The organism is Flavobacterium sp. WC2409, assembly GCF_041200085.1.
GTDB lineage: Bacteria > Bacteroidota > Bacteroidia > Flavobacteriales > Flavobacteriaceae > Flavobacterium.
Genome location: NZ_CP165625.1, coordinates 57,672 through 173,014, shown reverse-complemented (window position 1 = coordinate 173,014; position 115,343 = coordinate 57,672). Strand labels below are relative to the sequence as shown.

Here is a 115,343-nt window from a genome sequence, read left to right as displayed (position 1 = left end):
ACTTTATATCGGTCTTTTTCTATCTTTTTCATTTGAAAAGGATTCGAAAAACCCCAAAAACCAAACGAAAAAACACAACAATCTTATTATCAACAACATAAAACGAATACACTCCTTTTTAAACAAAAAAATATCACTAAATTTAGTGATATCTTAATATAGATAAAAAGGTGTGTTTCTTGAGTATTCAAACATTTTTCGAATACTGATTTTACAGCTATAATCCTACTTTAAACTCATTTTCAACACCAAACTCAGAACTAATCTTCTCCCCACCCTCAAATAAACATTCAATTACAACTCGATGACCGATGTTCATTGTTCGATTACCGTTGACCGATGAATCGATATTCGTTGTTCGATGTTCACTTTTTGATGGACGGAAAACGGTTAACCATGAATCGATATTCGTTGTCCGCTTTTTGATGGACGAACGGCTCGGGCTGCGGAACCATACTTTGAGGTAGTTTTTAAGCCTTTGATTTGCAGGCTTGAAATCGAAGATTCATGAATACCAAAAAAACAATAACAACCCATGAATATTTTTTTGTTTCTTTTTTAATCAAGCAAAAAAGAAAAGAACTCTTTCAAAAAAACAACTTACTTCTCAAAACTCACTATAACTGAACACTGCTTCCTGAACACTGAATACTCCTTCGCACCACTCCTCTCCCCGCCCTCAAATAAAAAGCATAGAAAAACAACGAAAAAGTGAAGTGGCAGCAGTCCGCGAGTGGAGGACGAAGGACGAACGGCTCGGGCTGCGGAACGGTACTTTGAGGTAGTTTTTAAGCTTTTAATTTGCAGGCTTGAAATCGAAGATTCATGAATACCAAAAAAACAATAACAACCCATGAATATTTTTTGTTTCTTTTGCATCAAGGCAAAAGAAAAGATTCCTTCAAAAAAAACGCACTTCTCACAACTACTTACTTTATACTCATTTTCAGTACACAACCTAATGATTCTAATACAAGAACGTAATGCGTGTTTTTTACTTCCTGAATCACGGCCTCTTGAGCTGTGAAAGGACCAGACTCCAAGGTGATTTTATCTCCAACCTGAAGTGTAGTAATTGCAATATCAATTTTATTAGGCTTGTCAAGCCAGTTTTTTATGGTGTTTATTTCTTCATCACGAACAATAGCAGGCTTACCCAACCAGAATAAATAGCGAACCGATCCAGGCGATTGGAATACTAAATTCCGGTCTTCATCAGCTAAATGAACAAAAACATATGAATTAAAAAGTGGTACTTCTACTTTTTTCTTTCTATCTGACCATTGATGTATTTTTATAATCAATGGACAATAACATTCTACACCAGCTTTAGTTAATTGTTCCGCTACTTTTTTCTCCCATTTCGGTTTTGTATAAACAACATACCAATTCATTCTACAACTTGTATTAAAAAACATTAATCTTTAACGCATTGGATGTAATTATTAAAACTGTTGTTCGAGTTATTTTTTATGTAATGAAACTTATCAAAAAACCACTCGAACAAACGAAAATTATCATCAAAAATAATTACAACCTTAAGAACCAATTCCTTGATAAACAAACCCAATAGATTCTAATTGTGCTCGATCTAATATATTTCTTCCATCAAATACAAAAGCAGGCTTTTGCATCCCATCATAAATTTTTTTCCAGTCATATGCTATAAATTCATCCCATTCCGTCAAAACGGCTATAGCATGTGCAGACGCACAAGCTTCATAAGGATCTGAAAAAGAAGTTACATTGGCACTATTTTTCTCAGAAGTTCTCGTTTCAAGATAATCCAAATCTGCTAGTACTTTTTTAGAAGATACCTTAGGGTCATATACTGCAATTTGTGCTTGCTCATTTATTAAATCATCCGCAATATAAATAGCCGCAGATTCTCTTGTATCGTTGGTGTCTTTTTTAAAGGCCCAACCTAAAAATGCTATTTTTTTATCGGCAACCGTATTATAAAGCGTTTGAACCATTTTATTAGAAAAACGCCTTTTTTGGTGGTCATTCATTATAATAACTTGCTCCCAATAATCAGCCACTTCATGCAAGCCATAGGATTTAGCAATGTATACTAAATTTAAGATGTCTTTTTGAAAACAAGAACCTCCAAAACCAACAGATGCTTTTAGAAACTTAGAACCAATTCTACTATCCATTCCAATAGCTCTTGCTACTTCGTTCACATCAGCACCCGTTTTTTCACAAAGTTCAGACATGGCATTAACTGATGAGATTCGTTGTGCTAGAAAAGCATTAGCTGTCAATTTAGACAATTCAGATGACCAAACGTTTGTAGTTAATATCTTATCTGCAGGAACCCAATTTGCATAAACATCAACTAGTGACTGTATGGCTTTTTGACCCTCTACTGATGTGTCTCCACCTATTAATATTCGGTCAGGATTCAACAAGTCAGTAACTGCAGTTCCTTCTGCCAAAAACTCAGGATTAGAAAGAATCTGAAACTGAACACCATTTCCTGTATTGTCTAAAATACTTTTAATCGCTTCAGCGGTTCTAACTGGCAAGGTTGATTTCTCCACTACTATTTTATTGTCTTTTGCTATACGAGCAATTTGTCTCGCACACAACTCAATGTACTTTAAATCAGCAGCCATTCCTTTCCCTTTTCCATAGGTTTTAGTAGGCGTATTTACTGATATAAAAATAATCTGAGCCTCATCAATTGCTTTTTCTACATTAGTAGAGAAAAACAAATTTCTTCCTCTAGCTTCAGCAACAATATCAGAAAGTCCTGGTTCATATATTGGAATATTATCTACATTCTCATCATTCCATGCCGCAATTCTTTCTTCATTTAAGTCAACAACTGTAACCTGAATATGCGGACATTTTTGTGCAATAACTGCCATTGTAGGACCTCCAACATAACCAGCTCCTATGCAACAAATTTTTGTAATACTCATTTTTAACTTTTTAATTTGTAACTCTATTTATTTTAAAATTTTTATTTCAAATTTTCCCAGTACCAATCTACTGCTTCATGTAATCCTTCTTGCAAAGAATATTTAGGATCATAACCTAACAATCCTTTTGCTTTATCTATACTAGCCAAAGAATGAGGAATATCCCCTTCTCTGTTAGGACCGTACTCTATTTCTATAGTTGCAATTTTAGAATCGTATTTTGATAAATACTCTTTTAAATAACTTACTAAATTATTCAATGTATTTCGATCTCCATAAGCAGTATTATAAACGGTATTAATTGCTAAAGGATTCTGAGTTGTCATAGCCAATTCATTCATTTGGATTACATTATCTATATAAGTGAAATCACGTGAAAAATTCCCATCCCCGTTAATTTTTGGACTTTCATGCTGCATTAACTGCATCACAAATTTTGGTATCACGGCGGCATACGCCCCTTTTGGATCTTGTTTTCTACCAAACACATTAAAATATCGCAACCCAATTGTTTCTAATCCATAGGTTTTACTAAAGATTTCCGCATACAATTCGTTAACATATTTTGTTATAGCATAAGGAGATAATGGCTTCCCTATCACTTCTTCAACCTTTGGTAAACCAACTGAGTCTCCATAAGTAGAGGAACTTGCAGCATAAATAAATCGCTTCACTTTTGCCTCTCTTGAAGCAACCAACATATTCAAAAAACCAGAAACATTAACATCATTTGTCGTAATTGGATCATTAATAGATCGTGGAACAGAGCCAAGGGCTGCTTGATGCAAAACATAGTCAACGCCTTTCACCGCATTCGCACAATCAATTACATTACGAATATCTCCTTCTATTAATTTAAAATTAGGATGATTTATAAAACCCTTCAAATTGTACCTATGCCCCGTTGCAAAATTATCCAAACAAATAACTTTGTATTCTTTTCCCAAAAAATATTCGCACAGATTAGAGCCTATAAATCCAGCTCCACCAGTAATTAAAAGTGTACTTTTTGTTTCTTGTTTCATCTCCAAATACTTTAAATCAAGTTTTATACTTTACGGAATGTACTAATAACTTTTTGAATAATCGATTTTGGCTTGTCATCATCATGATATCCATTTGAATAAGGTCCATATCCGTAGCCATAGCCATAACCGTATCCATAACCCGCACCATATTTTGCCTTATTCTCAAAGCCATTAAAAATGATACTTGCATTATCCAGTTCTCCTCGTTTAATTCTATTGTTTAACAAAGTAATCATTTCTTTCTTTGAGAAATTTTGCCTAACTATATATAAAGTAACATCCGAATATTGAGACAACTCTAATGCGTCAGACACAAGTCCAACTGGTGGTGTGTCCAAAATAATATAATCGTATTTCTCCTTTAATTCTTCCATTAATTTCCCCATACCATCTCCCATAAGTAGCTCTGAAGGATTAGGAGGAACAGGCCCTGAAAGAATAACATCAAGATAGGGAATCTGTGTATGATTTATTATTTCATCAACACTTTTTTGTTTAATTAAATAATTTACAATTCCCACATCATTCGCTAAATTAAATTCATCAAATAACTTAGGTTTTCTTAAATCCAATCCTATAATTACCGTCTTTTTTTCACTTAATGCAAATACAGTAGCAATATTTATAGAACAAAATGTTTTCCCTTCAGCACTGACCGAAGATGTTATCATAAGTGTTTTTGCACCCTCAACATTTTGCTGTTTGTATAAAAATTGAAGTGATGATCGAATAGCCCTAAAAGATTCTGACAAGGCTGATTTTGGCCTGTCATAAACGGCCAAATCTGTAATTTCTTTATTTAATCCAACAACTCCAATTATAGGGATTTTAGTTAACTTGCTGATATCTTCCGTATTTTGAATCGAATTATTAACAAAAAAAATAATAAATACAAAAAGCAAAGGAAACAGAATCCCAAGAAATAAAGCCAACACATAATTTACAGATGTCTTAGGTCCAATTAACCCACCGCCAATGTCTTTAGCAGGATCAATAAAATGAATATCCGATAAATTGGCCGCTTTAACAATATCTGCTTCACTTCTTTTTTGTAAAAAGGTACTATAGATATTATCACTTAAGTCATACTTTCTCTTTATTTTAATCAATTCTTGCTGATCATCCGGAAGCGCTTTAATCGTACTTTCCGCTTGATTAATTTTACTATTAATCATGGCCAAATCAAATTGCAAAGAAGATTTTGCTGATGCTATATTCACTAGCAAAACATTTTTAACAGCCTCCATTTGGTTGTCAAAATCCTTGAATATTTTCTCACTTTTTACAGCATAAGCCATTTCAGATCTTTGAGTAGATAGCGCAATCAACTTAGATATGTTAACGGCAATATTTGGATCTTCAATTCCTGCCACTGATGGAGCCGGTAGTCTAGAATAATCAACACTATTCTTCAAATAAGACTTTAAAGAATTATAATAGGCCATTTTACGAGTAATCTCATCTTTCTTTACATCAAATTCTAACATTTGATCCGAAAACTTACCACCACCTTCTTCAATATCGTATATATTTTTACCCTTCCTAAATGTTTTTAACTCATTCCCTGTTTCTTTTAACTGGGATTCCATTGCAACTAGCGTACTATCTATAAAACCTATTGTATTTGTAGCAAATCGATTTTTATCATCTAATTGTCTTTTAATAAGCATCTTTACAGTCGAATTCAAATACTCAACCATTCTTGCCTTATTTCCTCCCTGCATTCCCAAGGTAATTATAGATGCCCCTTTATCATCTGAACGAACATTTATACCTTTATAACGAGAAACAGTTCCGTCAAAATCATTAAAACGCACAAAATATTCATTCCCTTTATAAAAACCTGGGTTGCCTTTTATTAGTAATTTCCAATTTAAGAAAGGCAAGGAAACCTGTTCTCCTACTTTATATTTTTTTACAAATTCACCCACAGCCACAGCCGTGCTACTATAGGAGTTATCCGTATAGTTGATTATTGAAACAGCATTATTCTCAAAAGGGATTTTGATTTCATACTCGGTATCACTAAGAAATTTAATACTAATTAGATTACCTGCAATTTGTCCTTTTGCTTTATCAATACTTACATAAAAAGGTACAGCCCCATAGGCATCCACCATATTGTATTTCCCTTGAGTCAGATAATCAATGTAATACTGCAGTTTATCGACGACCAACTCATTATGGGAACGCGATTGAAGTGTAGTAGAAATAGTCTGAACCTGATCAGACGTTCCTCCCCAATTAAAAACTAAACTAGTATTGGAGGTAAAAAGAGGATTACTTTCTTCTTTTACAGAAATAACCGTCTCCATACTAAACACCTTTTCCTTACGAATATTTACTTGGTAAGCAATCGTAAATGTAATCAGTAAGCTGATAAGAAACCATTTCCAGTAGCTTCCGATTTTTATCAAAAAACCCTTAAAGTCAAAACTTACTTGGTTTTCAAAAATCGAAAAATCTTTTATATCTAACATTCTTTGAAATGTATTTTAATTTTTTAATAATAAAAAAGTAGTTGTAGCCAATGATAATAAAGTTATAATCGTCCCTAAAGATTCTATACCCGTTTTTCCTGTTCCCCAAGTTTTTTGCTTGAGTGGCTTAACATATATATAATCATTAGGTTGCAAATAAAAATAAGGAGAATTCATTACATTGATATCCGTCAAATCGATATCATGCATCTCACTTCCAGTGGGAGATTGTCTTATTATGGTAACCGCTTTTCTATTTCCGGTAATCGTAATATCACCCGAATTAGCAATTGCTTCCATTATATTTACATGATCTTGAAACAAAATTTTAGTACCCGTACTACCAACTTCACCATTTATTGTGTATTTGAATCCAGCCAATCTAACGGTTACAAATATATTCGCTTCCTTTTTAAAATATTCTTCCAGCAATTGTTTCTCGATTCTAATTCTTATTTCATCAAGAGTATATCCAATAACATTTAGTTCTCCCAAAATTGGCATTCTTATATTCCCATGATCATCAACAGTAAAACCACTAAAATACAGTTCTGATTCAGACTTTCCAGCTTCAGCACTTTCAGTTGTGCTAAAAATTGCCACTAATTTTGGATCAATTGCTTTTATATTGATACTTAAAACATCATTTGTTTGCAATCGATACGGCTTTGACATAACTGCAGAAATAGAGTTTTCGGTAGTTACACCGTCTTTATTTTGCAAATAAATTAAATCATGAGTTGAAATACACGAAGTTAATAACACACTAATACTTAGCAATAAATAGAATATATTCTTGTTCATTATTTTATTTTAGGTAACAAATATAGCTTTTCATTCACTATATTAAAAGTTTAGTTATTTTTAATATAAATTAATTATTTTTGAATGACTTTTCAAATGGAACTCTTTGCAATATACTTCTCCCTAAAGTAACTTCATCCGCATATTCAAGTTCATCACCAACAGCAATTCCTCGAGCAATTGTTGATACAACAACATCAGAATGGGCAATTTGTTTGAAAATATAAAAATTTGTTGTGTCCCCTTCCATTGTGGAGCTTAACGCAAAGATTACCTCGCTTACATTTCCCAATTTTACCTTTTCAACAAGAGTACTAATTTTTAACTGACTAGGACCCACCCCATCAATAGGCGAAATTTTCCCTCCTAAAACATGGTATATTCCCCTAAACTGTCCTGTGTTTTCAATAGCCATTACATCGCGAATGTCTTCAACTACACACACAATTTGATGGTTTCTATTTATATTAGCACAAATTTCACAAGTAACACTATCCGAAATATTATGGCAATTCTCACAATATTTGATATCCTCTCGCATATTTATTAATGCTTGAGCTAAAAAACCAGTTTGCTCTTTGGGTTGTTTCAATAAATGCAGTGCCAAACGCAAAGCAGATCTTTTACCTATACCAGGTAATTGAGCTATTTCGTTTACTGCTTTCTCTATTAATTTTGAAGAAAATTCCATAACTACAAATGTAACAAATTGTTTATTTAATTATTGCGTTATTTCTTGAATCCATCTTGTAAAACAGCACTTTTTTAAATAAACAAACTAACAAATATCCCATTAAACAAAAAATTGTATTTTGGCTCTTCAAAATACAAAAGATGACACCATTCGCAATTCTATCACTTATCCTTATTTACTTCGGAATCTTATTTACGATTTCTCATATTACGAGTAAAAACAACAGTGGAAATGAAGCTTTTTTTAAAGCCAATAAAAACTCAAAATGGTATCTAGTTGCTTTTGGAATGATAGGGACAGCTCTTTCTGGCGTGACTTTTATCTCCGTTCCTGGCGAAGTGGGCGCGCCTAGTGGTGAGCAATTCAAGTATTTTCAATTTGTTTTAGGAAATGCCATAGGTTTTATAATTATTGCAAAAATCCTACTGCCATTGTATTACCGAATGAATTTAACTTCTATATATGGATATATAGAAAGAAGACTCGGAACCTACTCTTATAAAACTGCTGCTACTATTTTCCTTATCAGTAGAACTATTGGATCTGCATTTCGATTGTATCTAGTTGTTATCGTCTTACAACGCTTTGTATTTGATTTTTATGGAATCCCTTTTGCTGCTACAGTTCTGATTTCATTGGCATTAATTTTTGCCTATACCTATCGAGGGGGATTAAAAACAATTATCATCACAGATACTTTACAAACTCTTTTCCTCGTTACCTCCGTATTCCTAACTATTTATTTTATTTGCCAAAGTTTAAACCTGAGCTTTGTAGATGCTTTTGAAGAAGTAAAAAACAGTAATTATTCTAAAATATTTTTCTTTGAAAATTTCTTGACGAGTAAATTTCACTTTGTTAAACAAATCCTGGGGGGTATATTTGTTACTATAGCCATGGTTGGGTTAGACCAGGATTTAATGCAAAAAAACTTGAGTTGCGCCACTATATGCGAGGCTCAAAAAAACATGTTTACATTTACTGGAATTTTTGTTCTAATTAATATATTCTTCTTGAGCGTTGGGGCACTATTGTATATTTACGCCGCTAAAAATGGAATTGAAGTTCCTACGGATTTAGTTACGGGCAAACCAAGGACTGATTTACTTTTTCCTGAAATTGCATTTCATCACTTGAGTCTTATTCCGTCCATTATATTTCTATTGGGACTGACAGCAGCGACATTTGCTACTACAGATTCAGCACTAACAGCACTTACGACTTCTTTTTGTGTCGATTTTTTAAATATGGATAAAACCGAAAATTTAAACAAACCTAATGTAGTGCGAACAAGACATTTTGTTCACGTAGGCTTTTCGTTTTTAATGTTTCTAGTAATTGTATTCTTTAATGCAGTAAACGATAGCTCAGTAGTAGGAATGATATTTAGAGTTGCTTCCTACACTTACGGACCATTATTAGGGCTTTATTGTTTTGGGCTATTTATGAAATCAAAAACAGTAATAGATAAGTTAGTACCAATAGTTTGCGTCTTATCTCCAGCAATTACTTTTTTAATAAGTGAGAATTCAAAAGCATTGTTTTTTGGATACGTTTTTGACAACGAATTAATCATCATTAACGGTCTGATTACTTTTTCTGGGTTACTTTTAATAAGCAAATCATCCACAGAAAAAATAACGTTCTAGATTTTTAGCCCTGATAGCAGTGGAAATCCTTTTCCTTTTTTCCTTTAAAAAAGGAAAAGATTGCAACGGATAGCAGGAATTAGCTCCTATAAAAATTAATATCTATTAGTCGTCAATAGCACTAACGTACACGCTACCTCCGACTTTATATTGTTTAATTCTAAAAGTTGATACAACTCAGGATTCTCTGTTCCAGGATTAAAAATCACACGTTTTGGCTTTGCCTCTACTATATAATTGTAATAATCACGTTGACGAGCAGGGTTTAAATACAAACTTATTGTATCAATATTTGACAAAGGAATCGCTTTAGTCTTAATTTTAATTCCGGCTACTTCACCATTGTTTTGCCCAATTGCCAAAACAGAGTGCCCTTTATCAACAAGCATTGTAATTGCTTTAAAAGCATATCTTTCTGGTTTTGTTGAAGCACCAAGAACTAAAGTTTTTTTATTTTTCATTGTATTGCAATTATTTATTTTTTGCAAAAGTAGTGAAATACTATAGCTTGTTTTCAATTAAATTAATATCTTTCATTTTTTCTAAAGTAAAAATCATTTTCTTTTTCTTTTTATTATAACCTTTTCTTAAACTAAAGGAGACTCTTTTCTTGAATCAAACACACTAATTTCGCAAAAAAACATGGAACTTTTTATTTATTTATTTGCTGCGCTTTTCTCCGTTTTAAACCCAATTGGAACTGTTCCTATTTTTGTAGGACTCACCATGGACGATGACAAAAAAGAACGTTCCAGAATTTCATTATGGACCGCTATCAATGTTTTTATCATTTTAATTATCTCGTTTTTCTTTGGTGAATACGTTTTGTCTTTCTTTGGAATAAGTATTGAAGCATTACGTATCGCTGGCGGTATTATTATCGCCACATCAGGATTTTCATTACTAACAGGGAATTTCAACAAGAAAAGAGGGGTAAATAAAAAGGTAGAGAATGATGCGCAAAAAAGAAACGACATTGCTTTAACACCTCTTGCTATTCCAATGCTAGCTGGCCCTGGTTCTATCTCATTACTGATTGCTTTTTATCACGAACACCAAAACATATCGGATATTATTATTTCTGTTTTAGCTATTTTAGCCGTTGCCATTGCTATTTTCATCACATTAAAAAGCGCTCATTATTTAGCAAAAATACTGGGAGCTTCAGGAATTGTAGCTATTTCAAGAATAGTAGGTTTTATTGTTATTGCAATTGGGGTTCAATACATTATTAGCTCAATCATAACAATTGTCGAAACCAATTTTATGAAGTAAATAAAGAAGATAAAAAATAAAAATGCCCCAAAAAGTAATTCTACTTCTTGGGGCATTCTAAATTAAGATCTTTTATGAGTTAAACTCTAGGCAAAAATATTTCTGCCATCATGCATCTGGCACTTCCACCACCGCAAGCCTCTATTGTGTCTAAACTTGAACTTAGAATTGTAGCATGTTTTTCTAATTGTTCAATTTGTTTTGGTTTCAAGCTTTGATGCGCTGCAGCACTCATTACAAGGTATCTCTTATCATCCGCTCCACGAACTTCAAGCATATTTCCTGCAAAATTATTTACTTGAGCTTCTGTGATTAAAATGATTTCTTTACCATCCTTTTTTAGGTTTTCTAAAACCATTTTGCGTTCTTTCTTGTCATCTATACAATCTGCACAAATAACTGCAAAAGTTTCACCCAAACACATCATTACATTAGTGTGATAGATAAGTTTTCTCTCCCCATTGACCGTTTGAAAAGCTTCGAATAAAACAGGTGCATAATCAAAGTCTTCACAGAATTCTATAAACAACTCTTCATCGGCTCTAGGAGATAATGCACAATATGCTTTTTCATTGGCTCTATCAAGAAGTAGACTTCCTGTTCCTTCCAAGAAAAAACCATCTTCTTCAGCAGAAGTATAATCAACAATATTTTCGATTTTAAATCCTTTTTCTTCTAAATCATCCAAAATTTCCTCACGACGTTCCACACGACGATTTTCGGCAAACATAGGGTAAAGAGCCACATCTCCATTTTCATGAAAAGAAACCCAGTTATTTGGAAAAATACTATCTGGTGTATCTGGATTTAAAGTATCATCCACAACCGTAACATCAACACCAACAGCTCTCAGTTTTTCAACAAAAGTGTCAAATTCTTGTTGTGCTTTAGCATTTACTGTTGCTGGTAAAAGTCCATCCAGCACTTTTTGATAATAATTATTTACAGCCGTTTGTTCATTCATACGAAACGCCACCGGGCGAATCATTAAAATAGAATTAGTTGTTTGTTTCATTTTGATTATTTTAAATTATTGAGACGCACTACCATGCATCTCTACTGTAAATTATTCTCTAATTAATGGCAAAGTCGAACATCTCAACAAACCTTCTTGTTTAGAAATTTCTGCATATGGAATTTCTTCCACAATAAATCCATTCGATCTTAACCAGTCATTTAGTCTTGTAAAATTTCTTTCCGAGACTACCACATTTGTATCTATTGAAAATATATTCGAATTCATATGATACATTTCCTCTCTTGTAATATGAAATAAATTGTCTTCTCCGAATAAATCTACTAAATACATATAATCTGCTTCAGATCTAAATCCGCCTTTATAAATTATTCCTTTATTTAGACCAACTGATTGAAAACAACAATCTAGATGTAAAGCATTATCTCTTGCTTGCGTTTTAGATTTAACCAAATCAAATTCTTTGACAATCTTATTAGGGAACAAATCTTTAATAAATTGGACTCCTTCTTTATTTGTCCTTGCTGTTATATAATCCGCATAGTCACTTCCCTTGTAAGTACCAACAAAAATATAATTATTCCACAACATAACATCACCACCTTCTATATGTACATTTTCAGGAGGGCGTACCACTTTGATTGGATTAATTTGATCAATTATATACTGGATTGCATCCAATTCCATTTCACGATCAGGTAAAATATTGGATTTAATAAAAGTGTCATCAATAACAAATCCAATATCTCTAGTAAATATCTGATTACAATTATCAATTAACTCAGGTCTAAAAACTGTTACCTGGTATTTTTTCAGCACAGCATGAAAAGCCTCCATTTCAGCAACCATGTCTTCCTCTACTGGGTAAGTTCCCGCTAAAATATGCTCCAATGATTTAGGATCATATGCCTCATCAATTGAAGGAGTTGGTCCGTTACTAACTGCAGTCCCTAACACAACAGCTCTCAACTTTGAAGTCTCATTATTTACTTTTAATTCTAGCATATGTTTTTATAATATTTTAGACAAAGATAAAAAAAAAGCCTCACTAGTAGTGAAGCTTTTGATTCTGGTTTTATTTATTCTGGTTTCTTAAAATCTCTTAAGGCTGCACCAGTATATATTTGTCTTGGCCTACCAATAGGCTCTTTATTTTCACGCATTTCTTTCCATTGAGCGATCCAGCCCGGTAACCTTCCAATAGCAAACATTACAGTAAACATATCAGTAGGAATTCCTAAAGCTCTATAGATAATTCCTGAATAGAAATCTACATTAGGATACAAATTTCTTGACTTGAAATATTCGTCTTCTAAAGCAGCCGCTTCTAATTTTTTAGCAATTTCAAGAATAGGATCGTCAACTCCTAATATTTCTAAAACTTCATTAGCTGCCTTTTTAATAATTTTAGCACGAGGGTCAAAATTCTTATAAACACGATGTCCAAAACCCATTAATCTAAAAGGGTCATTTTTATCTTTGGCTTTAGCCATATAAGCATCAGTATCACCTCCGTTTTTATGTATTTCTTCTAACATTTCAAGAACGGCTTGATTAGCACCTCCATGAAGAGGTCCCCAAAGTGCAGAAACTCCTGCAGAAATAGAAGCAAATAAACCTGCATGAGAAGACCCAACCATTCTTACAGTTGAAGTAGAACAGTTTTGTTCGTGATCAGCATGTAAAATAAACAATTTATCTAATGCATCAATCACTACAGGATTTGCCTTGTAAGGCTCAGTTGGCAATTCAAACATTAAACGCATAAAGTTTTCTACATACCCTTTAGTATTATCATAATAATTTAAAGGATACCCCATGCTTTTTCTATAAGTCCAAGTTGCAATAACTAAAAATTTACCCATTGTTTTACAAACAGCGTGGTACATTTCCTTTTCATTGTCAACATTTACCGACTTAGGATTAAATGCAGTTAAAGCACTTGTTAAAGCTGCCAAAACACCCATTGGATGAGCTGTTCTTGGAAAACCGTCAATGATGTTTTTCATCTCTTCGTTAACCAAAGTATGCTTTCTAATATCAACTTCAAACTGCTCTAATTGAGCAGCTGTAGGTAATTCTCCAAATATTAAAAGAAATGAAACTTCTAAAAAATCAGCTTTATCAGCTAAGTCTTCTATTGAATACCCTCTATAACGTAAAATCCCTAATTCACCATCTAAGAAAGTAATTTTACTTGTACAAGAACCTGAGTTTTTATACCCTGGATCTAAAGTAATAATCCCTGTTAAATCACGTAATTTGTTAATATCGATAGCTTCTTCATTTTCGCTCCCTTCAATTATAGGAAAGTCGTATTTTTTACCATCAATTTCTAATATAGCTGTTTTTGACATAATATTTTGCAAATAAATCTTAATATTTAATAATTTATCAAATCTAAGGATAATAACATTAAATAAAAAGATAAAACTATAATGATATTGTTAAATTTAATAAAAAAAGCCATTCGTATAAAACGAATGGCTCTCTATAATAGTAAATAAAAAATTTATTTTATTTTAAAAGTATTTAGACCTGGGAAATACGCAGTATTTCCTAGCTCTTCTTCAATTCTTAACAATTGATTGTATTTTGCCATACGGTCAGATCTTGAAGCAGATCCTGTTTTTATTTGCCCACAATTTAATGCAACTGCTAAATCAGCAATTGTATTATCTTCTGTTTCTCCTGAGCGATGTGACATTACTGAAGTATATCCAGCATTTTTCGCCATGTTAACTGCAGCAATAGTTTCAGTTAATGTACCAATTTGGTTTACTTTAATAAGTATAGAATTAGCAATTCCTTTTTGAATCCCTGTTGACAAACGTTCTACATTTGTAACAAATAAATCATCACCAACTAATTGTACTTTATCACCTATTTTTTCAGTTAATAATTTCCATCCATCCCAGTCATTTTCGTCCATTCCATCTTCAATAGAGATAATAGGGTATTTAGCAGCTAATTCAGCTAAATAATCTACTTGTTCAGCAGAAGATCTAATTTTTCCAGTTTCCCCTTCAAATTTAGAATAATCGTATTTTCCGTTTACATAAAATTCAGCAGCAGCACAATCTAAAGCGATCATAATTTCGTCTCCAAAAGTATAACCCGCATTTTCAACTGCTTTTTTGATTGTATCTAATGCATCTTCAGTTCCTCCAGGTAAATTTGGAGCAAAACCACCTTCATCTCCAACTGCAGTACTCAAACCTCTATCATGAAGCACTTTTTTAAGACTATGAAAAATTTCAGTTCCCATTTGCATAGCATGTGTAAAAGAAGTTGCTTTTACTGGAAAAATCATAAATTCTTGAAATGCAATAGGTGCGTCAGAATGTGAACCTCCGTTGATGATATTCATCATAGGAACAGGTAAAGTGTTTGCAGAAACACCTCCTACATATCTATATAAAGGCAAACCTAATTCATTTGCCGCTGCTTTTGCAACAGCAAGAGAAACTCCTAAAATTGCATTAGCTCCTAAGTTTGATTTGTTTGCAGTCCCATCTAAATCAATCATTGTTTGGTCAATCAAGTTTTGTTCAAAAACTGAAGTACCGATCAATTCTTCGGCAATAACGGTATTAACATTTTTCACCGCATTTAAAACTCCTTTTCCTAGAAAAGCTTTTCCACCATCACGTAATTCTACTGCTTCATGTTCACCAGTTGAAGCTCCAGAAGGAACTGCTGCCCGTCCTAAAACACCATTTTCTGTAATTACATCTACTTCTATTGTAGGATTTCCTCTTGAATCGAAAATTTGTCTTGCGTGAATTTTGATAATAATACTCATACTACTTTATTTTAAAATTTAAAATACAAATATATTCTATCTTTTGTAATGATTTAATGAAAATAATGAATGTTATTAACGAAAACGTTATAATTATTTTTTAAAATATGTGATTCCTACTGTTTTATAAAAATTATAATGATAATTTATGACTATTTTTTTTATATCTAAAAAAAATAGCTCAATTAATTATAAATCGACAATTACACTTTCGCTAACTATAAGACACAAGTTAACATATATTTATATGTTTAAATTATTGATTACCAGTATATTAATATAACTTTATATAAGATATTTATACATTTTACATTTTTTTTAAGTTCATAAAAACATACTTAATTCAAATAAAATAAAGATAATGAGAACTTTAAATGATTTAAAAAGAAAAAAATGCAATAATGCAATTGAAGATCTATTAAAAACCACTTCCTCTCCTTTAGAAAAACTAGAAGATTTAGACCCATTAATTGATTTTATTGGTGACGCAAAATATGTCTTACTTGGTGAAGCATCACACGGAACCCATGAATATTATACATGGAGAGCCAAAATCACGCAACGTTTAATACAAGAAAAAGGTTTTTCCTTTATAGGAGTAGAAGGAGATTGGCCAGATTGCTACCGACTAAATCGGTACTCTAAAGGCTACATCGATTCTGGTAAAGACATCTATAATGTTATGAATGAGTTTAAGCGCTGGCCAACTTGGATGTGGGCAAATTGGGAAATAGCCGCATTTATTGATTGGCTTAAATCCTACAATAGAGACTTATCAGAGAATAAAAAAATAGGCTTCTACGGACTAGATGTATATAGTTTTAGAGACTCCATGGCTTCTATAATCCAATATTTAGAAAAACACGACACAAAAGCATTGGCCATTGCAAAAAAAGCGATTGAATGCTACGAACCTTATTCCAAAGACGAAGGCCAGTCGTATGCAAGAGCCTCGGCGTTTGTACCCATTTTATGCGAAAAAGAAATTCTGGATCTACTTATTGAAATCAGAAAAAACGTACCAAATTATAACTCAGATGCCGAAAATGTAATGAGTACAGAACAAAATGCCTATATAGCTAGAAATGCTGAAAAATATTACCTTGCAATGATAAAACGTGGTTCTGCTTCATGGAATATAAGAGATGAACATATGGTAGCTACTATAGAACGACTGCTTAAATACCATGGTACAAATTCAAAAATTATAGTTTGGGAACACAACACCCATATAGGGGACGCGCGTGCAACTGACATGGCATCCGAAGGAATGGTAAATGTAGGTCAATTATTAAAAGAACAATACCAAACTGAGGGTGTAATATCAGTAGGATTTGGCTCCTATGTAGGAAGTGTCATAGCAGGACGAAATTGGGGCGATGCTATGAGAAAAATAGAAGTTCCTAAAGCAGAAGAAGGCAGCTGGGAATACCTCTTTCATAAAGCTTCTGAAGGTCAAAATAGATTATTACTAATGAACAAGGTAAGAGAAGAGAAATGCATGGAAGACTACATTGGACATAGAGCCATAGGAGTAGTATACAATCCCGAACACGAACGATTTGGAAATTACGTCCCTACCATTTTACCAAAACGATATGATGCTTTTATTTATATTGATAAAACAACAGCCTTACATCCTATACATACACAGGTTGATAAAAAACTATTTCCCGAAACTTATCCTTTTGGTATATAAAAAAAAGGCCCAACATATAAGTTAGACCTTTTATACTTGTATACTAAAATTATTATTTATTAATATTTGCAATAAACTGATCAAATAAATAAGAAGAATCATGCGGACCAGGACTTGCTTCAGGATGGTATTGTACAGAAAAACAATTTTTATTTACCATTTGCATTCCAGCAACAGTTCCATCATTAAGATGTACGTGCGTAATTTCTAAATCTGGATTGCGTTCTAGTTCCTCTTTATTTACAGCAAAACCGTGATTTTGAGATGTAATCTCCCCTTTACCAGAAATCAAGTTTTTTACTGGATGGTTAATCCCTCTATGTCCATTAAACATTTTATAAGTTGAAATTCCATTAGCTAAACCGATTACTTGATGCCCTAAACAGATTCCAAATAAAGGTTTATCATTTGCCAAAATATCTTTAGCAACTTGTATTGCACTAGAAAGCGGTTCAGGATCTCCAGGCCCATTAGACAAGAAATAACCGTTAGGATTAAAAGAAGCCATATCCTCATACGAGGAGTCAAAAGGAAAAACTTTAATGTAACAATCTCTTTTTGCAAGATTACGTAGAATATTTGTTTTAATTCCTAAGTCTAAAGCTGATATTTTATAAGTAGCATTTTCTTCTCCATAAAAATAAGGCAATTTAGTAGAAACTTTAGAAGCTAATTCCAAACCTTTCATATCTGGAACATTAGCTAAGGCAACTTTCAATTCTTCAACAGAAGAGCCATCCGTACAAATTACAGCGTTCATTGCTCCATTATCTCTAATGTAACTTACTAATGCGCGCGTATCAACATCTGAGATACAAATTAGGTTTTCTTTAATAAAATAATCCTCTAAACTTTGAGTAGCATCTTCACGAGAATAATTAAAACTAAAGTTTTTACAAACCAATCCAGAAATTTTAATACTATCAGATTCTATTTCTTTTTCATTTACGCCATAATTTCCAATATGAGCATTAGTCGCTACCATGATTTGTCCAAAATAAGATGGGTCAGTAAAAATCTCCTGATATCCAGTCATTCCAGTATTAAAACAAACTTCCCCAAAAGTAGTTCCGCTGATTCCAATAGATTTTCCGTGAAAAATTGTACCATCACTTAGTAAAAGTATGGCACTTTGTCGTGTTGTATATTTCATTAGTAGATTTTATATTTTAATAATCTCATGGAATTAAAACTCATTCCATACGTAGTTAAATATTTTGCAAATTTAATTCATTAATACAATGGATGCAAACTTTTAAATTTTATTATAAAATAAAAAAGTTATAAAATAGCCCTGATGGTAATGACATCCTTTTACTTTATTCTTTATAAAGTAAAAGATAGAATGAACAGCAGGAAATAAGTGCAAAAAACTATTGTTTATTTGCTCCAAAAAAAACAAAAAAAAAGGATAAACTATAAATAGCTTATCCTTAAATTTTATTGAATGATTATTTTCATAACTATTCAGCTGCGTCTGTAGTTGTTTCAGTTTCAGCAGCGGGAGCTTCCGTAGCTTCATCTGCTTTTTTAGCTTTTCCACCACGACGGCTTTTAGCTTTTTTAACTTCTTTTTTACCACCATTGTAAAGTTCATTGAAATCTACTAATTCGATCATTGCCATATCAGCATTATCTCCTAAACGATTTCCAACTTTAATGATACGCGTGTATCCACCTGGACGGTCTCCTACTTTAGCAGCTACGTCTCTGAATAAATCAGTTACGGCATATTTGCTACGTAAATAAGCAAAACAAATACGACGATTGTGAGTCGTATCAGTTTTAGATTTTGTTATTAAAGGCTCAACAAATTGTTTAAGCGCTTTTGCTTTAGCTACAGTTGTGTTAATACGTTTGTGCTCAATAAGAGAACAAGCCATATTAGCTAACATAGATTTTCTATGTGCAGTCTGTCTGCTTAAGTGATTGAATTTTTTTCCGTGTCTCATGACGTGTATTTTTATACTTTCATCTTGATACTATCCGCTTTGGAGATCAAAATATGAAGTAATTTATTCTTTATCTAGTTTGTATTTTGCTAAATCCATACCGAAGTTCAAATTCTTCACAGCCACAAGTTCATCAAGCTCTGTTAAAGATTTTTTACCGAAATTACGGAATTTCATTAGGTCATTTTTATTGAACGATACTAAATCACCAAGTGTATCAACTTCAGCCGCTTTCAAACAATTTAATGCTCTAACAGATAAATCCATATCAACAAGCTTAGTTTTAAGCAATTGTCTCATGTGTAATGATTCTTCATCATATGATTCTGTTTGTGCGATCTCATCAGCCTCAAGTGTAATTCTTTCGTCAGAGAACAACATGAAATGGTGAATTAGAACTTTGGCAGCTTCAGTAAGTGCATCTTTTGGATTAATAGAACCATCAGTTTTTATTTCAAAAACTAATTTTTCATAATCTGTTTTTTGCTCTACACGGAAGTTTTCAATTGCATATTTTACATTTTTTACCGGAGTAAAAATGGAGTCTGTAAAAATGGTTCCAATTGCAGCATTCTGTTTTTTGTTCTCTTCAGCAGGAACATATCCTCTACCTTTTTCGATTGTTAAATCGAAGTTCAGTTTGATTTTACTATCTAAATTACAAATAACTAGTTCTGGGTTTAGAACTTGGAAACCTGAGATAAATTTTTGAAAATCACCTGCTGTTAATTGATCTTTACCAGAAACAGAAATAGTAACTGCTTCATTATCTATATCTTCAATTTGACGCTTAAAACGTACTTGTTTAAGATTAAGAATAATTTCGGTAACATCTTCAACAACTCCTGAGATAGTAGAAAACTCATGATCTACACCTTCTATGCGGACAGATGTAATTGCATAACCTTCTAATGCTGAAAGCAAAACTCTTCTAAGTGCATTACCAACGGTCAATCCGTATCCTGGTTCTAAAGGTCTGAATTCAAACTTACCTTCAAAATCGGTTGAATCGATCATGATAACTTTATCGGGCTTCTGAAAATTAAATATTGCCATAAATTTCGACTAAGTCAATTATTATTTGTTGTACAACTCTACGATTAATTGTTCTTTAATGTTTTCTGGAATTTGAAGTCTAGCTGGTACAGTTACAAAAGTACCTTCTTTAACATCATTATTCCAAGTAATCCATTCATAAACATGACTTGAATTAGATAAAGAACGTTCGATAGCTTCTAATGATTTAGATTTTTCACGAACAGCAACTTTATCACCAGGTTTAAGGTGGTAAGAAGCAATATTTACTACATCACCATTTACAGTGATATGTCTGTGAGAAACTAATTGTCTAGCGCCTCTTCTAGAAGGAGCAATACCCATTCTAAACACAACGTTATCTAATCTTGCCTCACATAATTGTAAAAGAACTTCACCAGTAACACCTTTAGTAGCTGATGCTTTTTTGAATAAACCTCTGAATTGTTTTTCTAAAATTCCGTAAGAATATTTAGCTTTTTGCTTTTCCATTAACTGGATTGCATATTCAGATTTTTTTCCTCTTTTTTTAGCCATCCCGTGTTGTCCAGGTGGGTAATTTCTTTTTTCGAAAGATTTGTCATCTCCGAATATTGCTTCGCCAAATTTACGAGCAATTCTAGTTTTTGGACCAGTATATCTTGCCATTTCTAAAAATTAAATTAAGGTAGAGATTATGAATTCAGGTCATATCCTTCGATAATCGTATATTCTACCTAGTTATACTTAAATATATTATTAAACTCTACGTCTTTTTGGAGGACGACATCCGTTGTGAGGCATTGGAGTAACATCGATAATCTCTGTAACTTCAATTCCACCGTTATGCAAAGAACGGATAGCAGACTCACGTCCGTTTCCTGGTCCTTTAACATACACTTTCACTTTTTTAAGTCCTGCTTCAAGAGCTACTTTACTACAATCTTCTGCTGCCATTTGGGCTGCGTATGGAGTATTCTTTTTAGAACCTCTAAAACCCATTTTACCAGCTGAAGACCAAGAAATAACTTCACCTTTTTTGTTTGTCAAAGAAATGATGATGTTATTGAAGGTAGCAGAAATATGAGCTTCTCCCGTTGATTCAACGATAACTTTACGTTTTTTTGCAGTTGCTTTAGCCATATTACTTATTATTTAGTTGCTTTTTTCTTGTTAGCAACAGTTTTTCTTTTACCTTTTCTTGTTCTAGAGTTATTCTTAGTTCTTTGTCCTCTTAAAGGAAGACCAGTTCTATGACGGATACCTCTGTAACAACCAATATCCATTAAACGTTTGATGTTTAAAGAAACTTCAGAACGTAATTCTCCTTCAATTTTGAATGCTGATACAGCTTCACGAATTGCTCCGATCTCGTCATCATTCCAGTCTTGAACTTTTTTATCTTGGCTTACTTGAGCTTTTTCTAAAATCTCAATAGCTCTACTATTTCCTAATCCGAAGATGTAGGTAAGTGCTATAACACCTCTCTTGTTTTTCGGGATATCTACCCCTGCTATTCTTGCCATAACTATCCTTGTCTTTGTTTAAATCTAGGATTCTTTTTGTTTATAACGTACAATCTCCCTTTTCTACGCACAATTTTGCACTCGGGACTTCTCTTTTTTACTGATGCTCTAACTTTCATTGTGAATATCCTTTAATATCTATAAGTAATTCTTGCCTTTGACAAATCGTAAGGACTCATTTCTAGTTTCACTTTATCACCAGGTAATAATTTGATGTAATGCATACGCATTTTTCCAGAAATGTGAGCAATAACGATATGTCCATTCTCTAATTCTACACGGAACATCGCATTTGATAATGCTTCAATGATTGATCCGTCTTGTTCTATTGCTGATTGTTTTGCCATAAAATTAAGCTACTGCTTTTCTATTTTTTCCACTTTTCATTAAACCATCATAATGTTTGTTTAACAAGTATGAATTGATTTGTTGAATTGTATCTATTGCAACACCAACCATAATGATTAATGAGGTACCCCCAAAAAACATTGCCCAAGATTGTTGAACATCCATAAGACTTACAACAATCGCTGGGAACACAGCTATTAGAGCAAGAAATAAAGATCCTGGGAAAGTTATCAAAGACATCACCTTGTCAAGAAAATCAGAAGTTTCAACTCCTGGTCTAACACCTGGAATAAAACCACCACTTCTTTTCAAATCATCAGACATCTTATTAGTAGGAACAGTAATCGCAGTATAAAAGTAAGTAAATACAACAATTAATGTTGCGAATACAAAATTATACCAAAAACCGAACATGTTACTAAAAGCACCAACAATAGACTGTGATGCATCAGATTTTGATAACCCAGCAACAGCAGCAGGAATAAACATAATTGCTTGAGCAAAGATAATAGGCATCACTCCTGAAGCATTAAGCTTCAAAGGAATCCATTGTCTATTACCACCCATTAAATCTTGTTCATAATCTCCTGAAGTAGTACGACGAGCGTACTGAACTGGTATTTTTCTAATTGCCATAGTCAATAAAACACAAGCAACAATAACCAATAACCAAATAATAATTTCGATAACCAATAACATTGGTCCTCCGTTGTTATTAGTAACCCTAGTTGTAAATTCTTGTATAAATGCCTGAGGAAATCTAGCAAGTATACCAACCATAATTAAAAGCGAAATACCATTTCCAATTCCTTTATCAGTTATTTTTTCTCCTAACCACATGGCAAAAATTGTACCTGTAACTAAGATAATTACTGAAGAAAATAAGAATTCAAAAGAATTAAACCCTAATAAAAATGCACTACTAGGTAAAGTTCTATATAGATTATAGATATATGTTGGTCCTTGTACTAAAGTAATAACTATAGTCAACCAACGTGTAATCTGATTAATCTTTTTTCTACCACTCTCTCCATCATTTTGAAGTTTTTGCAAATAAGGAATAGCAATTCCCATAAGTTGAACAACAATAGATGCAGAAATGTAAGGCATAATTCCTAAAGCAAAAACTGACGCTTTAGAGAAAGCTCCACCCGTAAACATGTCTAAGATAGATCCAATACCACTTTTGGTTTGGCCAGCTAAACTATTTAATTGTGTTGCATCGATTCCCGGAAGCGTAACGTGTGCTCCAAAACGATAAACTAAAAGCAGACCTAATGTGATTAGGATTCTGTTTTTTAGTTCTTCGATTTTCCAAACATTACTTATTGACTCAATAAATTTCTTCATAAATTGAAAAATTATATTGTTACAGCTTCTCCTCCAGCAGCTTCAATAGCAGCTTTTGCAGTAGCAGTAAATTTGTGAGCAGTTACTTTTAATTTTGCTTTCAATTCTCCTCTTCCTAAAATCTTAACGATTTCATTTTTAGTTGCCAAACGGTTAGCTACATAAGTTGTCATATCGACAGCATCTGTAATTATACCATTATCAACTAATAATTGAAGCGTATCTAGATTCACACCTTCGTAATCTTTACGATTGATGTTTGTAAAACCAAACTTAGGCACACGTCTTTGAAGTGGCATTTGCCCTCCTTCAAAACCAATCTTTTTAGAATATCCAGAACGAGATTTTGCTCCTTTGTGACCTCTTGCAGAAGTACCACCTTTTCCAGAACCTTCTCCTCTACCTAATCTCTTATTTTGATTGTGCGTTGCCCCTTCAGCTGGTTGTAAGTTACTTAAATTCATAACAGTATTTGTTATTTAGTTTCCTCTACAGAAACTAAGTGTTTAACTTTGTTTATCATCCCAAGGATTGCAGGGTTTGAGTCATGTTCTACAACTTGACCCATTTTACGTAGACCTAAAGCTTCTAATCCTCTTTTTTGATCAAGTGGACAGTTGATTTTACTTCTAACTTGTTTTACTAATAATTTAGCCATAATTTCCTTGAATTAACCTTTAAAAACTTTTTCTAAAGAAAGCCCTCTCTGTTTTGCAACAGTATAAGCACTTCTCATTTGTAATAAAGCATCAAAAGTTGCTTTTACTACGTTGTGAGGATTTGATGATCCTTGAGATTTAGATAATACATCGTGAATACCTACTGACTCAAGAACTGAACGAACAGCTCCACCAGCAATAACTCCTGTACCATGAGAGGCAGGAATTAAAAATACACGTGCACCACCAAATTTACCTTTTTGTTCGTGTGGTACTGATTGACCATTCAAAGGAATTTTTACTAAATTTTTCTTAGCATCTTCTACTGCTTTCGCAATTGCTTCAGAAACATCTTTAGATTTTCCTAATCCATGTCCTACAATACCATTTTCATCACCTACAACTACAATAGCAGAAAAACCAAAAGCTCTACCACCCTTTGTAACCTTAGTAACACGATTTACACTTACCAAACGATCTTTTAATTCAAGACCACTAGGCTTTACTAACTCTACATTCTTGTATTTACTATTAGACATACTATATTAGAATTTAAGTCCAGCCGCTCTCGCGCCTTCCGCTAATGATTTAATACGACCATGATATAAATAACCTCCTCTATCGAACGTTACTACATCTATTCCAGCTTTAATAGCTTTCTCAGCAACTAGTTTTCCAACTGCAGTTGCCACTTCAATGTTCGTACCTTTACCTATTTCTTTTTCTCTTGAAGAAGCAGCCAATAAAGTAACTCCGTTTACGTCATCAATAAGTTGAGCATAAATTTCTTTGTTACTTCTAAATACAGAAAGTCTTGGATTAGTAGCAGTACCACTAATCGTTTTTCTAATTCTGAATCTAATTCTTTGTCTTCTTTCAGGTTTCGTTAATGACATAATCTTATTTTTTAAGCTGATTTACCTGCTTTTCTTCTTAATACTTCACCTACAAATTTAACACCTTTTCCTTTGTACGGCTCAGGCTTACGGAAAGCTCTAATTTTTGCCGCAACTTGACCTAAAAGTTGTTTGTCAAACGATGTTAGTTTAACAATTGGGTTTTTACCTTTTTCAGATATAGTTTCTAAACTTACTTCTGGAGCAATTTCTAAAACAATATTGTGAGAATATCCAAGAGCTAAATCTAATTTTTGTCCTTGATTAGAAGCTCTATAACCAACTCCTACCAATTCTAATGATTTTGTAAAACCGTCAGTTACACCGATAATCATGTTATTGATTAAAGATCTGTACAATCCGTGTTTTGCTCTTTGGTCTTTGTGATCAGACGATCTATCCACTTGAACTTGACCGTCTTCAACCGTTACAGTAACGTCCGAAAACTCCTGTGTAAGTTGACCATTTTTTCCTTTAACTGTAATAATACCGTCTTTAACTTCTACAGTTACACCAGCAGGGATTACAATTGGATTTTTACCTATTCTTGACATCTTATAGTCTTTTTATTAGTATACGTAACAAATTACTTCTCCACCAACATTAAGTTGTTTGGCTTTCTTTCCAGTCATCAAACCTTTTGATGTAGAAACAATAGCAATTCCTAATCCATTAAGGATTCTAGGAATAGAAGCTGAACTTGAATATTTACGTAAACCTGGTTTACTAATTCTTTGGATATCTTTAATTACTGACTCTTTAGTATCTTTATCATACTTCAAAGCAATTTTGATCGAACCCTGAACAGCGTTGTCTTCAAATTTGTAACTTAAGATATAACCTTGATCAAATAAGATCTTAGTTATTTCTTTTTTTAGATTAGATGCAGGGATTTCGACAACTTTGTGGTTTGCAGCCACAGCGTTTCTAACCCTTGTTAAATAATCTGCAATAGGATCTGTATACATATGTATTAATTTGCGATTATGGTTTTCTCCAGACTTTCTTTCGAACCTTTAACCAATTAAAATTCAATTTTTTACCAACTAGCTTTTTTAACACCTGGTATCAATCCATTATTAGCCATTTCACGAAATGTAACACGTGAAACACCGAATTGACGCATATACCCTCTTGGTCTACCTGTTAATTTACATCTATTATGCAAACGAACTGGCGAAGCATTTTTCGGTAATTTCTGCAAACCTACGAAATCTCCAGCTTCTAACAAAGCTTTTCTTTTCTCAGCATATTTAGCTACCGTTTTTTCTCTCTTAACCTCACGGGCTTTCATTGATTCTTTAGCCATATCTTAATTCTTTTTAAAAGGTAATCCTAATTCAGCCAATAATGACTTTGCTTCCTTATCAGTTTGAGCAGAAGTAACAAAAGTGATATCCATTCCAGATATTTTGTTTACTTTATCAATATCAATTTCTGGGAAAATGATTTGCTCTAAAACACCAAGGTTATAGTTTCCTCTTCCGTCGAAACCAGTAGCTTTAATACCACTGAAATCTCTAACACGTGGTAAAGCTGAAGTAATAAGTCTATCTAAAAACTCATACATTCTTTCTCCACGCAAAGTAACTTTTGCTCCAATTGGCATTCCCTTTCTCAATTTAAAAGACGCAACGTCTTTCTTTGAAATAGTAGATATTGCTTTTTGTCCAGTTATCTTTGTCAATTCATCAACCGCATAGTCGATTAATTTTTTATCAGAAACTGCTGCTCCAACTCCACGGCTTAAAACGATTTTCTCCAATTTAGGAACTTGCATTACGTTTACATATCCGTACTCTTCTGTAAGAGCAGAGATAACTCTACTCTTATATTCTTCTTTTAGTCTAGGTGTATATGCCATTACTATAGTACTTGATTAGATTTTTTTGAAAATCTTACTTTCTTATCTCCTTCAACTCTAACTCCAGTTCTAGTTGCTTCCTTAGTTTTAGGATCAATTAGAGAGATGTTAGAAATTTGAATAGAAGCTTCTTTTTTCACAATACCACCTTGAGGGCTTTTTGCACTTGGTTTCGTGTGTTTTGAAACCATGTTTACACCTTCAACGATTGCTTTGTTTTTCTCACGGTCAACACGTAATACTTTACCTTCTGACCCTTTGTGATCTCCAGCAATTACTCTTACGATGTCACCTGTTTTTATTTTTAGCTTTATCATCTTAAAACGAATTAAAGCACTTCTGGTGCTAATGATACAATTTTCATGAATTGTTTTTCACGAAGTTCTCTTGCTACCGGTCCAAAAACACGAGTTCCTCTCATTTCCCCTGCAGCGTTCAAAAGAACACATGCATTGTCATCGAAACGGATATAAGAACCATCGGCTCTTCTCACTTCTTTTCTGGTACGTACAACAACTGCAGTTGAAACAGCTCCTTTTTTAACGCTTCCGTTTGGAGTTGTATCTTTGATAGAAACTACAATCTTGTCACCAACAGAGGCATACCTTCTTTTGGTACCTCCTAAAACACGGATAGTTAAAACTTCCTTTGCTCCAGTGTTATCTGCTACTTTTAGTCTTGATTCTTGTTGTACCATAATTATTTAGCTCTTTCTAGGATTTCAACTAATCTCCAACATTTTGATTTACTTAAAGGACGCGTTTCGCTAATTCTTACAGTATCTCCAATGTTACAGTCGTTTGTTTCGTCGTGTGCAACGTATTTCTTTGTTTTCAACACGAACTTACCGTATAATGGGTGTTTTACTTTACGCACTTCTGCAACAACAATAGATTTATCCATTTTGTCCGAAGTTACAACACCAACTCTTTCTTTTCTTAAATTTCTTTTTTCTTCCATCTTTCAGCAGATTACAATTATTGTAACTCTCTTTTTGTAAGTTCAGTAGCTAATCTTGCAACTGTTCTTCTCACACTTCTAATTTGAAGTGGATTCTCAATTGGAGAAATAGCGTGAGCCATTTTTAGGTCGGCATATGCCTTCTTAGTTTGACTAAGTTTTTCTTGCAACTCCGCTGCAGAAAGATCTTTTATTTCTGATTGTTTCATAATATAATATAGATTATGCTTCGAAATCTCTAGCAATAACGAATTTAGTTTTTACTGGAAGCTTTTGAGCTGCAAGACGTAACGCCTCTTTCGCAACTGACAAAGGTACTCCTCCAATTTCAAACATAATTCTTCCGGGTTTAACAACGGCAGCCCAATACTCAACTGCTCCTTTACCTTTACCCATACGTACCTCAAGAGGCTTCTTAGTAATTGGTTTGTCTGGAAATATTTTGATCCATAATTGTCCCTCTCTTTTCATGAAACGTGTAGCAGCAATACGAGCTGCTTCAATTTGACGAGAAGTTAAAAACATTCCATCTTCATGTACAGATTTAATACCAAACATTCCATTAGAAAGTTCATGCCCTCTTCCAGAGTTCCCTTTCATTTTACCTTTTTGTACCTTACGGTATTTTGTTCTTTTAGGCTGTAACATTTTTCTTTAATTTAAAAATTACTTTCTTTTACGAGCGTCTGGTTTTCCACCTTTATTAAAGTTAGATTTCCCACGAGGAGAATCTCCACCTTTTCCGCCAGATTGTTTCTTGTCCATTCCAGCAAGCGGAGAAAGATCTCTCTTTCCGTAAACTTCACCTTTCATGATCCACACTTTGATACCCATTCTACCATAAGTAGTATGCGCTTCAGCTAATGCATAATCAATATCGGCTCTGAAAGTTGATAAAGGAACTCTTCCTTCTTTGAAACCTTCTGAACGTGCCATCTCAGCACCATTCAAACGACCAGAAATCAAAACTTTGATACCTTCAGCGTTCATACGCATAGAAGCAGCAATAGCCATTTTGATTGCACGTCTGTAAGAAATACGGCTTTCGATTTGACGACAGATGCTTGTAGCAACTAGATACGCGTCAAGTTCAGGTCTTTTAATTTCAAAGATGTTGATTTGAACCTCTTTGTCAGTAATTTTCTTAAGTTCTTCTTTTAACTTGTCTACCTCTTGTCCACCTTTTCCGATAATGATACCAGGTCTAGCAGTAGTGATAGTAACGGTTACAAGTTTCAAAGTTCTCTCGATGATTACTTTTGATACACTAGCTTTTGATAAACGAGCATGGATATACTTTCTGATTTTGTGATCTTCGGCAAGTTTATCACCATAATCATTTCCACCATACCAGTTTGAGTCCCATCCTCTGATGATACCAAGTCTATTTCCAATTGGATTTGTCTTTTGTCCCATCTTGTATTAAATTGCTTGTGTGTTATTAATAGATCCAAGCACGATTGTTACGTGATTAGAACGTTTTCTAATTCTGTGTGCACGACCCTGTGGAGCTGGACGAAGTCTTTTCAACATCATTCCACCATCTACTGTAATCGTTTTAACAAATAAACCTGCTTCTTCCATATTAGCGTCAGGGTTTTTTGCTTGCCAGTTAGCAATTACAGATAAAACCAATTTTTCTAATTTTCTTGAAGCTTCTTTAGAACTAAATCTTAAGATGTTTAGTGCTCTTTCTACCTTCTGACCTCTTACCAAGTCCGCTACTAAGCGCATTTTTCTAGGTGAAGTAGGGCAGTTATTCAATTTCGCGAAAGCAATAGACTTATTAGCCTCTTTTCTCGCATCTGCTGTTTCTCTTTTACGAACTCCCATTGCTTCTTATTTTTTACCTTTATTTTTTGCTCCAGCATGACCTCTAAAAGATCTAGTTGGTGAAAATTCTCCTAATTTGTGACCTACCATGTTTTCTGTTACGTAAACTGGTACAAATTGACGACCGTTATGAACTGCGATAGTTTGCCCAACGAAGTCTGGAGTAATCATAGAAGCTCTAGACCAAGTCTTTACTACTCCTTTATTCCCACCAGCGATGTTTTCTTGAACTTTCTTGTCTAACTTATAATGAACGAAAGGTCCTTTTTTTAATGAACGTGCCATATCTTATTATTTCTTTCTACGTTCTACGATATACTTGTTACTCGGGTTTTTCTTAGAACGAGTTCTATAACCTTTTGCTGGTATTCCATTTCTTGAACGTGGATGTCCACCAGAAGAACGTCCTTCACCACCACCCATTGGGTGATCGACAGGGTTCATTGCTACAGGTCTTGTTCTAGGTCTTCTACCTAACCATCTTGTTCTACCTGCTTTACCAGATACAACTAATTGGTGGTCTGAATTAGAAACAGCTCCAATTGTAGCAGAACAAGTCAACAAGATTAATCTTGTTTCACCTGAAGGCATTTTAATTGTAGCATATTTTCCATCTCTTGCCATCAATTGAGCAAATGTTCCAGCAGAACGAGCAATTACAGCCCCTTGTCCTGGTCTCAATTCGATACAAGAAATTACAGTTCCTAGTGGAACTCTACCTAAAGGTAATGTATTTCCAATTTCAGGTTGAGATTCTGGACCAGAAACTAATTTCTGACCAACTTTCAATCCGTTTTGAGCAATTACATATGTTTTCTCACCATCAGCGTAAGCTAATAAAGCGATAAACGCAGTACGATTTGGATCATATTCGATTGATTTAACCGTAGCAGGAATTCCTTCTTTAGTACGTTTAAAATCAATAATACGATATCTCTGCTTGTGACCACCACCCGTATAACGCATGGTCATCTTTCCTTGACTATTTCTACCTCCAGAGTTTTTTATCGGCGCTATCAAAGAGCGTTCCGGCTTATCAGTTGTAATGGCGTCATAACCATTCACAACTCTAAATCGCTGACCTGGGGTAATAGGTTTTAATTTTCTTACTGACATTTTTCTATCTTAGATATTGTTGTAAAAATCAATTGTTTCTCCTTCTTTTACTTGAACAATTGCTTTCTTAATTGCATTTGTTTTTCCAGTAATTAAACCACTTTTAGTGTATTTTGTAGTTCTATCCGGCCTTACGTTCATCGTGTTAACACTCAAAATAGTTACTCCATAAGCAGCTTCAACAGCTTTCTTAATCTCAACTTTATTTGCTTTTTTATTAACAACGAATCCGAAGCGGTTTAAAACTTCACTTTCTTTGGTTACTTTTTCTGTTACTATAGGTTTAATTATGATGCTCATATCCTATTATTTACTTAAATTTTCTTCAATTATCTCCAAAGAACTCTCTAAAAGAACTAAGTTATTAGCATTTAAAATAGCGTAAGTGCTTAATTCTAAGCTACTTACTACGCTAGAGGCCTTTAAATTGCGTGAGGACAAATATACATTTTTATTCGTATCGCCCAACACAAATAGAGATTTTTTATTATCTAACTCTAAAGCTTTCAAAACATTAATGAAATTTTTAGTGTTTGGAGTTTCAAAACTAAAGTCTTCAAGAACGATAATATTTGACTCTTTTGCTTTAATAGAGAAAGCTGATTTTCTTGCCAAACGCTTCAAGCTTTTATTCAATTTAAATGAATAACTTCTTGGTCTTGGTCCAAAAACCGTTCCTCCACCTTTAAACAATGGATTCTTTGCACTACCCGCACGAGCAGTACCAGTTCCTTTTTGTTTTTTAATCTTACGTGTACTTCCCGCAACTTCAGCTCTTTCTTTAGCCTTGTGCGTTCCTTGTCTTTGATTAGCTAAATATTGCTTAACATCAAGGTATACAGCGTGATTATTTGGTTCAATTGCGAATACTGAATCAGAAAGTTGAACTTTTCTGCCAGTATCTTTTCCGTTGAAATCTAATACTTTTACTTCCATTACTTGTGAATGATTACATAAGAGTTGTTATGACCAGGAACACATCCTTTAATAACAAGTAGATTCTTCTCAGTAACTACTTTTAAAACTCTAAGGTTTTGAACGTTTACATTTTCTCCTCCCATACGTCCAGCCATACGCATTCCTTTGAATACTCTAGATGGATAAGAAGAAGCCCCTACAGAACCTGGCGCTCTTAAACGGTTATGTTGACCATGAGTTGCTTGACCAACACCACCAAAACCGTGACGTTTTACAACCCCTTGAAAACCTTTACCTTTAGATACACCTTGTACATCTACAAATTCTCCTTCAACAAACATAGAGACATCAATAAGATCCCCTAGTTTTTGTTCTGTTGCAAAATTTTGGAATTCAACGACTTTTTTCTTAGCTACAGTTCCCGCTTTTTTAAAGTGACCTAAAGCCGCTTTTGTGGAATGTTTCTCGTTTTTGTCATCGAAACCAAGTTGCAACGCTTCGTACCCGTCAACACCTTTGGTTCTGACTTGGGTAACAACACATGGACCAGCTTGAATTACCGTACAAGGAATATTCTTCCCGTTCTCATCAAAGATGCTAGTCATGCCGATTTTTTTACCAATTAACCCAGACATAAATATTAATTATTAATTATTAAATATAAAAATAGAACACATCATTTAAGTGAACCCTTATTTTTAAAGTGGTGCAAAAGTATAACTTATTTACACACAATCCAAAAAAAGTTTTCACTTAAACAAAGTGCCCTTAATTTTCCTTAGAAGATACTTAAACTTTGATTTCTACTTCAACTCCACTAGGCAATTCTAATTTCATTAAAGCATCGATAGTTTTAGATGAAGATGAATAAATATCAATTAATCTCTTATATGACATTACTTCAAATTGTTCTCTCGCTTTTTTATTAACGTGTGGAGAACGTAGCACTGTGAAAAGTTTTTTGTGAGTTGGTAATGGAATTGGTCCCGTAACTACTGCACCAGTACTTTTTACTGTTTTTACAATCTTCTCAGCAGACTTGTCTACCAACATGTGATCGTAAGATTTTAATTTTATTCTGATTTTTTGACTCATTTTCTTAAAGATTAAGCGTTTCCTTTTGCTTTTTTGATAACCGCTTCAGATATATTTGAAGGCGTTTCTGCGTAGTGTGAAAATTCCATTGTTGAAGTTGCACGACCTGAAGATAAAGTTCTTAATGTAGTAACATATCCAAACATCTCAGATAAAGGTACATCCGCTTTAATTGTTTTCGCACCTGCTCTATCACCCATGTCATTAACCTGTCCTCTACGACGGTTGATATCACCTACGATATCCCCCATGTTTTCTTCTGGTGTAATAACTTCCATTTTCATGATAGGCTCAAGAATTACAGCACCAGCAGCCTTAGCCACTTCTCTGTATCCCATTCTGGCAGCTAACTCAAAAGAAAGCGCATCAGAATCCACAGGGTGAAAAGATCCATCCAAAAGAGTTACTTTCAAACTATCTACTTGGTATCCTGCTAAAGGACCAGTTTTCATAGCTTCCCTGAAACCTTTTTCAACAGATGGTATATATTCTTTAGGAACGTTACCACCTTTTACAGCATTAATAAACTGCAAACCAACAGGAGTTTTACCATCCACTTCATCAGCAGGCTCTAATCTAAATACGATATCACCGAATTTACCACGACCTCCAGATTGTTTCTTATATGTCTCTCTGTGTTGAGCTTCTCTTGTAAAAGCTTCTTTATACTCAACTTGAGGCTCACCTTGGTTTACTTCAACTTTGAATTCACGACGCATTCTATCAACAAGGATATCTAAGTGAAGCTCACCCATACCCGAGATAATAGTTTGTCCTGAAGCTTCATCAGTTCTAACAGTAAATGTTGGATCTTCCTCAGCTAATTTAGCTAAAGCCATACCCATTTTATCAACGTCAGCTTTAGTTTTAGGTTCAATTGCAATACCAATTACTGGCGCAGGGAATTTCATTGACTCAAGAATAATTGGGTTTTTTTCATCACACAATGTATCTCCAGTTTTAATATCTTTAAATCCTACTGCCGCTCCAATATCACCCGCTTCGATATAATCGATTGGATTTTGCTTGTTAGCATGCATTTGATATATACGCGAGATTCTTTCTTTATTTCCTGAACGTGTGTTCAAAACATAAGAACCTGCATCTAAACGTCCTGAATAAGCACGGAAAAAAGCCAAACGACCTACGAATGGGTCAGTAGCAATTTTAAAAGCTAAAGCAGCAAATGGCTCTTTAACATCTGGCTTACGCAAAATTTTAGTTTGATCTTCTTCTAACAATTCAGCGTCGTCAGGATGAATCCCTTCGATACCGTCTTTATCCATTGGAGAAGGTAAATATTTACAAACAGCATCCAACATAAATTGAACACCTTTGTTTTTGAAAGAAGAACCAGCAATCATTGGAATGATAGCCATGTCCATTACAGCTGCTCTTAATGCAATGTTGATTTCTTCCTCAGTAATAGAGTTTTCATCTTCCATGAATTTCTCAAGCAAATTCTCATCATAATCAGCTACTGCTTCAATAAGAATTGATCTGTATTCTTTCACTTCTTCAAGCATATCTTCAGGAATAGGCACAATATCGTACGTTGCTCCTAAACCTTCTTCATGCCAAACAATAGCTTGGTTTTTCACTAAATCCACAACACCTTTGAAATCATTTTCTTCACCAATTGGCAAAGTGATTGCAACTGCATTAGATTTTAACATATCTCTTACTTGTTGACATACCATCAAAAAGTTAGATCCTTGTCTGTCCATTTTATTAACAAACCCAATACGTGGTACTCTATATTGATCAGCTAATCTCCAGTTAGTTTCCGATTGAGGCTCTACACCATCAACAGCACTAAATAAGAAAACTAAACCATCAAGAACACGTAAAGATCGGTTTACTTCAACTGTAAAGTCAACGTGTCCCGGGGTATCGATAATATTAAAGTGATACGGCAATGTTTCTGGTAACGGCTTACCTTGTGTAGTTGGAAAATTCCACTCACAAGTTGTCGCTGCAGAAGTAATTGTAATACCTCTTTCTTGCTCCTGAGCCATCCAGTCCATTGTAGCAGCACCATCATGTACTTCACCAATTTTGTGTGATTTCCCAGTATAAAAAAGAATACGCTCTGTTGTTGTTGTTTTACCAGCATCAATATGAGCAGCAATTCCAATATTTCTTGTATATTTTAAATCTCTAGCCATTTCTTATGAATTAAAATCTAAAGTGAGAGAACGCTTTGTTAGCCTCTGCCATTTTGTGAGTATCCATTCTTTTCTTAACAGCAGCACCTTCTTCTTTAGCCGCAGCTAAACATTCTGATGCCAATCTTTGAGCCATAGATTTTTCATTTCTTCTTCTAGAATAAAGTATTAACCACTTCATTGCCATAGAGATTTTTCTATCCGGTCTAATTTGCATTGGAATCTGAAACGTAGCTCCACCTACTCTACGACTACGTACTTCTACGTGAGGCATAACATTAGTTAAAGCATCTTTCCATATTTCTAATGATGGTTTTTCTGCATCTTGCTTTTTTGATTCTATAATGTCAATTGCATCATAAAAAACTTTAAAAGCTGTTGATTTCTTACCGTCCCACATTAAGTTGTTCACAAAACGCGTTACCAATTGGTCGTTAAACCTTGGATCTGGTAAAAGTGGTCTTTTCTTTGCCGCTCTTTTTCTCATGTCTTTTTTTTAATAAAATTTCATAATCATCCAGCCGCGATAGATCGCGCCTCAATAAAAATTACGTTTTAAATTACTTTTTTGCTTCTTTTGGGCGTTTAGCTCCGTACTTAGATCTTCTTTGCGTTCTTCCTGCTACTCCTGACGTATCAAGTGCACCACGAACGATGTGATATCTAACTCCTGGTAAATCTTTTACCCTTCCACCCCTAACTAATACTATCGAGTGCTCTTGTAAATTGTGTCCTTCACCAGGGATGTAGGCATTTACTTCATTACCATTTGTCAAACGTACACGCGCTACTTTACGCATTGCAGAGTTTGGTTTTTTTGGTGTTGTAGTGTAAACACGCGTACAAACCCCTCTTCTTTGAGGACAAGAATCTAAAGCAACCGATTTACTCTTCTTAGTTATCTGAGTTCTTCCTGTTCTTACTAATTGTTGAATTGTTGGCATAATTAATACTAAAAATTTATTATGTATATTTAATTCCCGCTTTTTACGGGGTTGCAAATGTATAAATTATTTTTTACTCTACAAACGTTAATCCATTAATTTTCAATAAGATTATTTTCCTTATTGAATTACATTTTAAACTTTAGATATTTATATTACTTTTATCAAAATTAATTTTCAATTGAAACACCTACAAACCTATCTATTACTAATACTCCTAAGCTTAAATTGTCAAGCTCAGAAATTTCAATTAAAAATATCAGGAAACTCTTCATTAGAAACAAAAAAAATTGACTCCCTTACCTATTCGACCATACATATCAATACAAAATCAATAGAAAACGAGACAAACCTTGTTTTGGAGAAACTTTCAAAAAAAGGATACACCGAAAGTAGATTAATTAAATTAACGAAGACTAACGACACCTCCTATGTTGCGAATATAAAAATAGGATACAAAATAAAATACATACATATATATATAGGTATAAATTCAAAATACAAAAAACTCAATTTATTCGACCAAAAGAAGGACAGCTTAATAATGCCCTATTCAGAAATAGAATATTTTTTAAATGAAACCCTACATAAATTAGAACTAAGAGGTTACGCATTCACGAAATTAAAACTAAGAAATATTACAAAAAAAAACGACATCCTTTTTGCAGAATTAGACTTTGAAACAGAAAATCAGAGAAAAATAGATAAAATCGTCATTAAACAAGCAAACGACAACATTGACGATTATTTTCCAAAAGGATACCTTACCCAAATAAATCGCAAATACAAGGACAAAACATACAATCAAAAAACAGTAACCTTAATTAATAACGATTTTGAAAACTTAGGGTTCGCAACCCAAATAAAATATCCAGAAATACTGTTCACAAAAGACAGTACCAAAATCTACATTTATCTCAACAAACGAAAGACAAACAATTTTGACGGATTTATAGGTTTTAACAATAACGCCCAAAATAAAATAGTACTTAACGGATACCTTGATTTAAAACTAGAAAACCTCTTATTAACCGGAGAACAATTTACATTATATTGGAAAAGCGATGAAAAAAAACAAAAAACTTTCAAAACTAGCCTAGAGATCCCTTATATATTAAATAGCCCAATAGGACTAAGGGCGCAATTAGATATTTTCAAACAAGACAGTATATATCAAAATACAAAAACAGCAATCGACATTGGATATTATTCAAATTACAAAACTCGTTTCTACCTAGGATACCAATCGACCACTTCAAGCGACATCCAAAATACAAATACCAATTTCATAAGTGATTATAAGAACTCTTTTATCACAACAAACATGGAATACAGTCATTACAATTACAACAACACACTATTTCCATCAAAAACCATATTAATATTAAAACTAGGGACAGGAGAACGCAAAACAAATTTCAAAGACAAAAACACCCCAACAAATAAACAAGCGTTCATAAATATAAACATTCAACATCTATTTAGCATTAATAAAAAAAATTTTATCAACATTAAAAATGAAAGTTATTACTTAAAAAGCGCTTCTTACAATATCAATGAACTATATCGATATGGAGGAATAAATTCAATACGTGGATTTAAAGAAAACAGCCTTCAAGCAAATATAATGTCAGCTTTACTAACAGAGTATCGCTATTTAATTACACCACAGCTATACATACATAGCATACTAGACTACAGCATTTTAAAAGACCCTTTTAACACTGAAAAAAATAACAAAACAACAAAAATACTAGGAACAGGTTTAGGAATTGGAGCTCTAACAAAAGGCGGGTTCATAAAATTATCAATTGCAAACGGCAGTAGAAAAAACGAAGAATTCAAATTTTATAACACAATCATTCATATAAGTTATAATGTTAAATTTTGAATGCGCGCATAAAAAAGGTTTTCAATTATTAGGAAAGTTAACAATTTATTAAGAGTTTTGTCACACTAATTCAAAATATTTAAAAATGAAACTAAAGTTCAATGGAATCTTAGTACTACTAGTAGTACTTATGGCGCAACTAACTTTTGCGCAAGAGAGAGCTGTGACGGGTGTTGTTTCTGACAATACAGGTATGCCTTTACCAGGTGTAAGTGTATTAGTTAAAGGAACTAAAAACGGAGCACAAACTGATTTTGATGGTAAATATACTATCAAAGCATCATCAAGTCAAATCTTGATATTTAGCTACATTGGGATGAAAACCCAAGAATTAAAAGCTACATCATCAACTGTTAATGTCAAGTTAGAAAGCACTGCTATGGAGCTTGAAGGCGTTGTTGTAACTGCATTAGGAATCAAAAGAGAAAAAAAATCTTTAGGTTATGCAACACAAGAGATTAAAGCTGAAGATTTAACAGCAGGAGCTGGAAGTGGAAACTTCATTAATGAACTTTCAGGTAAAGTAGCTGGTGTAAACATCAAAAGAAACAACAACTTTGGAGGGTCTTCAAGTATTGTATCTAGAGGGGTTAAGAGTTTAACTGGTAATAATGAAATGTTAATTGTAATAGACGGAATGCCTATTAACAACTCAAACATTAACTCAAATACTGCAAGTCAAACTACTGGAGCTGGTAACACTTATGACTACGGTAATGCTGCTATGGATATCAATCCTGAAGACATTGAAAGCGTAAACATATTAAAAGGAGCAGCAGCTTCTGCTTTATATGGTTACTTAGGAGGAAATGGAGTAGTAATGATTACTACCAAAAAAGGTAGAACAAAAAAAGGATTAGGTGTTACAGTATCATCTGAATTTGTTGCTGGAACTATTGACAAATCAACATTTGTTAAATACCAAGACAAATACGGTGCTGGTTACGGACCTTATTATGAAGATGCTTCTGGATATTTCTTATCAAGAGATATTGATGGTGACGGTGTTGAAGACTTAGTTGTACCAACTTCTGAAGATGCATCTTACGGAGCGGCTTTCAACCCTAACTTACTAGTATACAATTGGAATGCATTTACTCCATGGTCTGATAGCTATCAAAAAGCTACTCCTTGGGTAGCTGCAAAAAATGATCCTACAACATTTTTTCAAACAGCAACTTCTTTTAACAACTCTGTATCGTTAGAAGACGGAAATGACACTACAAATTTTGTTTTGAACTTTACTAATTCAAAACAAACTGGTATTTTACCAAATAGTGATATGAAAAAAAATAGTATGAGCGTTAAAGTAAACCACATATTTTCAGATAAATTATCTGTAAGTGCATTTGCTAACTACAACACTCAATCAACTGTAGGTAGAAACTCAACAGGATATAATGAAAACATTATGTCTAACTTCCGTCAATGGTGGCAAACTAACGTTGATGTTCAAGAATTGAAACAAGTTTACGAAAGATCTGGTGGACAAAACATCAACTGGAACTATTCTGATCCTTCAGATTTAACACAAATCTATTGGGATAATCCATATTTCATTAGAAATAAAAACTTCCAATCAGATGAAAGAAACAGATTCTTAGGTTACGGTAAATTAGACTATAAACTAACAGACTGGTTAACTGCTACAGGTAAAATCTCTACCGATTCATACAGTGAATTACGTGAAGAAAGAAGAGCTTTCGGATCTATTGCAGGTGATTTTGGTATTAACAGATTAGCAGAAACTTCTGGGTACCAAAAATACATGAGAAACTTCTCTGAACAAAATTATGACTTTATCTTGACTTTCAAAAAAGACATCTCAGAAGACATTAGCTTCAACGGAGTTGCCGGAGGTACATCAAGAAAAACTAGAGTTGTTTCTACATTGAACTCAACTCAAGGTGGACTTATTGTTCCAGATCTTTTCAGTTTATCTAATTCTGTTGCTGGTGTTCCATTTCCAGTAGAATCAGAAGTAAACCAAGGAATCAATAGTTACTACGCATCAACATCTTTTGGATATAAAGACTTTGCATTTTTAGATGCAACCGTAAGAAGAGATGCTTTCTCTACTTTACCACAAAACGAAAATGCAATTAATACGTATTCAGCATCTGGATCATATGTTTTCACAAATCACGTTAACCAACCATGGTTAAGTTTTGGTAAAATTAGAGCTGGATATTCTGAATCTCCACTTGGTACACCAAATCAATCATTAGTAGATACTTATATCAAAAATGACCCATTTGGAACAAATCAACAATATTCAGTTGCTTCTACAAAAAACAACCCTAACTTAAAAGCTGTAAAAACAAACACTCAAGAAATTGGTTTGGAAATGCAATTTTTAAACAGAAGAATTGGTTTTGAAGTAAGTGCATACAAAAACGTAAATGATGGAGAAGCAATTTCAGTTCCTTATTCTACATCTACTGGAAACAGTGCTAGATATATCAATGCAGCAACTGTAGAGAATAAAGGTATTGAGGTTCAATTTAACGTTACACCATTTAAATCAAAAAACTTCCAATGGGATGTATTTGTAAACTGGTCTAAAAACGAAAATAAAGTTACTAAGTTAGTTGACGGAATTGAAAACCTTAGATTAAGTTCATTTGGTCAAGGTGTAACTCTTAATGCTGCTGTAGGTGAAGCTTATGGTGTCCTTAGAGGTACAGACTTTACTTATTTAAATGGTGAAAAAGTTGTAGGTGCTAACGGTAGATACGTTGTAAATGCATCAGCTAACAATGTAATCGGAGATGTTAATCCTGATTGGATTGGTGGGGTTCGTAATAAATTTACTTACAAAAACTTATCTCTTGGATTCTTAATAGACATGAAACAAGGTGGAGATATCTTCTCTCTTGATCAAGCTTATGGCTTAGCTACTGGTCTATATGACGTAACAGCAGGTAACAATGAACTAGGAAATCCTATTAGAAATACTATCGCAAATGGTGGTGGTGTAATTTTACCAGGTGTACAAGCTGACGGAACTCCAAATACAGTAAGAACTCCTTCTCCTGACCAATATGGAAACGTATCAGGATATAGAAGAGCTCCTAACAAAGCGTTTGTTTACGATGCATCATTTGTTAAATTAAGAGAAGTTAACATTACTTATAGCTTACCTACTACTATTGTTAAGAGAATGAATCTTCAAGAAATGAAATTTAGCATTGTAGGTTCAAACTTATGGATAATAAGCAAAAACCTTCCTTATGCTGACCCAGAAAGTGGATTAAGTGCAAACTCAAACTCTGCAGGATATTCAATTGGTTCATTGCCATCAACTAGAAATATTGGTTGTAACGTAACATTTAAATTTTAAATTATGAAAAAGATATTTTTATTAATCTCATTTATAGCCTTAACGGTATCATGTACTGATGATATTACAGGATTAAATGCAGATACAAAGAACCCAACTACAACAAAACCAGAGTTTTTATTCACAAATGCTCAGAAAGGTTTAGTTGACCAGATGGTTAATGCATCAGTTAACAGAAATGTTTTCAGATTGTTTACACAATATTGGGCAGAAACGACTTATCCAGATGAAAGTCAATATAACTTGACAACTAGACCAATTCCTGATACTCATTTTACAATTCTTTATAGAGATGTATTAAGAGATTTGAAAGAGTCACAAACTTTATTGGGTAAACAAGTAACTGCAGGACCAACTGAAGCAGCTATTTTAGCAAACAAAAAAGCAATTGTTGACATCATGTCAGCATATACTTTTAGTGTTTTAGTGGACACATTTGGAGATGTACCTTACACAGAAGCTTTAGATATTGAAGGACATCCTCTACCTAAGTATGATGATGCTCAAACAATATACAAAGACATCATCAGTAGACTTACTGCGGATGTAGCTTCATTAAGTTCTTCCGAATCTAGTTTTGGATCTGCTGATTTAATTTACGGTGGAGATGCTGCTAAATGGAAAAAATTTGCAAACTCTCTTAGATTAAGACTTGCTGTTAACATGCATGATGTTGATGCTGCTTATGCTAGTGCTCAAATTACTGCTGCAGTAAACGCAGGAGTAATGACAAGTAACTCTGACAATGCTGATCTAGTTTATTTAGGAGCAGAACCTAATGCAAATCCATTATATGTGGATATCGTTGCAAGTGGAAGAAAAGATTTTGTAATTGCAGATACATTTGCTGACAAATTAAATGCGCTTTCTGACCCAAGAAGAGCTAAATACTTTACTGTAGCACCTGGTACAGCAATTTATAAAGGTGGTATCTATGGTACATCTAACAGCTACACTAACTTTTCACATATTAATGATGATATTTTAGATCCTACTTTTGCAGGAACAATATTTGATTATACTGAAACTGAATTCTTACTAGCTGAATCAGCTGCAAGAGGAGTAGCAGTTGGAGGTACAGCAGCAACACATTACACAACTGCAATTACAGCTTCAATGCAAAGCTGGGGTGTTGCAACTGCTGATGTTGCTACTTACCTAGCTCAACCATCAGTAGTATATAATGCTGCAAACTGGAAAAAAAGTATTGGAGAACAAGCATGGATAGGTTTATACAACAGAGGATTTGAATCTTGGATCTCTTACAGAAGATTAGATTTCCCAGTTTTATTAGCACCAGCTGCTGCATACAATGACCTTAAATCTGTACCAACAAGATATAAATATCCTGCTGCAGAACAAACGGTAAATCAAACAAACGTAAGTGCTGCTTCAGCTCTTATTAGTGGTGGTGATTTATTAACTACTAAAGTATTTTGGGATAAATTCTAATTATTTCATCACTTGAATAATATTAAAACCATCAGCGAAAGCTGGTGGTTTTTTTTTATATATTTGCACCATGGAAAAAGAACATCAAATATTTGGAATAAGAGCAATAATTGAAGCCATACAAGCTGGTGCAACTGTTGATAAAGTATATATACAAAAGGAAGCGAGTAGCGAACTAATGAAGGACTTAATGAAAGTGATGAAGCGTGGCAACATAAACTTCTCCTACGTTCCAGTAGAAAAACTAAATAGACTAACACCTAACAATCATCAAGGTGCAGTAGCTACAATCTCCCCTATCTCCTTTTTTGATTTAGAAACATTAATTAATACGGTTGTAGAAAATGGAAAAACCCCATTATTCTTAATCCTAGATCAAATATCTGACGCACGTAATTTTGGTGCAATAATTAGGACTGCAGAATGTACTGGAGTTAATGGAATTATTGTTCAAAAAGCAGGATCAGCTCCTGTCAATGGAGATACTGTTAAAACATCCGCGGGTGCAGTATTTAACATTCCGATTTGTAAAGTAGAACATATTAAAGATGCCATTTTTCTTTTGCAAGCGAGTGGAATAAAAACAGTTGCGGCAACTGAAAAAACAGATCAAAACATTTATGATATTTCATTAAATGAACCTGTAGCAATTATAATGGGATCTGAAGACCGTGGTGTAAACCCATCTGTTTTAAAGATAGTAGATGAAAAAGCAAAACTTCCTATGTTTGGGAGTATAGGCTCCTTAAATGTATCAGTAGCTTGTGGTGCTTTTTTATATGAAGCCGTTAGACAAAGAAGTTAAATCCCTTATCCTTGTTCTCACATCAATCAAAATAAAAGAATAAATAAAAATGAATCAAGACTCTAGTTTTGATTCATTTTTTTCGTTTTCAACGATATCGTAATTAACAGAAAGATTTGAGGAATAATACGATTGAATTTCATCTTCTATTTCTCCTTCTATTTCTGGTACTGGTAAATTCACAAAAATCCCATTTTCATCAAACCGTTGCATAAACTTATCTTGGCTAGCATCAAAATCCGGTTTTTCCCAATCGTATTTTATTACTTTTTCATACTCTGGCGTTTTTAGAAAAATAGCCAATAAGAAACCCGTGATCAAACCTCCTAAATGACCTTCCCAAGAAATAGTTTCATCTACTTTAGGGAATACATACCAAATCATTCCTCCGTAAAACATAATGACCGAAAGAGACAGTGAAACTAACCTATAGTATTTTGTCAAAATCCCTTTTAAGAAGATAAAACTAACTAAAACATAAATAAGCCCACTTGCTCCGATATGATAATTTTCTCTACCAATAATCCAAGTTATTAATCCTGAGAAAAGTATGCCCAACACAATAACATAAAGTGATTGCTTGGAATAAAAAAACTGAAGTGCAGCCAACAAAATTAATAACGGAATTGAATTACTATAAAGATGATCTATATTGGAATGAATGAACGGACTAAATAAAATTCCTTGTAATCCAGAAAATGTCCTTGGATAAATGCCGTTTTCAACAAAATCAAAATCATATCGAATCTCCAACCAATAAATAAACCAAAGGAAAAGCACAAAAAAAAGGGGTAACGCTATAACTGAATTTGAATATTTAAAATCTTTTTCCATTTATAAAATTTTATTATAAAGTATATCACAAAAATACATCCAAAATTATACAAATGCTATTTTGTCATAGTTTAGAAAATAAATTCATTTTGAAAACCAAATGATTTTAGCCCAGATAGAAACGGCATCCTTTTATGTAGTAGCGAGGCACGAGCAAACGGAATAAAAGATATAGTGGATAGCTGGAAAAAGCTTCAAATAAAAATAGTAATTTTACAAAATGGAAGCACCATTAGCAGAACGAATTCGTCCACAAAAATTAGAAGACTATATTAGTCAGTCTCACCTAGTAGGGCCAAGTGGCTCCTTAACGCAACAAATAGCAAAAGGAATTATCCCTTCACTCCTACTTTGGGGACCTCCAGGAACGGGTAAAACCACATTAGCGCAAATCATAGCACAAGAATCCAAACGCCCCTTTTACATCTTAAGTGCAATCAACTCTGGTGTAAAGGACATACGAGATGTAATAGAAAAAGCGAAGCAAAGTGGCGGACTTTTTACCGCTAAAAATCCAATTCTGTTCATTGATGAAATCCATCGGTTTAGCAAATCACAACAAGACTCTTTATTAGCTGCAGTTGAAAAAGGATGGATTACCCTTATAGGTGCAACAACAGAAAATCCAAGTTTTGAAGTAATTCCCGCACTATTATCACGCTGCCAAGTATACATTTTGAATGCTTTTACAAAGGGCGATTTAGAAGCATTACTACAACGTGCCTTAAAGACGGATTCATTTTTAGCTACAAAAGACATCACTTTAAAAGAAACAGAGGCTTTATTGCGTCTTTCTGGAGGCGATGGACGTAAGCTATTGAATATTTTTGAACTTGTCGTAAATGCATCCGCTGAAGACAAAATTATAATCACTAACGAAAGGGTATTCGAACTTGTGCAACAAAACACCGTTTTGTATGACAAAAGCGGCGAACAACATTACGATATAGTTTCTGCTTTTATAAAATCGATAAGAGGAAGCGATCCAAACGGAGCTGTTTATTGGCTAGCTAGAATGATTGAAGGTGGTGAAGATGTGAAATTTATAGCGCGAAGAATGTTAATTCTTTCTAGTGAAGATATAGGAAATGCAAATCCAACTGCTTTTATTATGGCTAATAATACTTTCCAGGCTGTAGCGACTATAGGCTATCCTGAGAGTAGAATTATTTTAAGTCAATGTGCCATTTATTTAGCAACTTCACCCAAAAGCAATGCTTCTTATTTAGCTATTGGAACTGCACAACAATTAGTGAAGCAAACTGGTGATTTATCAGTTCCTATACATTTGCGAAATGCTCCTACAAAATTAATGAAAGAGCTAGGTTATGGAGACGATTACAAATATTCTCATGATTACGCCAATAATTTTGCAGAGCAAGAGTTTCTACCCCAAGAGCTAAGCAACAAAGCAATCTATGTTCCTGGAAACAATTCAAGAGAAAATATGACTCGGGAATTCTTAAAAAACCGATGGAAAAACAAATACGGTTATTAAATAAAAAAGCAGATTATCCCAAGAGAATAATCTGCTTTTTTTATTCAAACAGTTACGACTAAAACTTAACTGCTATTTTTTCTGAAAATAATTTGTCGTTTTTATAATATTCAAAATACCATTGCCCGTCTTTAGAAACTAACACGCCATTGTTGGAATCTTTTTCAGCAATAAAACAACTAGCATTAGAGGTTTTATAAACTTTCATTACCACCTTTGGAGTGGTATCGACTAATTGAAACCCATTAACAACAGGTTGTGCATATAAAAACCCTGTATCTTCAATTAATTCTTTTTTAGGAACAGGAACTAATTTCTCCTCCACCTTTATAACTTCTTTGACTGTCACTATATCCGAATTAGCACTAATAGTATTTACTTTACTTTCTACTATTTTATTAAAACCAACATACTTATAATTCAATGCGTATACTGACACAAATGCCTTGTTTAAGGCTTCAGTATAGGCTAGTTGATAATCTTTTTCTTTACTCACTCCTGTCTCTGATTGGTAAATAATTTTACCATAACAATCTTTAAAAACCACATGCATTTTTGTAGTCAGAAATGACTTTTCTTTAATAACGTCAAATGACATTAAGTCACATCGTTGAATATTATCGCTAGGTAAAGGTTCATTATCATAGAAAGCTTCAAAGCCCGCTTTATTAAGGTTAAACTTTGATAATGTCGCTAAACGATATTGGTTTTCACTTTTCAAAAAATCAAATTTTAAAGGGATGATTACATATTTATAATTTGTAATCGACTGAGAAAATCCCAAAAAAGAAACTAACATAACCAGTAAAAGCAATACTTTTTTCATAATTTATAAATAATTTTTAATTTCTAATAAATGATTAATTTGTTTTATATGCTTTTCAACTGGAAAAACAGCTTCACTAAAAAAAATAGCATCTAATCCACTATCTAACGCTCCTTGAACATCAGCATCTAAGGAATCCCCAATCATAATACTATGTTCTTTTTTGGCTTTGGCCAAATCTAATGCATATTCAAAAATAATGGGATTTGGTTTCTTCACTCCTGCCATTTCAGAATTAGTAACCGTATCAAAGTAATTCGTTAATTTTGAATTACTGATTTTTCTATACTGAACATCTGCAAAACCATTCGTAATAATATGAAGGTTGTACTTTTCATTTAAATAATCCAAAATTTCAAATGTTCCATCAAAAAGGTGATTATTATCCGGTAAATATTCAATATATTCATCAGCTATAATATCAATTTCTCTATCTGAAATAGTATAGTTCAATGCATCAAAAGATTGCTTTAATCTATTGTAACGCAATTCCTGATGCGTTATTTTATCATATTGATAGAGTTTCCAACAAGCCTGATTAATAGGTACATATTTCTCAATAAACGATTTTATGGCAACAGTTGGGTGATTTCTATTAAATATGTTCTCAAAAGTAATTTCAGAATTCTTATCAAAATCCCAAAGCGTATGATCTAAATCAAAAAACACATCTTTTATATTATCTATTTTCATTTTATTCTTTTATTTTTTAAAATATTCCTTCGTCTACAAAACTAAAATAACTTGTTTCAGTAACAATTAAATGATCTAAAACTATAATCTCAAGACTAACACCCGCTAACTTCAATTTCTTGGTTATTTGCTTGTCAGCATCACTAGGAATTAACGTTCCCGAAGGATGATTGTGACATAAAATTAAACCAGTTGCTCCTAGTTCCAATGCGTTTTTAAAAACCAGCCTCACATCCACCAAAGTTCCAGTTATCCCACCTTTACTCAATTGTGCTTTTGAAATCACTTTATTCGAATTATTTAAATAAACAATCCAAAATTCCTCATGTGGCAATTCTCCTATTATAGGCTGCATTAATTCAAAAATCGCTTTACTAGAAGTTATTTTTACTAACTCTAACGCATCTTCAGTTCTTCTTCGTCGCCCTAATTCAAGAGCTGCAATAATAGAAATGGCCTTTGCCTCTCCAATTCCTTTAAATGTTATCAATTGTGAAATAGACAATTTCCCTAACGCATTCAAGTTGTTATTTACACTCTTTAAAATACGCTTGCTTAACTCCACCGCCGATTCGTTTCTACTACCAGAACCAATTAAAATAGCAATCAACTCTGCATCGCTTAATACGCTTTTGCCTTTCAGCATCAACTTTTCACGAGGTTTGTCGTCTTCGGACCAATGGGTAATCGGAAAATTATTTTGCTCCACATTTAAAGATTTAAATTGATACAAATACTTATGAATTCCCTTTTAAATCCACATTTACAGTGGAATTTAAATGCTTTTTTTCATACAAATACTATTCCCCAAACCTTCATAAGGTGGGTAATTATCTATAATAAAATAACCTGCTTTTTGATACATACCAATAGCCGCTTCTTGTTTATACAAGGTTTCCAAAACCGAAAAAGAAAAACCCAACTCCTTTGCCCAAGATTCTAATTCCTGTAACATTCTTTGTGCCAATCTTTTCCCACGTATTTCAGGAGAAACAAACATACGTTTTATTTCGATTGTATTTTTATCATATTTCTTGAAGCAAGAACAGGCAACTGCCACATCATCATTATAAACGATTACTACATTCCGATTTAATTCAATAATGTTATTGCCCCAATAATTGGATTTCAACTCTGGATAGGTTTCCCACAAACTCTTGTCTAAATCTCCTACCAATGAAATAAAATCTTTATTTTCACTAGTCGTTTTTATGATTTTAATTTGATCTTCCATTCAAATGATTATTCTATTATTTTTTTGACTTCATCAAAATTCAATCCGCCATAATTACCAGAACTCATCAACAGCAAAGCAGAATTATCAAAATTTAAGCCAAACAAATACTCTTTAAACTCAATAGGATTCGTATATATAATTAAGTCTTTTCTATTAAAAGCATTTGCAATTTGCTCATATGTAACTTCCTCTAATTGCTTAATTTTAACTGCATCAGGCGAATAAAACACCACCGCTACATCAGCATGTTCAAGAGCCCCTTCATATTCTTTCAAAAACTCAGCGTTTAAGCTGCTATAGGTGTGCAATTCTAAACAAGCCACCAAAGTTCTGTCTGGATATTGCTCTTTTACCGCTTTGGTAGTTGCAGCTACCTTACTTGGAGAATGCGCAAAATCTTTATAAGCAACACTCGTTATACTTTCGGCAATTTTTTCCAATCGTTTTGAAGCTCCTTTAAAACTGGCAATTGCTTCATAAAAATCAGCTTCATCAACACCCATGTTTTGACAAATCCATTTGGCACCAGCCAAATTATTTAAATTATGTCCACCAAAAACTTCGATAGGCATATCTCCTTCTGGAGTTTCTAATAATGTAATTCCATTTTCAACTTTATAATTTGGAGTAGTATATGGCAGTTTACGGATTGGATTGGTAGCTTCTTCCGCTACCCTTTTTACTTCAGGATCTTCTTCATTGTACACTAGAATCCCCCCATTTGTAATTTTACCAATAAAAATTTCGAACTGTTCTACATAATTTTCATAGGTTGGAAAAACATTAATGTGGTCCCAAGCTATTCCAGAAATCAAAGCGATATTAGGTTGATACAAATGAAATTTTGGTCGTCTGTCAATTGGTGACGACAAGTATTCATCTCCTTCAAGAACAATAAAATCATTCTCTTCCGTAAGATGAACCATGGTATCAAACCCTTCTAATTGTGCTCCCACCATATAATCTACAGCAATATCATGATAATGCATTACATGAAGAATCATCGAAGTAATGGTCGTTTTACCATGAGAACCGCCAATTACAACTCGGGTTTTATTTTTAGACTGTTCGTATAAAAACTCTGGATATGAATAAATTTTCAATCCTAATTCTTGCGCTTTTAATAATTCAGGATTGTCTGCCTTAGCATGCATTCCTAGAATTACTGCTTCGACATCTGGAGTGACTTTTTCAGGAAACCAACCCAATTCAGCTGGTAAAATTCCTTTTTTATCTAAACGTGATTTTGATGGTTCAAAAATAGCATCATCACTACCCGACACTTGGTATCCTTTATTATGTAATGCTAAAGCCAAATTGTGCATGGCGCTACCACCGATAGCGATAAAATGAGTTCTCATATATTTTTCTTAGGTGTTGAATTTAAATTTTTTATAATTAACAAAACTGCCTCTGCCTTTGCAGGTTCTTTCATTTTGTTTTTGTACAAATTAGCCAGCATTTGGTAACTTTTTACAGAATTCCCAACTGCAATTGCTTTTTTATATTGCTGCTCTGCCTTAACGTATCTCTTAAAATACTCATCTATATGCCCTTTAGACAAAAGTCCATCAACAGCTGAAAGTTTATATAATTCATTTGAATATTGTATTGCTTTTGTTTCACTTCCCCCTACAATTCCAGGCAACTGAATGTACAATTCAATTAATGCCCATCTGGATTCAATATGCCTCGGATTAAGTGCTATCGCTTTTTCAAAAGATTCTTTGATTTCATCTACCATCCCTAAAGCCCTAAATTTATTAACGCTCAAAGCTTTCATAGCTAAAGCACCGCCGTATTTATATTGAAAATTGGCTTCAGATGGCTTTAACCCCTTTAATTTTTCATACAGTTCTATAGCTTTATCCCAGGATTTATTCTGACCTGCTATATCTCCTAAATATTCAATTGTTTTTAAATTTGTTGGATCCGTTTTTAAAATACTTTCAAAAACAATTTCGGCCTGATCCAATTTCCCTGCCTCAAATAAACTTTGTCCTTTATCAAAATTAGATTGAGACAATACTACGAGTGGGAAAAATAAAATGAAGTTTAAAATGTATTTCATTTTTCAAAAATAAGGAAATTTTAAAGGAATAAAAATATTTTTAACTTAGATAAAAAAGTAAAAACATAGAGAATGTGATTAAAATCATAATGTATTAGAAAAGTTTAAAAAACCTTATCATAACATAGTCCAATTACTTTTGTTTTAACAATTTAAAATAGAAAAACTAAAAACAAAATCATTCTTGTCTCTTTATATAAATTAGGATTTATGAAAATATTTTATGCAATACAAGCTACTGGCAATGGACACATCAGTAGAGCAATGCAACTTTATCCTTATTTACAAAAATACGGAACTATAGATTTCTTTTTAAGCGGAAACAATGCCAGCCTCGATATTAAGCTACCTGTAAAATACAAAAGCAAAGGCTGTAGTTTACATTACAGCAAATGTGGTGGATTAAATTATTGGGATATTGTAAAAAATATTAAACCCAGACAAATTTACAAAGATGCTGAATCACTGCCTTTAAAAGACTATGATATAATTATAAATGATTTTGATTCTATAACCTCTTTGGCCTGTAAAATGCAAAATGTTAACTCGGTACAATTAGGACATCAAGCTAGCTTCATTTCGACACATACTCCAAGACCAGAAAAAAAGAGCCTAATGGGAGAAATGATCTTAAAACACTACGCTCCATCTCGAAAAAACATTGGCTTGCATTTTGAAAAATATGATTCTTTCATCCTTCCACCAATCATTAAAGATGAAATCATAGCATCAGAACCAACCAATTTAAAGCACATTACAGTGTATTTACCTTCCTTTGATAAAGATTGCTTAGAAAAAGCCTTTAATAGCATTCCTGGGATTCAATTTCACTGGTTCCTTAATACAGTGGAACAAATACACAAAATAGGCAACATTACCTATTTCCCTGTAAATCAAAAAAAATTCAATAAAAGCCTTATTACTTGTGAGGGAATCATTACTGGTGGCGGATTTGAAACTCCTTCCGAAGCTTTGTATCTTGGTAAAAAAGTACTTTCCATACCTATTCGTAATCATTACGAACAAGAGTGCAATGCTGCTGCTTTAAAAAAACTGGGGGTTCCCGTTGTCTATGAAGTGGGGGATGATTTTAATACGATTATAGAAAACTGGATTGATTTAGATCTTATCTATCCAAAAATGCAGGCCAATAATATCCCCGAAACCCTCGAATACTTATTTGACACTTACAAAGACTAAATTATTATTATTATTATGGGCTGTCCCGCAAAAAAAGCGGGTCGGGCTATACGCTACAATCTTTTTTAAGGTAAAAAAAACCTTAAAAAAGGATTTCCGCTACTATCCCTCATCCAAAAAAAATTCTGATATAATCACAATACTGTCAACTAATTACTTCCTTTTTAATAAAATGAGCCAATAGTAGCAATTTTATGTTTTTTTATTACATTAGCTACCAATAGTAAAAAACAAAACATGAAAACATTAGATCAATGGTTTGAAGAATACAGTGTAAGTCATAAAAACGTGACCAATAAAAAAATTCATTACCTCTGTGTGCCTTTAATCTTTTTCTCTGTCGTAGGATTGTTCATGAGCATTCCCAATCAAATATTAGAACCACTTGCTTCTCTCCATCCTATTTTTGCCAATTGGGCTTTTGTTGTCTTAGTGTTTGTATTGTTATTCTATTTTAGGCTATCAATGGCAATGGGATTAAAAATGTTACTATTTACAGCGCTATGTTTAGTTGGCAATTATGTTATTTCACAAACATTTCCTTTATTATGGTTTTCTATTGCCGTATTCACTATTGGTTGGATAGGACAATTTTACGGACACAAAATAGAAGGTAAGAAACCGTCATTCATTAAGGATTTACAGTTTTTATTGATTGGTCCAGCTTGGGTAATAGATTCTGTGCTTAAATTAAATTAAGAAGCATTTTACTAAAAAACCCACTATAAAGCAATCGCGTCATAGTGGGTTTTTTATTTATAGAAATAGACTCTTTAGTCATTCAACATTTTCCATAGTTTGTCTTTCAACTCTGTCAATCCTTGTTGCGCAACAGACGAAATGAACATATAAGGAACATCTTTAAATGCGACATCCAACTCAGTTTTAAGCTCTGCTTTTAATTCGTCATCCAGCATATCACATTTTGATATTACTAACAAACGCTCTTTATCTAGCATTTCAGGATTGTATTTTGTCAATTCGTTTACAAGAATATCGTACTCTCCTTTAATGTCTGGGGTATCCACAGGAACAAGAAACAATAAAGTCGAGTTACGCTCAATGTGACGCAAGAAATAATGACCTAATCCTTTTCCTTCGGCAGCACCTTCAATAATTCCCGGAATATCAGCAATTACAAAAGATTGAAAATCTCTATAGGCTACAATTCCAAGATTTGGTTTTAAAGTGGTAAAAGGATAATCGGCAATCTTAGGTTTTGCAGATGTCAATACCGACAATAAGGTCGATTTTCCCGCATTAGGAAAACCTACCAAACCAACATCGGCCAAAACTTTAAGCTCTAGAATAACATCCATTTCAACACCAGGTAATCCAGGTTGAGAGTATCTTGGTGTTTGGTTAGTAGAACTTCTAAAATGCCAGTTTCCTAAACCACCTTTACCACCTCTAGAAAGTACTTGTTTCTCTCCGTCTTCAGTGATTTCAAATAAGATTTCACCCGTTTCTTTGTCTTTCACTACTGTTCCTAATGGTACTTCGATAAATTTATCATCTCCATCAGCTCCAGTACTTCTATCACCACTACCATCTCCACCGTTACCGGCTTTGATATGTCTTGCAAATTTAAGATGAAACAAAGTCCAAAGTCCTTTGTTCCCAACTAAAAACACGTGTCCACCACGTCCACCATCACCTCCATCAGGTCCTCCTTTTTCAATAAATTTCTCTCTATGCAAGTGCGTAGACCCCTTTCCTCCTTTACCGGAAGAAACAAATATTTTTACGTAATCTACGAAGTTCCCTTCAGTCATAACTCTTTTCTTTTACTTCGACATTGATCTAAAATACCTGACAGCCATCGGCTGTCCTCCTTTTAATTTCAAATCCTCTGTCATTTTTTTTTAGTATTCAATGTTGAGTTACCCTATTCAGCACATATCTTATGCTTTAAAATAGGGCAATCTATTTTATTTTCATAATGATTTCACCATTACTTTATCAATCTTTATACCATCCATATCAATAACTTCCAACTCAAATCGATGCCAAACTAGTTTTTCACCTTGTTTTGGTATATGTGAAAGCTCTGTCATAATTAATCCGCTAACGGTTGTCACATCATAATCATTTATCAAATCGTCCAATTCAAAATAGGTAAGAAAATCATGCAGTGAATAATGGCCATCCACTAACCACGAACCATCTTCTCTTTCTATCAATTGAAAATCTTCTTTGTAAAAATCAGACGCATCACCCACTAATGCTTCCAAAATATCATTCAAGGTAATGACTCCTTGAAAAACACCATATTCATCAGCCACAAAAGAATAATGAATTCCTGATTTTTTAAATTTCTCTAATGCTTTATAAGCTGTAGTATGCTCCATCATGAATGGCGCATCAGTCATTATTTCAGAAAGATGAATCGTTTCATTATCTATCCGCGCAAAAATGCTTTTCAAATTTACAACCCCTACAATATCATCATAATCGGCACCATAAACTGGATAAATAGAATGCAAATCTTTTATTATGTATTCCTTAATCTGACTCTTATTTGCATCTTGTTGCAAGAAAACCACTGATTTTCTATGCGTCATCAATGAGTTTATCTTTCTATCTCCAATATGAAAAACACGCTCAACAATATCTTGTTCAATTTCTTGCACTTCTCCGCCTTCGGTACCTTCTTTTATAAAAGCTTTTATCTCTTCTTCGGTTACTTTACCATCAGCATTGGGTTTTATTTGCAAAACCTTCAGTAAAAACTCAGTGGCATGTGTTAATAACCAAATAAATGGTGCCGTTACAATTGAAACCATTTTCATAGGCATTGCGACTGCTTTAGCAATGGATACAGGATGATTCATACCAATTCTTTTTGGCAATAATTCTCCCAAAACTAATGAGAAAAAGGTCAAAACCACTACAACTATTCCTACCGCAATGGTATGGGAATACGGTTTTAAAATTTCAAAACCATTAACAAAAGTCTCGACATTCAAAGTGATTTTATCCCCACTATAAATACCTGTTAAGATACCTATTAACGTAATCCCTATTTGAACAGTGGATAAAAACTTATTAGGTGAATTGGCCAACTCTAATGCTATCTTAGCACTTTTGTTCCCTTTTTTGGCAGCAGATTCTAATCTATTTTTTCTTGCTGAAATCAATGCAATTTCAGACATGGAGAAAACTCCATTTAATAGTATTAAAAAAAATATTATTAGTATTTCCATGTTTTTTCTAGCCCAGATGGTAGTGAAAAGTGCGCCGCTTGTAAAACTTTATTTTTCTTGATATAAAAGAGCGACCAAAGGAAGCTCCTTTTTTATTTTAGAAAAATTGTTTTATAAGCAAGCACTTGCAACGTACAGCTGGAATTGCTCCTATAAATTATCTATAACCGTACTTAAACGCTCTGTAATTTCTTGGATTGTCCCAATACCGTTTACGGCATAAAATTTTCCTTGTTTATCGTAATACCCCATTAATGGCGCAGTTTTCTCATTGTATTCTTGGTACCGATTTCTGATTTTGTCTTCGTCTTGATCGTCAATTCTACCACTTGTTTTTCCTCTTTCTAATAAACGTTGAATCAGGATTTCATCATCGGCTTCAAGAGCAATTGTGGCAGCAACACTAGAGTTAATTGTCGTAAGAAAAGCATCTAATGCTTCGGCTTGAGATATTGTTCTAGGATATCCGTCAAATAAAATTCCATTAGTATCCGGATGTTTATTTACCTCATCAATTAGCATTTTTGTTGTCAATTCATCTGGCACTAGATCTCCAGCATCCATGTAGACTCTTGCTTGTTTTCCTAGTTCTGTATCATTTTTCAAATTGAAACGAAATACATCTCCAGTGGAAATATGAGTTAACTTGTATTTTTCTTTTAAAAACTCGGCTTGAGTTCCTTTTCCTGCTCCTGGTTTCCCAAATAAAACGATATTAATCATAGTGTGTATTGAGTGGTTATTCTTTTAATTTATATACTTCTGGTAAGTTTCTTCCTAGTCCATCATAATCTAAACCAAAACCAACTATAAATTTATTTGGAATTCTAATTCCAACATAGTCAACTTTGATATCTTTTTTATACGCTTCAGGTTTGAAAAATAAAGTTGCGATTTTGAAATGCTTTACGTTTTGCTTTTTGAATAATTCTTTCAGCTCTACTATAGTATTTCCAGTATCAACAATATCTTCTATTATAACAACTGAACGCCCTGACAAGTCCTGATTTAATCCTATTAACTGTTTTACCTCATCCGTTGATGTAGTTCCCTCGTAAGAAGCCATTTTAATAAAGCTTAGTTCGCATGGTTTTTTATAGCTTTTCATAAAATCAGAAACTACCATAAAAGAGCCATTTAGAACTCCTATAAAGACAGGAATTTCATCTGCAAAATCATCTTCTATTTGTGCTACCATTTTTGCAATCGCAAACTCAATTTCTTTGGCAGAAATAAATGGAACAAATTGTTTATCGTGAAGTTGAATCATTATTTATATGTTTTAAATAATTTGCAAAGATACAGAATTCGAAATTGACAATAGGAAAATGAAGATTAATTTGTGATACGAATCTAAAACCGACAAATAACAAATAGACCTAAATACATAAAATAACAAAAAAAATACCTGTTAAAAAAACACAATCATTTGAAAAACAAGCATTTAAACGTTAAAAATAAACAGATAAACGAAAAAAAATTTAACAAATTTTATTTATTCTTATCTTTAATAGAGGATGTTTAAAATCATAAAACTATGGCTTCATTAAATCCAAATACAGCTATTTTAGGTATAAAAAACGCAAAACATTTGTTGCGAAGAGCCACATTTGTATATACAAAAACCTTAATTGATCAATATGCCACATTAACTCCTAATCAAGCGTTAGACTTGTTATTAATCGACTCTCCTCTTACATTACCATTACCTTATGACCCATTACCAACCTCTGCACCTGTAGGGTACTGGACAGAAAATATTAATTTAATTTACAACCCCAGCGATCAATATAGACAATCTCCTATTTTATCTGGCTGGTGGTGGTTTAACTCTATTAAAAGTCCAACTTTAAAATTCAAACTTTGCCATTTCTTATCGACCCGTTTTACAGTAATAAAACATCCAGAAGTTTTTGGGTCTGCTACGGAGTTTTATGACTATCTCCGATTGTTATTATTCTATTCCTATGGTAATTATAAAACATTAGCCAAAAAGATGACACTTAATAATTCTATGCTTTACTTTTTGAGCAATACTTATAATGTCAAATCTTCTCCAAATGAAAACTACGCCCGAGAGTTTTTGGAATTATTTACAATAGGAAGAGGCCCTCAAATAGCAGTAGGTAATTATACCAATTACACTGAATCCGACATCGTTCAAGCCGCAAGAGTTCTAACGGGTTTTAAAAGACAGTCGAATAGATCCGTTATAGATTCCGAAACAAATATCCCTAAAGGATACAATGTGTTTTCCGACCATAATACCAGTGCCAAAATTTTTAGTAGTGCATTTAACAACACCACAATAACATCTGCAACAGACAGCATGTCAATGGATAACGAATTAAATAGCTTTGTTGAAATGATCTTTAATCAACAAGAAACAGCTAAAAATATTTGTAGAAAACTCTATACTTATTTTGTAAAAAGCAATATTAGTATCGAAACAGAAAATGATATTATAATTCCTTTATCACAAGAGCTTTACAATAACGGATATGAAATTGTTCCAATAATACGAAAATTACTCATTAGCCTACATTTTTATGATTTAGATGATACCGATCCAACAGACGAAACTATTGGGGCAATGATCAAATCTCCAATTCAACAATTGTCAGAAACCTGTACGTATCTTCAGGCAACAATACCAAACCCTACAGCAGAGCCATTTGATTATTTCCAAGTGTTTTGGAACTTTGTAAACGGTACCTTTTCACTAAACTCTAATATGAAGTTATTTGAACCCGATACAGTTGCGGGACATCTTGCTTATTATCAGTCACCCGAATATGACAAAAAATGGATTTCTGGATCTACCCTAATTGCAAAATACAGATTAGGAGAATCACTACTTGATGGATTAAATAGAATAGGCAACAACAGTACAATCGCTGCTAAAATCTCTATTTCTGAAGTCATAAAAAATAGTGGAATTATCTCAAATCCTTCTGACGCTTATATATTAACTTCCGAATTATCCAATGCCCTTTTTGCTCAAGAAGCAAATACAGAACGTACTTCTTATTTTATGAATTCATTTTTATTGCAGGGTCTTGCTTCCTATTACTGGACTGACTCTTGGAATAATTACATAAGCACAAATAACAATACTGTAGTAGAATCCCGATTAAAACTATTAGTAATTAAAATATTAAGAGCTCCCGAATCTCAAATGTTTTAGCCTTTTTTCTGAATTAAAAAAACCTAAAAACTAAAAACATGAGAAGAAGAAATTTTATCCAAATAACTTCTACGGCTAGTGTATTGTCATTATTTCCCTCCGAAGTTTTCGCCCTTTTCAAATCAGCTGGAATGACTACCTGTCCTGATGTGATCTCTAAAAAAATCGTTTTAATTCAATTATCTGGCGCCAACGATGGTTTAAACACAATTATACCCATTAACCAGTATGATACTTATGCTTCGCTGCGCCCTAACATCAAACTCAATAATATTGGCGCTCCAAATGGGATCATTAATTTGGACTCCACATTAGCGCTTACGGATCAAGTTGGTTTGCACCCTTCATTGACTGGCTTCAAATCCTTGTACGACAGTGGATTCATGAGAGTCATTCAAGGTGTTGGCTATCCATTTCAAAATAAATCCCATTTTAAATCAACTGACTTATGGCTAACAGGTGGTGATGGAACAACAGCAAACAACTCTTTAACAAGCGGTTGGATTGGTCGTTTTTTAGAACATTACTATTCTAATTTTCTAACATCAAATTTCCCCTTAGGGATTCAGCTCGGGAACAGCGACAATTCTTTAGGTTTCTATGGTGAAGTAGAACACAACATGTCCTTAAATATTACGGGACAATCTCCATCTGGATTCTATTCAGTTGTAAATGGATTAGGAGGAAGTCCTCCTACTGCGATTCCAAAATCAGAATACGGTGATTTAATTCAATTCATCATTAATAATGATGCTGCTACAAATACTTATGCTCAGACTATATCCAACTCCTTTAATACAGGTTCAAATTCAATACCCTACCCAAATACAACATTGGCAAATCAACTAAAAACTGTAGCCCGATTTATTTCTGGAGGCCTTCAAACTAAAGTTTATTTAGTTAAACTAGGAGGATTTGACACTCATAACTTACAGGTTGCAGCAAATGACACCACACATTTAGGAGCACATGCAGCACTCTTAACTCAATTATCAGAAGCAGTCAATGCTTTTATTATTGATTTAAATAATCAAAATTTAGGAAATGATGTAGTTTCGGTTACCTTTTCTGAATTTGGAAGAAAAGCGGGTGAAAACGCAAGTTTAGGAACTGATCATGGAGAAATTGCACCTGTATTTGTTTTTGGCAATTCAATAACCCCAGGTATTTCGGGAACAAATGTGAATCTCTCAGAGGCAGTTGCAGCCAACGGATACCAAATTAAAACCGTGCAACATGATTATAGAAGAGTATTTAGTACTATTCTTCAAGATTGGTTTGGAACAAGCAATCAAACATTGGATTTAAGCTTTTATAATTACACCGATAATACTGGTTTTTCAAATAATAAAATTGCCAATTTGATAAAATCCCAATATGTCGTTACCCCTTCTTGTTATACTAATAGTACTTTATCAATAAATGTATTTGAAAAACCAGCTGAGGCAATAGTATATCCTAACCCTGCCTCAGAATTAATCACTATTAATCTACATAACAATAATGAAATTTATTCAGCATCCTTATTTTCATTAGACGGAAAACTAATTGCTAAATTTAACAATCCACAAATAGGGAATCAGTATTCAATTAATGTTCAAAATATCCCCTCTGGATTCTACTTTTTAAAAATCGAAACCGATAAGGGTTCATTATCAAAAAAAATAATTATTAGAAGATAGAAGCCAATAGTCAAACAACTATTTAACAATATTAAAATGTATCTTTTTTATTTTACTCATTTAAAAGTATCTTTGCACGCAACAAATAACAATACAATGAATTATTTTTCTTCTGATTTTAAATTGGGAATTCTAGGTGGTGGACAATTGGGTAAAATGATGCTATTCGATACCCGTAAATTTGACATACAAACCTATGTCTTAGATCCAAGTGAAGAAGCGCCAAGCCGAATAGCTTGTGATCATTTTTTTCAGGGTGATTTAATGGATTTTGAAACCGTTTATAATTTTGGAAAAAAAGTAGATGTGCTTACTTTTGAAATTGAACTTGTTAATCTAGAAGCTTTAATAAAACTAGAGAATGAAGGATTAAAAGTATACCCTTCGCCTAAAACGCTACAATTAATTCAAAACAAAGGAATTCAAAAAGCATTTTATGCTGAGCATAATATCCCAACCGCCCCGTTCAAGCGATTTGACAATTTAAAAGCCCTAGTAGTTAAAATTTTAGATTCTAAAATAAAATTGCCATTTGTATGGAAATGTACTGAGTTTGGTTATGATGGAAATGGAGTAAAAGTCATTCGTCAAATAGCTGATTTAGATCACCTGCCTAATGTAGAATGCATTGCCGAAGAAATGGTGCCTTTCAAAAACGAATTAGCTGTTATTGTTTGTCGCAGTCCTTCTGGTGAAATTAAAACGTATCCTGTAGTTGAAATGGAATTTCATCCGGAAGCCAATCAGGTAGAATACGTAATTTGCCCTGCTCGAATTGACGACAAAGTGGCTGCTAATGCTAGAACTATAGCTTTAAACGTTTCTGAAAAATTCAATCATGTTGGATTATTAGCAGTTGAAATGTTCCAAACAGAAGACGATGAAATACTAGTGAATGAAGTAGCACCAAGACCACACAATTCTGGACACTATTCTATTGAAGCTAGTTATACTTCTCAGTTTGAAAACCACATTCGTGCCATACTCAATCTTCCTTTAGGAAATACAGATAGTAAAGTAGCTGGAGTTATGGTTAACTTAGTTGGCGAAGAAGGATTTTCTGGAAATGTTGTTTACGAAAACATTGACACTATTTTAGGATGGAACGGAGTTACCCCACATATTTACGGTAAAAAACAAACCCGTCCTTTTAGAAAAATGGGACATGTCACTATCGTAAACCAAAACATGAATGAAGCCAGAAGAATTGCTGAAGACGTGAAGAATACAATAAGAGTAATCGCATAATATATTAAAAGATTGAAAAATTAAAAGATTAAAAAAATTGGTTTGCCTCAAAAACAAGCTTCAATTGAAATCTTTAAATACTTAAATCTTTAAATCTTTAAATAATAAAAAAATGAAAGTAGCTATAATCATGGGAAGTATCTCAGATATGCCCGTAATGCAAGAAGCCATTGAAATCTTAAAAGGATTTGAAATAGAAACAGAAGTCGATATCGTTTCGGCACATAGAACACCTGAGAAACTTTTTGATTTTAGTAAAAATGCACATACTCGTGGTATTTCAGTAATTATTGCTGGTGCTGGTGGTGCCGCACATTTACCTGGAATGGTTGCTTCAATGTCTCCATTACCTGTAATTGGGGTTCCTGTAAAATCAAGTAATTCTATTGATGGCTGGGACAGCATTCTTTCTATTTTACAAATGCCAGGTGGCGTTCCCGTAGCAACTGTTGCACTTAACGGTGCAAAAAACGCAGGAATACTAGCTGCTCAAATTATTGGAAGTCATGATCCCGCTATTTTAGAAAAAGTAATCCAATATAAAACAGGATTAAAAGATGCCGTAATCATAGCATCCAAAAGTTTACTTAAAAAATAACATCTCCTAATTGCAACAAAGGCTTCCCATTACGGAAGCCTTTGTTGTTTTTAAAATTGTTAGAGTTTATACCTCCTCTTCTATTTCCTCTAGAATACCTTCAAATTCTGAAGCGGTTATATCTTCATTATTAATCCAGTTCTCTGAAGTCACTAAACTGTAGTTTACATTATCTTCTGTATTCAATTCCCAAATAATACCTTCCGCTTCTGGGAAAGGAATGTTCTTAGACATTTGATCGTCAAACAATCTTTTTATCAAATTCCGATCAGACAATCCGTTATTCAATAATTTCAGTACATTTTCGGCTGTCAATTCTTTCACTTCTCCATCAACTGGAGTCATTGAAAAATGAACAACTGAAGCTTTGGCATTAGGAAACTTTCCGTTATACGCTTTAAAAAGCAATTGATTGATATGAAACAAAGTCCCTTGCAAATGAATTTCGGGATACTCTTCACATACTTTATCAATTAACATATTATGAGAAATTTGCTCTATTTGTCCTTCATTTAATTCTTCAGACAATTTGTAAGCAAGCACTATTTCAGCCGCTTCGTTAGGCTCATAATCAGATATGGCCATTTCTAGTAATTCTGGTAAATTCTTTTTTTCTGCAGTAGCCGCATCTGGAAAATTGAATTTTTCTAGTAATTGAATAAAATCTTCATCAGACCAATACCCTTCCACTTCATTTACAGTATCGATACGCTTTATTATAATTTGGTAATTCATTTATTGTATATTATTTGCAATTGTTAATGATTAGCTTATTCAAAATCTAATCTAATTGTACAATTTAAGCTTTTTACCGCTTCTAACGAAATAAATAACATAACTATAACACAAATACTTTAAGGAGGTAGAGCGCAAATCAATCCAATTTTAAACGCTCCTTTTTCTATAAATCGCTACATTTGTAGTTCAAAATATTTCGTTTCAAATAATGAAAACTAATTATAATACAATGAAAGTCTTAACTTCAAAATTCAATACTAAATACGATACTGCTCCTTTTTCTAAAATAAAGAATGAAGATTATCTACCCGCTTTTCTAGAAGGAATCGCATTGGCAAAAGCCGAAATTGACGTTATTGTCCAAAACAATGACACACCTACTTTTCAAAATACTATAGAGGCATTAGATTTTAGTGGATATACGCTGGATCGTCTTTCCAGTATTTTCTTCAATTTGAATTCGGCGGAAACCAATGACGAAATGCAAAAAATCGCTCAAGAAGTTTCTCCTTTACTCTCTGATTTTGGCAATGACATCACTCTTAATGCTGATTTATTTGCAAAAGTAAAAGCTATTTACGAACAAAAGGATAACTTGAACCTTAACCCAGAACAGTCTACATTACTAGACAAAAAATACAAAGGTTTCTCTAGAAATGGCGCCAATTTACCTGAAGACAAAAAGATCTTGCTTCGAGAAATAGACAAAGAACTGTCTAAAACAAGCCTTAAGTTTGGTGAAAATGTTTTAGCAGAAACACAAGGGTTTCAATTGCATATTATAGATGAAAGCGACTTATCCGGCTTACCTGAAGGAACTATAGAAGCTGCTCGTTCACTAGCCAAGAGCCAAGATAGTGATGGATGGATTTTCACCTTAGATTATCCAAGTTATGTTCCTTTTGTCACTTATTCAGATAAACGTGAACTTAGAAAGAAAATGGCAATCGCTTTTGGCGCCAAAGGTTTTCAAAACAACGAATTTGACAATCAGGAAAATGTACTTAAAATTGCCAAATTGCGTTTTGACAGAGCACAACTTTTAGGGTATGCAACACATGCTCATTTTGTATTGGAAGAGCGTATGGCCGAAAGTCCTGAAAAAGTAAAATCATTCTCTCATGATTTATTGGCCAAAGCCAAACCTGCGGCTTTAAAAGAATTTGCTGAATTATCTGCTTTCGCCAAAAAACTAGACGGACTTGAACAACTAGAAAAATGGGATGGCGCATACTATTCGGAAAAATTAAAACAAGAATTATTTAATTTGGATGATGAAAAACTAAAACCGTATTTTCAACTAGAAAAAGTTTTAAAGGGTGCTTTTACCATTGCTGGAAAATTATACGGACTTACTTTTACTGAAATATTTGATATCGATAAATATCATGACGAAGTGGTGACTTATGAAGTTACTGATGCTAATAAGGAGTTAGTTGCTATTTTCTACGCTGATTTTTTCCCTCGAAAAGGAAAACGAAATGGCGCTTGGATGACTTCATTCAAAACCCAATTTATTAAAGATGGCGTAAACGAAAGACCACATATTTCTAATGTTTGTAATTTCACAAAACCTACTGAAACAAAACCTTCTTTATTAACTTTTAATGAAGTGACCACTTTGTTTCATGAATTTGGCCATGGATTACACGGAATGTTAGCCAATACAACTTATCCAAGTTTATCTGGAACATCAGTATATTGGGACTTTGTAGAGCTTCCAAGTCAAATCATGGAAAACTGGTGTTATGAGTCGGAAGCTTTGGCTTTATTCGCTACTCATTATCAAACTGGTGAAATGATTCCGATGGAATATGTTACTAAAATTAAAGAAAGTGCCAGTTTCCAAGAAGGGATGGCAACGATGCGTCAATTGAGTTTTGGATTATTAGATATGGGATGGCATGGACAAGACCCTACATCAATTACTGATTTAAAAGCATTCGAAACAGAACAATTTGCCGATACGCAATTGTATCCTGAAGTAGCAGAAAATGCCATGAGCACTTCTTTTTCACACATCTTTCAAGGTGGATACTCATCAGGGTACTACAGCTACAAATGGGCCGAAGTACTCGATGCTGATGCTTTTGAATATTTTCAAGAAAAAGGAATTTTCAACAAAGAAGTGGCTGATAAATTCAAAGACAATATCCTTTCAAAAGGTGGCACCGAACACCCAATGATTTTATACAAACGTTTTAGAGGACACGAACCAAGTCCAGATGCTTTATTAAAAAGAGCTGGATTGATATAGATTACCAATTAAGACCGAAGTGAGAGCTTCGGTCTTTTTATTTCAAAAACTCCCTAAAATTATCTTTATTAACCACTAAAAAACAAGGATGATAGGCTTCATCAAATGATTTAGGCAATTTGGTTTTTTTGATAGGTGACCATTTAAATTCAAATGCACTTACTGCATCAGCATTAATCTCGATATAATCTATTTCTTGTTGAGTTGTAGTTCTCCAGAAATAAGGTCTTGCCAAACTGTTATTATAGGAAAGGTACTTGACTCTCTCTGACACTAAAAAATTTTCCCAAAGCGCTCCTTTATCTTGTCTAAATTCTAGGGTATTGAAATTCCCTATCAACATATTTCGAACACCATTGTCATAAAAATAAATCTTTCTATTGGCTTTAATCTCGTTTCGCAGGTTCTTACTGTAACTATTTAACCTAAAGACCACAAATGCTTTCTCTAGCAAATCAATGTAATTATTAACTGTATTTTTATCCACACCTACTAATTGTGCAATTTCATTATAGCTCACTTCATTTCCAACTTGAAAAGCCAAAGCTTGCAAGATTTTCTCTAAAACATCTGATTTTCTAATGCCTGCTAAGCTCAAAACATCTTTATACAAATAACTAGAAACAAGATTTTTTAAAATTTCATATTCATTTCCAAAATTATTAATCACATCTGGATACATTCCGTACAGCAACCGCAACGCTAATTGCTGCTGTGCTTTTATGTAACCCACATTGGTTTCAAATTCGTTCCAAGAAATAGGATACAAATGATATTCGAATTTGCGCCCCGTCAATGGCTCCTGAGTGAGATTATTGATATCAAAAGCCGACGAGCCACTTACAATTACCTGAACATCTTTTATTTGATCAACAATAATTTTCAATTTCAAGCCTATATTAGGAATGCGCTGCACCTCATCAATAAAAACATACTTGTAGTCACCGATTATACTTTTTAAGGTTTCGGTATTGGCTTTCGCCAAAGTTTCAGCCACAATCGAATCATCACCATCCAAGAATAAAAACGGAATATCCTTCAATAAAGCATTGACCAAAGTTGTTTTACCAACTTGGCGCGGTCCTATAAGAACAATTGCTTTGCCTTTATTCAGTTTTTCCAGTAAATTATCTTTCAAATACCTAATAATCATAGCCTTAAATTTAAAACAAAGATATACTATTAATTTATATTCACCAATATTATACTAAAATTGGTGAACGTATTCACCAAAATAATATATTTTTTGGTGAATATATTCACCAAAACTACTGTTTTTAAAAGAAAACCACCATCAGCCACCAAAAAATCGGAATGCTTTCCACCCAAAAAGAAGTGTAATATTTAGATCGGGTTTCATTGGCGAAAGCCAAAAATAATGAAAGAGCGAGAACTAGAATTCCATTAACAATCAATTGTTCTTCAATAAAATTATTTTTTAAAAACTCTAAAAAATAAAAAGGGAGCAATAGCAACAAACCTACCATTTTTGTTCGCTTCACACCTATTTGTTGTGGTACCGTTTTTAGATGTGGATCGTCATTTGCCAAATCCAATATCTCAAAAATAAGAATCAGCACAAAAACCAATATAAAACGTTGAATACATTTTAGATAAAAGTCAAGTCCAAGTGCAATATGTGCATTCACTAAGGGTAAAACCAGCGTCACTCCTACCCAACACAAAGCAACAATATAAATTTTTACTCCTGCCCAGTTTCTAGCATTTTTTCTATTGGGGAAAAATGGAAGTGTATAAAGCAATGTTAAAGCAAGGACACCAATAGAAACCATTTGGGTAATCAGTTGTAATTTAAAGAAAAAATACCCAACAGCAATCAAAGAAAAAAAACTCAAAACCGCAATTAACTTAAGCTCCTTGCGCATCGTGTGTTTTTTGGCTCTTGCCAAAGCATCATATTTTACAAAATTATATCCTACGATTGTCCCAAAAAAAGCAAAATAAGCCATGGGATCATCCGTCGATATGTTGAACATAAAATGCGTCATTCGCACCAATGCGTATACAGAAAGTGCAACGTGAATACTGCTTCTGATATAAAAATCCAATAGTTGTTTAAAGCTAATCATTAAACAAAATTAATCAATTGTAAGCAAATACCACATTTAGTTGAAAAATTGATAAAAATTGAATGTTAAAACCCGAATTAGATTGTTTATAATACTTATTTTTGCACCACTAAAAAAACACAACATTACCATATATACATGAAAACAGACTCATTTGCTTTAAGACACTTAGGCCCAAGGGAAAACGATTTACCAAAAATGTTAGAAACCATAGGTGTTGAAACTTTAGATCAGTTAATATTCGAAACTATTCCTACTGACATTCGATTAAAGAAACCGTTGGAATTGGAGCATATTATGACTGAATATGAATATGCAAATCACATTCGGTTATTAGGTCGTACTAACAAAGTGTATACATCCTATATTGGTTTAGGGTACCACCCTACCATTGTCCCTCCAGCAATTCAAAGAAATATTTTTGAAAACCCAGGATGGTATACCGCTTACACACCATACCAAGCCGAAATTGCTCAAGGTCGTCTTGAAGCTATTTTGAATTTTCAAACCATGGTTATTGAATTAACGGGAATGGAAATTGCAAACGCCTCTTTACTTGATGAAAGTACCGCTGCAGCTGAAGCCATGGCTTTGTTATACGATGTTCGATCAAGAGATCAAAAGAAAAATAATGTATGTAAATTCTTCGTTTCTGAAGAGATTTTACCACAAACATTATCCGTTTTACAAACGCGTTCTGCTCCCATTGGTGTAGAATTAGTGATAGGAAATCACCAAGAATTTGATTTCTCAAAAGAGTTTTTTGGAGCTATTTTACAATATCCAGGAAAATACGGTCAAGTATATGATTATGCTGACTTCATCAAAAAAGCAAATGATAACGAAATAAAAGTAGCGGTTGCTGCCGATATTTTATCACTAGTAAAGCTAACGCCTCCAGGTGAAATGGGAGCTGCAGTAGTAGTAGGAACAACACAACGTTTTGGAATACCAATGGGTTATGGTGGACCACATGCTGCTTATTTTGCAACAAAAGAAGAGTACAAACGTTCTATGCCAGGAAGAATCATTGGAGTTTCGCAAGATGCTAATGGGAACCGCGCTTTACGTATGGCATTGCAAACACGTGAACAACATATTAAGCGTGAGAAAGCAACTTCAAACATTTGTACTGCTCAAGTATTATTATCAGTTATGGCTGGAATGTTTGCAGTATATCACGGTCCAAAAGGATTAAAATACATTGCTAATAAAGTCCATTCTGCTGCTGCAACTTTAGCTGAGGCTTTAAATCAATTAGGTGTTTTTCAAACCAACACAGCTTTTTTTGATACTATAGTAGTAAAAGCAGATGCTCAAAAAGTAAAAACTATTGCCGAAAAGAATGAGGTAAACTTCTATTATATTGATAACGAAACGATTTCTATTTCAGTAAACGAGACCATTTTATCATCTGATATTAATCAAGTAATTGCCATTTTTGCTGAAGCAGTAGGAAAAGAAGCTTTTGAAGTTTCGGAATATGTTTTAGAGAACAATTATCCGATGCTTTTAAACAGAACATCGGAATTCTTAACGCATGAGGTATTCAACAAATACCATTCGGAAACGAGTATGATGCGTTATATCAAAAAATTAGAACGTAAAGATTTATCATTAAATCATTCGATGATCGCTTTGGGTTCTTGTACTATGAAATTGAATGCAGCTGCTGAAATGTTACCATTAAGTATGCCGTATTGGAATACTATCCATCCATTTGCACCTTTAGATCAAGTTGAAGGGTACACTAAAATGCTTAAAAAATTAGAGCATCAATTAAATGTGATTACTGGTTTTGCAGGAACTACATTACAACCTAACTCTGGAGCCCAAGGCGAATATGCCGGTTTGATGACTATTCGCGCGTACCACCAATCAAGAGGCGATGAGAAAAGAACTATTTGTTTGATTCCTGCGTCGGCTCACGGAACAAACCCTGCATCGGCAGCAATGGCTGGAATGAAAATTATCGTGACCAAAACAATGGAAAATGGTAATATTGATGTAGAAGATGTTAGAGAAAAAGCGATTCAATACAAAGATGAATTGTCCTGTTTAATGGTAACGTATCCATCTACTCACGGTGTTTTTGAAAGTGCTATTAGAGAAATCACTCAAATTATTCACGATAATGGTGGACTAGTTTACATGGATGGTGCTAATATGAATGCTCAAGTAGGTTTAACAAATCCAGCTACTATTGGCGCTGACGTTTGTCACTTGAACTTGCATAAAACATTCGCTATTCCTCATGGAGGTGGTGGACCAGGTGTAGGACCTATTTGTGTAAACGAAAAATTAGTTCCGTTTTTACCAACAAACCCATTAGTAAAAGTAGGTGGTGATAAAGGAATTACTGCTATATCTGGAGCGCCTTATGGATCAGCTTTAGTTTGCTTGATCTCTTATGGATACATTTGTATGTTAGGTGCTGAAGGAATTACTAATGCAACTAAATATGCTATCCTGAACGCTAACTACATGAAAGCTCGTTTAGAGGAGCATTATCCTATTTTATATTCTGGTGAAAAAGGAAGAGCAGCTCACGAAATGATTCTAGACTGCAGAGGTTTCAAAGTAAAAGGTATCGAAGTTTCTGATATTGCAAAACGTTTAATGGATTATGGTTTTCATGCTCCAACTGTTTCTTTCCCTGTGGCTGGAACGTTAATGATTGAACCAACAGAATCAGAAGATGTAGGAGAATTGGATCGTTTTTGTGACGCTATGATAGCCATTCGTAAAGAAATTGAAGAATCTTCTGTCGAAGAACCAAACAATGTATTGAAAAACGCACCACATACTTTAGCAATGCTTACTGCTGACACTTGGGTATTACCTTATTCAAGAGAAAAAGCAGCATATCCTTTAGAATATGTAGCGGAGAATAAATTTTGGCCAAGTGTTCGTCGTGTAGATGAAACCTATGGGGATAGAAATTTAGTTTGCAGCTGTGCGCCAATCGAAGCGTATATGTAATATGTACTGATCCCTTTGAAAAAAGGAATTAAAATAACAAACCCCAAATGCTATTATAAAGCATTTGGGGTTTTATTTTGCGACTACTTTTGGGTCTAATACACCACTGTAGTTCCTACTAAATTTATTTTTTTTAGCATTACTTTGCCTTCTTTTTCACGCTGTGCATTGGGTTGCATTCCTCCTACCGAAAACAGAATTTCGCCAGAATTCAATTTTAAACCTGTATTTGTAAACTGTGCTAACTGCTTAGGCTGAATGGTAAAAGATACTTTTTTAGTTTCTGAAGCTTTTAGAAAAATACGGTCAAAACCAATCAAAGTTCTTATAGTTTCTCTTTCATCGGCTTTAGGATTTGTAAAATACACTTGCACGACCTCATCGCCATCTAATTTACCGCTGTTTGTCACATCAACATTTATCGTGACTGCTTCTCCCGTAATCACTTCATTTTTAATATCCAGATTTGTATATTTAAAAGTCGAATAACTCAATCCAAACCCGAAATCATACAAAGGAGCACCTTTAAAATAACGGTATGTTTTCCCTTTCATGCTGTAATCGTTAAAAGCAGGAATATCCTTTATATCTTTATAAAAAGTCAATGGCAAACGTCCCGCAGGGTTGTAATCTCCAAAAATAACATCGGCAATTGCAGTACCTCCTGCTTGTCCAGGATACCAACTTTCAATAATAGCAGGAATATTATCATTCTCCCAATTAATTCCCACTGCGCTTCCGTTGAGCATCACCAACACCATTGGTTTCCGTAATTCCTGTAGCTTTTTCATTAATCGCGTTTGCGTATCGGGTAGTTTAATATCCAAACGATCCCCACCTGAAAAACCAGGCACCTGCACTTTCATTTCTTCGCCTTCCAGCATTGGACTTAAACCCATACATAAAACAACCACATCAGACTCTTTGGCCACAGCCAAAGCTTCCTTTTCAAGATCATTGTTTGGTGTATCCCACAAGAAACGCATAATAGCATGTTCCGTATTGTTTTGTTTGTATTCCAGTTTAATTTTGTACACTTTCTTGGCTTCTAATTCGACGAATTCATAGATTTTTTTTGGTTCATGAACATCCTCTCGTTCCACCACCAGTTTGTCATCAAGATACAATTTCATACTAGAAAAAGCTTCACCACCCAACGCATATTTCCCAGATTCAGGAACCGACAAATATCCTGTCCATCTGGCAGCATATTTATCATAACTCAAGTCTTTAAAAGGGGCTGTAATTTTCCAAATAAAGTCAATTTCTGGATCTATTCGCTTATGCAAAGGTGTTCCAGAGAACTCTAAGTTCGAAAAATACTCGGCATTAAGACCCGCTGTTTTACAACTTACATCCGCAAACAAAACAGCTGATGGAACGGTTTTTAAGTTTGGTAAACCATCCGCAAGACTACATCCTTGAGCAAATTGCACCTGAGTATTTGGTAATTTATTTTGAATTCCTTTGAAAGGTGTAATTCCGTTTGATGGAAACCCATTATAATTTCCGAGTAAAACATCTAATTCATTCGCATTTGGACCAATAACAGCTATTTTTTTTAGATTTTTGTTTAGAGGTAAAATGTTATTTTCGTTTTTCAAAAGCACCAATGACTTTCTAGCCGATTCCAGCGCTAATAATCTATGCACCTCAGAATCTACTACACTAAACGGAATTTTTTCAAATTTCACATCTCCTTTTGGAGCAAAAAGACCCAGTTTCATTCGAGCTACAATCAATCTTTCAACAGAAATATTTAGCTCTGCTTCGGTGATTAATTTTTGTTGTATCGCTTTTACTAATGACGGATAAGAGTCCCCACAATTCAAATCGGTTCCTGCTTTTACTGCCATTGCCGAAGCTTCTTCTCTGGTGGCTACCACTTCATGTGCTCCTTTGTCATAGAAATCTTTTACCGCCCAACAATCAGAAACAATATAGCCTTTGAAACCCCAATCGTTGCGCAACAAATCGCTCAAAGCTTTATTGCCACAACAAGGCAATCCTTTGTAACTGTTGTAAGCACACATGACCGAATAGACCTTGGCCTCTTTCACGACTTTTTCAAATTGTGGACTGTAGGTATTGATCATATCAAAATCATTTGGCTCCGCATTGAAACTATGTCGCTCACTTTCTGGTCCACTATGTACTACAAAATGCTTTGCCGTAGCAATCAATTTATAATATTTAGGATCATCACCTTGCAACCCTTTTACAAACTGTACTGCTAACTCCCCAGTTAAATAAGGATCTTCACCGTAAGTTTCCATACCACGTCCCCAACGTGGGTCCCTAAAAATATTGATATTGGGAGTCCAGAACGTTAATCCTTGGTAAATTCCTCTTTTATTTCTTGAAGTAAATTCTTGATGCTTGGCTCTAGCTTCATCTGATATTGCAGTAGAAATTTTAAACATTTGTTTGCGATCCCACATCGCACTCATCCCTATTCCTTGTGGAAAAACAGTTGCCGTACCCGCGCGAGCCACTCCATGAAGGCATTCATTCCACCAATTCATCTCAGGAATCCCTAATCGTCCGATAGCAGGAGATTCATAAGTCATTTGAGATACTTTTTCGTCTAGAGTCATTTGCGACACTATAAATTGAGCTCGCTCTTCAAATGATTTAGTAGAATCCTTATGAAATGCTAATTGCCTTTGTGTTTGACAAGAGACAATTGCTACCAATAAGAATATTGATAGCATTGTTTTTTTATTCATCATCTCAATTACATTTTATTACTTTATAAATCAGACTTAGTTATGGTGTGCTAGTCTAAGCCTTCTAAGAAACCTGTATGGGCACTTTTAATTTTAAAATTAGAGTCAAAAAGCAATGGCCAATCATTCCCAACATGATTCAAATCGGTACTGTAAGGTATCCAAGATTCATTGTCTTTGAATCCCCAAACTGTAAAAGCATATTTATTTACTGAAGGAAGCGCATTATAAATTTTGACTATTTCTTTGTATTTGTCTTTTTGAATTAATCTTCTTTCATTCGTAAAAGTGCTAATATCATTAGCTGGGTTTACTTGCAAATCAAATTCAGAAATATGAATTTTCAACCCTTTGGAAACCGCTTTATTAATATCGGCCTCTATTTGAGCTTTAGTGGGATTAAGATACGTATTGTGCATTTGAAAGCCTAATCCATCAATTAGATTACTAGCTTTCAAATCATCAACAATAGCATACATTTTATTTTGCTTCGGAAGATTATCGGGTGTTGCATATTCATTATAGAATAATAAAAGATTTTTATCTCCTGCTGCTGTTGCCGCTTCACGTGCCCACTTAAAACAGTCATTTACATAGTTTGGTCCCATTCGAGTAAGGAAAATTGTACTTCTCATTCCGCCATTACTATCATCCACAGCTTCGTTGACCACATCCCACGATTTTACTTTGCCTGCATAATGGGTAACTACATCAGTTATGTATTTTTTTACTTCTAATGCAAAAGCGGCATCAGTTCCTGTATAATTTTTCAACCAATCTGGTACTGCGTTATGCCACACTAGCGCATGACCATGAACATTAATTCCATTTGTATTCCCATAGGCTACAATTTTATCGGCAGCAGCCCAATTATATTGTCCACTTCCTATCGAAATGGGATTCATTTTCATTTCATATTCGGCAGTGATACTACTAAATTCATTTTTAAGCACGACATCATACGCACTTCCATTTGTTAATTGGTTTGCTTTTACAGCCACACCCACAAAAAACGGATTAGGTAGTTTATTTGCTTTTACTTTTAAAAAAGTAGGGTCTTCAGGTATATTACTTGTACCTGTTGTTACCACTGTGACTACGTTTGAATAATCGGACGTTTGAGAGTTATTCTTCGCTTTCACTCGGTAGTAATATTTTGTCCCTCCATTCAAGCCATTGACCACTATATTCAAATCGGCTATTGATTTTGCATTATAATCCGGCAAAAAACTTGAGAAGTCAGCTGTCAACGAAACATCCAAAAGATAGGTGTTTGCAGTCGAAACAAAATTCCATCTTGCTTTAAAACTCGTATCTGTAATATCTGAAGCTGCGTTTGCCAATGGTGAGCCTAAAGAAATTGCAACGGTATCCCCCCCATTCTCTTTTGAACAAGAATTCAAAGAGAATAAAATCATAGTACAGATTAGTAAAAATTTATTTTTCATAATTATTATTTTATAAAAAGGTTGTTAATTAATAACAACCTTTTTGGTTTTCTTTCTCAATACAGTTTCTTGATTTAGATCTTGTATTTAATTTTGATATTATCAAACTTAATAATTGTAGGATTGGGAGTATCACCTTGAACAATTGCAATTTTAATTTCTTTGATTTTAGAAACATCTAAATCTGTTCCAGCAGCATTACCACCATAACCGTAATTGTCTTTAAAGTCAGCTATTAAAATTGATTTTGTCGCCCAATCTGTAGTAGCTAATTTAAAATTATATCCATAATCTTTACCGTCAATAGTGTTCAATTGAATGGCAAAGTGTGCATTAGCAACATTAGCACTTACATCGATATCAATATAGGCTTTAGTCGCATCAGTATAACTTGGGTTTGCTGCAAAAAAGGTTGCGCCTTCTCCACCGCTGCTACCATTGTACCCGTTTGTAGTAGCACCAGTCCATGAATATTGTGCATAATTTCCAGTAGGACCACCAGTTGTAGCTGCGTTAAACGAAGCTACATCACCATATGAAAACCACCCTGAACCTGGTCTCGTTCCGCCACCGTCAAAATCCGTTACATTGACAATAGTAAATCCTAAACTTACCTCCATAAAACGAGTAACAGAACCACTAGGAGTTGTAATTACTAAATCACCCGCTGAAGTTGCACTAGCAGGAATATTAATAAACAATGAGGTAGGTGAACTTACCGTAAAACCAATAGGATTACCTTTAAAAGTAACACTACTCACATCATAAAACCAATCTCCAGTTACCTCAGCTGTTTTCCCAACTAAAGGTGTTTCTGGCGTAAGACCACTAATAGTAGGAAGCGGTTGTAAAATTTCAAAATCTTTTGTAACAGAACCACTTGCTGTAATAAAAGTTATGGTTTGCTTACCAAATCGACTGCCTTTTTTTACATCAAACGGAATAGTAAAAATGAAAGACTTATCCGAATTATACGTCGGATTAAAACTCACATCAATTTTATTGTCAAGGATAATTTGCTTTAAGCCAGCTAATGATTGTCCTTCGACTCTTACTTTTTTAAGAGGGAACGACTGGTTTAATAAATCACCCGGTTCTGCAACTATTGCATCTACTTGCATCGGCACTATATCTTCATTTTGACAAGCTATAAGGCAAAACAAGCTCAAAAGGAATAGGATGCTATTTTTTATTTTATTTTTCATAGTTTAAGATTTAATTAAAATTGTACGGTACAGCTGGTTCTAATAAAGAAGGATTGGTATCAATTGCAGACTGTGGCAAGGGAAGTTCAAAATAATTACTTCCAGGAGTAATCAAACTTGACACCAAAGCCGTTCTTGCATCATCAGAATAAAAACCAACTTCTTGCTGAGAAATGACTGAAATAGCCTCACTAAGTCCTCTGCGTTTCAGGTCAAAGAAATATTGCCCTTCCAGCGCGAACTCGATTCTTCTTTCTTTAAATAATTCATCTCTCGTCAAAACGGTTTTGGTAGGTAAACCAGCTCTGGTTCTCACTTCATTAAATGCTCTCAATGCAGAAGCATCTGTAGTTGAAGATGCACCAGCTAACTTAGCTTCGGCATGCATTAATAAAATATCCGAATAACGAAGGATAATGGTGTTTTGCGATGTTCTCATAAAAAATACATCATTTCTTTCGGCAGCTGATCCTACAATGTATTTTCTGAAGTTAGCTCCCGTAGCCGAGTAGATTTTTTTGTATTTAAATCCTCCTGCATTAATTAACAATTCTGGGTAGAAATCGCCATCAGTCATAATGGTTTGTATTTTTCTTTTGTCATTTGCTTCAAACCCTTTTTGCAAAGAAATCGAAGGCAAATAAACACCCCATCCATCAGCACCACCAGTTATTCCTGTTCCGCCAGGAACAATGTACGCTTGATTGGTGTTTTGCGTTCCCCATTGCGTGGCAATAGCTTTCCATTGTAAAGCAAACATACTCTCAGCACTATTATTGGATTCTGGACTACTGAACAATTTACCGTAATCTTGAATTAACGAATATTGACTGCTCATCACTTCTTGGGTCAATGCCGCACATTCTGAGTATTCCTTTAAGGTCAAATGTACTTTGGCCATAATTCCTTTAGCCACTGTTTTATTAACGTATCCTTTTTTTACAGATGTTTCAGGTAAGTTATCAATTGCATATTGCAGGTCTAATTTGATGAATTTATAAACATCGGCTATAAGATTTCTTTTGGGCTGGGCTGCCGAACCCGCTTTTGCAACAATAGGTACTGCTCCAAAAGTTCTAACTAGGTAAAAATAAGCATTGGCTCTCATAAATCTTGATATGGCTATAGAGTTTTTATAAGAAGCCTCAGGTAATTCACTCTTTCTTTCTTCGACCAAGCGCATTAAACTATTGGCTTGATCTACAACAGAAAATAAAGACGTATATCCTTCGGTTAAAATTGGATTTTGGGAGGTTACTTGAGCATCTTTAAATTGTTGATAGGCACCATCAAACGTAAAGGCATTTCCAGCATACATATCTCCTACCGCGATTAAGAATTTGTCATTAAATGTAAACCAAGGTTTGAAATACATACTCTCGGCGATTCCATCAAAAGGGGTTATACCTGCTGGTAAATCAGCTGGCGTTAGCTGATTTTCTGAGGGTGCGTTCAGAAATTCATCTGAACAGGAAAACAAGGATAATACTGCAATTAGCAGCATAATCGAAAAAGGTTTTATTATTTTTTTCATAACATTTGTTCTAAGTGTCTTACTCTCTTTTTGAGCTAGCTAAAAATGAAATAGCTATCCTTAATTAAAAATTAAAATTCTAAATTCACCCCTATAGATGTAGTTCTAGGCACAGGATATCTTCCTAAATCAATACCACTTAAAGTTACATTTTGATCTAAATTACCTAGTGCTGGATCAAATCCTGAGTACTTTGTAAACGTGTGCAAATTTTGAACATTTACATATACTTTAGCTTTTGTGAAGAACGAACTGGCTAATACCTTAACTGGCAAGTCATATCCCAAAGAAATATTTTGAATTCTCAAATACGATCCATCTTCAACAAAACGATCCGAAATTCTACCATTTCCATTTGGATCAGTAAAAGTAATTCTTGGTTCATTTGTGTTTTCATTTACACCTACTTCAAACGCATTTAATACCCTTGTACTCACATTAGAATATCTATCTCCAAATCCTGGATAGATTCCGTCGGTATAATGACGTGTAAAATTGTAAATTTCGTTTCCTTGACTTCCTTGAAGCACTATTGATAAATTAAAGTTTTTATATTTAAAATTATTGGTCACAGCATACGTGAAATCAGGAATTGCACTACCTATAGGTGCTTGATCTTTAGAGTCAATTTTCCCATCTTGATTCAAATCTTTAAAACGAATATCACCTACCGCTGTACCAGTTTCTTGAATTGGCCCTGCTGCTAGTTCGGCTGCGTTTTTATAAAGTCCATCTGTGACATATCCATAAAATTGACCTACTGGTTGTCCTTCTGTAGTTCTGCTAATGGTATATAAGTCAAATTGTACTTTTCCCAACAATGATTTACCAACCCCTTGAAAACGAGTCAACTCATTATTATACTTTGAAAATATAATAGAAGTATCCCATTTAAAATTAGGTGTAGAAAAATTTCTAGTATTGATCGAAATATCGATTCCTTTGGTTTTAATCTCACCTGTATTTAAATAAAAATTTTGTGCACTTTGGTTCGATTCATCATTGATTTGTTTGGTCAAGAAGTTTGATGAGGTTTTGATGTAATAATCAACATCCAGTTTTACTGCATCATTAAAAATCCCAACCTCAATACCCAAGTTTAATGACTTAAGTGATTCCCATTTAATATCAGGATTTCCCAAATTGTCAATCGTAGGGGAAGTACCTCCAAAAGGCGAGGCGATTAAAGACAAAATGGTTTGGTATCTATTAGCTGGAATATTTTGATTTCCTACAGCACCATAACCCGCTCTCAATTTTAAATAATTGATGTATTTATTATTAGCCAAGAAATCTTCATTACTTACTGTCCATGCTCCAGAAAACGCAGGAAAATACCCCCATTTATTATTTGGTCCAAAATTGGAAGAAGCATCGGCTCTTAAAGAAGCTGAGAAAGAATACTTGTCCGAAAACCCATAATTAAATCTAGAAATATAAGAACTCATAGACCATCTCCCCGATCCGTTCCCATTTAGAGCGGTATCAATATCCCCAATATCCAGGTTATTAAAATTGCTAGTTAAAAATTGACCCGATCTAAAACCACTTAAATATTCGTATCTACTTTCTTGGGATTCTTGTCCAAGTAATACTGTAAAATTGTGTTTTTCATTGATCGATTTATTGTAGGTAAAATAATTTTTTACATTCCAATAAAAACTTTGATCTTGTTGTTTGTAGGATCTATTCAAAAGTTCCGTAACATTTCCTAAAGTATAGCTCGGTGCAAACGAACTGTTTTTACCAAAATTCAAGTCGTAACCCAATTCTGATCTAAAAACCAAACCCTTTACTAGATTAATGTCTGAAAACAAGTTTCCGTTAATTTTATAGCGTTGTGTGGTTGCGTTATTAAATTCAGCTAATGCGATTGGGTTGCTTGCCTCATTGGCAGATGACCCTAAATTGCCTGTAGGACCTGCAAAAGAACCATCAGCATATCGAACAGGTAACTCTGGTGATTGTCTCAAAGTATTCATTACCAGTCCTCCTCTGTCATCATTTCTTACCACCCTTTGGGTTGATTTACTTAATGACATATTATTTCCTATTTTTAACCAAGATTTCACTTTGGAATCCACATTCAAACGCAAGGATAATCTATTGAAATCAGAATTCAATACAATCCCTTCTTGATCAAAATAATTCAAAGAAGTATAATATCTTGTCCCATCCTTTTCACCAGAAACTGAAAGTTGATGATTGTAAATCGTAGCATTTCTAAAAAGTTCATCCTGCCAGTTTGTTCCCTTCCCTAATAAATCTGGGCTTTGGTATTGAAACGGAACAGCTTCTCCATTTAATTGATATACTTTTGCTTGGTATTTTGCGTATTGAGGCAAATCCAAAACAGATACAAATTTGGTTGCTTGTTGCATACCTACATAGGTTTCATAACTCACGATTGATTTCCCTTTTTTACCGTTTTTTGTGGTAATCAACACAACTCCATTTGCACCATTTGCACCATAAATGGCAGTTGCCGATGCATCTTTTAGAATATCGATTGACTCAATATCCGAAATATTCAAACTTGATAATGCCGAGTTTTTCGTTTGCCCATTTCCTCCTCCTAACGCGCTAAATGAAAATGAATCATTATTCTTATCCGCAAAAATCGGAGTTCCATCAATCACATACAAAGGTTCGTTTCCATTGATTGAAGTTATCCCTCTAATTTGAACTGAAATCCCTCCTCCAGGTGTTCCTGAATTTTGAGTTACATTGACACCAGCCGCTTTTCCTATAAGGGCTTGATCAATAGAAGTAAATGGTTTATCTTGCAGTTCTGAGGCTTTTACAGATGAAATTGCTCCAGTAATGTCTTTCCTTTTTGAAGTACCATAACCTACTACCACAACCTCATTAAGATTTTGAGAATCTTCAATCATAACAATCTGCATATTGTTTACTGCAGTTTGAGTAGTTGTTTTAAAACCGATATAGCTAAAAGTTAGCTTTGATTTAGCCGATACATTATTTAAAACAAACGCACCTTCAAAATCTGTACTTGTACCCTTTTTTGTCCCTTCGACTATGACACTAACACCTGGGAGTGGTAGACCTCCTGATGTAACTTTACCTTTAACCGTTTGTGCAAAGAAATGACTTCCCGACATAAACATAATTAGTAACAATAGCCTTTTTAATGTTCTTTTCTTCATAAAAATTGTTGGTTTGGAATTGATTAATATTTTAAATTGGTTAGTTAAAAACTGCATCAAAAACCTATCTGGCCATTTCATTACAAATGGTAATTTATAGCGAGATGATTATGCTGAAATTTTCTTATCTAAAATAGAGGGACAGAGAGCGGTATCATAAAACAGATGTTGCATCTTATAAGATATTTGATGCACAAATGCGCTAAAACCAACAAACAATGGATTTTAAGATTCTATGATTACGCTTTGCAATGTGTTTTTATGATAAAAAACAGTGCTGTTTTTTAATCTTATATTAAAAAATAACGTTTATAAAAATAGATAGTGCAAAATAATCTAAGTAAAAACAGGAGAATTGACTCAATATAAACCTTCTTTAAAAACGAAATAGAGCAGCAATCAAAACCATTATTTTTGTTTCAGTAAAAAAATTTTATTATCTCATTTTGCTTAAAAAACAATAAATCAAGTTAATGAAGGTTTAAAAAAATTTCCTATACATTATATTCGATATTTATATTTTTATCATAAACAAAAAATCGAATGGATAAAAATTACTTTTTACCCATTCGATTTATTCAAACTTAACAATCTGATTTATATAAAGTATTTAGTCTTTATTACCCATTCCTTGTCTAGGCAGGTGGCCGTACTTATTTTTATAACACTTCGCAAAATAGGACGGGGACGTAAACCCTACTTTAAAGCTAATTTCGTTCATGTTATTATTCCCTTGTTCAATCAATACTCGTGCTTTTTCAAGTCGTACATTTCGAATAAACTCACTTACAGTAACACCTGTTAATGCTTTAATTTTTCGATACAATTGACTCCTACTTAAAAATACTTTAGAAGATAGAAGCTCAACACTCAATTGCGAGTCACTAATGTTTTCATTAATATAACTTAATGTTTTTTGGATAAATTCATTGTCCAATGTGGTTGTATGCTCTTTTCCTTGATTCGTTATCCCTGTATAAAATTTATTAAACATAATTTGTCTACTAGAGATCAATTGAGCCAAACTCGACTTTAAAATATCTAAATCAAAGGGCTTACTTAAATAAATATCGGCACCAGAATCGATACCTTCTAGCCTGTCTTTCACCATCGCTTTTGCAGAAAGCATTAATAACGGTATGTGACTAGTTTTCAAGTTTCCCTTGATGTTTTTACACAATTCCAATCCATCCATAACAGGCATTATCACATCCGTAATAATTAAATCCGGCAACTTCTGTAGAGCTAAATCATATCCTTTTTTTCCGTTTTCGGCCACAATCACTTTGTATTGTTTTCTCAATTCTTGTTTTAAGTAATTACGAAGCCCTGAATTATCTTCGACAATTAAAACAGTAAAAGCTTTGTCTCCTTCGGGTGTCTCGGCAGTTTGGAATTCAACACCTTCGGGTGCTATAAAATTCTTGCTTTTTATGGAATCTAAATGAAATACTTCGTTGCTTACCTCAGCTTGATCATAAAAATGTTTGCCAATTGGGAACGTTACGGTAAATTTTGTTCCTTCGTCCTGCTTGCTATCCACCCCTATTATTCCTTGATGGAGTTCTACAAATTCTTTAACAACTTCTAGTCCTATTCCCGTGCTACCGTAGTACACTTTATTCAAATTATTAACTTGATAGAAGCGATCAAAAATTCTTTTTAAATCCTTCTTAGCAATACCTGCTCCAGTGTCTGTAACAACTATCGAAAAACTAGGCACTACATTTCCATCAATTAAAAGTGCCTTTTCGACTTTTTCAATGGCAACACTTATTAGACCGTTGTCAGGAGTAAATTTAAAGGCATTCGAAATAATATTAAAAATAATTTTCTCTAACATTTTAGGATCTAGCCAATCATTAAGTTTTTCTAATGGCGATTCGAAAATAATTTTGATTTTTCTATTTCGTGCTTCTTCATCAAAATAGCTAATGATTTCTTTTGTGAAACTGATTACTTCGACTTTCTTAACCTGTAAAATGATTTTATTAAACTGTAACTTATTAAAGTCCATTAACTCATTAATTAACCTTGAAAGTCGATCTGAACTCTTATGAATTGTTTTGAGCTTGTCAAAAACTTCCTTAGATATGTCTTCATTTTTATTTTTAAGAATATCTTCTAATGGGTTTATTATTAGGGTAAGTGGTGTTCTAAATTCATGTGAAATATTAGTGAAAAACTGTAATTTTTTATTATTTAATTTCTCTAACTGAATTGCTTTTTCTCTTTCCAAAACAATAGCTTGTTTTGCCTTAAATTTGTTCTGATAAATTCCATTTAAATACAATAACACAAAAACAAGAAGCCCGATGTATAAAAAATAGGCCAAATACGATCTCCACCAGGGTGGTAAAACACGAATATGCAGCACTACAGGCTTGGAACTCCATATGCCTGCTTTATTTGCCGCTTTTACTTTGAAAGTATATTCTCCAGCCTCAAGATTAGTATATGTTGCTGTTCTATTATTGCCCACATAGTTCCAGTCTTTTTCAAAACCTTCTAAATAATAAGCGTATTCGTTTTTACCTGGATAATTGTAATTTATCCCTACATATTCGATAGTGAATACTGATTGTGAATGATCGAGTGTTAAGGATTTTGTCTGGTATATTACTTTTTTTAATGGTGAGGATTCGGCACCAGGAACCACTGATTTATTGAATAACTTAAAGTCGCTAAAATATAACGACGGCTCTTTTTGGGTTTTCTTTATTTGATTGGGATTGAAATAAATCAGTCCCTCATAGCTCCCAAAATACAACATGCCGTAGCCATCTTTAAATACAGCATTGTTGTTGAATTCATTTACTAATAACCCATCATCCATAGTAAAATTAACACTCGTTTTATTTTTAAAATCAAGTTTTGAGAGACCTAATCCACCACTAACCCACAAACAATCATTAGCATCAGTTACGATGGAGCGAATCGATTTTTCCTTAAAATCAGGAAAATCATTATAATTAAAGAACTGCCTTTTCTTTTTGTTATAGCTAAACAAGCCACCTCCATCAGTACCTATCCAAATGGTCTTGTCGTTTGACTCGTAAATCGATAAAATAGTTTGAATACTGTTGTGTTTTTTGAAGTTTTTAATCATTTGATTTTTCATCGAAATGACAGTATACGAACCTCCATCGTTTATTTTTACTTGATACAATCCTAGGATAGTTCCCACCCACAAAACATCGTCAGAATCCACAAAAACTTTTCGAACATAGGCTAGACTAGCGTCGTCTTTAAATACGTTTTCAAAATTGCAATGAAAAAATTTATTTTGAACAGAATCAAAATAGTGCAACCCTTTGACAAATGAACCGATCCAGATTCTTCCCTTGGAATCCTCTGTAAAGCTAAATATGCGATTCGATAGTAATCCTTTTGTATTCGATGTACTGTAATTTACAAATTTCTTTGTACCAAACTTCAGGAAAAAAATCCCCTGATTCCAACTCCCAAGCCAAATATTTTGTTTGCTATCTATAAAAATAGTCTGAATATCATTAGCCGTTAATCCTGCATAATAACTTTGATTAATGCTGTTTACATGAACAAAACTCTTTTTTTCTGGATCAAAAACATCAATTCCTCCTCCTTCTGTACTTATTAATAAATTCCCCAATTTATCTTTTGCGACAGCGGTAACCGAGCTAGTTTGTAAGGAATTATCATTATTTAATAACGACTCAACCGTATTAAACTTAGTGTTAGGCTTATCAAATACGCCCACTCCTTTATTGTAGTACCCTATCCAAATGCGGCTTTCCTTATCCTCATATAAAGACCAGACGGAATTTGATTTTAAACTATAATTATCATATTTACTATGCAAATACTTTTTAATGATCGCGCCTGAATTATCTACAGTTATTAACCCATCATTCTCAGTTCCACAAACAATAATATTTTGACTGTTTTTTATAATCGAAAGTACCTTGTGTTTTGTGATTGGAAAATTTTGAAATTGATACGTATCATTGTCAATTTTTATTTTAAATAAACCGTCCGATGTTGTTCCTATCCATATGAAATCATTTTTATCAACTACCATTGATTCAATCGATTCTGTTACCGGTATTTTCTTGAACTTATCTTTAAAAATTGGCTTAATTTGATAGTTTGAATCGAAATAGAACATTCCGAAATTTGATCCAAAAAAGACAACCCCTTTTTTATTTTTAGCAAAATCTTTAATTTGAAAGTCCTTCAAATTAATAAGCCTCGATTCTATTTTTTTGGCTTTTAATGTTTTTTTGTTCAACAGTATTAAACCGTAACCATAGGTTCCCAGTATCAAATTACCTTGATTATCTTGAATGATACATTTTACAGTTATAGGCTCAGCATACCCTTTAGCAACGACATCTTCAATCTTAATTTTAGTAAATTGATCACTATCCCGATTGTACAAACACAACCCCTCATCTGTACCTATCCAGAGATTATTTTTGTCATCAACATAAGTTGCATAAATAACATTACTATTTACAGATCCTGATTTTTTTAGATTGTATTCATAGCCTATATAGTTCACTCCGTCGTAACGATACAAACCTGCTCCATTTGTACCAATCCACGTAAACCCATAATTATCTTGGACTATTGAAGACACTGCACGTTTTGAAGTTCCTTCTTTAATTATTCTAAACTGGTAGTTTTCGAATTTATTTTGAGCAAACAAAACATTCGAAAACACTAACCAAAAGAATAACTGCCATTGTAATTTATGTATTGCCATTATAGTATAGTTATTAATCCTAATATATTTCAAATATAAATTGTAAGTTTTAATGTTGCCTACCGCAACTCATTTATTATTCATTATTTAAAAACAATTTCAAAACGCTGTTCTGCTATTGCATGGCAATGACTGCTTTTTTTATACTAAATCACTACCCCATTATACCTTCTTTTAAAAAAAATAACACCCAAAAAAACCATTTCCATCCAAGGATATCTTAGTGTATTACAACAGCAGATGGCACAAAAAACACTGCATAATACAATCTAATCCTTAAATAGAAATGGCTTTGAGCCGATTCCTTGAACAGACTACTTCAATTCAAAGCTCGAACTCAATCCTTCAATCGAATTTCCACCAACCATGATATTAAACAAACCACTTTCAACTAAAAATTCTCCTGCATTATTATAAAACCCTAATTCTTTATCGGTCAAATTAAACTCAATTGTTTTTGTTTCCCCCTTATTTAACACTATCAATTCAAACCCTTTTAATTCTTTTACTGGTCGCGCTATACTTGCCACGGCATCATTTACATACAATTGCACTACCTCTTTACCATCATATTGTCCCATATTTGACACTTCAACTGAAACTTTTACTTGCTCCCCTTTTTTAGGAGTTGTGTTACTAATTTTTAGATTGGCATACTTAAAATTAGTATAACTTAATCCAAAACCAAAAGGATATAAAGGTGTTTTTTCGACATCAATATAATGTGACCAAAAAACATTACTATCTTTATCTATAGGTCTTCCCGTTGAATAACTATTGTAATAAATAGGACATTGCCCTACATTTCTAGGAAACGACATAGGCAATTTACCACTTGGATTATAATCCCCATACAACACTTGAGCTACCGCATTTCCAGTTTGTGTACCTAACTGCCATGCCTCAACAATAGCAGGAATAGTAGCCGAAGCCCAAGGCAATGCTAAAGGACGCCCATTATTTAAAACCAAAACTACTTTCTTATTTACTTTGTAAATCTCTTCTAGTAATTGTTGCTGATTCCCTGGCAAACCCAGCTCAGTCCTACTGCGACCTTCCCCGCTTTGAAAACCAACTTCTCCAAGAACCATAACCACTACATCTGACTCTATTGCTACTTTTTTGGCCGCTTCAAATCCAGAGAAATCAGTTGAATTTATTTGCACTTCCTGTACAAAGAGTTGTTTTCCGACCGACACATCGGTTCCTTTTTCATACACTAATTTATTGTTTTTGTACTGTTGCATTCCCTCTAAAACAGAAACAGCAGTATCATCATCGGCAGCAATTCTCCAACTTCCTAACGGACTATTTTTATCATTAGCCAAGGCTCCTATTATCGCAATTTTTAATCCAGATTTTTTTAATGGCAATAGACTTCCTTCATTTTTTAATAAAACAATCGATTTCTTGGCCATGTCTAGTACCGCATCATTGTTTGCTTTGTTCCCTATTGTTGCTTTTTCACGGAATTCATCACAATATTTATAGGGATCATCAAACAGACCCAACTCAAATTTTACTCGAAGTATACGGCGAACTGCATCATCAACAACACTTTCTTTTACAGTACCCTTTTTTACTAATCCTACTAACTCTTTTACATACAGATGTGACTCCATATCCATATCTGATCCTGCAATAGCTGCCTTAGCTGATGCATCGGCACCATCTTTAGCATACCCATGAGTAATCATTTCGCCTATTGAAGCCCAATCAGAAACCACGAACCCACTGAACTTCCAATTTCCCTTTAATATATCCCTTTGTAAAAAACTATTTCCGGTTGCAGGAATTCCATTCAAAGTATTAAATGAATTCATAAAAGTACGCACACCCGCTTTAACTGCTGCTTCAAAAGGAGGTAAAACCGTATTGTATAATTTAGAATTGCTCATATCTACTCCATTATACTCTTTACCTGCTTCAACAAAACCGTATCCTGCAAAATGTTTAGCACAGGCGGTAATGGTATTAGGCGCATCTAATTTTTCACCTTGAAAACCTTTTACTCTAGCTTCGGCGATCTTACTTCCTAAATATGGGTCTTCACCTGCTCCTTCCATTACTCTACCCCATCGGGCTTCATTTGAAACATCGACATTAGGACCAAATGTCCAATTTAAACCAGATGCCGAAGCTTCGTCTGCGGCTACAGCAGCTGATTTTTTAATAGCTTCTAAGTCCCAACTAGCAGCTTCAGCAAGCGGAATTGGGCTAATTGTTTTGTATCCATGAATGACGTCAAACCCAAAAATCAACGGAATACCTAGGCGCGACTCTTCTACGGCAATTTTCTGTACTGCGCGAACTTCTTTCACTCCACGTACACTAAGCATCGAACCAACCCAGCCTTTCTTTAAATGGTTGTACTTTTCTTCTTCCGAGCCAACCTCTGGTTTTGGTCCTGTAAAATCCCATGAGCCATTATATTGATTCATTTGTCCTACTTTCTCCTCCAGCGTCATTTCTTTCATTAACAAAGAAATGCGTTCTTCTATTGTTTTACTTTTATCTAAATATTTTTTAGATTGTGCGTTACCAAAAAATGAAATAGTAAGCGAAAAGAATAACGCTACGTAAGTTGGTTTCCTCATTATTTTTATAATTATATAAGTTTAAGATTTTAATGTTGTTTATTAAATGCAAAAAAAACACCTGATGCGACGTAGGTAAAGGACTAATCAACGAAGTACATGTTTAGCACTATCATAATAAGACCATCTCTTTAATAATGTACTACCATATTATACATTCAATTTTAGATACTAAAGGAAAAAGAACTAAAATTATTGAGGAGAAGACACCCTGTTTTTTTTATTAACACAATAATAAATAACTAGTTGTAAATATAGTTTTAAAGCTATTTTATTAATAGAATATTTGAAGCACGGTATAAAACATATGTTGCAGATACATGCAAAAAATGGAAAGGCAACCATTTTTATCTTTTAAAATCTAAACTCACACACAGTACTCCTTTTACTATTATAAAAAATAAAATAGCAATCCAACTGCAATCCATCCAAAGAGATTAAGCCATAAAACTGCTCCTTCATAGCAATAAAAACATCAATTTCGTATTTTTTTGTAGCTGCATTGTTGCGAAATAAAAGCATATTTCATGTTTCCTATTCCCAAATAGTGTCTAACTTTTTTGGAGACAGTCAAATTTCGAGGCATTTTTTTTATTCCTTTTACAACTACTTATTTTAGAAACATTTAATTAGAAAAAAACTCCCGAAAAAAAATTCTGATCGGAAAATCACAAATAGCATTGTAAAAACTACATCGTTTTCGAATATTTATTAAAAAATCATCAGTAAATTAGCCAAATAATTAATATCCTATAATTATATGCGTGCATAGTAAATAATATAGCTGTAATTATTTTTTTATCTTTAAATTAGCCTAAATTTTTGGAAAAATAAAACCATGAAAATAAAAATAACTGGAATAGGAAGTTATATTCCTGAAAAGAAAGTAAGCAATACCGATTTTGGTAATCATATTTTTTTAAATGAAGACGGAACACCATTTGGGAAACCAAATGAAATTATAATTAATAAATTTAAAGGGATTACAGGAATTGAGCATAGACGATATGCCGAAGATCAGTATACCTCATCAGATCTTGCCTTCTTTGCTTCTCAAAAAGCGATAGCAAACGCAGCAATAGACCCAGAAACGATTGATTATATTATTTTCGCACACAATTTTGGTGATGTAAAAAGTGGCACATCTCAATCGGATATGTTACCTAGTTTAGCAACACGAGTGAAAAATAAATTACAAATAAAAAACCCTAAATGTGTCGCCTACGATATTCTTTTTGGATGTCCTGGATGGATTGAAGGCGTATTACAAGCTAATGCTTTTATTAAATCTGGCATGGCCAAACGTTGTTTAGTTATCGGGTCTGAAACATTATCTAGAGTTGTAGACGACCATGATAGAGATTCGATGATCTATTCGGATGGTGCTGGTGCCTCGATAATAGAAGCTTCAGACGATGAAACTGGATTACTTTCTTATGAAAGTGGAACTTATGCTATGGACGAAGCTAATTATTTATTTTTTGGACCATCCTACAATACGGAACTAGATCCTGACACGCGATACATAAAAATGCATGGTCGTAAGATTTATGAATTTGCCCTAACTACTGTTCCAGCTGCAATGAAAAGCTGTTTGGATAAAAGTGGTCTTGGAATTGATGATGTAAAGAAAATTCTTATTCATCAAGCCAATGAAAAAATGGACGAAGCGATCATACAACGTTTTTACAAACTTCATGACAGACCAGTACCCCAAGACATAATGCCTATGAGTATTCACGAATTAGGAAATAGTAGTGTAGCTACTGTGCCTACTTTATTTGACTTATTAATTAGAGGTGAAATAAAAGATCAAAAAATCAATAAAGGAGATATTCTTCTTTTTGCTTCTGTTGGAGCTGGAATGAATGTAAATGCCTTTATTTATAGATATTAATATTTCGAAACATATTTATAAAAGGCCACTATTCTCATATAATAGTGGCCTTTTTATTTATAAATGATTCAACATGAAACAAACTGAGTTGAAATCTGCAATAGAAGAAATATATCTTTGTACATTTGCACTTTGGATAAACTATAACAAAAATGTACGAAAAAACGTTTCCTAATAAAAGATTCAAACATACTTTAGAATTTTTAAACAAACACATTTCAACTACAGAAAGCATTCTAGATTTAGGCGTTGAAAATCCTTTTTCAAAAATCATGAAAGAAGATGGCTATACTGTAAGAAACACTACTGGTGAAGATTTAGATCTTGATCAATCTATATTTTCAAAAGAAAAACAAGATGTAGTTACTGCATTTGAAATCTTCGAACACTTATTGAATCCGTTTACCATTTTAAGTGAAATAAAATCAGACAAACTTTTTATTTCGATCCCAATGCGATTGTGGTTTTCTCCAGCATACCGAAGTAAAACGGATATGTGGGACAGACATTACCACGAATTTGAAGATTGGCAACTCGATTGGTTATTAGAAAAAACAGGCTGGAAAATCATCGACAGACAAAAATGGACTAATCCAGTAAAGAAACTTGGAATCCGCCCTTTATTGCGCTATTTCACTAATAGGTATTATATTGTTTATGCCGAAAAGATAAAATAATGAATTACTACGTAGTTATTCCCGCACACAACGAAGAGGCACTTATTACTTTAACATTGGAATCCTTGATTTCTCAAACACTATTGCCAAAAAAAGTAGTGATTGTTAATGATAACTCAACTGATAAAACGGCAGAGATTGTTTTGGCTTTCGCCAAAGAACATCCGTTTATCACATTAGTCAACAAAGAGTCAAGCGCCATTCATTTACCAGGAAGCAAAGTTATCCAAGCATTCAACGCTGGTTTAGAATCACTAGATGATCAGTATGATATTATGATGAAAGCGGATGCCGATCTAATTTTTCCAAATAATTATTTTGAAACAATTGTCAAGCATTTTCAATCAGACTCCACTATTGGTATGGCTGGAGGCTTTTGTTATATTGAGAAAAATGGAGAATGGATTCTAGAAAATTTAACAGATAAAGATCATATTCGTGGTGCGTTAAAAGCATACAGAAAAGAAACATTCAAACAAATAGGTGGACTAAAAGCACAAATGGGTTGGGATACGGTTGATGAATTACTTTGTAAATTCTATAATTGGAAAGTAGTCACTGATGCTACTTTACATGTAAAACATTTAAAACCTACTGGCGCTAATTATAGTAAAACGGCTCGTTACAAACAAGGGGAAGCATTTTACACTTTAGGCTACGGTTTTATCATTACTGCAATTGCATCAGCAAAACTGGCAATGATGAAAAAGAAGCCCCTCCTATTTATCGACTATCTAAGCGGTTTTTGGAAAGCAAAATCAGCAAAAACGCCTTTAATGGTTACAAAAGAACAAGCACGATTTATTCGAAAGTATCGTTTAATGAAAATGAAAGAGAAATTAATTGGTTAATTGCTCTATTCTAAAAAGCCTGAACTCATAACACATAACTCATAACTTATAACTATTTTTGACTATATTTTAAAACTATGATGCTCATTCGATATTTATCACAAGTAGGGAAATATTTCTTAATGTTAGGGGAGATTTTCAATAAACAAACCAAATGGTCTGTAATGAAAAAACTTATATTTAAGGAAATAGATGATTTAATCATTGGTTCTCTTGGTATTGTTGCCTTTATTTCATTTTTTGTTGGTGGAGTTGTTGCTATACAAACAGCATTAAACTTGACCAACCCTTTAATACCAAAGTACTTAATAGGGTTCGCTACTCGTCAATCTATTATTTTAGAATTTGCACCCACGTTTATCTCTGTGGTAATGGCAGGAAAAATGGGATCATTTATCACATCGAGTATTGGGACCATGAGAGTAACGGAACAAATAGATGCACTTGAAGTGATGGGCGTAAACTCATTAAACTATTTAGTTTTCCCTAAGTTAATGGCTTTATTATTATATCCGTTCCTTATTGGGATTGCTATGTTTCTAGGAATACTTGGTGGTTATATTGCTAGTGTTTATGGTGGTTTTGGTAGTAGTGCTGATTTTATAGATGGTATACAACGAGAATTCATACCCTTTCATATTGCTTATGCTTTTATAAAGACCTTTATTTTTGCATTGCTATTGGCAACTATACCTTCCTTTCATGGTTATTATATGAAAGGTGGAGCACTTGAAGTAGGAAAGGCAAGTACAGTATCATTTGTTTGGACTTCCGTAACCATTATTTTGATGAATTATATTTTAACACAATTACTCTTAACGTAATGATAGAAGTAAAAAACATAGAAAAATCATTTGGTGGTGTCAAAATTCTTAAAGGAATATCAACTGTTTTTGAAACTGGTAAAACCAATTTAATTATAGGTCAAAGTGGTTCTGGAAAAACGGTTTTGTTAAAAAGTTTACTTGGTATCCATCAGCCGGAATCTGGGAAAATTTGTTTTGATGGTAGAATATATTCGGAACTCGAAGCAGATGAAAAAAGAGAGTTAAGAACCGAAATTGGAATGGTTTTCCAGGGCAGTGCTTTATTTGATTCCATGACTGTTGCTGAAAATGTGGGTTTCCCTTTGAAAATGTTTACTAGAGACAACGGAACTAAAATCCAAGAACGTGTAGATTTTGTTTTAAAAAGAGTCAATCTTACTGACGCTCATAAGAAACTCCCATCAGAAATATCTGGAGGAATGCAAAAGCGTGTGGCTATTGCCCGTGCCATTGTAAACAACCCTAAATACTTGTTTTGTGATGAACCAAACTCTGGATTGGATCCAAACACTGCTATATTAATAGATAATTTGATTAAAGAGATAACGGAGGAATACAATATCACTACCGTTATAAATACACATGATATGAATTCAGTGATGGAAATCGGAGAACGCATCTTATTTCTTAAAAATGGATTAAAAGCTTGGGAAGGAACAAAAGAAGAAATTTTTAGAACAGATAATCAAGCAGTAGTTGATTTTGTCTACTCTTCTAATTTATTCAAAAAAGTAAGAGAAGCGTATTTGAAGGAATAAATAAAAATACCATTTTAATAAAAAACGGACTTTGATTTAAAAACCAAAGTCCGTTTTTTATTATTAACTAGGTAATAACTCTACCTCAGCATTTGGATTAAAAAGATACAATTTTCCAGAGTTAATTTCTAAACATTCAAACCTTTTAGTTCTTATTGCAATTTTCTTAAAAATCTTTCCATTTTGAATTCTAAAAACACTGCCATATGGAATTTCAAAAATATAATTTTTATCATTTTGTTTATCAAATTGCTTTAATGCTAAAGACAAATTAGCATCTGTATCACTACTAGCAGTTGGATTTTTAAAATGTCTAGCTATTAACGGTAATAAATGACTTGGAAAAATCTCAGGACGAATAAAAGGAACCATGAGTTGTTGAAACGAATATTTCCATTCTTGACCATGAGGTTTTATATTTCGACCAAACTTTTCAAAGGCCACCAAATGTCCTATTTCATGTATTAATGTAATTAGGAACTTATATTTATTCAAGCTAGAATTAACAGTAATCTCATGTTTACCATTTAATCCTTTTCTATAATCACCATGACGAGTTTGTCGCTCATTTACAATCTTAAGATGTACTTGATTCGCAACAATCAATTCAAAAACTGGTTTTACAGCATGTTCAGGAATATATCTAGCTAGAGTTTCGCTCAAAATAGTTGTTAATTTATGGGTTTGTAGAAGAAACTTCTAGTACTTTCCCGTTGTAATATTTATTTCCAGTCAATGTAAAATTGAAAATATAGTCCGCCATTTCACTTGCAGATATCGGAGCTTGATATCCTGGAAAAGCTTCAGCCAACATTTCTGTTTGAACTGAACCCAATGCCAAAACATTAAACGAAATTCCTCTTTCTTTATATTCCTCAGCAAGTAATTCAGAAAGCGTTATAACCGCTCCTTTACTAGAGCTATATGCCGCTAGTCCAGCAAACTTTAGGCTTCCTTGAATTCCACCCATAGAACTTATTGTTACTACATGACTCCCTTTTTGTAAATATGGCAAACAAATACGAGTTAAATTTGCAACCCCAAAAACATTGACTTTATAAACAGCTTCAAAATCATCTTGAGTTGTTTCTGAAAAAGGTTTCAATAACAAACTTCCCGCATTATGAACAATAGCGTCTACTTTTTTCCATGAACTAGAAAGAAAATCTTTTACACTATCTAAATCTGATTCATTTGATAAATCAACTGATAGACAGCTTATGTTTTTATGTTCTATAAGGATACGTGGGGTTTTTCTAGAGAGAGCCAATACTTGATGTCCTGCATTTGCAAATAACAACGCCAACTCATACCCTATTCCTCTACTTGTACCTGTTACAATAATATTTTTCATTTAGCAAAAATAAACAAATCCATTAAAAAGTACTATTTAAAACAAGCGATTATTTTTAATCTAAATATAAAAAAATCTCAAATTATTTTTATTTTTGCAAAAAAAAATAACGCTACTAAATTCCTTTAAAATGACCGAAAACATCCCATTAGAAATTGCGTCACTTCAAGACATCGACGGTGTTTTATCATTACAAGAATTATATTTAGTTTCTAATTTAACAGAAGCCGAAAAACAATTTGGTTTTGTGACAACGCCATTTACAATTGCTCAGTTGACTCAAGTCATAGAAAATAAAGGTTTATTTATTGCCAAAGACAATCAAAAAGTCATCGCTTATATTTTTGCAGAAAGCTGGGCTTTTTTTAACCAATGGCCTATTTTTAACTACATGAGTTCCTTATTTCCAAATCTTACTTTTCAAGATTTTAATCCCATTACTACAACCAATAGTTTTCAATACGGTCCTATATGCATTCATGCAGACTATCGTGGCAAAGGATTAATTAAGCCTCTTTTTGAATTCATGAGAAGCCATATTGTTGAACGTTACCCATTGGCTTTGACATTTATCAATAAAAAGAATATCCCTTCCTTAAAAGCCCATAGTAAAAAATTACAATGGACAATTATTGGCGATTTTCAATTCAATAGTAATGACTACTTCATTATGGCTTACGACATGAAAAAAGCTATCTTATAGAAGGAATAAAATATCAATCAAATAAACTATCTAATATATTTTTTAAAAACTTTATAGCTTTGTAAACAAGCCATAACGATAAAGAGCATTGGAATTATAACAGGCATTAAGTATTTAGAGAAGCTATCTGCGTTTTGAGATATTGTATTCAAGAAAAAAACCAAAGCTAGCATTCCTAAAAAAGTTCCTATTAGCGTTCCTAGAATGTAAAAAAACTTCCATTTTCCATTCACATGAATATATTTTCCATTTATCAAATACAAATTCCAACCCGTCCAAAAGGGAAGCTGCAAAAAGTTAATGCTACTTAAAAATAAACCGATTACAACAGGAGAATAGATAATGTATTTTTCTAAATAATGTTGATTCGAAACAGATTGAGTAGAATGAGAGTAGAAGGAATAGGCCAAAAGCAATAAAAAGAAAATACCAAAGATGTCAATTACCTTCATCAATTTTTTATTATTGGCTAATTTAGCAGCAAAAATTAAAGTGAAATAAATGACTAGAGCTTCAATAAAAATAACACCTAATAAATATAAAAGTAAATTATTTATTCCAAATTTAGTGTAAATTTCAAAGCCTATAAAATTCAAATATCCCAGTGGAATAGAACCCAAAAAGCTCACAACAAACCCCACAAGAATATTCTTTATTATTTTCATTGCTGTTAAAAATTGACAATTTTATTGCTCTGTTCTAGATGCAATCGGTATTCTTTCATCCCTTCTTTGTGAGCCAGATATGGCACGCCTTTTTTATTGTTGGCAACACTAATTTCAAACATATAGCTAATGTGTCGTGACAATTCTTTCCAAGCAAAAAACAAAGAATGTTTGGGATCATAAATGTGAGTTGGTTCACTAGCAGCTCCATTTAATTCCACTATCGAAAAGTTTTTTCCGTTTTCCAATTCTTCAATCGTATTATACATAACATCCAATCTCCCAAAATAAAAGCCTGGTATTTGCAAACACATTTCATTAATAACGGCTTCCAATTTTGGAGTTATCCAGTCACTCCCATCAATAAACTTAGCACCTCTGGCATGATTGCCGTAGGGAACAAGATTTATTTTTTCCCCTACAGCTAAAACGGTTAATAAACGATTACCGTATTCCTGCTGTAGTACTTTTAATTGCAATTCATAACGCGGATTTTCCTTTATTAACTCTTCGATTGTTGCAGTACCGTTTCCTGTAATAATTAAAAATTCTTTGGAAACAATTCCTGTAATTTTTCCTGATTTTTGATTGGGGTATCGTACATAGAAAATACCAACTTCATTTTGAAACGGAATTAAGTCTTGGATTACATAATCAAAATTGGCTTTGGAGGCATATTGCTTTAAATCAGTAATAGTTTCAATTTTCTTAACTCCTGAACCACGCAAACCAATATCAGGTTTAGCGATCAAAGGATATTTTATCCCCGAGGATTTAATTGTATTTTCTATTGATTCTAATGAAGTCCCTTCTCTAATTAATTCCGTTTTGGGATAATATTTTTGAGGGATTAAATCATAAATCGCTTTTTTAGATTCCATAATAAATCCTCCATTTTTTATCGTGGGATTAGACGCATTAAAGAAAAAAATTGATTTTGCTTTTATAGCGTAAAAGGCCCATTGAAAATAAATAGGAATATAGACCAATTGGAAAGGCCAATATTCCCAATGGGTTATCTTGTGTAGTAGTAATTTAGAATTTCTGTTAAATATCACTTAGGGTATTTTTAAATTATAATAAATGAAGTGCACGATTCTTTTTGGGATATTAAATCATAATGACGAATAGCGACCTTATTTTGTTCAGTTATGGCTTGCGTAATACTTAGCGTTTTCATTTCATTATTTCGATTGATAACCAACCCATTTTGATGATTGTCTTTATCTGTATAGCGATGATACTGGTACATTTCTTTTTCTGAAATTGCCCCATTCTCCTCCAAGAAGGTATAAAACAAATCTGCTCTTTCTTTTCTAATTTCATCGGGATACAAAGTAGCCGAAGACCAGATGTGTCTATCATCTGCATTTAAAACAACCTCCTCTTTTTTTAAACCGTTCCATCTTAATTGAAAAAGCGCCCCATTTTGAAATAAAACTAAAGTAAAAGGTTCAATGTTATCTAAATCAATCTCATTCCAGAAATCCTTTGGGGATACTTCGCTTATGATATCTAAAACAATTAAACCACGGCTTCTTCTATAGGGAAGCTTTGGGATATGTTTTTCATTGGCACCATTCAATAAAACCAAAATAGTCCCATCGTCATCCACTGCGTACCAAGTCCCTCCCGCTTTTGGGTCTTTTGGATAAATGACATTTTTGCCTTTTACTATGTAATTTTTGGGCTTAATTGCACTGGGCCTTATCACCTTTTCATCGCGATTGGAGGTAATGATGACTTTGTTATCCACTTTTACAAAACTTACTGTGCACATTGATTTCTATATTCAATTGTTGAACGTGCCACTCCAAAATTGACATCTACTTCAATAGTATCAATTTGTAAAATCGCCACTTTTATTAAAGCCTGATGATGGATACAATGTTCCAAATTATAAAGCAATTCTCTGAAATAATTACTCTCAATACGAAGCTCTTCACTATCAATTATTTGCTGTAATTCTAACTTTTTATTTTCTTTTTCCAATGAATTTTGGACCATTTTAATTTGAGATATGGCAAAATCAGTATCGGTTTGAATTAATTTGTTCCGTGGTCTTTTATCATAATTCACTATCCCCAAATTATAATTATTCTCAAGACACTGAAACATCTCGATAATGTGCCTCGTATGTTCGCCAATAGTAGAATCACTTAGCGAAACACAAGGCTTAGCATATTCAGAATCTGGGAGTTGAACAAGCAAATCTACCAATTCATTCAAGCTCGTATTTATAGAAGGTATCAGCATATTACAATTTTAATTTTAACAAATTGAGTATTGTATTCTTATTTTGATAAACCAAAAGAGAACAACAAATAAAGGTAATTAGAGCCAAAATAAAAAGAGTTCCCCCGTCATTTTGCACTTCTATACCCAAAACAAATAAATGAGATGCAATAGCACCTATCATTACTCCCATGCCTATTAATGCCCCAATCCAAGTTGTTTTTGGATACACAATTAAAATCGACGCTATCAATTCGGCAATCCCTGAGCCTATTCTTCCATAAGGTTCCATCCCTAAAGTAGAGAAAATATAAACACTTTCTTCGGCACCAGTAAATTTAAAATACAAAGTTTGAATTAGAATTACTGCAACAATAAGGCGCAATAACCAAGTTATCAGTGGTGATTTCATAATTTTATTTTTATTTAAAAAACTTCTTCCAGTTTGTATCGGCTTTTGCCTTCAAATTGGATTGATCTTTATTCCAGCTTTTCAATGTATTGTTAAAATAGGCATTATAAAACAAGTATAATTTACCTTCAACAATTTTAAATGTTGCGGGATCAATTTCGACTTTTTCACCAGAATCTCCCATTGCAAATGCACACCAACCTCCATATTGTGGTTCGTAAGTCATTGGGCTTTTTGCAAAAGCATCTTTGTTTTCTACTGATGAGAAATAATAATTCACTCCTTCATAAATAGATCCCAATTCTTTTTTCCCTTTTACTGCTTTACCTTGTTTAAAATAAGCAACAGGATCGTAGCCTTGAATAGCTACTTTCTTTTCTAGATTAAATTGTGTTAGTCTTTTACTCTCATTTTGTGCAAATGATAATAAAGAAATCAAACAAAATATTGCGGCAATTAAAATACGGTTTTTCATCTTACAAATCAATTAAAATATTATATTATACTGAATACTAACAACGTAAGCCCTTGTCAAACCATCTGGACGGATATCCCTAATTACAAATGGAGTTGCCATTGAGAGCTCTATACTATTATGATTATTTATTACATATGTGGTTAATAAATTCCCGTTAATAGTTAAACCATCTGACCCTTTTATTTTTTCTCTATCTCCCTGAATAGTCTCATAACTATCCTCTCCTAGATGATAAATAAATAAAACATTCGGTTTAAAGATAAATTTTTTATTGGCAGTTTTTAGCGTATAAGTTGTTCGAAACAATGCATCTGACCTACGTTCAAACCTATTTGTAGACGGAAAATCATTAGTGCCTGAAAACTCTTTAAAATAAGAGTTTTTATTATTATTTATTACTGGGATTTGAATAGCTGAATTAAAATCCCAATTATTATATTTAAAATTCCCTCCAATAAATAAATCATACGTTCCTAAACTTGATTGATAATCTAATGGCAGTGACTTTCCATCAATTTTTAAATCGGAATTTGTAAAAGGAATTTTAAAACCGAATAATGTACTCCATTGTTTATTATTCTTTGTTTCAAAGGTATAATTCCCTGACAGAAAAGCATCTCCTAATGAAGTTGAAGTTCCAAATGCACCATTGGCACTAGAAAATGTCACCTTACTACTCAGCGACCAGTTTTCATTTATTTTTCTAGTATAGGAAATAAATGGAGAAAAATAGGTTACATCAGCCTCACCAGCACCAAAAACAGAAGCAATTCCTACACTATTTTTTAATTCTTTTTCGTCACTTTGAAAACCATGTCCTATTGAACATATTCCTGCATCACTACAACCTTGGGCGTAGCCAAAAGTAGAAACAGTAACCAGTATCAAAACAAAAAAATAATTTTTCATTTCTATTCTTTTAAAGATTTAGCAGCTGCAATCAAAAGATCATTTGTAATTCTATGTTTAAAATCTGGAGTAATAAATTCAAATTCGATTTCCTTATTTACATTCAAAATAAAAACAGAAGGAACGGGCAAAAAACTACTATTTACACCATCAGAACTTTTAGCCAACATAGATTTGTAATTTTCTGGAGCTTCAAAAGCAATTCCCATCGTTTTTGCAAGCTTTCCATTACTATCAGATAATAAAAGGTAATTTACTTTATCTTTTTCTACAGTAGCTTTCAAACTTGTTGGAGAATCTGGACTAATTGCTATTATTTGGTATCCTAAAGCTATTAATGCTGCTTCGGCTTCACCTAAAGCGGATAAATGTAGATTACAATATGGACACCATCCACCACGATAAAAAACTAAAACAGTTTTTTTATTACTAAATAGGGAGGCTAAATTAACATCTTGATTATCGACTGATTTCAAGATAACATCTGGAATTTTCTCACCAATTAACAAAGGTGAAATATCTGTTGCCGTTTTAGGCAATTCATTTTGGGCATTTACAAGCGATACTATTGCAAATAAAGCAAGGCTAAATAATTTTTTCATAGTGTTTCATTTTATTAATACAAAACTACTATGTAATTTAAGAAGCAATTGTCGCCTAGTTTGCAATTCAATAAAAATAACTACAAATTATTTATATCCGTAATAATTATTTCTTTTCTGTTGTAGGCAATTATACCGTTCGTTTCCATTTCATTCAATAACTGAGTAGCGGTTTGTCTTGAAGTACAAATGATTTGAGCAATATCGTTTTGAGTCAAATAATTTTCAATCACAATTCGGTTACCCGTTCTTTTTCCTTCGCTTTCACCCCAGTCTTTTAAAAACAATAGTAGTCTGGTTTTGGCATCTTTAGAAATCAAATTAGAGTAGCTATTTTTTATTCGCTTCATTTTCAAACCTACAAATTTAGTATAGGATAAAGCCAAACTAGGATTGCTCAATAATAGATCTTCAAAATCCGATAGTAAAAAACTGCAAATAGCTACATCATCAGATAATACTTTGGCATACTCATTGGCTTGATTGTCGGATTCTAAAGTTAGTTCCCCAAACAAATCGCCTTTTTGAATAATGTCTTTTATGGTTTCATTTCCCTCTTCGTCTACTGCCACTATTTTTATGTTCCCTTTTTTCAAAAGAAAAATTCGAGGCACATCTGAAGAACTGAAATAAATAACCTCTCCTTTTTGAGCCTTTTTAAACCCCGTAATAATACACAATTGCTTGATTTGTCCAAAACTTAAAGTCCGGAATAATTTATGATCGCGCAAGTACCAATATTTTAAATCATCGTACATAAAAGGAAACTTTTGGGTAAATGTACACTTTTTTAGAATTAAAAAACCACTAAGAAATAAGACCATTAAGATGATTTACATCTCAACTACTTACCCCTTAATGGTTAAAAAAAAATATTTTATAAAATTTAGGAAACTAACGTTCTTGAAATTACAATTCGTTGTATTTCAGATGTCCCTTCATAGATTTGCGTAATTTTAGCATCGCGCATCATACGTTCTACATGATATTCGGATACGTAACCATTTCCACCGTGAATTTGTACTGCTTCAATTGTAGTATCCATAGCGGTTTGTGAAGCAAATAATTTAGCCATAGCTCCAGATTGTGAAATATCCTTACCTTCATCTTTCTCAGATGCCGCTTTAAGAACTAACAATTTGGCAGCCATAATTTGAGTTGCCATATCAGCTAATTTGAAAGCAATAGCTTGGTGTTTGAAAATTTCTTTTCCAAAAGCTTTACGCTCTTGCGAATATTTTAATGCTAATTCATAAGCTCCTGTTGCAATTCCTAAGGCTTGAGAAGCAATTCCAATTCTTCCTCCATTTAAAACAGACATGGCAAAATTGAATCCAAATCCATCATCCCCTATTCTATTTTCTTTTGGAACTTTCACATCATTAAATAGTAATGAATGAGTATCAGATCCACGAATTCCCATTTTCTTTTCCTTTGGACCAATATCAAAACCAGCCCATCCTTTTTCAACAATGAAAGCATTGATCCCTTTGTGTCCTTTTTCAATATCAGTTTGGGCAATTACAATATAAGTTGATGCCGAAGATCCATTAGTAATCCAGTTTTTTGTACCGTTAAGTAAATAATAATCTCCTTTATCTATTGCTGTTGTTTTTTGAGAAGTCGCATCAGAACCCGCTTCTGGCTCCGATAAACAAAAAGCACCAATTACCTCCCCTTTAGCTAAAGGCACTAAATATTTCATTTTTTGTTCTTCATTACAATATTTTTCAATACCCGCACAAACCAATGAATTATTTACTGACATGATAACCGCAGCTGAAGCATCTACTTTTGCAATTTCGGTAATTGCCAAAACATAAGAAATACTATCTAATCCTGACCCACCATATTTAGGATCGACCATCATTCCCAAAAACCCAAGCTCAGCCATCATTTTCACCTGTTCAGTAGGAAACTTTGAATGCTCGTCTCTTTCTACAACTCCACCCAACAATTCAGTATTAGCAAAATCTTTTGCCGCTTGTTGAATCATTAAATGCTCTTCGGTAAGATTAAAATCCATATTTTTATTGTAAATTAAATGTTGTTAAATTTGTTGCCAAAAGTAATTATTATAAATCATATTTCAAACGATTTCGTAAATTAAGCCAATGTTAAAAGAAAAGTATAATATTATAGGTGTCATGTCAGGCACTTCTCTAGACGGAGTCGATTTATCACACATAATCTTCACTGTCGAAAATAACAAATGGAATTTTAAAATCCTAGAATCTGAAACTATTTCTTATGACACAAATTGGATCAATTCTTTAAAATCAGCAGTAGATTATTCGACAAATAAATTAGAAAAATTAAATCAAGATTACACTACCCTTCTCGCTACTATTATTTCAAATTTTATAAAAATAAATAAAATTGAAAATCTTGATGCTGTCTGTTCCCATGGACATACCATTTTACATCAACCACAAAATAGTTTTACGCTACAAATAGGAAACTTACCTGAAATTGCTTCCTTAATTAATCAAACAGTCATTTGTGATTTTAGAGTACAAGATGTTCAACTTGGTGGTCAAGGCGCTCCATTAGTTCCTATTGGGGATCGTATTTTGTTTTCAGAATATGATTATTGCATGAATTTAGGTGGATTTTCTAATATTTCATTCGAAGAAAATAATACCCGAATTGCATTTGATATTTCACCAGTTAACACCGTATTAAATTACTACGCCAATCAATTGGGATTCAATTACGATGATAAAGGGGAAATATCAAGATCCGGAAATACCAATGAAGCTCTTTTAAAGCAACTAAATGAATTGGATTTTTATCAAAAAAAACATCCTAAATCCTTAGGTTTTGAATTTGTAAAAGAAACTGTTTTACCCTTGATTGAAAGTTTCACTATTACTATAGAAGACAAATTACATACTTTCACAGAACATGTAGCGCTACAAATTGCTTTAGCGTTACCAACTAAAAAAGGAAGTCTTTTCATAACTGGCGGCGGAGCTTATAATGATTTTCTAATAGAGCGCATACACCATCATTTACCTGATATAGCAATAATAATTCCCAATGCTAAAATTCTAGAATTTAAAGAAGCACTGATCTTTGCTTTCTTGGGCGTATTGAAATTACGTAATGAAATCAACGTATTATCAAGTGTAACGGGAGCAAAAAAGGACCATAGTTCTGGAAAAATTTACTATGCAAATAAATACACAAATACATAATTCGCATTATTCTATTTTTTATATTTGTACAAATTAAACATATCGCAACAAAATGAAAGATTTACTGAAGAAATTTGAAAATAAAGAACCTGTAATTGTATTCAATTGGAAAGACACTGAAACAGATGCAGAAGGCTGGACTGTGATTAACTCGTTGCGTGGTGGTGCTGCTGGTGGTGGAACAAGAATGAGAAAAGGATTGGATATAAATGAAGTTTTGTCGTTAGCAAAAACGATGGAAGTAAAATTTACAGTTTCTGGCCCGGCAATTGGTGGTGCCAAATCTGGTATTAATTTTGACCCAAATGACCCAAGAAAAAAAGGCGTTTTACAACGTTGGTACAAAGCCGTTTCCCCTTTATTAAAAAGTTATTATGGAACCGGTGGTGATTTAAATGTTGATGAAATTCACGAAGTTATTCCAATGACGGAAGAATGTGGCGTTTGGCATCCACAAGAAGGTGTTTTTAATGGTCACTTTAAACCTACTGAAGCAGATAAAATAAATAGAATAGGTCAACTACGTCAAGGAGTGGTTAAAGTAATCGAAAACCCGAAATTCTCCCCTGATGTGGCAAGAAAATATACGATTGCTGATATGATTACTGGTTTTGGTGTTGCCGAAGCAGTTCGCCATTACTACTCAACTTATGGTGGTGATGTAAAAGGAAAGAAAGCAATTGTTCAAGGTTTTGGAAATGTAGGTTCAGCTGCTGCTTTCTATTTGGCCGAAATGGGCGCCAAAGTAATTGGTATTATCGATAGAGATGGTGGATTAATCAATGAAGAAGGATTCTCATTTGAAGAAATAAAAGAATTATTCCTTAATAAAGACGGGAATAAATTAGTAGCAAAAAACATGATCCCTTTTGAGGAAATAAATCAAAAAATATGGACAATTGGTGCTGAAATTTTCACACCATGTGCTGCTTCTCGCTTAGTTGCTCAATCTCAAATTGACAGTTTAATTGCTAGTGGACTAGAAGTGATTTCTTGTGGTGCTAACGTTCCATTTGCTGATAAAGAAATATTTTTCGGCCCAATTATGGAAGATGTAGACCATAAAGTAAGTTTGATTCCTGATTTCATTTCAAATTGCGGAATGGCTAGAGTTTTTGCATATTTCATGGAAAAGAAAGTACAAATGACTGATGAAGCTATTTTTCAAGACACATCAGAAATTATAAAAAATGCCATTGTAAAAGCACATGCTTTAAACAATTCTAAAACAAACATTAGTGCTACTGCATTTGAAATTGCTTTAAAACAATTAGTGTAATTTAAAATATTAAAAAGGCAATATTAGTTCATTTTAAGTCCGTTTGACAGATCCGTTTTAAACCGAATCTATCAAACGGACTTTTTACATTTAAACTAAAATAAGCAGCAAAAACAATTAATATTTGTTTACCATTTTTATCCTAAAAAATAACAATTTTTATAATATATTAGCGTTTCCATAATAAAGAAAATTTTATGAACATATTGTTACAAGCAGATACCTTATCTGTTGCTCGTGAAAGTTTAGCCGAAACGGTTCCTGTAGAAAAAACTTTATCTATAATTGAATTAATAACTAGCGGAGGATTAGCTGGTCAGATCATTATGACCTCTTTATTCCTAATGTTTTTTGTAGCGCTATACCTTTATTTCGAACGCTTAATGGCTATCAATGCAGCATCAAAAATCGATGTGAATTTCATGGGTCAAGTTAAAGAAAATATTAAAAATGGTCGCATTGACAATGCTAAAATAGCTTGTGCCCATTCTAAATCTCCTGTTGCACGATTAATTGAAAAAGGAATTTCAAGAATTGGAAAGCCTCTTGATGACATCAATACTGCTATAGAAAACGCCGGAAAACTAGAAATTTACAAGCTTGAAAAAAACGTAAGTATGCTAGCAACTATTTCTGGAGCAGGTCCAATGACTGGTTTCTTAGGAACCGTTGTAGGTATGATTCAAGCATTTCATAAAATGGCAACTGCTGGAGGTCAAATTGAAGTTGGTGCACTTTCTGAAGGTATCTATACTGCCATGACAACAACTGTAGTTGGTTTAGTAGTTGGAATTATTGCTTTTGTAGGGTACAACCACCTAGTAGTAAAAACGGATAAAATTGTTCACCAAATGGAGGCAAATGCGGTTGACTTTTTGGATTTATTAAACGATCCTGCTTAAAACTAAGCATTTTAATAAAAAAAATAAAATCTACTTATGAATTTAAGAGGACGAAATAAAGTAAGTGCCGAATTCAATATGTCATCAATGACTGATATTGTGTTCTTATTACTTATTTTCTTTATGCTAACATCCACCATGGTAACCACTAATGCTTTAGATTTAGTACTACCAAAAGCAAAAGGAAAAACGGATAGTAATAAAAATATTGCCGTAAGTATCAATAAAAAATTAGAGTTTTTTATTGATAAAGAACCTGTTTCCGAAACTGAATTAGAATCAAAATTATTAGCATTATTTTCTGCTGATAAAACCAAAGCTATTATTCTAAGAGCTGAAGAAGGAGTGCCAATCGAAAAAGCCGTAAACGTTTTGGATATTGCAAACAGAAACCAAATCAAAGTAGTTTTGGCTGTTAGGCCAAAATAATTTTATTTGCATTTCAAAAAAAAACAGATCTATTCTACATGAAATATTTAGAAACAGAAGAAGAAAAAAAGTCATTCGTTATCACATCAGTTCTTTTTGTGTTGATGTTCATCTTGTTTTTTTATTTAGGACTAACCTCTTTAGATCCACCACCAGAAAATGGAATAGCAATCAATTTTGGAACCTCAGAGTTTGGGTCTGGAGACATTCAACCTACCGAAGCCATTCAATCAGCACCACAACCTACAGCTGCCAAGCAGGCTGCATCTAGTGAAGACGAAATACTAGCTCAAGATATTGAAGAAGCAGTTGTTATCAAACAGGTTAAAAAAGCGCAACCCACTAAACAAGTTGCAACAGAAGAGGTAAAACCAAAACCAAAAGAAAATCCAAAACCCTCAAAAAGTACTTCAGATGCCTTATCCAGTTTGATAAACGGTCCAAAATCTGATGGAAAATCCAAAGGAGGAGAAGGAAACGATAACGTAGCGGGTGATAAAGGAAGCTTAAATGGAGATCCATACGCTAATAGTTATTACGGTTCTGGCACTGGAACAGGAAATGGTAGCGGATGGGGTTTAAATGGAAGAAGTATTAGTTCTAGAGGTAAAGAAGTACAAAAATGTAATGAATTTGGAACAGTTGTCGTTCAAATAACTGTTAACCGAAACGGAAATGTCGTTGCTGCAAAATATACCAAAGGAACAACAAACACAAACCCTTGTCTTGTAGAACCCGCATTAGCGACAGCTAGAAAATACAAATGGCAACCTGACTCAAATGCTCCCGAAACACAAATAGGTTTCATCACTGTGAACTTCAAATTAGGAGAATAATATTTATTTGAAAATTGAACTCAATTTTCTAAACTTTGCAATAAAATGAATTATCAAGAAACTACAGAATGGATGTTCAATCAACTTCCTATGTATCAACTTCAGGGTGCATCGGCCTATAAAAAAGATCTAACAAACACACACCTCCTGATTAATCATCTTGCTAATCCGCATAAAAATTTAAAATGTATTCATGTAGCAGGCACTAATGGAAAAGGATCTACTTCACACATGCTTTCCTCCATCTTACAAGAGGCTGGTTACAAAGTAGGGCTATACACCTCCCCGCACTTAAAAGATTTTAGAGAACGCATAAAAATTAATGGAATAGATATTTCAGAAGAATTCGTCTGCGAATTTATCAATACAAATAAATCATTTTTTGAGTCCAATGAAATCAGTTTTTTTGAAATGAGTGTTGGTCTTGCATTTGATTATTTTTCGAAAGAAAAAGTAGATATTGCCATTATCGAAGTAGGTATGGGCGGAAGACTCGACGCGACCAATATCATTACCCCATTACTATCCGTAATTACCAATATAGGATTAGATCACACGCAGTTTTTAGGAAATACGCTAGAAGCAGTAGCCTTTGAAAAAGCAGGAATTATCAAACCTGAAATTCCAGTGGTTATTGGAGAATATACTCCTGAAACAAAAGAAGTCTTTATTAAAAAGGCTACAGAATGTAATTCTGAAATTTATTTTGCTTCGGACTTAATTTCAAAAACATTCCCATCTGATTTAATTGGTGACTATCAAGAATTCAATAAAAAAACAGTTCTTCAAACGATCAGTATTCTAAATACGCAAAATGAATTTAGTCTTACCCAAGTTAATATTGAAAACGGATTATTGAACGTTGTTAAAAATACTGGACTTCAAGGCAGATGGCAACAATTAGGAAGTTCCCCTAAAATCATTTGTGATACCGCTCACAATAAAGAAGGTTTATCTATTGTACTACATCAAATAGAAAAAGAAACATTTGAGAAATTACATATTGTCCTTGGTTTAGTAAATGACAAGGATTTGAATGAAATTCTACCTTTATTCCCAATTGACGCTATTTACTACTTTTGTAAACCCAACATTCCCCGTGGATTAGATGCCGAAATCTTACAAACTACAGCTAAAAAATTCAATCTAACAGGAAATACATACCGCTCTGTATCAGATGCATACGCATCCGTTAGGAATAATGCTACAAAAAATGATTTTATTTATATCGGCGGAAGCACTTTTGTAGTTGCCGAATTACCTTTAAACAAAGGGATATAGATTACAAAGCTATTTTTGTGTTAAAAAATATTTTAAAAAAAGATAAGTTTCTGACTGTTAATGTGTTAAATTTAATACTCGTTTTTAGTAATTAATCATTTAATACAAAATTATCATGAAAAAAAGCAGAAATTTAGTATTAGGAATGTTAATTTTAACGCTCCTATTGAGTATCAAACTACATGCTCAAGAAGACCCAAAACCAGTATTCGTTACGGTAACCACATTGCATCGAAACTTAGATACTGACCGAAAAGATTGGAAGCAAACAGAACAGGAGTACTTTGACAAAGTAACTAGTAAGAATGATTTAATAATAGGTTCCGAACTATTAAACCATTATTATACTGAAAATAGCTCCGAAGTTTTACTCGTCTCAGTATTCAAAACATGGGAAGATATAGAAAAAGCCAATGACGTATCAAATGACTTGATTAAAAAAGGATGGCCTGATGAGAAAGCAAGAAAGGCCTTTTTTGACAAATACACTAGTTATTATGGCCCAATGCATTCAGATGAAATATACACTACAGTAGCTGCTGGAAGCAAAGACCTTAAAACTACTTCCAAAGAACCCATGATTGTATATATTAGAAAATCTCAAATGTCATTGAATGGACAGGGAAAAGGGTTAAAAGAATTCAACGAAAAAATAACACTGAACAACCCCTATATAAAAGCATACTACCCACATCGTCATTCCTGGGGATCTGATAGCAGAGACTTCTTGGAAGCCTATTTATACGATTCCTTATCTGATTTAGAAAAAGCTAACGACAAACAAAATGAGTTAATTCAACTCGCATGGCCAAAAGAAGAAGATCGAAAAGCATTCTTTGCCGAATTAAACAAGGCCTTTACTGGAATACATGGCGATTATTTGTACCATAATGAGCCCACACTTTCCAAATAATTCCTAGAAACTTTTAAAACTCCACTTATCTTTGATCAAATGGAGTTTTTTTATTTCGTTTTTAAAATCCCAACAAATTAAAATTCAACAAGATATAAATCAAATAAAAAAAATAAAAAAATATTCATATAAATGTTTTGCGTAAGCGAAAAACTAGTCTATATTTGCACTCGCAATAAGGAAATGAAAATTTACAAATTGTGTTAGGGCGATTAGCTCAGCTGGTTCAGAGCACCTCGTTTACACCGAGGGGGTCGGGGGTTCGAACCCCTCATCGCCCACCATAACTTAGAAACCTCTAAAGTCATTTGATTTTGGAGGTTTTTTTTTGTTTAGAAATTTTTTGAGCAATTCACCAAAATCATTCCCTACTATTGAGTTTAAATTTATAGTTTCTTTAAATCATCAATCAACTCATTCACTTTATTCTCGTCTGTTGCCCATGATGTAATTAAACGTATAGCAGATGTATTTTCATCAATATCTTTCCACACATAAAACGCATATTTTTGAGTTAATTTTTCAATTATATCTTTGGGTAAAATAGGAAATATTTGGTTTGTAGTAGAATTTGTTAAAAAAGAATATCCTTTATCTTTAATTGCATCTGCAATTTTCATTGCCATAGCATTAGCATATTTTGCTAAAGTAAAATACAAGTCCTCTTTGAATAACTCCAGAAACTGTATCCCCAGCACTCTTCCTTTTGCCAATAGCGCTCCTTTTTGTTTCAATAAATAATCAAAATCTGTTGCTAGTTTTACAGTATTAAACACAATTGCTTCACCAAGCAAAGCTCCATTTTTTGTTCCCCCAATATAAAACACATCGGTAAGTGCTGAAATATCAGACAAAGTCAAATCATTGTTTTCAGCCATTAGTGCATGTCCTAATCTTGCCCCGTCTAAAAAAAGATACAACTCTTCCGATTTGCAACATTCAGATAGCTCTTGCAATTCTTCTTTATTATAAATCGTACCTATTTCGGTTGAATTAGAGATATAAACCATTTTTGGTTTTACAACGTGTGGTCTTAATAAATGATCTTGCAACACTTTTTTAATATCTAATGGTCTAAGTTTCCCATCTTGTGTCTCAACAGTAATTACTCTATGCCCTGTTGCCTCTATAGCTCCAGTTTCATTAGCATAAATATGCCCAGTTTTTGCACTAATAACCGCTTCATGTGATCGTAGCAAGGTAGTAATAACAAGAAGATTAGTTTGCGTCCCTCCAGACACAAAATAGATAATTGCATTAGCATTACTCATTTTATTTCTTAAAATAGTTTTTGCTTGAGCCGAATAATCATCTTCTCCATAACCTATTTGTTGTACCATATTAGTTGCTAAAAGCGTATTTAAAATAGAAGGATGAGCACCTTCTGAATAATCATTTTTGAAATTATACATACTGATATCGTTTTATCTGAAAACAAAAATATAGAATTTAAAAAACTTAAAATAGCAGATTGCAAACCTAATGGCATATTCTTATCTTTTTGAACTGTTTTTTGGAATTGCTTTGGCGTCATTTTGAACTTTGCTATAAATATCTCGAAAAATGGCTTTCATCCGAAAATCCGCATTGATGTGAAATAGCTGAATTAGTAATCGATTTATTTTAATGAAATAAACTTCCCTTGTTCTAGCTTTTTTTCACGAATATAATCTGCGAAGTCCACATTAAAATACTCTGGAAATTTTCTTGATAAATAAACAAGATACAAGCCTAACTCATTTACTAGTTTGTTCAAATACAAATTTCCCCAGTTTTCATCATTAATAATCGATTCTATTTTCGAAGCCCAAGCTGGTTTTTGAGCTTTTTAATACGACTTATTTCTTACGATTTCAGAAAACATGCGAAACACTGGAATCTTTCTTCCAGAAGTAGCACAGCCATATGCTGAATTTGACTAAGGAAATTATCCAAAAAGAAACCAATTATCATTCGAACAAAATTCTGGCAGAAACCTCCCATATTCCATAATCCAGATCTGGAAACATATTGAGAAGACCAGTTTTAAGCGATTTTGAAATTGCTTATTTATCAAATTCAAGAGTACCCGCAGCATATCGAATTAGACTTTTAACTCCGTTAAAATGTACCAGTAATTCCCACTTTTGTGAAAATCCTTCATGCACAGTCTATGTAACTTTGTTGATATAATTTTAATATAATTAATCATGTCAAAAATAATTTTGATTACAGGAGCCTCAAGAGGTTTTGGTAAAATTTGGGCAAAAGCTCTCTTACAACGTGGCGATAAAGTAGCAGCAACTGCAAGAAATTTAGAAAATCTAAAAGAACTTGTAGCTGAATTTGGCGATGCCATTTTTCCTATTCAACTCGATGTTAATGATCGTGCAGCATGCTTTACAGCAGTACAAAAAGCAAAAGATCATTTTAATCGTATAGATGTAGTTATAAACAACGCAGGTTTTGGATTGTTTGGTGCAATTGAAGAAACAACAGAAGAACAAGCGCGTGCTCAAATGGAGACTAACTTTTTTGGTGTACTTTGGGTTACCCAAGCTATAACGCCTATTTTTCGTGAGCAAAAAAGTGGTCACGTAATTCAGGTTTCAAGCTTTTTAGGATTGGTAACTTTACCGGTTTTAGGACTTTACAACGCATCAAAATATGCCGTTAACGGTCTGACTGAAACATTGGCTACTGAACTTACAGAATTTGGGGTTAAAGTGAGTTTAATAGAACCAAATGGTTTTGCAACAGATTGGTCCGGTGCTTCAGCTTTTCAGACTGAACCTACTGAAACTTATGCTCCACTTAAAAAAGCTTTCTTTGAAGCACCAGTTCCAGATGGCTGGGGAAATCCCGAAACAACAGCCACAGCAGTTTTGGCATTGATAGATAGTGAAAAACCACCTTTACATTTCCTTTTAGGAAAAGTAGCTTATCCTGCCGTTAAAAAGGTTTATGCGGAACGTCTTGCTGAATTTGAAGAATGGAAAGAAGTTTCTGCAAATGCACACGGTCATTAAAAATTAAAATTAGTACAATCTATCAGATTAAATTCTGTAGATTGTACTGTCTTAAATACTGAAAAGATGAAACATTATAAAAATCTGGCAGAATTGCATCGTGAAAATGGTTTTTCAAAACCAGAACATCCGTTAATAAGTATTTATCGTTGTAAAGACAAGTGTTCTTTAGGTGACCGCGAATTTACAAGTGATTTTTATATGATTGGGTTCAAAAAACTAAAAGCCGGAGTTGTCATGTATGGACGTACAAAATATGATCATGAACGTGGTTCTATGATGTTTGTAAAACCAAGACAGGTTATAGAAATGAAAAACCTTGAATTCGACGAAGATGGATTTCTAATTTTCTTTCATGAAGATTTTATTAATGGTAAACCGCTTCGCAACGAACTCTCTACTTATAATTATTTTGATTATGAAACTAACGAAGCGCTACATCTTTCTCCTCAGGAAGAAAAAATAGCCTGGGATATTTTTCATAAAATAGAAAACGAATATTATAATAACCAAGACGAATATAGTCGAGAAATTATACTTTCTAATATTAGTACATTATTAAAATATGCACAGCGATTTTACAAGCGTCAATTTATAAACCGCTTTGAAATTTCCGGTAAAACGGTAACTAAATTTAATGAAATTCTTGCTCAATATGTAAATAACGGACAACTCGATAAGGGTCTTCCATCGGTTAATCAACTTGCAGAACTATTGCATTTAAGTCCGCGCTATCTAAGCGATTTACTTAAACAGGAAAGCGGAAAAACGGCTTTAGAGCATATTCATTTATTTTTAATATCTGAAGCAAAAAACCTTCTGATAATTGACGACAAAACAGTGTCTGAAATTGCTTATTCTCTTGGATTTGATAATATGTCTTATTTTTCAAGACTTTTTAAAAAAGAAGTCGGTCTTAGTCCGTTGCAATTCAAAAAAATAAATTCAAATTAACTATTTCACTATTAAAATATTTCATTCGAAAAGCAAGGTGAATGCTGAGATACTCCCATGTAAGCGGGCTGAAGTTTACGCTTTCCATTCCAATGCTTACCATTTTTATTCGATACCAAGATAACTGTAAATCCTCAAAGCATAATTACTATTATAAATATCGAAAAGTGCCAATATTACTATCAAGTGTTCGATTGTAACCGATCATCGATCACAAAAAACTCCATTAGAAATAATGGAGTTTTTTTACAGGTTTAATTTAACTTATTTTTTCAGCCACAAAATATCATACGCACTGATGAAATTAATTTCTTGAATATCAAAATCCTCTCCAGTAAGTAAATTAAATAATTTTGTGCTTTTTAAATTTTCAAACACGTTACTATTAAAAAAAGTATCATAGTCTGAGAAATTCGAGATAACATATACTTCTTTCCCTTGAGAATCTGTTTTTTTATATATTAACAAATGACTGTTTTCATAATCGATATATTGCAAATCATTGTTATCTGCGAAAGCTGGAGTTTGTTTCCTAATTCTAATTAATTGCTTTAACTGTTTGTAGACCTGAGCTTGTGCCGATGGAGAATCTTCTATATTTTCGACCAAACTCCAATTCATTTTAGAACGATGGAGCCAGCGATTATCATACTTTTTACTTTCATCATTTAAATAATCATAATTATTAGGCAAACCTACCTCATCACCACTATAAATCATTGGTAATCCTCCTAAAGACAAAATAACGGCATGTTGCAAATTAATTCTCTTTATGGCAATTTGAATTTCTTTCACATTATTTTCAATTAATGCTTTTTCTAAACCACATAAAGCAGCCATGGATCCCGAAATTCGAGCATTACCCGTTTCATGCTCAATCATAAATCGCTGCCCTAAAGCAAAACTCCCATTAAATCCATCACAATAATGTTTCAAGATATACAATCGGTGCTGTAAGCTATTAAGCCCTAATTCAGTCACTAATTTATCATCAAAACCAAATCCTATATCATCGTGACATCTTGCATAATTGATCCAAGTTGTATTTCTAGGTTTTGTAGGAACCGCTCTCATTGATTTTTTAAGCAAATTTGTATTGCGAGTAGCCATTGCTTCCCAACTTAAAGCCATGAAATTAGCGTTATAAGCGATATCACATTCATCCCCTTGTGATAATCCTTGTCCAAAATATTTTATAATCTCATCTGGAGCTACAATCGCTTCAGCTATATAAGCTACACCTGGGGAAACAATTTGCCCACACAATTTAAAAAGTTGCAATAATAAATGTACTTCGGGTAAATTTTGGTTGAATTTGCCAATTTCCTTCCACATAAATGCAACTGCATCAAAACGAAAAATATCGATACCTTTATTGGCCCAAAACAACATAATATCAATCATTTCAGCCAAAACCATTGGATTCTTATAATTCAAATCCCATTGGTAGCCATAAAACAAAGTCATCACCCATTTATCATTTTCAGGCAAATAAGTAAAGTTTCCTGGAGCGGTATCTGGAAAAATCTCAACCATCGACTTTTCATAAGCGTTAGGCAAAGTTCTATCTGGAAAGAAATAGAAAAAATCTTTATATTTTGGATTCCCTTTACGGCCTTCTACAGCCCATTCATGTTCATCAGCACAATGATTCAGCACTAAATCCATGACTAGATTCATATCGTTTTTTTGAAACTCAGTAACCAAAGCTTCAAAATCATCCATAGAACCAAACTTAGGATTCACTTCGCGATAATTTCGCACAGCGTATCCACCGTCATTTTCAAATTCTGGAACATCCAAAAAAGGCATTAAATGCACCGTATTAATACCCAAATCAAGAAAATAAGGGATTTTTGCTTTTAGCCCATTGAAATCAATATTGAAAAGATCAACATATAACATCATTCCAACGATTTTTTCACTTGAATACCAATTGGGATTAGATACACGGTTCAAATCTCGTTTCTTTTGAAAATCAGATCGATTTTCAAAATTTTTAACTAAAGACTGCATTAGCAATTGAAACGCTTCCTCTTTATTGGGGCTATCCGAATATAGTTTTTGAAATAAATCATTTATAATTGGAAAATTTGCTCCCAATCTAAGATGAAAATTAGTGTCATTAATTTTCACTTCTTTCAAAAAAACATTCAATTTTGATAACTTTTCAGCCTGTTGCATGATTTTTAAATTATAAATATTTATTATTAAATAAAAAGAGATGTGTCTCAAAAATAAAGAAAAATGACCTAATAAAATAGTTAGTAAATTCTTTCCTTAGAACTAAATTGTTACAAAATTACCAGCCTTGAGTCAGTCCATTTTTAACCACTTCTTCATATTTATGTTTATCAAAACTATATAAATTGGGCGCTTTATGAGCAACATTACTTTTCTTTTCATCCAATTTTATCAAAATTCCTATCGCAGTTATTTTACGAAGAAAATTCCTTCTATCAAGCGTTCTACCAAGGATAGTTTCATACAATTTTTGCAATTCTGGAATCGTGAATTTTTCAGGAAGTAAATTATACCCTACTGGCATTAAATTCAATTCTACCCGCAGTGTTTCTAATGCTTTATCTAAAATTTCTTTATGATCAATAATCAAATCAGGAACAGCATTATGATCAATCCATTCTACAATTCCGTTTTTCCCTTCTGGATTGGGCATTGTTTTAAAAAAATCAACTAAAGCATAATAGCCTACAGTTACAAAACGGTTAGAATACCATTCCCCTTCTTCTATTGGAATAGAATGAAAATTTAAAACCTCTTGACTAAAATCCGAATTATTCCTTTTGACTTTTCCAAAAGTTGAAAACTGCCTCAAAAATATACCTTCCAATCCAGTCCTATCGTGTAAAACTGTTACTGCAGCCTGATCAATATCTTGATCTACAGGGACAAATCCTCCTGGCA

Annotated in this window: 111 protein-coding genes and 1 tRNA gene (1 of these 112 only partly in view); 32 read left to right on the top strand and 80 right to left on the bottom strand. The window is 33.4% G+C overall.

Annotated elements, in window-relative coordinates; all coding sequences use genetic code 11:
- Nucleotides 1-929 precede the first annotated feature (929 nt).
- The 6 genes from AB3G34_RS00740 to recR form a co-directional block, all read right to left on the bottom strand.
- Nucleotides 930-1,394, bottom strand: coding sequence for a UpxY family transcription antiterminator (locus AB3G34_RS00740; protein WP_369753129.1), 465 nt, complete (start codon nucleotides 1,392-1,394; stop codon nucleotides 930-932).
- 144 nt (nucleotides 1,395-1,538) lie between these two features.
- The gene (locus tag AB3G34_RS00735) at nucleotides 1,539-2,930 is read right to left on the bottom strand and encodes a UDP-glucose 6-dehydrogenase (RefSeq protein ID WP_369753128.1); all 1,392 of its coding nucleotides are present in this window, start codon (nucleotides 2,928-2,930) and stop codon (nucleotides 1,539-1,541) included.
- Nucleotides 2,931-2,971: 41 nt separating this feature from the next.
- The gene (locus AB3G34_RS00730) at nucleotides 2,972-3,955 is read right to left on the bottom strand and encodes an SDR family oxidoreductase (protein WP_369753127.1); all 984 of its coding nucleotides are present in this window, start codon (nucleotides 3,953-3,955) and stop codon (nucleotides 2,972-2,974) included.
- A 23-nt stretch (nucleotides 3,956-3,978) separates the two neighbouring features.
- Complete coding sequence (locus AB3G34_RS00725) at nucleotides 3,979-6,438, bottom strand: polysaccharide biosynthesis tyrosine autokinase (protein ID WP_367757244.1); 2,460 nt, start codon at nucleotides 6,436-6,438, stop codon at nucleotides 3,979-3,981.
- 15 nt (nucleotides 6,439-6,453) lie between these two features.
- The gene (locus tag AB3G34_RS00720) at nucleotides 6,454-7,242 is read right to left on the bottom strand and encodes a polysaccharide biosynthesis/export family protein (RefSeq protein WP_367773584.1); all 789 of its coding nucleotides are present in this window, start codon (nucleotides 7,240-7,242) and stop codon (nucleotides 6,454-6,456) included.
- Between the two features lie 70 nt (nucleotides 7,243-7,312).
- Nucleotides 7,313-7,933 carry a recombination mediator RecR gene (gene recR / locus AB3G34_RS00715; RefSeq protein WP_369753126.1) on the bottom strand — a complete coding sequence of 207 codons (621 nt, stop codon included), beginning with the start codon at nucleotides 7,931-7,933 and terminating at the stop codon, nucleotides 7,313-7,315.
- Nucleotides 7,934-8,076: 143 nt separating this feature from the next.
- Between recR and AB3G34_RS00710 the strand changes: the two genes are divergently transcribed.
- Nucleotides 8,077-9,585 carry a sodium:solute symporter gene (locus tag AB3G34_RS00710; protein WP_369753125.1) on the top strand — a complete coding sequence of 503 codons (1,509 nt, stop codon included), beginning with the start codon at nucleotides 8,077-8,079 and terminating at the stop codon, nucleotides 9,583-9,585.
- 95 nt (nucleotides 9,586-9,680) lie between these two features.
- Here AB3G34_RS00710 and AB3G34_RS00705 read toward each other — a convergent pair whose 3' ends face one another.
- Nucleotides 9,681-10,046: a CoA-binding protein gene (locus AB3G34_RS00705; RefSeq protein WP_367773577.1), complete on the bottom strand. Its 366-nt coding sequence runs from the start codon at nucleotides 10,044-10,046 to the stop codon at nucleotides 9,681-9,683.
- Nucleotides 10,047-10,227: 181 nt separating this feature from the next.
- Between AB3G34_RS00705 and AB3G34_RS00700 the strand changes: the two genes are divergently transcribed.
- A complete protein-coding gene (locus tag AB3G34_RS00700) occupies nucleotides 10,228-10,860 on the top strand; it encodes a MarC family NAAT transporter (protein WP_367757235.1) in 633 nt (210 codons plus the stop codon).
- Nucleotides 10,861-10,939: 79 nt separating this feature from the next.
- Here the strand turns inward: AB3G34_RS00700 and ctlX are convergent, their stop codons facing one another.
- The 4 genes from ctlX to eno all read right to left on the bottom strand — a co-directional run bounded on the left by ctlX (nucleotide 10,940) and on the right by eno (nucleotide 15,641).
- Nucleotides 10,940-11,875: a citrulline utilization hydrolase CtlX gene (gene ctlX / locus AB3G34_RS00695; RefSeq protein ID WP_367773575.1), complete on the bottom strand. Its 936-nt coding sequence runs from the start codon at nucleotides 11,873-11,875 to the stop codon at nucleotides 10,940-10,942.
- A gap of 51 nt (nucleotides 11,876-11,926) precedes the next feature.
- A complete protein-coding gene (locus AB3G34_RS00690; RefSeq protein ID WP_367773573.1) occupies nucleotides 11,927-12,841 on the bottom strand; it encodes a dimethylarginine dimethylaminohydrolase family protein in 915 nt (304 codons plus the stop codon).
- A gap of 74 nt (nucleotides 12,842-12,915) precedes the next feature.
- Nucleotides 12,916-14,193, bottom strand: coding sequence for a citrate synthase (locus AB3G34_RS00685; protein ID WP_367773571.1), 1,278 nt, complete (start codon nucleotides 14,191-14,193; stop codon nucleotides 12,916-12,918).
- Between the two features lie 155 nt (nucleotides 14,194-14,348).
- Entirely contained in the window at nucleotides 14,349-15,641 is a 1,293-nt protein-coding gene (gene eno, locus AB3G34_RS00680) for a phosphopyruvate hydratase (RefSeq protein WP_367773569.1), read from the bottom strand.
- A 361-nt stretch (nucleotides 15,642-16,002) separates the two neighbouring features.
- Between eno and AB3G34_RS00675 the strand changes: the two genes are divergently transcribed.
- Complete coding sequence (locus AB3G34_RS00675; RefSeq protein ID WP_367773567.1) at nucleotides 16,003-17,340, top strand: erythromycin esterase family protein; 1,338 nt, start codon at nucleotides 16,003-16,005, stop codon at nucleotides 17,338-17,340.
- Between the two features lie 52 nt (nucleotides 17,341-17,392).
- Here the strand turns inward: AB3G34_RS00675 and carA are convergent, their stop codons facing one another.
- The 33 genes from carA to rpsL form a co-directional block, all read right to left on the bottom strand.
- Nucleotides 17,393-18,493, bottom strand: a complete 1,101-nt coding sequence (gene carA / locus AB3G34_RS00670) for a glutamine-hydrolyzing carbamoyl-phosphate synthase small subunit (RefSeq protein ID WP_367773565.1) — start codon at nucleotides 18,491-18,493, stop codon at nucleotides 17,393-17,395.
- Between the two features lie 310 nt (nucleotides 18,494-18,803).
- Nucleotides 18,804-19,292 carry a 50S ribosomal protein L17 gene (gene rplQ, locus AB3G34_RS00665; RefSeq protein WP_040473600.1) on the bottom strand — a complete coding sequence of 163 codons (489 nt, stop codon included), beginning with the start codon at nucleotides 19,290-19,292 and terminating at the stop codon, nucleotides 18,804-18,806.
- Nucleotides 19,293-19,355: 63 nt separating this feature from the next.
- On the bottom strand, nucleotides 19,356-20,348 hold the full coding sequence (locus tag AB3G34_RS00660) for a DNA-directed RNA polymerase subunit alpha (RefSeq protein ID WP_066080995.1): 993 nt from the start codon (nucleotides 20,346-20,348) through the stop codon (nucleotides 19,356-19,358).
- Nucleotides 20,349-20,369: 21 nt separating this feature from the next.
- Entirely contained in the window at nucleotides 20,370-20,975 is a 606-nt protein-coding gene (gene rpsD, locus AB3G34_RS00655) for a 30S ribosomal protein S4 (protein ID WP_187017215.1), read from the bottom strand.
- Nucleotides 20,976-21,065: 90 nt separating this feature from the next.
- Nucleotides 21,066-21,449, bottom strand: a complete 384-nt coding sequence (rpsK, locus tag AB3G34_RS00650; protein ID WP_024981527.1) for a 30S ribosomal protein S11 — start codon at nucleotides 21,447-21,449, stop codon at nucleotides 21,066-21,068.
- A gap of 8 nt (nucleotides 21,450-21,457) precedes the next feature.
- Nucleotides 21,458-21,832, bottom strand: coding sequence for a 30S ribosomal protein S13 (gene rpsM, locus AB3G34_RS00645; RefSeq protein ID WP_073210387.1), 375 nt, complete (start codon nucleotides 21,830-21,832; stop codon nucleotides 21,458-21,460).
- Between the two features lie 2 nt (nucleotides 21,833-21,834).
- A complete protein-coding gene (gene ykgO / locus AB3G34_RS00640) occupies nucleotides 21,835-21,951 on the bottom strand; it encodes a type B 50S ribosomal protein L36 (RefSeq protein WP_008992256.1) in 117 nt (38 codons plus the stop codon).
- Between the two features lie 12 nt (nucleotides 21,952-21,963).
- Nucleotides 21,964-22,179 carry a translation initiation factor IF-1 gene (gene infA, locus AB3G34_RS00635; RefSeq protein ID WP_007136545.1) on the bottom strand — a complete coding sequence of 72 codons (216 nt, stop codon included), beginning with the start codon at nucleotides 22,177-22,179 and terminating at the stop codon, nucleotides 21,964-21,966.
- Nucleotides 22,180-22,183: 4 nt separating this feature from the next.
- The gene (gene secY / locus AB3G34_RS00630) at nucleotides 22,184-23,530 is read right to left on the bottom strand and encodes a preprotein translocase subunit SecY (protein ID WP_367773562.1); all 1,347 of its coding nucleotides are present in this window, start codon (nucleotides 23,528-23,530) and stop codon (nucleotides 22,184-22,186) included.
- 11 nt (nucleotides 23,531-23,541) lie between these two features.
- Nucleotides 23,542-23,994, bottom strand: a complete 453-nt coding sequence (gene rplO, locus AB3G34_RS00625; protein ID WP_367757213.1) for a 50S ribosomal protein L15 — start codon at nucleotides 23,992-23,994, stop codon at nucleotides 23,542-23,544.
- 11 nt (nucleotides 23,995-24,005) lie between these two features.
- Nucleotides 24,006-24,188 carry a 50S ribosomal protein L30 gene (gene rpmD / locus AB3G34_RS00620; RefSeq protein WP_187010092.1) on the bottom strand — a complete coding sequence of 61 codons (183 nt, stop codon included), beginning with the start codon at nucleotides 24,186-24,188 and terminating at the stop codon, nucleotides 24,006-24,008.
- Nucleotides 24,189-24,200: 12 nt separating this feature from the next.
- Nucleotides 24,201-24,728: a 30S ribosomal protein S5 gene (gene rpsE / locus AB3G34_RS00615; RefSeq protein WP_369753124.1), complete on the bottom strand. Its 528-nt coding sequence runs from the start codon at nucleotides 24,726-24,728 to the stop codon at nucleotides 24,201-24,203.
- 6 nt (nucleotides 24,729-24,734) lie between these two features.
- Nucleotides 24,735-25,085 carry a 50S ribosomal protein L18 gene (gene rplR, locus AB3G34_RS00610; protein ID WP_367757211.1) on the bottom strand — a complete coding sequence of 117 codons (351 nt, stop codon included), beginning with the start codon at nucleotides 25,083-25,085 and terminating at the stop codon, nucleotides 24,735-24,737.
- 11 nt (nucleotides 25,086-25,096) lie between these two features.
- The gene (gene rplF, locus AB3G34_RS00605) at nucleotides 25,097-25,639 is read right to left on the bottom strand and encodes a 50S ribosomal protein L6 (protein WP_367757209.1); all 543 of its coding nucleotides are present in this window, start codon (nucleotides 25,637-25,639) and stop codon (nucleotides 25,097-25,099) included.
- Nucleotides 25,640-25,654: 15 nt separating this feature from the next.
- A complete protein-coding gene (gene rpsH / locus AB3G34_RS00600; protein ID WP_072945389.1) occupies nucleotides 25,655-26,053 on the bottom strand; it encodes a 30S ribosomal protein S8 in 399 nt (132 codons plus the stop codon).
- Between the two features lie 71 nt (nucleotides 26,054-26,124).
- A complete protein-coding gene (rpsN, locus tag AB3G34_RS00595) occupies nucleotides 26,125-26,394 on the bottom strand; it encodes a 30S ribosomal protein S14 (protein WP_126745308.1) in 270 nt (89 codons plus the stop codon).
- Between the two features lie 3 nt (nucleotides 26,395-26,397).
- The gene (rplE, locus tag AB3G34_RS00590; RefSeq protein ID WP_367757206.1) at nucleotides 26,398-26,949 is read right to left on the bottom strand and encodes a 50S ribosomal protein L5; all 552 of its coding nucleotides are present in this window, start codon (nucleotides 26,947-26,949) and stop codon (nucleotides 26,398-26,400) included.
- Nucleotides 26,950-26,951: 2 nt separating this feature from the next.
- Nucleotides 26,952-27,266 carry a 50S ribosomal protein L24 gene (rplX, locus tag AB3G34_RS00585; protein ID WP_026707009.1) on the bottom strand — a complete coding sequence of 105 codons (315 nt, stop codon included), beginning with the start codon at nucleotides 27,264-27,266 and terminating at the stop codon, nucleotides 26,952-26,954.
- 11 nt (nucleotides 27,267-27,277) lie between these two features.
- Nucleotides 27,278-27,646, bottom strand: coding sequence for a 50S ribosomal protein L14 (gene rplN / locus AB3G34_RS00580; RefSeq protein WP_007136556.1), 369 nt, complete (start codon nucleotides 27,644-27,646; stop codon nucleotides 27,278-27,280).
- Between the two features lie 2 nt (nucleotides 27,647-27,648).
- Nucleotides 27,649-27,909, bottom strand: a complete 261-nt coding sequence (gene rpsQ, locus AB3G34_RS00575) for a 30S ribosomal protein S17 (RefSeq protein ID WP_016989323.1) — start codon at nucleotides 27,907-27,909, stop codon at nucleotides 27,649-27,651.
- Between the two features lie 17 nt (nucleotides 27,910-27,926).
- On the bottom strand, nucleotides 27,927-28,118 hold the full coding sequence (rpmC, locus tag AB3G34_RS00570) for a 50S ribosomal protein L29 (RefSeq protein WP_035668115.1): 192 nt from the start codon (nucleotides 28,116-28,118) through the stop codon (nucleotides 27,927-27,929).
- A 13-nt stretch (nucleotides 28,119-28,131) separates the two neighbouring features.
- Nucleotides 28,132-28,557 (bottom strand): 50S ribosomal protein L16, encoded by a 426-nt coding sequence (rplP, locus tag AB3G34_RS00565; protein WP_367757203.1) that lies wholly within the window; start codon nucleotides 28,555-28,557, stop codon nucleotides 28,132-28,134.
- A gap of 18 nt (nucleotides 28,558-28,575) precedes the next feature.
- On the bottom strand, nucleotides 28,576-29,325 hold the full coding sequence (rpsC, locus tag AB3G34_RS00560; RefSeq protein ID WP_026707012.1) for a 30S ribosomal protein S3: 750 nt from the start codon (nucleotides 29,323-29,325) through the stop codon (nucleotides 28,576-28,578).
- A 6-nt stretch (nucleotides 29,326-29,331) separates the two neighbouring features.
- Nucleotides 29,332-29,742: a 50S ribosomal protein L22 gene (rplV, locus tag AB3G34_RS00555; protein ID WP_007136561.1), complete on the bottom strand. Its 411-nt coding sequence runs from the start codon at nucleotides 29,740-29,742 to the stop codon at nucleotides 29,332-29,334.
- 6 nt (nucleotides 29,743-29,748) lie between these two features.
- Nucleotides 29,749-30,027, bottom strand: coding sequence for a 30S ribosomal protein S19 (rpsS, locus tag AB3G34_RS00550; protein WP_007136562.1), 279 nt, complete (start codon nucleotides 30,025-30,027; stop codon nucleotides 29,749-29,751).
- 6 nt (nucleotides 30,028-30,033) lie between these two features.
- On the bottom strand, nucleotides 30,034-30,858 hold the full coding sequence (rplB, locus tag AB3G34_RS00545; protein ID WP_369753121.1) for a 50S ribosomal protein L2: 825 nt from the start codon (nucleotides 30,856-30,858) through the stop codon (nucleotides 30,034-30,036).
- Nucleotides 30,859-30,867: 9 nt separating this feature from the next.
- A complete protein-coding gene (gene rplW / locus AB3G34_RS00540; protein ID WP_026707015.1) occupies nucleotides 30,868-31,158 on the bottom strand; it encodes a 50S ribosomal protein L23 in 291 nt (96 codons plus the stop codon).
- 6 nt (nucleotides 31,159-31,164) lie between these two features.
- A complete protein-coding gene (gene rplD / locus AB3G34_RS00535) occupies nucleotides 31,165-31,794 on the bottom strand; it encodes a 50S ribosomal protein L4 (protein WP_367773559.1) in 630 nt (209 codons plus the stop codon).
- Nucleotides 31,794-32,411: a 50S ribosomal protein L3 gene (gene rplC / locus AB3G34_RS00530; RefSeq protein WP_367757197.1), complete on the bottom strand. Its 618-nt coding sequence runs from the start codon at nucleotides 32,409-32,411 to the stop codon at nucleotides 31,794-31,796. Before rplC ends, rplD begins: the two co-directional genes overlap by 1 nt.
- A 154-nt stretch (nucleotides 32,412-32,565) precedes the next feature.
- The gene (gene rpsJ, locus AB3G34_RS00525) at nucleotides 32,566-32,871 is read right to left on the bottom strand and encodes a 30S ribosomal protein S10 (RefSeq protein ID WP_011963470.1); all 306 of its coding nucleotides are present in this window, start codon (nucleotides 32,869-32,871) and stop codon (nucleotides 32,566-32,568) included.
- Nucleotides 32,872-32,882: 11 nt separating this feature from the next.
- Nucleotides 32,883-35,039 (bottom strand): elongation factor G, encoded by a 2,157-nt coding sequence (gene fusA / locus AB3G34_RS00520; RefSeq protein WP_367757192.1) that lies wholly within the window; start codon nucleotides 35,037-35,039, stop codon nucleotides 32,883-32,885.
- A gap of 10 nt (nucleotides 35,040-35,049) precedes the next feature.
- Entirely contained in the window at nucleotides 35,050-35,526 is a 477-nt protein-coding gene (gene rpsG, locus AB3G34_RS00515; RefSeq protein ID WP_035668130.1) for a 30S ribosomal protein S7, read from the bottom strand.
- 73 nt (nucleotides 35,527-35,599) lie between these two features.
- Nucleotides 35,600-35,983, bottom strand: coding sequence for a 30S ribosomal protein S12 (gene rpsL / locus AB3G34_RS00510; protein WP_007136570.1), 384 nt, complete (start codon nucleotides 35,981-35,983; stop codon nucleotides 35,600-35,602).
- A 181-nt stretch (nucleotides 35,984-36,164) separates the two neighbouring features.
- On the opposite strand from rpsL, the gene AB3G34_RS00505 reads away from it, so the two are divergent.
- The 4 genes from AB3G34_RS00505 (at nucleotide 36,165) to rlmB (ending at nucleotide 43,474) form a co-directional block, all read left to right on the top strand.
- The gene (locus AB3G34_RS00505) at nucleotides 36,165-37,874 is read left to right on the top strand and encodes a hypothetical protein (protein ID WP_369753120.1); all 1,710 of its coding nucleotides are present in this window, start codon (nucleotides 36,165-36,167) and stop codon (nucleotides 37,872-37,874) included.
- 85 nt (nucleotides 37,875-37,959) lie between these two features.
- Nucleotides 37,960-41,217, top strand: a complete 3,258-nt coding sequence (locus tag AB3G34_RS00500) for a SusC/RagA family TonB-linked outer membrane protein (RefSeq protein ID WP_369753119.1) — start codon at nucleotides 37,960-37,962, stop codon at nucleotides 41,215-41,217.
- A gap of 3 nt (nucleotides 41,218-41,220) precedes the next feature.
- Complete coding sequence (locus tag AB3G34_RS00495; RefSeq protein ID WP_367773553.1) at nucleotides 41,221-42,669, top strand: SusD/RagB family nutrient-binding outer membrane lipoprotein; 1,449 nt, start codon at nucleotides 41,221-41,223, stop codon at nucleotides 42,667-42,669.
- A gap of 70 nt (nucleotides 42,670-42,739) precedes the next feature.
- Nucleotides 42,740-43,474 (top strand): 23S rRNA (guanosine(2251)-2'-O)-methyltransferase RlmB, encoded by a 735-nt coding sequence (gene rlmB / locus AB3G34_RS00490; protein WP_367773551.1) that lies wholly within the window; start codon nucleotides 42,740-42,742, stop codon nucleotides 43,472-43,474.
- 54 nt (nucleotides 43,475-43,528) lie between these two features.
- Here rlmB and AB3G34_RS00485 read toward each other — a convergent pair whose 3' ends face one another.
- The gene (locus tag AB3G34_RS00485) at nucleotides 43,529-44,308 is read right to left on the bottom strand and encodes a rhomboid family intramembrane serine protease (protein ID WP_367773549.1); all 780 of its coding nucleotides are present in this window, start codon (nucleotides 44,306-44,308) and stop codon (nucleotides 43,529-43,531) included.
- Between the two features lie 220 nt (nucleotides 44,309-44,528).
- Between AB3G34_RS00485 and AB3G34_RS00480 the strand changes: the two genes are divergently transcribed.
- Nucleotides 44,529-45,806 carry a replication-associated recombination protein A gene (locus tag AB3G34_RS00480; protein WP_369753118.1) on the top strand — a complete coding sequence of 426 codons (1,278 nt, stop codon included), beginning with the start codon at nucleotides 44,529-44,531 and terminating at the stop codon, nucleotides 45,804-45,806.
- 58 nt (nucleotides 45,807-45,864) lie between these two features.
- Here AB3G34_RS00480 and AB3G34_RS00475 read toward each other — a convergent pair whose 3' ends face one another.
- The 6 genes from AB3G34_RS00475 to AB3G34_RS00450 form a co-directional block, all read right to left on the bottom strand.
- A complete protein-coding gene (locus tag AB3G34_RS00475) occupies nucleotides 45,865-46,632 on the bottom strand; it encodes a hypothetical protein (protein ID WP_369753117.1) in 768 nt (255 codons plus the stop codon).
- A gap of 3 nt (nucleotides 46,633-46,635) precedes the next feature.
- Nucleotides 46,636-47,325 carry a YjjG family noncanonical pyrimidine nucleotidase gene (locus AB3G34_RS00470; protein WP_367773543.1) on the bottom strand — a complete coding sequence of 230 codons (690 nt, stop codon included), beginning with the start codon at nucleotides 47,323-47,325 and terminating at the stop codon, nucleotides 46,636-46,638.
- Nucleotides 47,326-47,341: 16 nt separating this feature from the next.
- Nucleotides 47,342-48,034, bottom strand: coding sequence for a DNA repair protein RadC (radC, locus tag AB3G34_RS00465; protein WP_367773541.1), 693 nt, complete (start codon nucleotides 48,032-48,034; stop codon nucleotides 47,342-47,344).
- 66 nt (nucleotides 48,035-48,100) lie between these two features.
- Nucleotides 48,101-48,559: a GNAT family N-acetyltransferase gene (locus AB3G34_RS00460; RefSeq protein ID WP_367773539.1), complete on the bottom strand. Its 459-nt coding sequence runs from the start codon at nucleotides 48,557-48,559 to the stop codon at nucleotides 48,101-48,103.
- An 8-nt stretch (nucleotides 48,560-48,567) separates the two neighbouring features.
- Nucleotides 48,568-49,923 (bottom strand): UDP-N-acetylmuramate--L-alanine ligase, encoded by a 1,356-nt coding sequence (locus AB3G34_RS00455; protein WP_367773537.1) that lies wholly within the window; start codon nucleotides 49,921-49,923, stop codon nucleotides 48,568-48,570.
- Complete coding sequence (locus tag AB3G34_RS00450; RefSeq protein ID WP_367773535.1) at nucleotides 49,920-50,633, bottom strand: tetratricopeptide repeat protein; 714 nt, start codon at nucleotides 50,631-50,633, stop codon at nucleotides 49,920-49,922. Before AB3G34_RS00450 ends, AB3G34_RS00455 begins: the two co-directional genes overlap by 4 nt.
- 210 nt (nucleotides 50,634-50,843) lie before the next feature.
- On the opposite strand from AB3G34_RS00450, the gene AB3G34_RS00445 reads away from it, so the two are divergent.
- Together AB3G34_RS00445 and AB3G34_RS00440 are read left to right on the top strand one after the other, a co-directional pair.
- Nucleotides 50,844-51,833 carry a glycosyltransferase family protein gene (locus AB3G34_RS00445; RefSeq protein WP_367773533.1) on the top strand — a complete coding sequence of 330 codons (990 nt, stop codon included), beginning with the start codon at nucleotides 50,844-50,846 and terminating at the stop codon, nucleotides 51,831-51,833.
- A gap of 237 nt (nucleotides 51,834-52,070) precedes the next feature.
- Nucleotides 52,071-52,532 (top strand): DUF962 domain-containing protein, encoded by a 462-nt coding sequence (locus AB3G34_RS00440; protein ID WP_369753116.1) that lies wholly within the window; start codon nucleotides 52,071-52,073, stop codon nucleotides 52,530-52,532.
- A gap of 74 nt (nucleotides 52,533-52,606) precedes the next feature.
- Here AB3G34_RS00440 and obgE read toward each other — a convergent pair whose 3' ends face one another.
- The 4 genes from obgE to hpt all read right to left on the bottom strand — a co-directional run bounded on the left by obgE (nucleotide 52,607) and on the right by hpt (nucleotide 56,309).
- The gene (gene obgE / locus AB3G34_RS00435; protein ID WP_367757160.1) at nucleotides 52,607-53,608 is read right to left on the bottom strand and encodes a GTPase ObgE; all 1,002 of its coding nucleotides are present in this window, start codon (nucleotides 53,606-53,608) and stop codon (nucleotides 52,607-52,609) included.
- A 162-nt stretch (nucleotides 53,609-53,770) separates the two neighbouring features.
- Complete coding sequence (locus tag AB3G34_RS00430; protein WP_369753115.1) at nucleotides 53,771-55,039, bottom strand: hemolysin family protein; 1,269 nt, start codon at nucleotides 55,037-55,039, stop codon at nucleotides 53,771-53,773.
- A 150-nt stretch (nucleotides 55,040-55,189) separates the two neighbouring features.
- Nucleotides 55,190-55,762: an adenylate kinase gene (locus AB3G34_RS00425; protein ID WP_367773530.1), complete on the bottom strand. Its 573-nt coding sequence runs from the start codon at nucleotides 55,760-55,762 to the stop codon at nucleotides 55,190-55,192.
- Nucleotides 55,763-55,778: 16 nt separating this feature from the next.
- On the bottom strand, nucleotides 55,779-56,309 hold the full coding sequence (hpt, locus tag AB3G34_RS00420; protein WP_367773527.1) for a hypoxanthine phosphoribosyltransferase: 531 nt from the start codon (nucleotides 56,307-56,309) through the stop codon (nucleotides 55,779-55,781).
- Nucleotides 56,310-56,576: 267 nt separating this feature from the next.
- On the opposite strand from hpt, the gene AB3G34_RS00415 reads away from it, so the two are divergent.
- The 4 genes from AB3G34_RS00415 to purE all read left to right on the top strand — a co-directional run bounded on the left by AB3G34_RS00415 (nucleotide 56,577) and on the right by purE (nucleotide 61,754).
- Nucleotides 56,577-58,226 (top strand): DUF1800 family protein, encoded by a 1,650-nt coding sequence (locus AB3G34_RS00415; protein ID WP_367773525.1) that lies wholly within the window; start codon nucleotides 56,577-56,579, stop codon nucleotides 58,224-58,226.
- Nucleotides 58,227-58,264: 38 nt separating this feature from the next.
- A complete protein-coding gene (locus AB3G34_RS00410) occupies nucleotides 58,265-59,908 on the top strand; it encodes a DUF1501 domain-containing protein (protein WP_369753114.1) in 1,644 nt (547 codons plus the stop codon).
- Between the two features lie 96 nt (nucleotides 59,909-60,004).
- Nucleotides 60,005-61,156, top strand: a complete 1,152-nt coding sequence (locus AB3G34_RS00405; RefSeq protein WP_369753113.1) for a 5-(carboxyamino)imidazole ribonucleotide synthase — start codon at nucleotides 60,005-60,007, stop codon at nucleotides 61,154-61,156.
- A 112-nt stretch (nucleotides 61,157-61,268) separates the two neighbouring features.
- The gene (gene purE / locus AB3G34_RS00400) at nucleotides 61,269-61,754 is read left to right on the top strand and encodes a 5-(carboxyamino)imidazole ribonucleotide mutase (RefSeq protein ID WP_369753112.1); all 486 of its coding nucleotides are present in this window, start codon (nucleotides 61,269-61,271) and stop codon (nucleotides 61,752-61,754) included.
- A gap of 66 nt (nucleotides 61,755-61,820) precedes the next feature.
- On the opposite strand, the gene AB3G34_RS00395 is transcribed toward purE, so the two are convergent.
- Entirely contained in the window at nucleotides 61,821-62,489 is a 669-nt protein-coding gene (locus AB3G34_RS00395) for a hypothetical protein (protein WP_369753111.1), read from the bottom strand.
- Between the two features lie 232 nt (nucleotides 62,490-62,721).
- Here AB3G34_RS00395 and AB3G34_RS00390 point away from each other — a divergent pair, with 232 nt between their 5' ends.
- On the top strand, nucleotides 62,722-64,749 hold the full coding sequence (locus AB3G34_RS00390) for a M3 family metallopeptidase (protein WP_369754067.1): 2,028 nt from the start codon (nucleotides 62,722-62,724) through the stop codon (nucleotides 64,747-64,749).
- A 37-nt stretch (nucleotides 64,750-64,786) separates the two neighbouring features.
- On the opposite strand, the gene AB3G34_RS00385 is transcribed toward AB3G34_RS00390, so the two are convergent.
- Nucleotides 64,787-65,902 carry an ATP-binding protein gene (locus tag AB3G34_RS00385; protein WP_369753110.1) on the bottom strand — a complete coding sequence of 372 codons (1,116 nt, stop codon included), beginning with the start codon at nucleotides 65,900-65,902 and terminating at the stop codon, nucleotides 64,787-64,789.
- Nucleotides 65,903-66,026: 124 nt separating this feature from the next.
- Nucleotides 66,027-66,839 (bottom strand): hypothetical protein, encoded by an 813-nt coding sequence (locus AB3G34_RS00380; protein ID WP_367773517.1) that lies wholly within the window; start codon nucleotides 66,837-66,839, stop codon nucleotides 66,027-66,029.
- A 138-nt stretch (nucleotides 66,840-66,977) separates the two neighbouring features.
- On the opposite strand from AB3G34_RS00380, the gene gcvP reads away from it, so the two are divergent.
- Entirely contained in the window at nucleotides 66,978-69,821 is a 2,844-nt protein-coding gene (gene gcvP, locus AB3G34_RS00375; protein ID WP_369753109.1) for an aminomethyl-transferring glycine dehydrogenase, read from the top strand.
- A 95-nt stretch (nucleotides 69,822-69,916) separates the two neighbouring features.
- On the opposite strand, the gene AB3G34_RS00370 is transcribed toward gcvP, so the two are convergent.
- The 7 genes from AB3G34_RS00370 to bglX form a co-directional block, all read right to left on the bottom strand.
- Nucleotides 69,917-72,553 (bottom strand): glycoside hydrolase family 3 C-terminal domain-containing protein, encoded by a 2,637-nt coding sequence (locus AB3G34_RS00370; RefSeq protein WP_369753108.1) that lies wholly within the window; start codon nucleotides 72,551-72,553, stop codon nucleotides 69,917-69,919.
- 47 nt (nucleotides 72,554-72,600) lie between these two features.
- Nucleotides 72,601-73,998 (bottom strand): endo-1,4-beta-xylanase, encoded by a 1,398-nt coding sequence (locus AB3G34_RS00365; protein ID WP_367773511.1) that lies wholly within the window; start codon nucleotides 73,996-73,998, stop codon nucleotides 72,601-72,603.
- Between the two features lie 74 nt (nucleotides 73,999-74,072).
- Nucleotides 74,073-75,203, bottom strand: coding sequence for a hypothetical protein (locus AB3G34_RS00360; RefSeq protein ID WP_369753107.1), 1,131 nt, complete (start codon nucleotides 75,201-75,203; stop codon nucleotides 74,073-74,075).
- Nucleotides 75,204-75,213: 10 nt separating this feature from the next.
- Nucleotides 75,214-76,737 (bottom strand): RagB/SusD family nutrient uptake outer membrane protein, encoded by a 1,524-nt coding sequence (locus AB3G34_RS00355; protein WP_369753106.1) that lies wholly within the window; start codon nucleotides 76,735-76,737, stop codon nucleotides 75,214-75,216.
- A 71-nt stretch (nucleotides 76,738-76,808) separates the two neighbouring features.
- A complete protein-coding gene (locus AB3G34_RS00350; RefSeq protein ID WP_369753105.1) occupies nucleotides 76,809-79,904 on the bottom strand; it encodes a SusC/RagA family TonB-linked outer membrane protein in 3,096 nt (1,031 codons plus the stop codon).
- Nucleotides 79,905-80,514: 610 nt separating this feature from the next.
- Entirely contained in the window at nucleotides 80,515-84,651 is a 4,137-nt protein-coding gene (locus AB3G34_RS00345) for a two-component regulator propeller domain-containing protein (protein WP_369753104.1), read from the bottom strand.
- A gap of 314 nt (nucleotides 84,652-84,965) precedes the next feature.
- Nucleotides 84,966-87,248, bottom strand: coding sequence for a beta-glucosidase BglX (bglX, locus tag AB3G34_RS00340; protein WP_369753103.1), 2,283 nt, complete (start codon nucleotides 87,246-87,248; stop codon nucleotides 84,966-84,968).
- An 838-nt stretch (nucleotides 87,249-88,086) separates the two neighbouring features.
- Between bglX and AB3G34_RS00335 the strand changes: the two genes are divergently transcribed.
- The 5 genes from AB3G34_RS00335 (at nucleotide 88,087) to AB3G34_RS00315 (ending at nucleotide 92,258) form a co-directional block, all read left to right on the top strand.
- Nucleotides 88,087-89,145: a 3-oxoacyl-ACP synthase III family protein gene (locus tag AB3G34_RS00335; RefSeq protein WP_369753102.1), complete on the top strand. Its 1,059-nt coding sequence runs from the start codon at nucleotides 88,087-88,089 to the stop codon at nucleotides 89,143-89,145.
- Between the two features lie 152 nt (nucleotides 89,146-89,297).
- Nucleotides 89,298-89,822, top strand: a complete 525-nt coding sequence (locus AB3G34_RS00330) for a methyltransferase (protein ID WP_367757137.1) — start codon at nucleotides 89,298-89,300, stop codon at nucleotides 89,820-89,822.
- Complete coding sequence (locus AB3G34_RS00325) at nucleotides 89,822-90,673, top strand: glycosyltransferase family 2 protein (RefSeq protein ID WP_367757136.1); 852 nt, start codon at nucleotides 89,822-89,824, stop codon at nucleotides 90,671-90,673. The genes AB3G34_RS00330 and AB3G34_RS00325 overlap by 1 nt, the downstream gene beginning before the upstream one ends.
- 77 nt (nucleotides 90,674-90,750) lie before the next feature.
- Nucleotides 90,751-91,497: an MlaE family ABC transporter permease gene (locus tag AB3G34_RS00320; protein WP_367757134.1), complete on the top strand. Its 747-nt coding sequence runs from the start codon at nucleotides 90,751-90,753 to the stop codon at nucleotides 91,495-91,497.
- Nucleotides 91,497-92,258 (top strand): ABC transporter ATP-binding protein, encoded by a 762-nt coding sequence (locus AB3G34_RS00315; RefSeq protein ID WP_367757132.1) that lies wholly within the window; start codon nucleotides 91,497-91,499, stop codon nucleotides 92,256-92,258. The genes AB3G34_RS00320 and AB3G34_RS00315 overlap by 1 nt, the downstream gene beginning before the upstream one ends.
- 63 nt (nucleotides 92,259-92,321) lie before the next feature.
- On the opposite strand, the gene AB3G34_RS00310 is transcribed toward AB3G34_RS00315, so the two are convergent.
- The gene (locus tag AB3G34_RS00310; protein ID WP_367773496.1) at nucleotides 92,322-92,921 is read right to left on the bottom strand and encodes a SprT-like domain-containing protein; all 600 of its coding nucleotides are present in this window, start codon (nucleotides 92,919-92,921) and stop codon (nucleotides 92,322-92,324) included.
- A 13-nt stretch (nucleotides 92,922-92,934) separates the two neighbouring features.
- The gene (locus AB3G34_RS00305; RefSeq protein WP_367757128.1) at nucleotides 92,935-93,612 is read right to left on the bottom strand and encodes an SDR family NAD(P)-dependent oxidoreductase; all 678 of its coding nucleotides are present in this window, start codon (nucleotides 93,610-93,612) and stop codon (nucleotides 92,935-92,937) included.
- Nucleotides 93,613-93,742: 130 nt separating this feature from the next.
- Here AB3G34_RS00305 and AB3G34_RS00300 point away from each other — a divergent pair, with 130 nt between their 5' ends.
- Nucleotides 93,743-94,315 carry a GNAT family acetyltransferase gene (locus AB3G34_RS00300; RefSeq protein WP_369753101.1) on the top strand — a complete coding sequence of 191 codons (573 nt, stop codon included), beginning with the start codon at nucleotides 93,743-93,745 and terminating at the stop codon, nucleotides 94,313-94,315.
- Between the two features lie 26 nt (nucleotides 94,316-94,341).
- Here the strand turns inward: AB3G34_RS00300 and AB3G34_RS00295 are convergent, their stop codons facing one another.
- From AB3G34_RS00295 to AB3G34_RS00250, 10 genes are all read right to left on the bottom strand, one after another.
- A complete protein-coding gene (locus AB3G34_RS00295) occupies nucleotides 94,342-94,980 on the bottom strand; it encodes a hypothetical protein (protein WP_369753100.1) in 639 nt (212 codons plus the stop codon).
- Between the two features lie 5 nt (nucleotides 94,981-94,985).
- Entirely contained in the window at nucleotides 94,986-96,038 is a 1,053-nt protein-coding gene (locus tag AB3G34_RS00290; RefSeq protein ID WP_369753099.1) for a D-alanine--D-alanine ligase, read from the bottom strand.
- An 11-nt stretch (nucleotides 96,039-96,049) separates the two neighbouring features.
- Nucleotides 96,050-96,760 (bottom strand): NRDE family protein, encoded by a 711-nt coding sequence (locus tag AB3G34_RS00285; RefSeq protein ID WP_367773488.1) that lies wholly within the window; start codon nucleotides 96,758-96,760, stop codon nucleotides 96,050-96,052.
- Nucleotides 96,748-97,236, bottom strand: coding sequence for a DinB family protein (locus AB3G34_RS00280; protein ID WP_367757119.1), 489 nt, complete (start codon nucleotides 97,234-97,236; stop codon nucleotides 96,748-96,750). Before AB3G34_RS00280 ends, AB3G34_RS00285 begins: the two co-directional genes overlap by 13 nt.
- Before the next feature lies 1 nt (nucleotide 97,237).
- Nucleotides 97,238-97,627 carry a DoxX family protein gene (locus tag AB3G34_RS00275; protein WP_367757117.1) on the bottom strand — a complete coding sequence of 130 codons (390 nt, stop codon included), beginning with the start codon at nucleotides 97,625-97,627 and terminating at the stop codon, nucleotides 97,238-97,240.
- A gap of 10 nt (nucleotides 97,628-97,637) precedes the next feature.
- A complete protein-coding gene (locus AB3G34_RS00270) occupies nucleotides 97,638-98,102 on the bottom strand; it encodes a YHS domain-containing (seleno)protein (protein ID WP_367757115.1) in 465 nt (154 codons plus the stop codon).
- A gap of 12 nt (nucleotides 98,103-98,114) precedes the next feature.
- Nucleotides 98,115-99,014 carry a hypothetical protein gene (locus tag AB3G34_RS00265; protein WP_369753098.1) on the bottom strand — a complete coding sequence of 300 codons (900 nt, stop codon included), beginning with the start codon at nucleotides 99,012-99,014 and terminating at the stop codon, nucleotides 98,115-98,117.
- A gap of 2 nt (nucleotides 99,015-99,016) precedes the next feature.
- Entirely contained in the window at nucleotides 99,017-99,616 is a 600-nt protein-coding gene (locus tag AB3G34_RS00260) for a peroxiredoxin-like family protein (protein WP_367757111.1), read from the bottom strand.
- A gap of 80 nt (nucleotides 99,617-99,696) precedes the next feature.
- Entirely contained in the window at nucleotides 99,697-100,374 is a 678-nt protein-coding gene (locus tag AB3G34_RS00255) for a Crp/Fnr family transcriptional regulator (protein ID WP_367757109.1), read from the bottom strand.
- Nucleotides 100,375-100,502: 128 nt separating this feature from the next.
- Nucleotides 100,503-101,642: an acyl-CoA dehydrogenase family protein gene (locus tag AB3G34_RS00250; RefSeq protein WP_369753097.1), complete on the bottom strand. Its 1,140-nt coding sequence runs from the start codon at nucleotides 101,640-101,642 to the stop codon at nucleotides 100,503-100,505.
- Nucleotides 101,643-101,730: 88 nt separating this feature from the next.
- On the opposite strand from AB3G34_RS00250, the gene AB3G34_RS00245 reads away from it, so the two are divergent.
- The 8 genes from AB3G34_RS00245 (at nucleotide 101,731) to AB3G34_RS00210 (ending at nucleotide 108,740) form a co-directional block, all read left to right on the top strand.
- Nucleotides 101,731-102,816, top strand: a complete 1,086-nt coding sequence (locus tag AB3G34_RS00245) for an anhydro-N-acetylmuramic acid kinase (RefSeq protein ID WP_369753096.1) — start codon at nucleotides 101,731-101,733, stop codon at nucleotides 102,814-102,816.
- 52 nt (nucleotides 102,817-102,868) lie between these two features.
- On the top strand, nucleotides 102,869-104,095 hold the full coding sequence (locus AB3G34_RS00240; protein ID WP_369753095.1) for a Glu/Leu/Phe/Val dehydrogenase dimerization domain-containing protein: 1,227 nt from the start codon (nucleotides 102,869-102,871) through the stop codon (nucleotides 104,093-104,095).
- Nucleotides 104,096-104,292: 197 nt separating this feature from the next.
- Nucleotides 104,293-104,997 (top strand): MotA/TolQ/ExbB proton channel family protein, encoded by a 705-nt coding sequence (locus AB3G34_RS00235; protein ID WP_367757101.1) that lies wholly within the window; start codon nucleotides 104,293-104,295, stop codon nucleotides 104,995-104,997.
- A gap of 36 nt (nucleotides 104,998-105,033) precedes the next feature.
- Nucleotides 105,034-105,426: an ExbD/TolR family protein gene (locus tag AB3G34_RS00230; protein ID WP_367757099.1), complete on the top strand. Its 393-nt coding sequence runs from the start codon at nucleotides 105,034-105,036 to the stop codon at nucleotides 105,424-105,426.
- 38 nt (nucleotides 105,427-105,464) lie between these two features.
- Entirely contained in the window at nucleotides 105,465-106,262 is a 798-nt protein-coding gene (locus tag AB3G34_RS00225) for an energy transducer TonB (protein ID WP_369753094.1), read from the top strand.
- 45 nt (nucleotides 106,263-106,307) lie between these two features.
- Nucleotides 106,308-107,543 (top strand): folylpolyglutamate synthase/dihydrofolate synthase family protein, encoded by a 1,236-nt coding sequence (locus AB3G34_RS00220; RefSeq protein ID WP_367773474.1) that lies wholly within the window; start codon nucleotides 106,308-106,310, stop codon nucleotides 107,541-107,543.
- A 115-nt stretch (nucleotides 107,544-107,658) separates the two neighbouring features.
- Nucleotides 107,659-108,456, top strand: coding sequence for a hypothetical protein (locus AB3G34_RS00215; protein WP_367773472.1), 798 nt, complete (start codon nucleotides 107,659-107,661; stop codon nucleotides 108,454-108,456).
- 206 nt (nucleotides 108,457-108,662) lie between these two features.
- Nucleotides 108,663-108,740 (top strand) — tRNA-Val (locus AB3G34_RS00210).
- Nucleotides 108,741-108,842: 102 nt separating this feature from the next.
- Here the strand turns inward: AB3G34_RS00210 and AB3G34_RS00205 are convergent.
- Nucleotides 108,843-109,868: a low specificity L-threonine aldolase gene (locus AB3G34_RS00205; protein ID WP_369753093.1), complete on the bottom strand. Its 1,026-nt coding sequence runs from the start codon at nucleotides 109,866-109,868 to the stop codon at nucleotides 108,843-108,845.
- Nucleotides 109,869-110,645: 777 nt separating this feature from the next.
- Here AB3G34_RS00205 and AB3G34_RS00200 point away from each other — a divergent pair.
- Both AB3G34_RS00200 and AB3G34_RS00195 read left to right on the top strand, forming a co-directional pair.
- Complete coding sequence (locus tag AB3G34_RS00200) at nucleotides 110,646-111,464, top strand: SDR family NAD(P)-dependent oxidoreductase (protein WP_367773468.1); 819 nt, start codon at nucleotides 110,646-110,648, stop codon at nucleotides 111,462-111,464.
- 66 nt (nucleotides 111,465-111,530) lie between these two features.
- Entirely contained in the window at nucleotides 111,531-112,418 is an 888-nt protein-coding gene (locus AB3G34_RS00195) for a helix-turn-helix domain-containing protein (protein ID WP_367773466.1), read from the top strand.
- A 264-nt stretch (nucleotides 112,419-112,682) separates the two neighbouring features.
- On the opposite strand, the gene AB3G34_RS00190 is transcribed toward AB3G34_RS00195, so the two are convergent.
- Nucleotides 112,683-114,602 carry an alpha-amylase family protein gene (locus AB3G34_RS00190; protein ID WP_369753092.1) on the bottom strand — a complete coding sequence of 640 codons (1,920 nt, stop codon included), beginning with the start codon at nucleotides 114,600-114,602 and terminating at the stop codon, nucleotides 112,683-112,685.
- Nucleotides 114,603-114,720: 118 nt separating this feature from the next.
- Nucleotides 114,721-115,343 carry the 3' portion of an NUDIX domain-containing protein gene (locus AB3G34_RS00185; protein ID WP_367773463.1) on the bottom strand. It continues 133 nt past the right edge of the window, so the window shows 623 of its 756 coding nt (coding positions 134-756); the start codon falls outside the window, past its right edge; it ends in the stop codon at nucleotides 114,721-114,723.

Coding starts and splice junctions, on each gene's coding strand:
- rplB (WP_369753121.1), bottom strand. CDS start 30,858: ATGTCAGTAAGAAAATTAAAACCTATTACCCCAGGTCAGCGATTTAGA.
- AB3G34_RS00320 (WP_367757134.1), top strand. CDS start 90,751: ATGATGCTCATTCGATATTTATCACAAGTAGGGAAATATTTCTTAATG.
- AB3G34_RS00335 (WP_369753102.1), top strand. CDS start 88,087: ATGAAAATAAAAATAACTGGAATAGGAAGTTATATTCCTGAAAAGAAA.
- AB3G34_RS00315 (WP_367757132.1), top strand. CDS start 91,497: ATGATAGAAGTAAAAAACATAGAAAAATCATTTGGTGGTGTCAAAATT.
- AB3G34_RS00700 (WP_367757235.1), top strand. CDS start 10,228: ATGGAACTTTTTATTTATTTATTTGCTGCGCTTTTCTCCGTTTTAAAC.
- AB3G34_RS00355 (WP_369753106.1), bottom strand. CDS start 76,737: ATGAAAAAAATAATAAAACCTTTTTCGATTATGCTGCTAATTGCAGTA.
- rplW (WP_026707015.1), bottom strand. CDS start 31,158: ATGAGCATCATAATTAAACCTATAGTAACAGAAAAAGTAACCAAAGAA.
- AB3G34_RS00325 (WP_367757136.1), top strand. CDS start 89,822: ATGAATTACTACGTAGTTATTCCCGCACACAACGAAGAGGCACTTATT.
- AB3G34_RS00445 (WP_367773533.1), top strand. CDS start 50,844: ATGAAAATATTTTATGCAATACAAGCTACTGGCAATGGACACATCAGT.
- AB3G34_RS00495 (WP_367773553.1), top strand. CDS start 41,221: ATGAAAAAGATATTTTTATTAATCTCATTTATAGCCTTAACGGTATCA.
- AB3G34_RS00205 (WP_369753093.1), bottom strand. CDS start 109,868: ATGTATAATTTCAAAAATGATTATTCAGAAGGTGCTCATCCTTCTATT.
- AB3G34_RS00385 (WP_369753110.1), bottom strand. CDS start 65,902: ATGATTATTAGGTATTTGAAAGATAATTTACTGGAAAAACTGAATAAA.
- AB3G34_RS00285 (WP_367773488.1), bottom strand. CDS start 96,760: ATGTGCACAGTAAGTTTTGTAAAAGTGGATAACAAAGTCATCATTACC.
- rpsH (WP_072945389.1), bottom strand. CDS start 26,053: ATGTATACAGATCCTATTGCAGATTATTTAACAAGGGTTAGAAACGCT.
- AB3G34_RS00455 (WP_367773537.1), bottom strand. CDS start 49,923: ATGAGAACTCATTTTATCGCTATCGGTGGTAGCGCCATGCACAATTTG.
- AB3G34_RS00725 (WP_367757244.1), bottom strand. CDS start 6,438: ATGTTAGATATAAAAGATTTTTCGATTTTTGAAAACCAAGTAAGTTTT.
- AB3G34_RS00350 (WP_369753105.1), bottom strand. CDS start 79,904: ATGAAGAAAAGAACATTAAAAAGGCTATTGTTACTAATTATGTTTATG.
- AB3G34_RS00485 (WP_367773549.1), bottom strand. CDS start 44,308: ATGGAAAAAGATTTTAAATATTCAAATTCAGTTATAGCGTTACCCCTT.
- rpsD (WP_187017215.1), bottom strand. CDS start 20,975: ATGGCAAGATATACTGGTCCAAAAACTAGAATTGCTCGTAAATTTGGC.
- AB3G34_RS00265 (WP_369753098.1), bottom strand. CDS start 99,014: ATGAAAAATTATTTTTTTGTTTTGATACTGGTTACTGTTTCTACTTTT.
- AB3G34_RS00200 (WP_367773468.1), top strand. CDS start 110,646: ATGTCAAAAATAATTTTGATTACAGGAGCCTCAAGAGGTTTTGGTAAA.
- AB3G34_RS00720 (WP_367773584.1), bottom strand. CDS start 7,242: ATGAACAAGAATATATTCTATTTATTGCTAAGTATTAGTGTGTTATTA.
- AB3G34_RS00500 (WP_369753119.1), top strand. CDS start 37,960: ATGAAACTAAAGTTCAATGGAATCTTAGTACTACTAGTAGTACTTATG.
- AB3G34_RS00460 (WP_367773539.1), bottom strand. CDS start 48,559: ATGGAAGATCAAATTAAAATCATAAAAACGACTAGTGAAAATAAAGAT.
- rpmC (WP_035668115.1), bottom strand. CDS start 28,118: ATGAAACAATCAGAAATAAAAGATCTTTCTGCAGCGGAGTTGCAAGAA.
- AB3G34_RS00365 (WP_367773511.1), bottom strand. CDS start 73,998: ATGAAAAATAAATTTTTACTAATCTGTACTATGATTTTATTCTCTTTG.
- rplX (WP_026707009.1), bottom strand. CDS start 27,266: ATGATAAAGCTAAAAATAAAAACAGGTGACATCGTAAGAGTAATTGCT.
- rplE (WP_367757206.1), bottom strand. CDS start 26,949: ATGGCATATACACCTAGACTAAAAGAAGAATATAAGAGTAGAGTTATC.
- rpsJ (WP_011963470.1), bottom strand. CDS start 32,871: ATGAGTCAAAAAATCAGAATAAAATTAAAATCTTACGATCACATGTTG.
- fusA (WP_367757192.1), bottom strand. CDS start 35,039: ATGGCTAGAGATTTAAAATATACAAGAAATATTGGAATTGCTGCTCAT.
- AB3G34_RS00245 (WP_369753096.1), top strand. CDS start 101,731: ATGTTAAAAGAAAAGTATAATATTATAGGTGTCATGTCAGGCACTTCT.
- rplF (WP_367757209.1), bottom strand. CDS start 25,639: ATGTCAAGAATAGGTAAAAATCCAATTGTAATCCCTGCTGGTGTAACT.
- infA (WP_007136545.1), bottom strand. CDS start 22,179: ATGGCAAAACAATCAGCAATAGAACAAGACGGATCAATCATTGAAGCA.
- rplV (WP_007136561.1), bottom strand. CDS start 29,742: ATGGGAGTTCGTAAAAGAGAAACAGCAGATGCGAGAAAAGAGGCTAAT.
- AB3G34_RS00190 (WP_369753092.1), bottom strand. CDS start 114,602: ATGCAACAGGCTGAAAAGTTATCAAAATTGAATGTTTTTTTGAAAGAA.
- AB3G34_RS00410 (WP_369753114.1), top strand. CDS start 58,265: ATGAGAAGAAGAAATTTTATCCAAATAACTTCTACGGCTAGTGTATTG.
- hpt (WP_367773527.1), bottom strand. CDS start 56,309: ATGATTCAACTTCACGATAAACAATTTGTTCCATTTATTTCTGCCAAA.
- AB3G34_RS00740 (WP_369753129.1), bottom strand. CDS start 1,394: ATGAATTGGTATGTTGTTTATACAAAACCGAAATGGGAGAAAAAAGTA.
- rpsS (WP_007136562.1), bottom strand. CDS start 30,027: ATGGCACGTTCATTAAAAAAAGGACCTTTCGTTCATTATAAGTTAGAC.
- rpsL (WP_007136570.1), bottom strand. CDS start 35,983: ATGCCAACAATTCAACAATTAGTAAGAACAGGAAGAACTCAGATAACT.
- AB3G34_RS00380 (WP_367773517.1), bottom strand. CDS start 66,839: ATGATTAGCTTTAAACAACTATTGGATTTTTATATCAGAAGCAGTATT.
- AB3G34_RS00250 (WP_369753097.1), bottom strand. CDS start 101,642: ATGGATTTTAATCTTACCGAAGAGCATTTAATGATTCAACAAGCGGCA.
- rpmD (WP_187010092.1), bottom strand. CDS start 24,188: ATGGCTAAATTATTAGTAAAACAAGTTAGAAGTAAAATCAACTGTCCA.
- AB3G34_RS00690 (WP_367773573.1), bottom strand. CDS start 12,841: ATGCTAGAATTAAAAGTAAATAATGAGACTTCAAAGTTGAGAGCTGTT.
- AB3G34_RS00370 (WP_369753108.1), bottom strand. CDS start 72,553: ATGATGAATAAAAAAACAATGCTATCAATATTCTTATTGGTAGCAATT.
- AB3G34_RS00710 (WP_369753125.1), top strand. CDS start 8,077: ATGACACCATTCGCAATTCTATCACTTATCCTTATTTACTTCGGAATC.
- AB3G34_RS00415 (WP_367773525.1), top strand. CDS start 56,577: ATGGCTTCATTAAATCCAAATACAGCTATTTTAGGTATAAAAAACGCA.
- AB3G34_RS00305 (WP_367757128.1), bottom strand. CDS start 93,612: ATGAAAAATATTATTGTAACAGGTACAAGTAGAGGAATAGGGTATGAG.
- AB3G34_RS00300 (WP_369753101.1), top strand. CDS start 93,743: ATGACCGAAAACATCCCATTAGAAATTGCGTCACTTCAAGACATCGAC.
- rpsK (WP_024981527.1), bottom strand. CDS start 21,449: ATGGCTAAAGCAACTGCAAAAAAACGTAAAGTTATCGTTGAATCAACG.
- AB3G34_RS00330 (WP_367757137.1), top strand. CDS start 89,298: ATGTACGAAAAAACGTTTCCTAATAAAAGATTCAAACATACTTTAGAA.
- AB3G34_RS00705 (WP_367773577.1), bottom strand. CDS start 10,046: ATGAAAAATAAAAAAACTTTAGTTCTTGGTGCTTCAACAAAACCAGAA.
- AB3G34_RS00675 (WP_367773567.1), top strand. CDS start 16,003: ATGAGAACTTTAAATGATTTAAAAAGAAAAAAATGCAATAATGCAATT.
- bglX (WP_369753103.1), bottom strand. CDS start 87,248: ATGAGGAAACCAACTTACGTAGCGTTATTCTTTTCGCTTACTATTTCA.
- AB3G34_RS00255 (WP_367757109.1), bottom strand. CDS start 100,374: ATGTACGATGATTTAAAATATTGGTACTTGCGCGATCATAAATTATTC.
- AB3G34_RS00660 (WP_066080995.1), bottom strand. CDS start 20,348: ATGGCAATATTTAATTTTCAGAAGCCCGATAAAGTTATCATGATCGAT.
- AB3G34_RS00270 (WP_367757115.1), bottom strand. CDS start 98,102: ATGAAAAACCGTATTTTAATTGCCGCAATATTTTGTTTGATTTCTTTA.
- AB3G34_RS00220 (WP_367773474.1), top strand. CDS start 106,308: ATGAATTATCAAGAAACTACAGAATGGATGTTCAATCAACTTCCTATG.
- obgE (WP_367757160.1), bottom strand. CDS start 53,608: ATGACTGAAGGGAACTTCGTAGATTACGTAAAAATATTTGTTTCTTCC.
- ctlX (WP_367773575.1), bottom strand. CDS start 11,875: ATGAAACAAACAACTAATTCTATTTTAATGATTCGCCCGGTGGCGTTT.
- rpsG (WP_035668130.1), bottom strand. CDS start 35,526: ATGAGAAAAAGAGCGGCAAAGAAAAGACCACTTTTACCAGATCCAAGG.
- AB3G34_RS00235 (WP_367757101.1), top strand. CDS start 104,293: ATGAACATATTGTTACAAGCAGATACCTTATCTGTTGCTCGTGAAAGT.
- rpsE (WP_369753124.1), bottom strand. CDS start 24,728: ATGTCTAATAGTAAATACAAGAATGTAGAGTTAGTAAAGCCTAGTGGT.
- rplN (WP_007136556.1), bottom strand. CDS start 27,646: ATGGTACAACAAGAATCAAGACTAAAAGTAGCAGATAACACTGGAGCA.
- AB3G34_RS00230 (WP_367757099.1), top strand. CDS start 105,034: ATGAATTTAAGAGGACGAAATAAAGTAAGTGCCGAATTCAATATGTCA.
- AB3G34_RS00295 (WP_369753100.1), bottom strand. CDS start 94,980: ATGAAAATAATAAAGAATATTCTTGTGGGGTTTGTTGTGAGCTTTTTG.
- rplD (WP_367773559.1), bottom strand. CDS start 31,794: ATGGAAGTAAAAGTATTAGATTTCAACGGAAAAGATACTGGCAGAAAA.
- AB3G34_RS00345 (WP_369753104.1), bottom strand. CDS start 84,651: ATGGCAATACATAAATTACAATGGCAGTTATTCTTTTGGTTAGTGTTT.
- AB3G34_RS00475 (WP_369753117.1), bottom strand. CDS start 46,632: ATGAAAAAAGTATTGCTTTTACTGGTTATGTTAGTTTCTTTTTTGGGA.
- AB3G34_RS00470 (WP_367773543.1), bottom strand. CDS start 47,325: ATGAAAATAGATAATATAAAAGATGTGTTTTTTGATTTAGATCATACG.
- secY (WP_367773562.1), bottom strand. CDS start 23,530: ATGAAGAAATTTATTGAGTCAATAAGTAATGTTTGGAAAATCGAAGAA.
- rplC (WP_367757197.1), bottom strand. CDS start 32,411: ATGTCTGGGTTAATTGGTAAAAAAATCGGCATGACTAGCATCTTTGAT.
- rplR (WP_367757211.1), bottom strand. CDS start 25,085: ATGTCATTAACGAAACCTGAAAGAAGACAAAGAATTAGATTCAGAATT.
- carA (WP_367773565.1), bottom strand. CDS start 18,493: ATGAAATATACAACACGACAAAGTGCCATACTTTTACTAAGTGATGGT.
- AB3G34_RS00260 (WP_367757111.1), bottom strand. CDS start 99,616: ATGAAAAAATTATTTAGCCTTGCTTTATTTGCAATAGTATCGCTTGTA.
- AB3G34_RS00240 (WP_369753095.1), top strand. CDS start 102,869: ATGAAAGATTTACTGAAGAAATTTGAAAATAAAGAACCTGTAATTGTA.
- AB3G34_RS00730 (WP_369753127.1), bottom strand. CDS start 3,955: ATGAAACAAGAAACAAAAAGTACACTTTTAATTACTGGTGGAGCTGGA.
- purE (WP_369753112.1), top strand. CDS start 61,269: ATGAAAGTAGCTATAATCATGGGAAGTATCTCAGATATGCCCGTAATG.
- AB3G34_RS00275 (WP_367757117.1), bottom strand. CDS start 97,627: ATGAAATCACCACTGATAACTTGGTTATTGCGCCTTATTGTTGCAGTA.
- rpsM (WP_073210387.1), bottom strand. CDS start 21,832: ATGGCAAGAATAGCAGGGGTAGATATCCCGAAAAACAAGAGAGGTGTT.
- AB3G34_RS00425 (WP_367773530.1), bottom strand. CDS start 55,762: ATGATTAATATCGTTTTATTTGGGAAACCAGGAGCAGGAAAAGGAACT.
- AB3G34_RS00735 (WP_369753128.1), bottom strand. CDS start 2,930: ATGAGTATTACAAAAATTTGTTGCATAGGAGCTGGTTATGTTGGAGGT.
- AB3G34_RS00405 (WP_369753113.1), top strand. CDS start 60,005: ATGAATTATTTTTCTTCTGATTTTAAATTGGGAATTCTAGGTGGTGGA.
- recR (WP_369753126.1), bottom strand. CDS start 7,933: ATGGAATTTTCTTCAAAATTAATAGAGAAAGCAGTAAACGAAATAGCT.
- rplQ (WP_040473600.1), bottom strand. CDS start 19,292: ATGAGACACGGAAAAAAATTCAATCACTTAAGCAGACAGACTGCACAT.
- AB3G34_RS00215 (WP_367773472.1), top strand. CDS start 107,659: ATGAAAAAAAGCAGAAATTTAGTATTAGGAATGTTAATTTTAACGCTC.
- rpsQ (WP_016989323.1), bottom strand. CDS start 27,909: ATGGAAGAAAAAAGAAATTTAAGAAAAGAAAGAGTTGGTGTTGTAACT.
- AB3G34_RS00195 (WP_367773466.1), top strand. CDS start 111,531: ATGAAACATTATAAAAATCTGGCAGAATTGCATCGTGAAAATGGTTTT.
- AB3G34_RS00280 (WP_367757119.1), bottom strand. CDS start 97,236: ATGCTGATACCTTCTATAAATACGAGCTTGAATGAATTGGTAGATTTG.
- eno (WP_367773569.1), bottom strand. CDS start 15,641: ATGAGTATTATTATCAAAATTCACGCAAGACAAATTTTCGATTCAAGA.
- AB3G34_RS00225 (WP_369753094.1), top strand. CDS start 105,465: ATGAAATATTTAGAAACAGAAGAAGAAAAAAAGTCATTCGTTATCACA.
- ykgO (WP_008992256.1), bottom strand. CDS start 21,951: ATGAAAGTTAGAGCATCAGTAAAAAAGAGAAGTCCCGAGTGCAAAATT.
- AB3G34_RS00390 (WP_369754067.1), top strand. CDS start 62,722: ATGAAAGTCTTAACTTCAAAATTCAATACTAAATACGATACTGCTCCT.
- rpsN (WP_126745308.1), bottom strand. CDS start 26,394: ATGGCTAAAGAATCAATGAAAGCCCGTGAGGTTAAGAGAGAAAAAACG.
- rpsC (WP_026707012.1), bottom strand. CDS start 29,325: ATGGGACAAAAGACAAATCCAATTGGAAATAGACTTGGTATCATCAGA.
- AB3G34_RS00685 (WP_367773571.1), bottom strand. CDS start 14,193: ATGTCAAAAACAGCTATATTAGAAATTGATGGTAAAAAATACGACTTT.
- AB3G34_RS00395 (WP_369753111.1), bottom strand. CDS start 62,489: ATGAATTACCAAATTATAATAAAGCGTATCGATACTGTAAATGAAGTG.
- rplP (WP_367757203.1), bottom strand. CDS start 28,557: ATGTTACAGCCTAAAAGAACAAAATACCGTAAGGTACAAAAAGGTAAA.
- AB3G34_RS00430 (WP_369753115.1), bottom strand. CDS start 55,039: ATGGAAATACTAATAATATTTTTTTTAATACTATTAAATGGAGTTTTC.
- AB3G34_RS00440 (WP_369753116.1), top strand. CDS start 52,071: ATGAAAACATTAGATCAATGGTTTGAAGAATACAGTGTAAGTCATAAA.
- rlmB (WP_367773551.1), top strand. CDS start 42,740: ATGGAAAAAGAACATCAAATATTTGGAATAAGAGCAATAATTGAAGCC.
- gcvP (WP_369753109.1), top strand. CDS start 66,978: ATGAAAACAGACTCATTTGCTTTAAGACACTTAGGCCCAAGGGAAAAC.
- AB3G34_RS00360 (WP_369753107.1), bottom strand. CDS start 75,203: ATGAAAAATAAAATAAAAAATAGCATCCTATTCCTTTTGAGCTTGTTT.
- AB3G34_RS00480 (WP_369753118.1), top strand. CDS start 44,529: ATGGAAGCACCATTAGCAGAACGAATTCGTCCACAAAAATTAGAAGAC.
- AB3G34_RS00450 (WP_367773535.1), bottom strand. CDS start 50,633: ATGAAATACATTTTAAACTTCATTTTATTTTTCCCACTCGTAGTATTG.
- rplO (WP_367757213.1), bottom strand. CDS start 23,994: ATGAATTTAAGTAACTTACAACCAGCTGAAGGGGCAACGCACAATCAA.